Here is a 115050-nt window from a genome sequence, read left to right on the forward strand (position 1 = left end):
ATGCAACTGTTCAGGTTGGGTGGCTAAAGCGGGAGGGGGCCAAGCCATGCCGCGATCTCCCAAAAGGGGATCAGGATTGCATCGGCCTCCCTCCCGTACCAACAATAGACCAAACCAGACACACAGGGAGTGCGCACCGCTTGCGTTGTGCGCATGAAAGCCCCCAGGCCGCCACTTGTCCAAGGCGTATTAGGCATGTCGTATGCAGAGTTTGCATAGCAGCATGGATTGCCGGGCCCGCCGCCGCATGCTTCCCTGCCCATCAAACTGGAAAATGGGTGTCTCAACATGACTGACGGATGGGCAATCGCGCTGCATGGCGGTGCCGGAACAATACTCAAGGAAAACATGACCCCGGAGCGCGAGACCGCCTATAGCGCGGGACTGCGGGAGGCTTTGTTGCGCGGCAGCATCATTTTGAGCGACGGCGGTTCGTGCGAGGACGCCGTGGAAGCCGTTGTCCGGGCGCTTGAGGATGATCCGTTGTTCAACGCTGGACGCGGAGCGGTTCTGACAGCTGATGGCACGTTCGAGTTGGATGCGGCCATCATGCGCGGAAAAGATCTCGCTGCGGGTGCTGTCACCGGCGTCAGCGATATCCGCAATCCCGTCAGCCTGGCGCGGCTGGTGATGGAGCGCTCCGAGCATGTGCTTCTGGCCGGGGATGGAGCTGCCCGTTTTGCCCGTGCGCAAGGGATCGGCGCGGTCTCAAGCGGTTATTTCGAAACCGGATACCGCCGCGAGCAGCTTCTCAAGGCACAGGCCCGGAACGAGGTTTCGCTTGATCACAGCGACCACAAATACGGGACGGTGGGCGCTGTCGCACGGGACAGGAACGGCCATCTGGCGGCAGCCACCTCGACCGGCGGCATGACCAACAAGAAGCCTGGCCGGATCGGCGACAGCCCTCTGATCGGCGCGGGCACCTATGCCAGCGACAAGAGCTGTGCGGTGTCGGCAACCGGCCACGGCGAAATGTTCATCCGCATGACGGTCGCCCGGGATATCGCGGCCCTGATGGAATATGCGGGACTGCCGCTTGAGGAAGCCGCCCGGCGCAAGGTGCTGGACGAACTGCCGCTGATCGGTGGGGGCGGCGGTATCATCGCCGTCGGCAGAAGTGGTCCTCCGGTTCTGACTTTCAACACGGCGGGTATGTACCGCGCCGCCCAATCTGAGGGCGGCACGGTGGAGACAGGTATTTACGCCGGTTGAGGCGTCAGGGCATCAATGGCAGTGGCAAGACTGTTCTTGATGTAGATTTCGCGCAAGCGCCGGGCCACCGGTCCGGGTTTGCCATCACCGACGGCAAAGCCGTCGACCTGCACCACCGGGTTCACGAACCCTGAGGCAGAGGTGGAAAAGGCTTCCCGCGCCTGCCGGATTTCCTCGGCTGAAAACGCCCGCTCCTCGACCTTGACCTGCAATTCGGCGGCACACTGGAGCACCGTCTGGCGGGTGATCCCAGCCAGGATAGAGTTGGAGAGCGCACGCGTGACCAGCGTCCCGTCCGCCGTCACGATATAGGCATTGTTGGAGCAGCCCTCGGTGATCTGCCCGTTCTCAACCATCCAGGCGTCATCCGCCCCCTTGTCCCGTGCCAGGCTCTTGGCCATGGCGGGATAGAGAAGCTGAACGGTCTTGATGTCACGGCGGAGCCAGCGCCAGTCCTCGACCAGAATCACTTTCTGGCCGCGCTCTGCCACGGGGTTTTCAATAAGCGCTTTTTCCTGCGTGAACAGCACCAGGGTCGGCGCGACAGGCTCAAGCGGAAAATTAAAATCACGATCCCCTGTCGATCCGCGGGAGATCTGCAAATAGATCAGCCCCTCACGCAGGTTGTTGCGCGCAACAACCTGCCGGTGGATTTCGAGAAGAGACGCCTGATCGAAGGGAACCTCAAGGTTGATCTCACCGAGAGACCGGGTCAACCGCTCCATATGGCCGGGAAAGTCGATCAACTTGCCATCGACGACTGCCGTCACCTCATATATCGCATCGGCAAACAAGAAGCCGCGGTCAAAAATCGAGACCTTGGCTTCACTTTCCTCTATATAGTCTCCGTTGAGATAAACGGTCCGCATTCTCGGAAAACTCCGGTAGATTTGCTATCTAGGGTTCGGCTTGATGCTGTGCATTGATGCATTTGGCACTCATCCGGGCAAATGCCGATTTTTTATGAGCTATGCGGCAGCAGGAGCCTGTGCATTGGAACTGAATTGGCTGGAGGACTTTGTTGAACTGGCCGCCGTACGGAATTTCTCAGTCGCCGCGGCTGCCCGTCACGTAACCCAGCCCGCCTTTTCGCGCCGGATCCGGGCCTTGGAAAACTGGGTCGGCATCGAGCTTGTCGACCGCAGCTCCTTTCCGGTCAAATTGACCAAGGCGGGAGAAATCTTTCTTGAAACCGGCCGTGACCTGATGCGGGAAATCTACCGCTTGCGCGATGATTGCCGCCAGCAGGCTAGCCTGACGACCGACACGCTAACCTTCAGCGCCTTGCACACAATCGCGCTCAGCATCTTTCCGAAGCTGCTCGAAGAGGTGCAGCAAAACGCCGGATCCTTTGCCACACGCATAAGTGCCACCGACTTTTACGACTGTATCGAGGCGCTGTCGCTTGGCCGGTGTGAGATCGCACTGTGCTACGGTCACACGCTCGGCCCCCCCATTCTTCAGGCAGGCCGCTTCGAATCCCGCAAGATCGGCTCTGATCCCTTTCTCCTCATCTCCGCAGCAGGCGGGAACGGCGCGCCTCTTTATAGCCTGGACGGCAGCAGGGATACGTCGTTCATACCGCTTGTCGCCTATACGACGGATTGTTTTCTCGGCAAAGTGCAGCACGATCTGATCCGGGAAATGTGGGGCCAGGGACCGGAGCTGCGGACTGTTTTCGAGAACTCCATGTCCGAGATGGTCAAGCGGATGATCCTGCATGGCGCAGGCATCGGCTGGCTTCCGGAGAGCGCCATCACGGAAGAACTGGAGAGCGGTTCGCTGGTTGTCCTCGACAGCGGTCTGCCGGACGTCCGGCTCGATGTTCTGGTGTTCCGCAGAACCGTGCCGGGATCTGTGATCATGGAAAGGTTCTGGGCGCATCTGCCGGACGCGCCCGCCTGAAACCGCCAGCCATGCCCCTCAAAGCCAAAGTCCGGCTGGGAAACGCAGCTCCAGCGTCTTACGCAAGCGCGTCAAAAACACTCTCAAGCTGTCAGCTGATCAAAGCTGGACCAACCCGCCATCAGTGATCAGGGCCTTTGGCTTGAAGGCGTGCATATCCTCAAACTGGCAGAACTCCACCGGCCCCAGCCGGATATCCGACAGGGCCTCGCGGTGTGGCGCGAGGATCTCGGCGCATTTGCGGATCACCTCTTCCGCCTGTTCCTTGGTCATGAAGCGGAGTCTATAGGCCAGGGTGACGTGGAAGCGGTAACCATCGTGATCGGCGCGCGAAAGGCCGGTCAACTCCCGCAGCTGCGCCCTCAACCTGCGCAACCTCTCTTCGGCCTCGGCGCCTTCCGGACGAACCATCATGGAATAACCTGCGTGAAGATGAGGCAAGCTGATCCGCAATCCGGCAGGCGCAGAGAACCCAGCCAAACGTTCGATGAAGATCCGGGTCACTTCCGCCAGCGGCAGTCCTTTTTCCACGCCTTCAGGCCAATCATCCGGATCAAGCGGCTCGCCGCCGACACCGCTGAACACGGTCATGTGGAAGCTGGGTTGCGGCAGATAGGTGAAATGACTGGCTAATGGCTGCGCCATCAATGCGTCCTGAACCTGACACAGCGCCGAATAGGCCGGAGAGGCTTTGTCGATATGGAAAATGAAGGTGTTGCCGGGCCAGGGCAGAACGGCGCCTTCGGGGGTGAACTTGCCGCCTCCGCCGGGTCCGGTGATCGAACTGGGCTGCCCCGTCTCCGCTCCACCGCCCGTCAGCGCCTCCATGGCACGATTGTGCAGGGTCTCCGGGCTATCCGTCGGAGAAGCAAGGTCAGTGGTCATGGTGTCATCCTCAGACTGGTAAGGCTCAGGCAGGTATAGAACATCTGCTTCCGGCATACCTCAGGCATATGACCTTTTGGCGACCTTCCCGGAAATCAGGCGGCAGACAGATTAATCTCCCGCCTGATTTCAATCTTACAAGCGCGGACAGCCGCCTTCGCCAATATCCCAGAAGAGACCGGCCATCAGGCGCAGCGCATCCCGGCTGAGAGATTTGAGGGCATGTTCATTCGGCGCATGCTGCGAGCAGGCCCGGTAGGAATGCGGCACCCAGACGGTCGGCAGACCAAGAATATCCGTAAAACTGTCATTGGGCAGCGAGCCCGCCAGATTCGGCAGCACATGCGGCGCGCGCCCGCCTGTGCGGGTGAGCGAGTCTTTCACATAAGTCACCCAGGGATGATCAGGATCGAGCCGCGTGGCGCGGAAGAACCCGCGATCGTGGGGCACGATCTGGACTTTCTCAAAACCATGCTCATCGAGGTGACGGCGGAGAGACGGCAGAACGGCGTCCGCGTCGGTTCCAACCACATAGCGCAGCTGGCAGGCAGCGCGCGCCCTGGCGGAAATCGCATTCACCGGCGCTTCCGGAACGCCGCTGGTCATGGCCAGAATGGCAAAGCTGTTCCAGCCATAGGCCCGCTCAGCCGGCGTCAAGCTCTCCTCGCCCCAGTCCTTGTCGATCTGCGGTCCGGTTTCACTTTCGATCGGCAGACCGTCGAGCGCTTCGCGGATGGCCGGGGTCAGGCTGGTGGGACGCCATTCGGGGATCTTGAGCTGGCCCCGAGCGTCGGTGATGGTCGCAAGCGCCTGCACCAGGATCATCGCCGGATCGGCCAGAAGCCCGCCCCAATTGCCGGAATGATGCGCCCCTTCGCGCAGATCCACCACCAGATCGAAGGTGATGCCGCCGCGCGACCCCATGAACATGGTCGGCCGGTCCGGCTGCAAGCGCGGTCCGTCGGACGCGATGAGTACGTCCGCCGTCAGCTTTTCTTTCTGGGCAGTGAAGAACTCGGCCAGACCTGATGAGCCGACTTCCTCACTCATTTCCACGACAAAACGGCTGTTGAAGCCAAGCTTGCCGCGGGCGGCGATCACCGCTTCCAGAGCCGCAAGGTTGATCAGGTGCTGGCCCTTGTTGTCAGCGGTGCCGCGGCCATAAAGCTTGTCGCCTTCTTCAACCAGCTTGAAGGGGTGCAGCCCTTCGCGCCACTGATCCGTCTGCGCACGGATAACATCGCCGTGGCCATAGGTCAGAACGGTCGGCAGGCTGTCGCCTTCATGACGCTCTGCAATCAGCAGAGGACCGCCGGACGGATCAGGATTCTCGAAGAGCTCGCAGGTAAAGCCCGCCGCTTCGAACCGCGGCTGCATCGCTTCTTTCAGATAGCGCAGCAGTTCAGGCTTCTGGACAGGGTTTTGGCTTTCCGTCTCGAACTCCACCAGGCCGGCCAGATCTTTTACAAACTGGCCGTCATCGAAATAGCTGGAGACGTGGTCGATCGCTGCATCGCGGGTCATTGTTTCAACTGTCCTGAATATCTGCTTCAGAGATGGCATCGCCCCAGGGCGACATGATTTCGGTGCAGCCGGAGTTCAGATCCCCCCGGCGCATGACCCCTGCCGGGCAGGCAAAGGCATAGGGGAAGACTGTCCGGCGGGCGCGGCGCACCTCATGACGCGTGGAAAGGGTTTCCAATACTGCGCCCGGCAAGGTATCGTCCGCCACGATGAGAGGTCCGCCGGAACTGTCGATCCGGGGCTGATGAAAGACCTCTTCCACTCCCATGCCGAAATCCAGCGCGAAGGAGGCCATCTGGCTGACGGCGGACACGATCTTCCGCCCGCCCGACGCGCCAAAGGCAATGCGGGTCTGCCCCTTCTCGCCGATCACCGGACAGACATTCATCAGGCAGCGCTTTGAAGGCCCGAGGGAATTGGGACGCCCCTGTACCGGATCAAACCACATGAGGCCGTTGTTCATGAGAAGGCCGGTCGACGGCGACACCACACGTGACCCGAAGATCGACAGAAGCGTCTGGGTCTGCGCCACCATGTTGCCCTCACGGTCGACCACAGAAAAATGCGTCGTGCAAGCGGGCGTCCCGGGGTTCTCGTTTTCGTCGCCCATGGTCGCCAGCCGCTGTTCATAGGCAGCTTTCAACGCATCGGCGTAGGCCAGATAGGTCTCTCCATCCGGCTTTGAGCCGAACTGGCTCCGTTCCAGCATCTCAAGGGTCGTCTTGAAGGTTGGACCAGCTGTCAGCCCCGGTACGGCATGCATCCGCGCATCGCGATAATCGAAGCTCAAGGCATCCGTGAGCTCGGCCCGGTAATTCACCAGGTCTTCGCGGCTCATCACACTGCCCTTGGCGCGCATGTCGGCCACCATGGCCGCGCCGACTTCGCCGTCATAAAGCTCACGCGCACCGTTCCGGGCAATCTGCTCCAGCGTTGCCGCCATGCGGGACTGATCCAGCCGCTTTTCGGCAAGCGCCGTCCAGCCGGAAATCGTCGGCCACTGGCCATCTTCCAGAAACAGCGCAGCCGCGTCCGGATCATTGGCCAGAGCCCGCGTGCTGGAGGCAATGATAAGCGCCGCATACCAGTCGACCAGCAGCCCTTGGCGCGCATGCTGGATGGCAGGTGCGAGCAGATCCGCCCACGGCATTTTACCAAACCTGGCATGAACCTGCCCGAGACCATCGACAGTTCCCGGAATGGCGACGGCAGTGGCGCCAAATACATTGCGGTCATCGACCACCTGTTCCCAGAGGAAGAGATCGCTGGCTTTGCCTTTTCCACTAAGCGGGTAATCCGCAGGATCAAGCGCTGCCGGAGACTTCATACCGTGGTTCACGGCATAGGCGCGGCCTTCCCCGGCCCGCCAGAGCATCATCGCTCCGCCTGCGGTCGGCCCGCTCATCCAAGGCTCAACAACCCCGATGGCAAAGGAGGCCGCGACAGCCGCATCGACGGCATCCCCACCCGCTGCCAGAACCTCTGCTCCAGCGCGGGCCGCCAGACTGTTTTGAGCGGCCACCACGCCATGGGGCGTTTCAATCACCGTCTTGCGGACGGTCTGCGTGCTGGAAAGTGCAATTTCAGACATACTGGCCACTCACGCAGCGTGGCTCTGACCAGACATCAAAACGTCCGGATCATGCAGGTGACATTCCACATGCCCGCCAGGAATGGGGATCTGACGCGGAGCCTTCGTGAAGCAAGGCTCGCCCCGCTTGGGGCAGCGCGGATGGAAATGACAACCGGGCGGCGGCGCAATCGGATTAGGATAGGCCATCCCAAGCTGCGTATCGGGAACACCCAGTCCCGGCTCAGGGGTCAGAACCGACTTGAGCAGTGCCTGCGTATAGGGATGACGCGGATTTTCGAAGAGGCTCGCAACATCCGTCTCTTCCACGATCTGGCCGAGATACATCACGGCGACACGGGTCGCCAGATGCTCCACCACCGCCAGATTGTGGCTGATGAAGAGATAGGTCAGGCCGAACTCACGGCGCAGATCCCCCAGAAGATTGAGGATCTGGCTCTGTACCGACACGTCCAGCGCCGACGTCGGCTCGTCGCAGATGACGATCTCCGGCTTCATGATCAGCGCGCGGGCAATCGCCACGCGCTGGCGCTGGCCACCGGACATCTGGCTCGGATAGGTGTTCATCACGCGGGAGGGCAATCCCACCACATCCAGCATCTCCCGGACCTGCTTCATGCGGCTGGCATGATCGCCGACCTTGTGCACCACCAGCGGCAGGGAGATGACATCGGCGATGGTCTTGCGCGGATTGAGCGAGGAATAGGGATCCTGAAAGATCGGCTGGATACGCCGTGCAAGCGCCAGCCGGTCATGACCGCTGATCTCCTCGCCATCCACCAGAACCCTTCCGGCAGTTGGTTGTTCGAGCCCCAAGAGGATCTTCGCCATGGTGGACTTGCCACAGCCAGACTCGCCAACGAGGCCGAGAACATCGCCCTTTTGCAGAGACAGGGAGACATTGTTGACGGCGGTCAGCGGCTTGACGCCCCCGAACAGGCCCTGCTTGACCCGGTAGGTCTTGGTAACGCCTTCAAGTTCCAGAACAGGTTTGTCTGTCATGCCGGGACCTCCTCAGCGTGGCGCATGCCGTCAGGGTGTATGCAGCGGAATCTGTGCGCACCGTTCGTGCGGTGGGGAATGGCTTCCCGGCAGGCAGCTTCAGCATAGTCACAGCGGGTGCGGAACACGCAGCCTTCCACCTCGCCAACCAGAGACGGAACGATCCCCGGAATGGTGCCGAGTTCACTGCCCCGCTCGGTCTTGCCGGGCAGCGGAATGCAGCGCAGAAGACCTCGGGTGTAGGGGTGGCAGGGTGTGGCGAAAATATCTGCAGCCGGGCCAGTCTCCACCAACTCGCCCGCATACATCACCGCCACCTTGTCGGCGACACGGGCCACGACGCCGAGATCATGGGTGATCAGGATCATGGCCATATTCATCTCGCGGGTGAGATCCACCAGCAGGCGCAGGATCTGCGCCTGGATGGTCACATCCAGTGCGGTCGTCGGCTCATCAGCAATGATCAGCTCCGGACCGCACATCAGCGCCATTGCAATCATGACACGCTGGCGCAAACCGCCGGAGAGCTGGTGCGGATACTGGCCAAGACGGCTTTCCGCCGCGGTGATGCCAACCTTTTCCAGAAGCTCAATCGCCCGCGCCCGGGCGGCGGCCCGTCCAACCGGCTGGTGAAGCAGCAGCGCCTCCATCAGCTGATCGCCAATGGTGTAGGCCGGATTGAGCGAGGTCATCGGCTCCTGGAAGATCATCGACATCCGCCCGCCGCGCAATTTGCGCAGCTCCTTGGCGGACATCGTGGTCAACTCCGTGCCGTCAAACGTCATCTGATCCGCCTTGCGGAGAATGCGTTTGCCGAGGAGCCCCATCAGGGCAAGAGAGGTCAGCGACTTGCCGGACCCGCTCTCACCTACGATGCACAGGGTTTCGCCGCGGTTGAGTTCGAAATCGATGCCGCGTACGGCATGAAGCGTGCCGCTAGCAACCGGGATGTCCAGCTTCAGATTGCGGACAGTCAGGAGAGGTTCAGTCATCCATCAGCTCCTGTTTTCCGGGGCTGTGACGTCACGCAGACCATCACCCATCAGATTGATCGCCAGCACGAGCACGAACAGCACCGCACCGGGAATGAGAACCAGCCAGGCGTCAAAGAGCATCATCTTCTTGCCTTCACTCACCATCAGGCCCCAGCTTGGCGTCGGTGGCTGCACGCCAACGCCGAGGAAGGACAAAGCGGCCTCAAGCAAGATGGCGTGGGCCATTTCAAGAGTGACGACAACGATGAGGTTGTTGACGATGTTCGGCATGATCTCGGACAAGATCACGCGCGGGGTCGAGGCTCCGATTGCCTGGGCGGCTGCAACATATTCCCTGCGCCGGATCTGCAAGGTGGAGGACCGCATCACCACCGCGAACCGGTCCCAGAGCAAGAGTCCAAGCACCATAATCACGATCTGCAACGACCCGCCCATGACGGCAACCACCGCGAGGGCAACCAGCACCACCGGCAAGGCAAGGCGCACGTTGATCAGGAAGGTCACCGCCGCATCAACCTTGCCGCCGAAGTAGCCGGCGGATACTCCAAGGGCCGTGCCGATGAAGCCGGAAATCAGGGCTGCAATGGCCCCGATCATCAGCGACACGCGTGCGCCATAGATCAGACGGGAAAGATAGTCGCGGCCAAGATGGTCTGTTCCAAGCGGGTACTCCCAGGTCCCGCCCAGGAAAACCGGTGGCTTCATGCGCGCCAGAAGATTTTGCGCATAGGGATCATGCGGAGCCAGGAGCGGCGCGAAAAGCGCGACCAAAGCCAGCAGCAAGACCACGGCCAAACCAAACATCAGCCCTTGATGCGTGACGACACGGCGGATCAGGATCTGGCTCGGGGATGGACCTGAGACTTCCTGCAAAAGAGGATCGTTTGCGTTCATGTCTGTCATCTCAGCTGCTCCGCATACGAGGATCGAGCCAGGCATTCAGCACATCTGCCAGGAAGGTGAAGACGATGTAGAACATCGCGAAGATGAGAATGAGAGCCTGAACTGTGGGCAGGTCGTTGCGGCCAATGCTTTCCCAGGCGAGGAAGCCGGCACCATGCAAAGCGAAAATCGATTCAACAACGATCGAGCCGCCCAGCATGAAACCCATCTGCACGGCGGCGAGAGAGACCACCGGAATGATGGCGTTACGCAACCCGTGCTTGAACAAAACCCGGGTCTCGGATGCCCCCTTGGCGCGTGCTGTGCGGATATAATCGGACGACAGCACGTCCAGCATCCCAGCGCGCGTCAGACGCATGATCGCGGGCATCGCATAGTAGCCAAGGACGATGGTCGGCATGATGAAATGCCTCCAGCTATTGGCCCCTGATGGTGGAAGAAGACCCAACTTGATGGAAAACACGACAATGAGGATCAGGCCGAACCAAAAGCTCGGCATGGCCTGGCCCGCGACGGAAAGGAAAAGGGAGAGACGGTCGATGAAGGAGTTCGGGCGGATAGCCGCGGCAACCCCGAGCGGCACGGCCGTGAGCAGAGCAAAGCTAATGCCGCAAACCCCGAGCGTCATCGTCACACCGAGACGGTCGGCGATGAGGGACGCCACTGGCAGCTTGAAATAATAGCTTTGCCCGAAATCGCCTGACAGAGCCGAGCCCAGCCACTCCCAGTACTGAACCAGCATGGGCCGGTCGAAGCCGTAGAGAGCGCGGATCGCCTCGATGTCCTCACCGCTCGCGGTTTCACCCGCAAGAGCTGCCGCCGGATCTCCGGACAGAAACATCAGGCTGAAGCTTATGAAGGAAACCGTCAAAGCAACAATGGCGGCCAGCATCAGCCGTTTCAATATGAAGTTCAGCACGGGGGTACTCCACAGGATCAAGAACACGGGATCTCTCCCAGCCGCAACACGGCCAGAGGCAAATCCGGGCAATAGACCGGGCGGCCAGGACAAGCCGCCCGGAGAGAGCCTGTTAGTTCCAGGTCATGGTTGTGAAGCGCAGGACCTCATCCGCCGTCGGCGTGTAGGACACTTCCTTCGTGAACACATAGTTCGTGTTGTAGGAGAACATCGGCGCCCAGTATGCTTCGTCGGCAATCCGCTTCAGAGCCTTGCTGTAGTACTCCTTGCGCACTTCCGGATCAGTCGCGCTGTCGGCAACGTTCAGATCGGCAAGCACCTGATCGTCACGGGCATCGTCCAGCGAGCCGTGCTTGAAGTACTGGCTGACCATGGCCGATGCATCGTTCAAGGAGTAGCTGCCCCAGGTCTGGAACGAGATCGGCACTTCGCCCTTCATGTTGATTTCACGAAGCGCGGAATACTGCAGCATCTTGAAATCGGTCTTGATGCCGACAGCATTCAGGTAAAGCGAAATGGCTTCCGCGTATTCACGGTCACGATAGGCATAGAACTCCGTCGTAAACCCATCCGGGTATCCGGCTTCGGCAAGAAGCTCCTTGGCTTTTTCCGGGTTGTAGTCGTAATGGGTGACGTTCTGATCGCAACCGAACTGGCTCGGATAGCAAGGCGTCCAGATGACCTGGCTCTTGCCCTTGAGCAACGCGCTGACGAGCGTCTTGCGGTCAATCGCATAGTTGACGGCCTGGCGCACCTTCAACTTGGTGAAGGGATTGTCCGCACCGCTGCGGCCTGCTGCATCCATCGCCAGGTAACCGACGCGCATGGTCGACTCGTTCGCCACCGTGAACTGTTCCATGCTGGAGAGCCGTTCCGCCAGATCCACAGGAACCTGCCAGATGAGGTCAAGCGTGCCGCTGAACAGTTCAGCCATCTGGGTATTCACGTCCGGGATGGTGCGGATATCGATCTTGCCGATCGTCGGCTGGCCCTTCGGTCCGTCGAAATAATTTTCGTTCTTCTCCAGCACGAAATGCTGACCGGGAACCACTTCGGTCACCTTGTAAGGACCCGTGCCGACCGGCTTCAGCCCCATGCCGGAAGCACCGACTTCAGCATAATATTCGTTCGGATAGATCGCCACTGGACCCGCGAGATATTCAATAGCCGCCGGGAACTTGTCCTTGAGATAGATGCGAACCGTGTAGTCGTCGATCTTCTCGGCAGACTTCATCCAATTGACGTTCCGCTGTGTCTTTACGCCGTTTTCTTCCTTCGCAACGAAGTTGACCGTATAGACCACGTCATCCGCGTTGAAGGGTTCCCCATTGTGGAACTTGACGCCCTGGCGGAGCTTGAACTCCAGGGTCGTGTCGTCGACCCAGGTCCAGGATTCAGCAAGGTTGCCCTTGTATTCATTGGTGACCGGGTCGAGGTAAATCAGCCCGTCCCAGATGGCGCGCATAAGAACGACGCCTTCACGTGCCGAATTGAAGTAGCTGTCGACGCTTTCCAGCTCCTTCGTAAAGGCGACATTCAACGTTCCGCTGGCCTTGTCCGCCCAAGCCGAACCTGCGGCGGCGAGAAGCGCAGACGCCGCGATCGTGGTCTTCAGAAATGATGCCTTCATTCCCCTGTTCCTTCTCTTTGCATGCCTTTGAAACACGCATCCATTGCTCTGAAAGTATTATATATTAATACCTAGTATTTTTTTATTTTTAAAATATTCTCGGAACTGACCAGATCGTCAAGTCTCGAATGGAAATTTCGCTCAAAAAGGCGGCATGCATGCAGACAAAGCAAAACACTCTCTATGTCGGTTCACTGGCGAAAGGTCTGAAATTGCTGCGGGCATTCGACGACCAGCACACCGACCTCTCCTTGACGGATCTCATGGAGCGAACCGGTCTCGATAAAAGCGCCACTCAGAGGCTGGCGAACACGCTCCACGTTGAAGGGATGCTGGACAAGGACCCGGTCACCAAACGCTACCGGCCTTCTCATGCCTGGCTGGAACTTGCCTTCGCCTATTACTGGGCCGACCCGGTTGTCGGCAGGACGCTGCCCAAGCTGATCGAACTCTCCCAGCAGTTGGGGGAAACCGTCAACCTGGCGGAAATGTCCGGAGATCACATCATCTATGTCAACCGTCTGCCCTGCAAGCGCACGCACTTTGCCGCGACGGTTATCGGACGGCGTCTCCCTGCGCTGATGACGACAAGCGGCCGCGTTATGATCGCGACTTACCCGGAAGAAGAAAGAAAGAGGATTGTGGAGACCTGGACGCTGAGGGCATTCACACCTCACACGCTTTTGGACAGGGAGGCCCTTGGACGGGCCGTAGAGCAAGCAGCGACGGATGGCTACGCGGTTGCGGCAAGCCAGATGATCATTGGCGAGCTTGCCATCGCCGCCCCCATCATCGGCCCGGATGGCAGATCCTCTGCCGCCATCCAATGCTCGGTGTCATCGCATCACTATGACGAGGACCGGTTGCTCAAGGAAATTCTGCCGGCCCTTCGCGACACGGCAAACTCCATCTCGCCAGCCATGCGCCAACCCGCCGTCCGGGATTTTACGCCGGGGCTTTGACCCGGCTCATGCGGCCGTTGGGCAAGCAGGACGGGAAGTTCCCGTCCGGAAAGCAAATCAGCGGTAAACCTGGCCTTCGCCGGGGAAAGCGCGGCTTTTGACTTCTTCCGCGTAGTTCTTGACAGCGTCTTCGATCTGCTCCCCGAGAGAGCCGTAGACCTTCACGAACTTCGGCGGCTTCGGGTTGAGGCCGAGCATGTCTTCCAGCACGAGAATCTGGCCGTCGCAGACGGAAGAGGCGCCGATGCCGATCGTCGGGATGTGGACCTCCTTGGTGACGGCAGCGGCCAGTGGCTCGACCATACCTTCCACCACGAGGCTGAACGCCCCCGCTTCGGCAACGTCGCGAGCATCCTTCAGGTGATGCGCCCAATCGTTTTCGGAACGGCCCTGGGTCTTGAAGCCACCCATCACATGAACCGACTGCGGGGTCAGTCCGATGTGGCCCATGACCGGAATGCCGCGCTCGGTCAGAAAATGGATTGTCTCGGCCATACGGCTACCGCCTTCCAGCTTCACTGCACCGCAGCCGGTCTCCTTCATGATGTGGGCCGCGTTGCGGAACGCCACGGAGGGGCTTTCCTCATAGCTGCCAAAGGGCATGTCGACGACAACGAGCGCGCGCTCGGTGCCGCGCACCACAGCCTTGCCATGGGCGATCATCATGTCGATGGTCACGCCAATGGTCGTTTCCAACCCGTGCATGACCATGCCAAGACTGTCACCGACGAGAATGAAATCCGCATATTTGTCCACGATCGCAGCGGTGTGCGAATGATAGGACGTCAGAGAGACAATCGGCTCGCCGCCCTTGCGCGCAGCAATCTGGGGAACCGTAATCCGGCGGACGGCTTTCTGAACGCTCATGGCGTTTCCTTTCAGCAAATGTGCCTAGGCGGCGACCCGGCGGGCCGGGTCACGAGAAATCTCAAGGAGCGATGACGCGCTGGTCGATCAGAAGAACCGGTCCGAACCGCACGGCAAGCAGAATCACCGCCTCCCGGTCCAGCTCGCCGGTCAGAGGCGCAAGGGTCGCCGCATCGCGGATATCGACGCTTTCGACCTTGCCGCCGGGCGCTTCTGCCAGAACCGCGCGGATAGTGCTTTCAAGGCTGGCGATCCCGGGACGGGACGGTGCAAGCGCGGCTGCCGCTGCCAATGACCGGTTTAAGGCTGGCGCCTGAGCCCGGTGCTCGGGTGAAAGGCGCACATTCCGGGACGACATGGCGAGGCCGTCATCCTCCCGCACGGTCGGATGACCAGCGATCTGGAGCGGCATATCCAGATCACGCACCATCTGGCGGATGATCGCCAGCTGCTGGAAATCCTTCTCGCCAAAGACGGCGACATCGGGCTGGATGATATTGAAGAGCTTGGTCACGACGGTGGAAACGCCACGGAAATGCCCCGGCCGGAGCGCACCTTGCAGCACGCCTGAGAGCCCAGGCACCTCGACGAATGTGTCTCCACGGGCGCCGTACATTTCCTCCACGTCCGGCATGAAAACAGCCTCGACGCCTTCGGCCCTCAGCTTTGCCAGATCCCCCTCCGGGTCACGCGGATAGGTGGCCAGATCCTCATTGGGGCCAAACTGGGTCGGATTGACGAAGATGGAGACGATCACCCGGTCCGTCCGGCGCGCAGCTTCCCGCACCAGCGAAAGGTGGCCCTCATGGAGAAAGCCCATGGTCGGCACAAGACCGATGGTCTGCCCCTGACGGCGCAGGCTGGCAACCCGGTCGCGTACTTCCTGTTTCCTTGCACAAATCTGCATGGCGTCCTTCCCATGGATCCTGTGTAAGCTTCGCTCCCGGACCCTTTTCTTGAGCAAAGTTCTTATCGCCTCACCGCTGGGCCGGTCCAGCGGGAATTTGTGCAGCGCGGTCGTCTGATCTGAAATTATAGCTAAAAGCTATAATTATGAGAATTCGATACAAACATTCCGCCTACCATCGTAGCTTCTCCCGGCCAGTCCTCCGGGCTGGGCCTTTCACATCCCGAGGGATCTCGTACGCATGGCTCACCCCCATTATGACCTTGCCGTTGTTGGCGCTGGAATTGTCGGCCTCTCCCATGCCCTTGCCGCCGCAAGGCTTGGCAAATCCGTGGTGGTGATGGACCGGGATGCCGCAGCCAATGGCGCATCGATCCGCAATTTCGGCTTCGTTACAGTCACCGGCCAGCAGGCGGGAGACTGCTGGGAAAAGGCCTGGCGCAGCCGGGCCGTCTGGACAGAGGTCTCGGAAGCTGCCCGCATCCCCGTGCTGCATCAGGGACTGACCATGACCGCCCGGCGGCCCGAGGCCGAAGCCGTGATCGATGCCTTTCTTCAGACCCCTATGGCCGAAGGCTGCCGGCGGCTGTCTCCAAAAGAGGCAAAGACCCTTTCCCCTTGCCTGCGGGCGGAGAGAATCACGGCAGCGCTTTATTCGCCCCATGAGCTGCGCGTTGAATCCCGGGAGGCCCTGCCCCGGCTGGCCGCCTGGCTGGAAGAACAGTTCGGCGTGACCTTTCTATGGCAGACGAGCGTCACGTCGGTCGAAACACCGAAGCTCGTGACATCGCGGGGCAAGGTTCATGCGGAAACAGTTGTCGTCTGTCCCGGCGATGATTTCACCGGACTTTTCGCAAGCCGGATCGCCCCCTACGGCGTGACCCGCTGCAAGCTGCAGATGCTCAGGGTTTCTCCGCAAACGCCGATGTCCCTTGGAACCGCCGTCATGTCCGACCTCGGGCTAGCCCGCTATCTCGGCTACGCGGAACTGCCCGAGGCCGAAGCGCTGAAGCAAAGCCTCGACAAGGAACAGGCACAGCTGCGAGAGAACGGCATTCACCTGATCGTGGTGCAATCGGCCGACGGCAGTCTGGTCGTGGGGGACAGCCACCATTATTCGCCAACACCCGACCCGTTCCTGCACAAGCGGGTCAACGAACTCATCCTTGAGGAAATGGACGCGGTCCTGGATCTTGGCCCCTATCAGATCAGTGAGAGCTGGATAGGAACCTACGCCTCCGCAGCCGATCGCTGGCGGTTTACCGATGCGCCCGACGAGGCCACACGTATTGTTGTGGTCACGGCAGGCTGCGGCGCGTCGACCGCCTTTGCTATTGGCGAGGAAACAATTTCGGATCTGTTCGGCAAGGGAGCCGCCGCATGACCAAATTCAAGGCCGTCGTCTTCGACTGGGCCGGAACCATGATCGACTTCGGGTCCTTCGCGCCAATGGGCGTTTTCGTGAAGGCCTTCGCAAAGTTCGGCATCACCGCGACCATCGAACAGGCCCGGGGCCCAATGGGAGCGCCGAAGTGGCATCACATCCGGGCCATGATGAATGGCCCGGATATCGCTGCCCAGTGGCAGCAGACCTTCGGGCAATTGCCGCAGGATGAGGATGTAGACGCGGTCTACAAGATCTTCGTGCCGATGAACGAGGACGTGGTCGCAGACTATGCAACACTGGTCCCCGGGGCCCTCGAGACGGTGCAGTGGCTCCGCAGCCGGGGCATGAAGATCGGCTCCACAACGGGCTACACAAGGTCGATCATGGAAAGGGTTCTGCCTGTTGCGGCCGCCCAGGGCTACGAGCCGGACAATTTGATCTGCGCCGACGATCTGGCCGAGGGACGCCCCGGCCCTCTCGGCATGTATCAGTGTTTCGTGGATCTGGCGGTCTATCCCCCCAGCGCCGTGATCAAGGTGGATGACACCGAGCCTGGCATAGCTGAGGGCGTGGCTGCCGGTTGCGTCACTGTTGGCCTTGCCCTGTCGGGCAATTATGCCGGCAAGACCCCGCAAGAGCTGGCAAGCCTTTCGCCGGAAGCAGTCGATGCGCTCCGCATTTATGCGACGGCCCAACTGAAAGCTGCAGGTGCCGACCATGTCATCGATACGGTCGCCGACTTGCCGGAGCTGATCAAGAGCCTGGAGCCGTAATGAAGCGGCGTCCTAACATTCTGCTGATCACGGCTGACCAGTGGCGAGGCGACAGTCTCGGATGCGCGGGACATCCGGCCGTCAAAACGCCGAATGTGGATGCGCTTGCCCGGCAGGGTACCCTGTTCACCCGCCATTTCGCGGCAACGGCCCCCTGTTCTCCAGCGCGGGCCTCACTCTATACCGGCCTTTACCAGATGAACCACCGGGTGATCTGGAACGGCTCGCCCTTGGACGCACGGTTCGACACCATCGCCCTGGCCGCCCGGCGGGCCGGTTACCGGCCAACGTTGTTCGGCTACACGGACACCGCACCTGACCCGCGGCGCCTTGCCCCCGGCGATCCGGCGCTTTTGACCTATGAAGGCGTCCTGCCGGGCTTTGAGACCGGCCAGATCCTGCCGGAAGACGATGGCCCCTGGCTCGACTGGTTGAAAGAACGCGGCTATGGCGAGGAAGACCTCGCGGCGATCCATCACGTCGAAATGGAGCCTGGCGAACGCGTTTCGCTGAAACCGGCAAAATATGGCGCGAATGAAACCCAGACCGCATTCCTGACGGACAGGTTTCTGGACTGGCTGGCCGGTCAGGCGACAGACCAGCCGTGGTTTGCCCATGTCTCTTTCCTGCGCCCGCATCCGCCGCTTTGCGCACCGGCCCCCTATAACGCACTCTATGATCCGGAGGATGACGCCGGATTTGAAGGCGCTGAAACGGCCGAGGAAGAAGCAGCCTTCCATCCACTGGTCAAAGCGCTGCAGCAGACCCAGAAGATCTCAAGCCATATTCCCGGAGCCGGTGGTTTGGTCAGCGATCTCAGCCGCCGCGACCTCAAGCGGATCCGGGCGCTCTACCATGGCATGATTTCAGAAGTGGACGCCCAGCTCGGCAGGCTGCTTGAGGGTCTTCGGAACGCGGGAATGGAGGACAACACAGTCATCCTCTTCACCTCCGACCATGCGGAGATGATGGGCGACCACTGGATGCTCGGCAAAGGCGGTTTTTACCCGCAGAGCTACCACATCCCGCTGGTGATCCGGCTGCCGGGTGCCAAAGCTGGCCAGACCTGTGAAGCTTTCACTTCAGCGGCAGATGTTTTTCCGACACTGACGGCGCTCATGGGCATTGCCCCGGACCATGCGCCGGATGGCCGCTCTCTCTTGCCGATCCTGCAAGGCGAAGTTCCGGAAGACTGGCGCGACGGCGCAGTCTTTGAATATGACTTCCGCAATCTCGCTGTCACGCCAGACGGCATCGCAGCGGGAGCGAAGAATGGCTTGTCGGTCCTGTGCCTGCAGACCCAGGACTGGCTCTATGTCCATTGCCCGACATTGCCGCCGGTTCTGATGAAGACCGGCAAGGCAGCGGCCCACCAAAACCTCGCGTTCGATCCGGTTTACCGGAACGTGCTGCTGGACTGCCAATCCCGGCTGCTAAGCACCCGCATGCGGCTCAACGACGAAACGCTCTCGCAAAAGCTGGTCTGGGAGTTCTATCCGGAAAACCTTTAAAGCCGCCCGTCGTAAGCCCTGTCGGAGATCCGGCAGGCCAGCAGGGTAAAGCCAGGGCGCGTCAGAGCCTCCTCCGCGGCCTTGGCCAACGTTGCCGCATCTTCCACCCAGACGCCAGTTCCGCCATAGGCTTGCGCAACCGCGACAAAATCCGTCTCGCCGAACTCGACGCCAACATTTGGCCTTTGGCTGGCGCGCTGCTTGAGTTCGATCAAGGACAGGCAGCGGTCCACCAGGACGCAGATGATCACCGGGATCTGCAAATCCCGGAGGGTCGACAATTCGCCAAGGCACATTTCCAGCCCGGCATCGCCAACGAATGCAACAACCGGCGCCTTGTCTGCATCGACCAGCCGGTGCCCCATGGCCAGCGGAACGGCGCATCCCATGGTGCACAGCGCCGAGGACTGCAACATTCCCCGCGGCGAATGGCTGCGCCAGATCTGGCTGACCAGAATGCGATGTGCACCGCTATCCGCCGTCGCAACGGTTTCAGGCGGCAGCACCTGATTGAGCGTGTGGAAGACCGTCGCCGGGCCCCAGCCGGAGGCTTCCGGTGCGAAGGCCACTTCGAGCGCGGCCCGTGCCCGCTCCGGCTCCCCATCCGGCCAGGACTGAGCCTCTTCATTGCGCGCTGCCGTTAACATGCCCAACGCTGGTACTACGGAACTACGGAGAGCAACGCTGGACTTGTGCATGCCGTGGGTGCGCAACACCGGCGCGATGTCAATGACGGGCGCCGTCTCCGGCCAGGGGTTGCGCCAGTTGATCCGCATCTCGATCGGGTCATAGCCCAAAAGCAGGATGCAATCGCTTTGGTTGATCAACGGCAGGAGAATTCCGTCCGCCTTGGGAGACAATCCTGCCCCGCCCAGCGCCAGTGGGTCTGTTTCTTCCAACAGGCCTTTGCCCTTGTAGCTGGTCACAAGCGGAATGGAGAACTTCCGGCAAAAAGCGGTAATCTCCGGCCCTGCCCCCTCATTCACCGCATCGACGCCTGCGATCGCAATCGGCCGTTTTGCGCCTGCAAAAAGGGTCAATGCCTGCTGCAAGGCTGGCCCCGGAGCTGGAGCGAGGATAGCAGGCCCCGGCAAGGGATTGCTCGACCATGGCTCGCTGGTTTGCGCCTCGGCAACGGAGATCGGCACATCGATGTGAACGGGACCTGGCTGGCCATCCAGAGCAATGGCAATGGCCTTTTCCATCATGACGTCCAGTGCGCCAAGCTCCGCCCGGAAGCTCGCCTTCACGATGGGCCGCAGCATCTGCTGGTGATCGAAGACCTGATGGGTGTAGCTCTCCGCCTCGGCGCCACTGACACAGCCGGTCAGGAAGATCAGAGGCACCCGGTCCTGCCAGGCATTTGCAACCACATTGACCGCATTGGCAGCACCCGGACCAAGCGTTGCCAAAAGCACACCGGGCGCGCCGTCCGCATGCCAACCGCCCTCGGCCATGAAGCCACCGGCATTCTCGTGCTTCACCAGCACGAAACGCAGGCCCGCCTGATCCAGTGCCCCCATGAGCGCCAGAACCTCTCCGCCCGGAATGCCGAAAGCGTGACGGCACCCCGCCGCATGCAGCTTGCCTGCAATGATATCCGCGCCGGTGATGCTGCCCGAATCTGCGCCTGAAGTCATGACGATGCCTGTCTTCCCATACCTGTCTGTGTCAGGTCAGCACCTGACCCCGGCAGCTCTTCCGGGTCAACAGTCAGAAAGGGCAGACCCAACACGTTGCGGTGAAAGATCTGTCATCGGCCGGAGCTCAGCTCCACTCGCCCTCGGTCGGAATGTTCAGAACCTTGCCGCAATGTTTGCAATGCACCGCATCCGGATCATGCCGGGAGAGACCGCAATCCGGACAGGGGACCTTCACCTTGGCAGGACGGAAAATTGTCTGAACCAGGCGCAGGAACAGGGCCACCCCGAAGATCATGATCGCGACCGTGAGGAGCCGTCCCATGCTGTCGGTCATGGTGATGTCCCCGAAACCCGTCGTGGTCAGGGTGGTCACGGTGAAATAGAGCGCATCAAGGTAATTGTTGATCGAAGCGTTGCGGTCATGCTCGACCACATAGACAATCGCGGTCACCACGAAAATGAACACCGACAGGTTCAGGCCGGAGTGAATGATTTCCTCGTTCCGCTTGAACCAGGCGGAGGAACTTCTGAGCTCCTTGAGCAGATGATAGGACCGCAGCAGCCGCAACATCCGCACCACGCGCAGGAAGCCGAAATTCTCCAGAATGGCGGGAACGAGCAGGGACACGATCACCACGAGATCGGCCAGCGACACAAACTCCATCGCGTGGCGCATGGGCCTGTCCGATGCCAGGAGACGGCCGATGTAGTCGGCAGCCAGAATGGCCGCAATCACATAGTCCAGCTCATGATGGACCCGGTCAGGGTCGACCATCGATGAAACGATGAAATAGAGAATGGTGAGGATATCGAAAGCCAGGATGGCATAGCGCCAGATCCTTGCTTCCCGGGTTTCGCCAAAATAGAGACCTCTCAGCCTCTGCCTCAAAGGGGACATTGCTTCACTCATAAAATGACCATGACAAAATGAGTTGCCCGCACATAGCGGAATAGTTCTTTACCCCTGAAAAATATCAGCAAGATAATAACCCAACACGGGTCTTCGAACCGCAAGCCCGGCAATTCTATCGTTCTTTGGAGTATCTGGCGTGACTGACCTTTCCGGCAAGACTGCCCTGATCACGGGAGCAAGCCGCGGCATCGGCGCGGCTGCCGCCCGCCACCTTGCTGCCAGCGGCGCGACCGTGTTCCTGACCGCCCGCACCCAGGAAGCCGTAGAGCCCGTCGCCGAAGCAATCACCGCCGACGGCGGCATTGCCCATGCCCTTGCCTGCGACGTCTCCCGGTTCGCCGATGTGGAAGCTGCCGTCCGTGCGGCTCTGGCAGAGACCGGGCGCCTCGATATTCTCGTCAATAACGCAGGGCTGATCGATCCCATCAGCCGTCTGGAAACATCCGATCCGGATGCCTGGGGCAAGGTGGCTGACGTCAACATAAAGGGCGTCTACCACGGGCTGCGGGCAGCCGGCCCCGTCATGCTGGAGCAGAAATCCGGAACGATCATCAACCTGTCCTCGGGGGCGGCAAGCCGGCCGATCGAGGGTTGGAGCCACTATTGCGCCTCCAAGGCGGCCGTTCTGTCCCTCACCCGCTCGGCCGACCTGGAATGGCGCAGAGAGGGAATCCGCGTCCTGGGCCTCAGCCCCGGCACGGTGGCGACCGGCATGCAGGCCAGCATTCGCGCATCCGGCATCAACGATTACAGCCGCCTCGCCCCCACGGCCCATCTCGACCCGGACTGGGTCGGACAGGCCATCGCCTGGCTCTGCGGCAAGGCAGGCGATGCGTATCTGGGAGAAGACTGCTCGCTCAAGGATCCAGTGGTCCGCAAGGCACTTGGCATCGGGTAAGTCTGAGACCTACTCCGCATCCGGCTGATTGGCAGGGGCTGCCTTCTGAAAGGCAGGCAGTTCCATGCAGCGCTCGTAAATGGCGGAAATGACCGGATAGGGCGTCATGTCCACTGCAAACCGCTTGTTGTTCGTCACCTGCGCCACCAGGCAGATGTCCGCAAGCCCTGGCGTGTCACCACAGCAATAGGCATGCGCGACCGGCCGGTTTGCCAGCAGGTTTTCCAGTGGCGCGAACGTTTCAGCCACCCAATGCCGGAACCAGACCGCAACGGCCTCCTCTCCTGCCCCGAATTCGGTCTTCAGATAGGTCAGGATCTTGAGATTGTTCACCGGATGGATTTCACAGGCGATCATCTGGGCCATTGCCCGTGCCTGCGCCCGTGCCACAGGTTCCTCCGGCAGCAGCGGCGGCTCCGGAACGGTTTCGTCCAGATATTCGATGATCGCCATCGACTGGGTCAGAACCGTTCCATCCGGCAGTTCAAGCGCGGGCACCAGCCCTTGCGGATTGAGCTTGAGATAGGCGGGAGAGCGCTGCTCGCCGAGGCGCAAATGATGGGCCCGGTATTCCGTTTCGATGCCCTTGAGGTTCAGCGCAGCGCGCAGCCTGAACGAGGTGGAACTGCGGAAATAGGAATGAAGCACCGGTATCATCTGTCACCTCCCAGGGTCCTGCGCCCGCTCCGGACCGCTTCCTCCAAAGCAGAAGGTCCGGGGATGCATGGAAGGTCAATTAGTTGCATACGCAACTTAATCCGGCAAGGCCACTCAGGCCAAACGATGGAGTGGGCGCTTCAAAAGCAAAGAGGGCCGCAGCTGCGGCCCTCCCATGAGATCGATTTGACCTAATTGTCCGGATCAGATCCCGGCGAAACTGCGCGACACCAGAGGCTGCTCCAGCACCGGCAAATTCCGCCCAGACATTTGGGCCAATTTCGGGGTCTCACTAGACATGGGCACACCTCCTTTCAAGCTGTTGACGATATGGAGAGTGTGGGGATTCTTGCGCCTCGGTGCAAGACCGTTAAACAGGCAAAACCGGTGAAAGTGGCGCCAGAACCGGCTAAGAAATGATCTTGACCATCCGCCCGTCAGGTCCCCTGAATTATCCGCTCAAGACAAGATCATGCGCCACCGCACCTTCGCCCCCGACTGCAACCAGCCTCTTGATGGTCTCGGCTACGAGGCCGGGCGGCCGTTTTCGGGCTGGCAATCCCGTCATCTTGAGACGCTGATTGGCGGCTGGCTGCAGCTTGACCCACCCAATCTGGAGCTCGCAACGCTTGCGCTTGAAGAGTTGACGGAGCGGCGGGAGGATCTGAACGCACGGATGAAGTTCGCAAGACTGGAACTGGCGCCGATCCCCTGGCTTGGCGCGGCCAGAGCGGCTGTGCTCGGCACGCTTCTGCCGCAGCTTGCCAATGAGCGCAAAGGCACGGGCGGCAGGGGAAAGGTCTATGTGATCCTGCGCGGCGGATACACGGAAACGAGCCAGTGGTACGGCGCCTATGTCGGCTCGACCTCCCGCCCGATCGCCAGCCGTTTCAAGGAACACCGTGAGGGAGGCGCCAGATCGGCGAGAGGGCTGCCGGTCCATGGCATAGAACCGCTCTACAGCCTGTTTCTGCCGCTCAACCCTATCGGATCAAGCCGGGCAAAGATGGTAGAATGGGAGACGCGGCTGCATGAATGCCTCGCCCCCATTATTCCGAAGGTTACGGGTGATGTTGCCTTTTAGGCGAAGGCTCAACCCATCCCCAGCTTCAGGCGCAGGCGGGTACCAAGAAGGCTGCCCAGGAAGCCGAACACCAGCCACAGCCAGCCGTGGAGCGAGCCGGAAACAATTCCGCCAAGATAGGCGCCAATGTTGCAGCCAAAGGCAAGGCGGGCCCCATAGCCCATCAGCAGCCCTCCAAGGGTTGCGGTCGCCAGGTCTTTCCCGGACGGTTTCCAGACGGGTGCAAACTTGCCCGCAAGAGCCGCTGCGGCAAAAGCCCCGATCAGAATGCCAAAGTTCATCACGGACGTCGTGTCCCTGAACACGCTGCCCTCGAGCGCTGCGGTCTGCCCCTGCCAGAAGGGCCAGGTCTCAACCGGTATGCCTGCCGCATGGAAAACCTTCGCGCCCCAAAGCGCAAAGCCGGAGGTAATGCCCCAAGGGCGCCCCACCACCACGAATGTTAGCACCGAGACAACCGCGATCATCACCGCGCCGAGCATCGGCGACCAGGGTCCGCGCAGCAGCGAACCGGTCTTGCGCGGTTCAAGCAATTGCCCATGCGCCTTACGCTCGATCGAGATCGTCAACAACGCGATGGCACCTAGCACCAGTGCGGTCAGCAGAAACGCCAGCACGGGTCCAAACGTGGTCACAATGGAAATCGCCGGAAGCGCTGGCAGCGCATTCCACAGATGCAGATGCGCCGTCGCAATCACAGATCCGAGAATGAAGGCAGCAAGCGTGACCATCATACGGGTCGAGCCACCTCCCGCCGTGAACAGCGTGCCGGATGCACAACCACCGCCAAGCTGCATGCCAACGCCGAACATGAAGGCGCCGATGGCGGCAGCAACGCCGAACGGGAACACGAAAGCACCGGTTGGCCAGCCCAGATCAGCCCCCCAAGCGATCAGCGGGAAGGACACAGCCGACGTCAGCAGCAGGAGCACAAACTGCGCCCTGAGGCCGGTTCCCTTGCGCTCGGTCACGATGTGGCGCCAGGCCGCCGTGAACCCAAAGCTGGCGTGATACAGCGCAAGCCCTGCCAGAGCGCCAATCAGCACCGCTCCGGCCTGCCGTGGCCCGGAGACCCCATAGGCAAAGACAGTGACAAGGCCCAAAGCAAGGACAGCGCCGGTTACAGCGAGCCGCTGGGATGCGGGAAGAGATACGTTCGTCATGACCAGTCAACTAAGTGTTTGAGGAGAAAATCACAAGCAAACGAGGGGCTCAACACACGCATAACACCATCTTGTGTTTTGCAGTTCAGAACGCCCTTGCGGTTTTCTGAAACTCACACCTCCTGACCGCAGAGACCATTTTTAAAGAGAGGACCCGGCCAAATGGCTCAAACCGACCAGTTTGGATATGAACTTACCCTCTCAAGCCCGGAATGTGCCACCTTCTGGAACAGTACCGTGACAGCCTTTCTGGCGCATGGACGCGAAACACCCGTGTTTCTTGGCAAGACACTTGAGCTGGATCCGCTCTTCGCCCTGGGTCACGCAGCCCGGGGCTTGTTCTGCCTCATGCTGGGCAGGCGTGAAATGACCCTGGCCGCAACAGAGGCCTGGCAGAGCGCCGATGCCGCACGCAAAGCACGCAACGTGACTGACCGCGAAGCTGCCGTTGTCGACGCGTTGAAAGACTGGCTCGACGGCTGGCCAAGCAGGGCGGCGTTCAGGATGGACCGGGCGCTTCTATCCGCCCCAGAGGACGCATTTCTCCTCAAGCTGGTCCATGCCACCCGCTTCATGATGGGGGACAGCACGGGAATGCGGGCCTCGATTGAGGCTGTTCTGGGCTCCTATGACGAAACCCATCCCGCTTATGGCTATGTGCTTGGCTGCCGTGCCTTCTCACTGGAAGAAACAGGAGACTACCGCCTGGCGGAAGCCTGCGGAAAAAGGGGACTGGAGTTTGCGGCCAATGATGCCTGGGGGCTTCATGCCGTTGCCCATGTTCACGATATGACAGGTCGGTCAGAGGAAGGCATAGCATGGCTGGAGAAGCGCCCCGATGGCTGGGCGCATTGCAACAACTTCGGCTATCACGTCTGGTGGCATCTGGCCCTCATGTATCTGGATCAAGGCAAGCCGGACAAGGCGCTGGAACTCTACGACAGCGAGGTCCGGCGGGACCGAACCGACGATTTCCGCGACATTTCAAATGCTGTTTCGCTTCTGGTCCGCCTGGAGCTGGAAGGCGTGGCAGTGGGCAGCCGCTGGCATGAACTGGTGCATTTGTCCGACAAGCGTGCGGAGGATGGCTGCAACGTCTTTGCGGATCTTCACTACATGATTGCTCTTGCCAATGGCGGGACCGGTCAGGCGGTGAACCGGCTGCTGCTTAGTTTGCAACAGCGCGCCACGCTTCCAGGAGGAGACATGCAGCCAGTTGCTGAAAAAGCGGGCCTTCCGGCCGCTCAAGGATTGGAAGAGTTCCGGGCAGGCAACTACGGTACGGCCTTCCGCTTCCTGACCATCGCGCAAAAGGACTTGCAGATCATCGGCGGCTCGCACGCCCAAAGGGATGTTTTCGACAGGATAACCATCGACGCCGCACTGCGCGCTGGTCTTGCGGCAGAAGCAGAAGCTGCCTTGCGGACAAGGGCAAAACGCCGGGGTGCACTCGACCGCTTCGCCGAACTGAGGCTTGAAACCTGTCACAAGATGCAAACGGCTCAAAGCGTGATGTTGGATAACCGCCTTCGCGCCACAATGACATGACATCTGAATTGCCGCCCTGTAGGCGGGCATTCCCTGTCCCTGACATATTTGCAGTTGAACGTGAACGCACAGACCCAAATCAAGAAGCAACGTGACCCACGCCTGGATTTCTTCCGTGGCCTCGGCATGTTCATCATTTATATCGCTCACCTGCCCAACAGCTGGTGGGCGCTCTGGATCCCAGCCCGCTTCGGATATTCCGACGCAACGGAGATTTTCGTTTTCTGCTCCGGAATGGCGTCAGCGATCGCCTTTGGCAAGGTTTTCGACTTTCATGGCCTTGGCCTCGGCACGGCCCGCATCCTGCACCGCATGTGGCAGGTTTACTGGGCGCATATCGGCCAGTTTCTTGTCATCGCCTCCGGCCTGGTTGTGGTTCAAAACAGCGGCTATCTCACGCTGTGCTGCAATCTCGATTACAATTACGTTGAGGCATTGAACCTCCACAGGTTCTTCAACTCGCCGGAAACGACACTTCCGCGCCTTCTGACGCTCACCTATGTGCCGAATTATTTCGACATCCTGCCGATGTACATCGTGATCCTCGGCCTCGTGCCGGTCATGATGGCTGTGGCACGGTTTTCGGTGCCAGCCGGCTTCGTATTGTCGGTCTCACTCTGGCTGCTCGCAAACTTCGGTTATCTGAACCTTCCGGCGGAGCCCTGGTCAGACCGGCCCTGGTTCTTCAACCCCTTCGCCTGGCAGCTAATCTTCTTCACCGGCTTTGCGTTCATGCGCGGCTGGATTCCGGCCCCGCCGGTAGACCGGCGCCTGGTGATTCTAGCTGCGGTCCTGGTAATCGGCACCATTCCGCTGGCATGGTTCCGCATTCAGGAAGCCGTGCCGGGCATCTCCCAGTTCAACGCGGATATTGAGCCGCTTCGGGTCAAGACCGAGTTCGGTATCCTGCGCTTCATGCATTTCCTGTCCCTTGCCTATCTGGCCTGGGTAGCTGCGGGTCAGCATGGCCGCCGCCTGCTCGCAACGAAGGGAAGCCTTTGGGGCAAGACCGTTCATGTCGTTCAAAAAGTCGGACAGCAATCCCTGCCCGTCTTCATGGCAAGCCTGGCGATCGCCCAGGCTGCGGCGATGCTGCGCGATATGGCTGGTGCGCATGACACGCTTATGGGTCAGATTCTCTCCAATGGCCTGGGTCTTCTGGCGCTTGTTGCGGTGGCATATGTGGCAGGCTGGTTCAAGAGCCAGCCCTGGCGCAAGCAGCCGGTAGCACCGCTGTCAAAGCCTGTGTCCAATGCCGGGCCCCACACCGTGGCCTCCCAAAACAAAGTCCTGGAGAAAGCCTGACCGCGCTTTGTCCACTCACCAGAATCTCTTGTCCTGAATGCAAAACGCCGGCCCAGAAGCCGGCGTTTTATCTATTGCTCTGGTTCTCGTGGTCTTAGTGCAAGCTGACCATTTCCAGATCATGCTCGAAAGCATTTGCCAGAGCCGCTTCACGGCTGTCGGCCACCAGAATCGGTGTGCCATCCGCGTTCAGCAGGGCCCACAGGACCGTCGTGTCCTGGATCGGGGGCGCCTCCGGGAAATATTTCGCCAGATCCTTGGCCTGCACCTCACGCACATAGGCAACGATGCCGGCGCCCAGACTGGCCAGAACTTCCTCGCTCATGGCAGCAATTTCCTGTTCCCGCGCGATAGCGGCGGGATCGTTGGGATCACGCGTCATAGAGATCACTCCAATGGTAAGTCCGGCGGTGGCGATCAGTCGCCGCTGGAGATTTCGATCTTCCGGATCACTCGTTCCGGCTCAGGACGCGCCAAGTCGATGGACAGAAGCCCATCCCTCAGGTCTGCTCCCAGAATCTCTATTCCCTCCGCGAGCACGAAGGCGCGCTGGAACTGCCGGGCCGCGATGCCCCGGTGGAGATACTGGCGGGTCTTGTCATCCACCTGACGGCCGCGGATCACCAGCTGGCTTTCCTCGACCGACACATCAAGCTGATCCCGGGTAAATCCGGCGACCGCAAGCGTGATGCGGATGATATCGCCCTGACCACCAGTCTTCGGCAACCGCTCGATATTGTAGGGCGGATAGCCGTCGTTGGCGGCTTTTGAAACACGATCCAGCACGCGTTCGATATCATCGAAGCCGAGCATGAACGGGCTGGAAAACGCTGACATGCGTGTCATCGTCAAAGTCCTTCATAAAGCGACCTTGCGCCCGAACCCTTTTCTAGGCATCCGGACTGGAGTGCTCACCACTCCGTATTGATTCGAATATGGCGACAGTCGGACCGGGTTTCAAGTTCGCCCCCCTCCGAGCGCCCGGCATGCCCTGATTTATGAGTGGGCATCCTTAATCCCCACAGAAAAACCTGGAAGTTTGGAGATCTCCGGGCAACTCCTGTAGCAAATGGCAGGCATCAACTGCCCCCGGACGGAGACGCACAAATGACACGCGGCGAATTCGACATCTATTGCGGCGCCCTCCCCAAGGCCACCCACGTCATTCAATGGGGCAATGCTTCGGTCTGGAAGGTGGGCGGCAAAATATTTGCTATCTGCTCGGGCTGGGGCGGGGCAAATGGTGACCGGATCAGTTTCAAGTGCTCGGACCTGTCCTACGCGATGCTGATACAGGAACCCGGTATCATCCCCGCCCCGTATCTGGCACGGGCCAAGTGGGTCATGATCGAGCAGGCCGGAGCCCTGACCGGAGATGAAATACGGGCCTATATTGCCTCAGCACACAAGCTTATTGCTGCCACGCTGACCCGGAAGGTCCGCGCGGAGCTTGGGCTATCCGTCTAAGCGCATTTACTGCCATCACGACTGCCCCGCCAGTGCGTCTTCAGGCATATTGCTGAACACGGAGCCGTATCCATGAGCACCCCGCAAAATCTGACCGGGATCGATGTGTCCCACTATCAAGGCACCATCGACTGGACCGAAGCCGCTGCCAATCCCGTCAGTTTCTCAATGATGAAGGCGACCCAAGGCACCGGATTTGTGGACCCGATGTTTCAGACCAATTGGCAGGGAGCCAACGCGGCGGGGATCAAGACGGGCGCCTATCACTATTTCACGCCGGAAAAGAGCTTTCTTGAGCAAGCCCAATTGCTTCTGGGGCAGCTTGCCTCCGTGGGATACGATCCGGCATCGGATCTGCCGCCTGCAATCGACTGCGAGGTGACCGATGGCGTCAGCAACGCCGCCTTCACCTTTGCCCTTTCCAGCTTTGTTGACATTCTGCGGCGGCAGCTTGGCGTGATGCCCATGATCTACACATCCTCAGGCTTCTGGAACCAGATCGGCGACCCGGACTTTTCCGAATGCCCGCTCTGGATCGCTGATTACACCAGCGCCAGCCAGCCCACCCTGCCCGCCTCCTGGACCGGCTATGTGATCTGGCAATACAGCCAGGATGGCTCGGTGAACGGAATCGAGGGGCCTGTCGACCTCAACCGGCTGGGCAGCGCCTTGCCGGCAATGTCCAGTTCCAGACGCGTTCTCGACTGGTTCTGACAGGAAAAGGCCGCCCCGGTTTCCCGGGACGGCCCTTCCGCCAGCCATTGGGACCCTCGTAGATCCAATGGCAGACTTTCAAAAACAGGTCAGCCGTCGATCCGGCGGCCCGTGTCAGCGTCGAAGAAGTGCACGTCCTTGGCCTTGGCGCTCAGAACGATCTCCTGACCCGGCTCGAAATGCGCATGGCTTTCAACCCGGATGACAATTTCCGGACCGCCATCGCCACACTCCGCATAGAGATAGCTTTCCGCGCCCACCGGCTCCAGCACGTTCACCTTGGCCTTCAGCGTCAGGGCAGCTTCCGGAGATCCGGCCGGGACAACGTCCAGATGCTCGGGACGGACACCGGCAATATAGCGGTCTCGGCCATGCGGATTAGCTCCGCTGAGGCCCGCCCCTGTTTCAAATGCCAGACCGGACGCATCGGTCTTCACCTTCAGAAGGTTCATGGCCGGAGAACCGATGAAGCTGGCGACGAAGGTTGAGGCCGGCTTGTCATAGACCTCAATCGGCGCACCAATCTGCTCGATGTTGCCACCGTTCAGAACCACAAGCCGGTCAGCCAGGGTCATGGCTTCCAGCTGATCGTGGGTCACATAGACGCTGGTGGTCTTCAAGGACTTCTGCAGCCGCTTGATTTCCACCCGCATCTGCACGCGCAGCTTGGCATCGAGGTTCGACAGCGGCTCATCAAAGAGGAAGGCAGCCGGTTCACGTACGATGGCGCGGCCCATGGCGACGCGCTGACGCTGGCCGCCGGACAAAGCCCGCGGCTTGCGGTCGAGATAATCGCCGATTTCCAGAATCCGCGCGGCTTCCTTCACCCGGCGGTCGATCTCGTCCTTGGCCATGCCCCGGTTCTTCAGACCATAGGCAAGGTTGTTATAGACCGTCATATGCGGATAGAGCGCGTAGTTCTGGAACACCATGGCGATGTCCCGGTTGGCCGGATCAACATTGTTCACGACTTTGTCGCCAATCTTGATCTCGCCCGTGGTGATATCTTCCAACCCTGCAACCATGCGCAGAAGGGTGGACTTGCCGCAGCCGGACGGGCCGACCAGGACAATGAACTCGCCGTCGGCGATGTCGATCGAGACGCCTTTGACGGCTTCAACAGCCCCGCCATAGACCTTCCGGACCGTATCGAGAGTAATCGTAGCCATTTAAATCCTCACTTATCGCTCTCGACGAGCCCTTTGATGAACCAGCTCTGGAACACGATGACGACAATCACAGGCGGCAGCATCGCCAGGATGGCCAGCGCCATCGCGTCGTTGTAGGCGGGGATCTGAGCCCCGATCCAAACCTGCAGGATCTGCTTGATGCCGCGCACCAGGGTGAAGAAGCCCTCATCCGTGGTGATCAGGGTCGGCCACAGATACTGGTTCCAGCCGTAAACGAACATGATGATGAAGATCGCCGCGATCATCGTCTTGGACAGCGGCACCAGAATGTCGATGAAGAACTTCCACGGGCCTGCCCCATCGATCCGGGCAGCCTCAAGAAGCTCGTCCGGAACCGACTTGAAGAACTGACGGAAGTAGAAGGTCCCCGTTGCCGACGCGATCAAAGGCACGATGAGACCGGTGTAGGTGTTCACCAGCCCCAGCTTCTGAACGATTTCATAGGACGGCAGGATGCGGACTTCCAGCGGCAGAAGCAGCGTGCAGAAAATGACCCAGAAGCACAGAGTCGCCAGGGGAAAGCGGAAATAGACGATGGCGTAGGCCGCCAGCATCGAGATCACGATCTTGCCCACGGCAAATCCGATACCAAGGATCAGCGAGTTCTTCAGCATTACGAAGCCATTGACTTCCTTCGTGAAGCCGCCGGCCTTGGTCAGAACACGCTCGTAGGTGCTGACAAATTCGTTGCCGAAGTCGAACTGCAGCCCCGTACGGAAGATTTCAATGTTGTCATGGGTCGAGGTCAGAAACGCCAGAACGACGGGCGTAACCATGAACAGGACACCAGCAATCAGGATAAGGTGGTCGCCCACTTTGAGACGGTTCACTTATGCCTCCTCAATTGTAGTGGACACGCCGCTCAATCAGCCGGAACTGAATGACGGTGAGAACAAAGACAACAACCATCAGGATCACCGACTGCGCAGACGATCCGCCCAGATCGTTGCCGCGGAATCCGTCCTGATAGACCTTGTAGACAAGGGTGATCGGGTCATCGCCGGGCTGCGTCTTCAAAAGAACGTCAATCACGCCGAACGTATCGAACAGGGCATAGGTGATGTTGATGATCAGAAGGAAGAAACCGGTCGGCGCCAGAAGCGGGAAGGTCACTGTCCAGAACCTGCGGAACCCTGAGGGGCAGTCAATGGCGGCAGCTTCCTGAACAGACTTGGAAATGCCCTGCAGGCCGGAAAGCAGAAAGATGAAGTTCACCGGGATCTGCTTCCAGACCGCCACAACCACCATGGCAAAACCTGTGTCATTGTAGTTCACCCCGATCCGCATATCCCAGCCGAGAGCCTTGAACATCTTCACGATCGGGCCGACGTGCTGGTCAAACAGGAAGATACCGATCAGACCTGCAACGGGCGGTGCAACCGCATAGACCCACATGAGCAGGGTCTTGTAGGCGGAACTGCCGTGAATGACCTTGTCCGCCTTGACGGCGAGCACCAGCGCAATGGCGAGCGAGAAAAAGGTTACGCAGAAGGTGAACACGCCGGTGAACCGGACAACCCGGCCATAGTTACTGTCGGCGAAGACATCCTTGAAATTGTCCAGGCCGACGAAGGTCGAGCCGAAACCAAACGGATCTTCTAAATAAAAGGACGAGCGCACGGCCTCCGCTGCCGGCCACAGGAAGAAGATCGCAACGATCGCAAGCTGTGGCAAAAGCAGGATGTAAGGCGTTAGGCGGCTGTCGAACTGGACTTTCTTCATGGCCCCATTCCCTGAACCGCGGCCAGCCTTGGGTAAGACCGACCGGATCAAAACACGAAAAGGTGGGGACGCCAATGCGTCCCCACCTGTCAGACCGTGGGGCCTGAATTACTGAGCAGTGGTCTTTGCGAAACGCTCAAGCAGCTTGTCGCCCTCGGACTTGATCGTGGCGAAAGCGTCCTCAGAAGATTCTTCACCAGCGAAGACCTTGCCGAGTTCACGGTTCATCACGTCACGGATCTGGACGTAGAAGCCCATCCGGTAGCCCTTGGTCCACTCGCCGCCCGGCAGGGTCAGCTGCTTGATGCCGACTTCAGCAGCCGGAGTGCGCTCGTAATGACCGTCCTTCTTGGCCAGCTCGTAAGCAGCGTTGGTGATCGGCACATAGCCGGTTTCACGGTGCCACATGTACTGGACTTCCGGAGAGGTCAGGTACTGGAAGAAGGACGCAACGCACTTGTTTTCCTCAGCCGGCTTGCCGGACATCGCGAAGAGAGCCGCACCACCAATGAAGGTGTTGGTGCCTTCGTCGATCACAGACTTCCAGTAAGGCAGGAAGGTTGCGGAGAACGGGAACTGAACGGTCTTGGCAACACCGCCGAAGGATCCAGAAGACCCGAGCCAGAAGGCAACCTTGCCGTCGTTGAACGGAGCCTGGTTATCGTTCCAGCCAGCGCCGTAATAGGCGTAGTAGCCGTCATCGATCCACTTCTTCAAGGAGGAGAAGTGCGCCTTGATTTCCGGGCCGAAAACCAGCTCGGTGCCTTCTGCGCCGTCGTAACCATTGTGGTTGGTTGCGAACTGCAGGTTATGACGGGACATGAAGTTTTCGACGAAGATCCACGGGGTGTGAGACTGGGCCAGCGGAATGTAGCCGGCTTCCTTCAGCTTCGGAGCGATTGCTTCGAACTCTTCCCAGGTCTTCGGAGCTTCGACACCAGCCTTCTTCAGCGCATCTTCGTTCACGTACATGATCGGAGAAGACGAGTTGAAAGGCATGCCGATCATCTTGCCGTCCTTGTCGGCATAGAAGTAACGGACGCCGGAGATGTAATCTTCAATGTTGAAGTTGACGCCGTTCTCGGTCAGCAGATCCTGAACCGGAACAACTGCGCCCTTGGCACCGATGATGGTGGCGGAACCGGCGTCAAACACCTGCAGGATGTTCGGCTGTTCGCCAGCGCGGAAAGACGCGATACCGGCGGTCAGGGTGTCTTCATAACCGCCCTTGTAGACGGGGGTGAGGTTACAAGCATCCTGAGACGAGTTGTAGTCTGCGGAGATCTTGTTAACGACTTCGCCCAGGGCACCACCCATGGCGTGCCACCAGGTGATATCGGTCGCTGCGAAAGATGCAGTGGAAGTTCCGAGCAGTGCAGCAGCGGCAACTACGCTCGCAACCGTCTTACGATAAGCCATTTTTATGCTCCCATCCCTGGGGGAAGTTCCCCGGTCAGCAGTACGAAATCCTGAGGGACAGCCTGTTGGCGGCAGCGCCCTCGTGACAACACCTGCGCTTCGTATTGTTTTCGTATGAACGCCTTATGACATTCATATGAACCTTAAACGACAGTTCGAGCGCTCGGAAAGAGCTTTTTTGTTTTCATTAGCCAGATAACGCGCCGGTTTTTAGAAGTGGCAGACAAATATCAATATTTACAAATGGTTACTCCGGTATACGGAGGTTTTGCGGCTCAATTATTTTCACGGGCATGGCCGCATCCGTCCTCCTTGAGGCGTAAAATCTCACCATTCGCATTTCAACGGCCGCCGCGAAAAGTTGTCACAAAAACAACTCTTCCGGGAGCTACTCCTGTAGGACATCATAAGCAGGTCAAATCCAGACCGGATCTCAGACTTCATACGGGAGATACAAATGAAGCGCATCGCAATCGCACTGACCAACGATTTCGCCGACTGGGAGTGCGCACTCGTGAGCGCGGCGGCCCGCTCCTATCTTGGCGCGCAGGTTACAACGGCCTCGCCGGATGGAAACCCTGTCACCTCGATGGGCGGCCTCAAAGTGCTTCCAGATTGCTCCTATAGCAATCTGAAGCCAGACGATTTCGACGCTCTTCTGATCCCCGGCGGTCTCTCCTGGGAAAAAGGCACCGCGCCGGATTTCTCCCGGATGATCAATGCGTTCCAGTCCGCAGGAAAGGTCGTTGGCGGCATCTGCGCAGCCGCCAGCGCCGTTGCGGGAAGCGGTGCCGTCAACACGCTCCGGCACACGGGCAACTCGCTCGAATCCCACCAGAAATACGCTGGATACAAAGGGGAAGCCCTTTTCCAAAGCCAGGCGGCAGCCGTTCAGGACGGCGGCATCGTCACAGCGCCCGGCACAGCCCCCATCACCTTTGCCGCAGAAGTCATGAAGGCTCTGGGCCTCTGGGTCCCCGAAGCAGAAGCCGTGATCGCTCAATTTGCCGGAGAGCATCTGGAACGGGCTCCTGCCAGCGCGATGTGAAAAAGCTTGCCATCCCACCCGTGTGGCGGGATATCATGCCCCTCGATGGTTCCGCCAAGCAATCTGTACGGCGGATTAAAAGGGAACACGGTGAGGCGTACCCAAAAGGGACCGAGACCGTGGCTGCCCCCGCAACTGTGAGCGGAGAGCCAACCCCATGACTGCCACTGGGCCCAAGGTCCGGGAAGGCGGGGAAGGCGAAGAACCGCAAGCCAGGAGACCTGCCATTGCGAACCGGGCAGCCCGACGGGCTGCCTCAGTCAACTCTTTCCCACGGTGGGTGGGGACAGGAGAAACAACATGCATATCGAACCCGGCATCGTTGACGGTGCCAAGCTTTCCCTGAGCATTGTGACCGCCCTTGGCTCTCTCGGGCTGGCCGCGAAGATGGCCGCCTCCGGCCTTCGCCATGACGGCGGCTTCGGTGGGCTTGTCAGCCGCAGTGTGCTGACCACCGCCCTGGTCTTCAGCTTCTTTGAAATCCTGCCGCATTATCCGGTTGGTGTTTCCGAAGTTCACCTGATCCTCGGCTCCACCCTGTTCCTGATCTTCGGAGCGGGACCGGCTGCCATCGGTCTGGCCGCAGGCCTGCTGCTGCAAGGGCTGTTCTTCGCGCCCTTCGATCTGCCGCAATATGGCATGAACGTCACAACGCTGCTGGTGCCTCTCTTTGCGGTTTCCCTGCTTGCCAGGAAGATCATCCCGGAAAAGTCGGCCTATGTGGATGTGACTTATGCCCAGGCTCTGGCGCTCTCGACCGCCTACCAGGGCGGCATCGTCACCTGGGTTGCCTTCTGGGCCTTCTATGGCCACGGCGTGACGGAAGCGACCTTCGCTTCGGTTGGCACGTTCGGCGCCGCCTATATGACGGTGGTTCTGCTGGAGCCTCTTGTCGACCTTGCAGTGCTTGCCGCGGCAAAGGCGCTCAACGGCCTGTCCCAGACACCCGTCGTCCAGCGCCGTCTCTACAGCGCTGTCTGATCAGGACAACCAGCCTGAATACGGAAAGCCCGGCGGAAACGCTGGGCTTTTTTCATGCGCTACCAAAGAACCAGCGCAGCGACGATCAGATAACGCGCCGTCTTGGCCAGCGCGACAAGCAGAAGAAATGGCAGAAATGGCTCACGCAGCACGCCCGCAGCAAGGGTCAAGGGGTCGCCGATGACCGGTGCCCAGCTCAAGAGCAGGCTCCATTTGCCCCAGCGCTGATACCAGGCGGACGCCCGATCCAGTTGCGCCGGCGTCACGGGAAACCAGCGCCTGGACGAGAACCGCGCAACGCCGCGCCCTAAGAACCAGTTGACCACCGACCCAAGCGTATTGCCTGTGCTGGCCGCCAGAATCAGCATCCAGACAGGCGCAGTATCCGCCGCAAGCAATCCGGCCAAACCAAGCTCCGACTGGGCGGGCAGCAAGGTGGCAGCAACGAATGAAACGAAAAACAGCCCGAGGACACTGGAGATCGCGGTCATGGCATCTCCGCACCGTGCGTAACAAGGCCGGAAGTGCCGTGGCATATGCTGCCGGACAAGCGGTCATACCGCTTCAAGCGCAAACAACCAGATTGAAAATGCAGGAGATGTTCTGAGGAGATGGTGGAGCTAAGCGGAATCGAACCGCTGACCTCTTGAATGCCATTCAAGCGCTCTCCCAACTGAGCTATAGCCCCGAACTCCGTGGCCGGTTTGGGTGACCGGCGTCGATGTGGGCGGTTTATAGACGGGCTGCCCGCATCGATCAAGAGGAATTTCACGGCAAAGAAAAATCCCTCTGTGGAAAAACCCCGAAGCTTAAAAAAGCTTCGGGGTCAAATGCTTAGAGCTCGACGTCGTCTTCACGCTCGACGCGGATACCCGGAACGGACTCTTCGTCCTCATCTTCGTCGTCGATGAAGATCTCATCATCGGCGTCGTCATCTTCCAGGTCGACGTCCTCGTCGTCGATATCCGGCACATCATCATCAGAAGCACCTTCAGCTTCTGCATCCGCTTCTTCCAGCGTTACGATCTCCGGACCAACTTCGTCCTCGTCTTCATCGTCCTCGACCTCTTCGACAACCTTCGATGCCTTAGCCGAACGCGAAACCATGACGGCTTCGAAAATCGTGCCGCATTTGGGGCAACTGATCGGGCTCCGGTTCAAGTCGTAATATTTGGATCCGCAGCTGGGGCACAGCCGCTTGGTGCCAAGTTCAGGTTTTGCCACTGTGCTAACCCTTCATCTTCGTGAGTTTTGTCGCGCCCCATACCCTTGGACGGGACCCTGTGTCAAAGCGAAATCGTGAAAAAACTGTCTGCGGCAGACTTCAGCAAGAGGCAAGGAAAAATTGAAGGCGACGAACAGATGACGAATGCGGATCCACATGATAGCAAGGGGCACATTTTTCTACGTGCCAGCAATTCCCGGAAGATCCGATGTCACATGGTTCATCTCCCACCCCGTTGACCGCAAGTTCCAGCGGACCGCTGAAGGGCACCATCCGCGTGCCTGGGGACAAGTCGATTTCTCATCGCGCCCTTATGTTCGGTGCTTTGGCAGTGGGGCACACGACGGTCAAGGGACTGCTTGAATCGGAGGATGTGCTGGCGACAGCCGCGGCCATGCGGGCTGTGGGCGCGAAGATCGAGAAGGATGCCGAGGGCACCTATCACATCGACGGAATCGGTCTTGGCTCCTTGCTGGAACCGGAAGGCGTCATTGATTTCGGCAATGCCGGCACCGGCGTGCGCCTGACCATGGGCATCTTCGGCACCCATGACATTGCCGCCACCTTCGTTGGCGACGCATCCCTTTCCAAGCGCCCCATGGGACGTGTGCTTGATCCGCTCCGCCAGATGGGCACCACCGTGGTTGCCCGCTCCGGCGACCGTCTGCCCGCCTCGATTCGTGGCGCGAAACAACCGCTGCCGCTGACCTACCGGGTGCCTATGCCCTCGGCTCAGGTGAAATCCGCTGTCCTGCTGGCCGGCCTTAATGCGCCCGGTATCACCACCGTGATCGAACCGATCCCGACCCGTGACCACACCGAAAAGATGCTGGCCGGTTTCGGCGCGGACATCTCTGTCACTCTGAACGAGGCAGGCGAGCGGGTCATCAAGCTCAAGGGCCAGCCGGAACTCAAGCCGCAGGATCTGGATGTTCCGGGGGACCCCTCCTCCGCGGGCTTCCCGATCGTCGCAGCGCTCATCGTTCCCGGCTCTGATGTGACCATCGAGAACGTGCTTCTCAATGAACACCGCACCGGTCTGATCACAACCTTGATCGAGATGGGCGGTGACATCGAGATCCTGAACCGCCGCGACGCGAGCGGTGAGGAAGTCGGCGATATCCGCGTCCGCGCCAGCCAGCTCAAGGGCATAACGGTTCCGGCCGTGCGCGCGCCTTCGATGATCGACGAATATCCGGCGCTGGCCGTCGCTGCGGCCTTTGCCGAGGGCGACACCTACATGCCGGGCCTCGACGAGCTGCGCGTGAAGGAATCTGATCGTCTTGCAGCCGTTGCCCGTGGCCTTGAAGCCAATGGCATTCCCTGCGTCGAGGGTGAAGACAGCCTCACCGTCACCGGGGGAGCCAACAACATTGGCAACGGCACGGTCGTCACGCATCTTGACCACCGCATCGCCATGTCCTTCCTGGTCCTCGGCATGGCCGCTCACAAGCCCGTTACCGTTGACGACGGCGCTGTCATCGCGACAAGCTTCCCAACCTTTACCAGCCTGTTCGCGGGCATGGGCGCCAGTATCCGTAACTCCAGCAGCGAGGCCGCATGATCATTGCCATTGACGGTCCGGCCGCGTCGGGCAAGGGAACCCTCGCCCGCAGACTGGCGGCTCACTTCAATCTCCGCCACCTGGACACAGGCCTGACCTACCGTGCTGTTGCAGCCGCGCTTCTGGCGCAAGGCCTGCCACTCGGCGATGAGGCTGTTGCCATCGAGATTGCGAGACATCTGGATCTCGGCAAGATGGACAAGAATGCCCTCTCCGCCCACGAAGTCGGGGAAGCTGCCTCCCGTGTCGCTGTTCTTGGCGGTTTGCGGGAAGAGCTGGTGCGCCTGCAGAAAGAGTTTGCGGCAACACCGCCCGGTGCGGTCCTTGATGGCCGTGACATCGGCACCGTTGTCTGTCCGGACGCGACCGTGAAGCTGTTCGTGACGGCCGCTCCTGAGGCCCGTGCCCGGCGCCGGACCGAGGAGATGCTGTCCAAGGGACAAGAAGCAGAATTTGCTTCTGTTCTCGATGACTTGAAGCGGCGCGACCTGCGCGACAGCCAGCGCACGGTCGCCCCAATGCGTCAGGCAGACGATGCACACTTGCTTGATACGACGGAAATGGATATAGAAACCGCGTTCAAGGCCGCTGTGGATATCGTTTCCCGGACCTGCAACGCTTGAAGCCGGACAGCCAGGGTTGACCGGTCTGCGCAAGCAGACAGAAAAACTGGCGCGGCCTTCGCGTTGTGAACTGCCGAACAAAAAGCTGGCGCGGGCCCTATTTGCGGGGCCTGACCGGCTTATCGGTGTTTCAGGAACAGACGATTTCTGGCTGGAAGCTGCCCTCAAAGGGCTCTTTCAAGCCTACCGACACAAAATCGGGCGCCTGGCGCCTGATGAAAGGGACAGGATCCTGCACCTTCTGCCCCGCCGGCCCGTTCGAGTTTTCGGACGGCAGGCATGGTCAAAGACCGTGCCCGGGAGTTTCAGGGTCCTCAATGCAACACAAACCCGCCGGCGGCCTGCCCGGAGTGGCACCAGGAGTTTCAATGTCTGACTTTAATCCCTCTACTGAGGATTTTGCAGCTCTTCTCGAAGAGTCCTTTACCCACAACGATCTGTACGAAGGTGCAGTCGTCAAGGGTATCGTTGTCGCAATCGAAAAGGACCTCGCCGTCATCGACGTAGGTCTGAAGGTCGAAGGCCGCGTGCCGCTGAAGGAATTCGGCGCCAAGGGCCGCGACGGCGACATGAAGGTTGGCGACGAAGTCGAAGTCTACCTTGAGCGTGTTGAAAATGCGCTCGGTGAAGCCGTTCTGTCGCGCGAGAAGGCTCGCCGCGAAGAGAGCTGGGTCCGCCTGGAAGTCGCTTTCGAAGCTGGCGAAAAGGTCAACGGCCAGATCTTCAACCAGGTCAAGGGTGGTTTCACCGTCGATCTGGACGGCGCCGTTGCCTTCCTGCCGCGTTCGCAGGTCGATATCCGCCCTGTGCGCGATGTCACCCCGCTGATGCACACTCCGCAGCCGTTCCAGATCCTGAAGATGGACAAGCGCCGCGGCAACATCGTGGTCTCCCGCCGCGTCGTTCTGGAAGAAACCCGCGCCGAACAGCGTTCGGAACTGGTCCAGAGCCTCGAAGAGGGCCAGACCGTGGAAGGCGTGGTCAAGAACATCACCGATTACGGTGCGTTCGTCGACCTCGGTGGTATCGACGGCCTGCTGCATGTCACCGACATCGCATGGCGCCGCATCAACCATCCGTCGGAAGTTCTCACCATCGGCCAGACCGTTCGCGTGCAGATCATCCGCGTCAACCAGGACACGCATCGCATCAGCCTCGGCATGAAGCAGCTTGAAACCGATCCGTGGGATGGCATCGAAGCCAAGTACCCGATCGAAGCCAAGTTCTCTGGCCGCGTGACCAACATCACCGACTACGGCGCATTCGTTGAACTGGAGCCGGGCATCGAAGGCCTGATCCACGTCTCCGAAATGTCCTGGACCAAGAAGAACGTCCATCCGGGCAAGATCGTTTCCACCTCTCAGGAAGTGGAAGTGATGATCCTGGAAGTCGATCCGGTGAAGCGCCGCATCTCCCTGGGCCTCAAGCAGACCCTGCAGAACCCGTGGGATGCCTTTGCTGACCGTTTCCCGGTCAACACCGAAGTCGAAGGCGAAGTCAAGAACAAGACCGAATTCGGCCTGTTCATTGGCCTCGACGGCGATGTCGACGGCATGGTCCACCTGTCCGATCTGGACTGGAACCGTCCGGGCGAACAGGTCATCGAAGAGTACAAGAAGGGCGACATGGTCAAGGCCGTCGTTCTTGATGTTGACGTCGAGAAGGAGCGCATCTCCCTCGGCATCAAGCAGCTCGGTGGCGACCCGATGGAATCGGGTGCAGCTGGTGAACTGCGCAAAAACGCTATCGTGACCTGTGAAGTCATCGAAGTCACCGATGGTGGCCTGAACGTCAAGATCGCAGACAGCGACCTGACCGCGTTCATCCGCCGCGCTGACCTGTCCCGCGACCGTGCGGATCAGCGTCCGGAGCGTTTCTCCGTTGGCGACAAGTTCGATGCCCGCATCACTCAGTTCGACAAGAAGACCCGCCGCGTGACCGCGTCCATCAAGGCGCTGGAAATCGCAGAAGAGAAGGAAGCAGTCGCTCAGTACGGCTCCTCCGACTCCGGCGCTTCTCTCGGCGACATCCTGAGCGCCGCTCTGAAGGCTCGCGACGAAGACTAATCGTCTTCTGGCAACCGACATGGAAAAGCCCGGCCTCGCGCCGGGCTTTTTTTGTTGCCCAGTTCCAGGCCGCCGGCCTTCAACCGGGTGCGGTATCCAAAGGCGGAACTTGATCTGCGGCGGCTATCGTGCCACTGGCATGTCCACCCGCTTTTCCCGCCGGAAGCTTGGCTGCCAGGCCCCACGCTTTGACATTTGAGACCAGCAGGTTAGGCTGCCAGAAGCATTTTGCGTTCCAGCGAACGCGTCAAAGATGCTCGAACTTTGAAACTGATCGGCTTTCAGGCGTTTACCGGATTCCGGTTGAACGCCACCTGCTGATCCTGATCGTCGAGTACCCGCGCAAGGGACGCGTGGCCTCATAGATTCACCAAAAGACAACACACGAGGCACCTGATGTCCGAAGTCAAAGCGGGCGATACCGTTTCCATACACTACACAGGAACCCTCAATGACGGCTCCGTGTTTGACAGCTCCGATGGCCGCGAGCCCCTGCAGTTTACTGTTGGTTCCGGACAGATCATCTCCGGCCTCGATAAGGCTATTCCCGGCATGGCCATTGGCGATGAGAAAACCGTCAACGTTCCGGCCGACGAGGCTTACGGCCAGAAAGATCCGCACGCGATGCAGCCGGTTCCCCGGGATCAGTTCCCGGCCGACATTCCGCTCGAAGTCGGTGTGCAGCTCCAGGTCCAGACACCAAATGGCCAGGTCATGTCCGTCTCTATTGCAGAAGTCGGAGAGGAAGCGGTCATTCTGGATGCGAACCACCCGCTGGCAGGCAAGGATCTGACCTTTGAAATCAAACTGGTGAGCATCGGCTGATAGCAAAAGGGAAACGGCGGTTATTCATTTGAACCTCCGCGCTTTTATCTTTTCCCTTGCCCATATTGCCGCTACGTTCTCAACGCGTTCCGTGCAGCTTGGGGGGAGAAATAAAAAATGCGTGGCGTAGCATTCTGGTTCTTTGTGACCGCCGTTTTATATGTGATCGCCGGAATGTTGTTCGGCATCCATATGTCTGTCAGTCAGGATCATAGCCTGGCACCTGCCCATGCCCACCTCAACCTTGTCGGCTGGGTGTCGATGGGTCTTTTCGGCACTTATTATCACGTCGTTCCAAAGGCTGCGGAAGGCCTGCTTCCCAAAATCCACTTTGCGGTGGCAACTGTCGGACTCTGGCTGCTGGTCCCCGGGATCGTGTCTGCGATCCAGGACAATGGCGAAACCCTCGCCAAGGCCGGATCCCTTCTGACCGTTGTCTCGGCTCTCATCTTTCTCGCCACCGTCATCAGGTCCCGTGCGCCTGCCTGGCAGTAACAACTTTAAAATCAGCGGCTTCCCGCATTGTCCGGGAACCGCATTGATTGCTTCATCTCCGCCGGAACAATTGCAATTGGGGGGCGTTCTCGCCTATCAAGAGCAACGATGAAAGTTTCCAGGCGGAGGCATGCGACCGAATGAGTGTTGACGCGGACTATCTGGTGGACCGCCGCCGCATACGGCGGAAGCTCACATTCTGGCGGGTGACGGCCTTTGTCATTCTGGTGATCGCCCTGATTGCCGGGCTTCTGGCGGTGTCGGACTACGGCAACCTGTCGAAACGCTCTGCGCATATCGCCAGACTGCCGGTCAATGGCGTCATTCTCGACAACCGCGACCAGTTGAAGCTAATCGAGAAGATCGGGCAATCCGCCTCTGTGAAGGGCGTGATTATCTCGATCAATTCCCCCGGCGGCAGCACCACCGGCGGAGAGACGCTTTACAATGCGATACGTGAGCTTTCCAAGAAGAAGCCGGTCGTCGCGGAAATCCGCACTGTCGGAGCGTCCGCTGGGTACATGATCGCGCTGGCTGCTGACCATATTGTTGCGCGCTACAATTCGATCACAGGTTCCATCGGCGTTCTCTTCCAGTTTGGCAATGCGGCCAAGCTGATGGAGACCCTGGGACTGGAGATGGACGCGGTGAAAAGCGCACCGTTGAAGGCAGAGCCAGACTTCTATTCCCCGGCAAGCGAGGAAGCGAAGGGTGTCCTCAAGGATCTTGTCATGGACAGCTTCGACTGGTTCGTTGCCCTTGTTGCCGAGCGCCGCAATCTGCCCCCCGGAGAGGCCCGGCGTCTCGCCGATGGCAGGATCTATTCCGGACATGCTGCAAACCAGAATGGCCTGATTGACGAGATCGGGGGAGAAGATGCCGCGATCGCCTGGTTGACGGAAAAAAAGGGGGTCGAAGCTGATCTGCCGGTGCTCGACTGGACCCTCGCCGACGACCAGAACAACCTGCCTTTGTCGGTCAAAATGTCACAAGCCATCGGCTTTGGCATCGCGAATGGGCTTTTTGAGCAGGTTGGAGAGGCTAAGCGGCTGATTTCACCCGCTCTTACGCTTGACGGTCTCGTATCCGTTTGGCAGGCTCCGGGGGCGGAGCAAGAAAAGTCTTTAAGACGAGGGGGCGGCCAATGATTAAATCGGAGTTGGTTCAGCAGATCGCTGAACAGAATCCCCATCTCTACCAGCGCGATGTCGAGAACATCGTCAACGCCATTCTCGATGAGATCACCGAAGCGCTGATGCGCGGTGACCGGGTGGAACTGCGTGGTTTCGGGGCATTTTCAGTGAAGAACCGGCCCGCAAGGACCGGTCGCAATCCCCGGACTGGTCAGAAGGTGGAAGTGGAAGAAAAATACGTTCCTTTCTTCAAGACGGGCAAGGAAATGCGTGTACGTCTCAATGACGGGGTAGACCACGGCGAAGACTAACGGGTAGACAAAGACCTGACCGGTACCCTGACGGGCACCGGCCTTATTCTTTTGGCTCCGGGAGCAGGACATGACCCGTTTCATCAAGAACGCGATCCTCATCGTCGTCGCGATCATTCTGGTGCCTCTGTCGGTCGCCAACAGACACCCGGTTACGCTGGCGCTGAACCCGTTCGACCCGCAAGACCCGCGTCTTTCGATAACGGATATCCCGCTTTTCTGGGTGATCTTCGCCAGCCTTGGCGCCGGGATCGTGGTGGGCGGCATTGGCGCGTGGATGAAGCAAGGCAAGTGGCGCAAGGAAGCCCGTGTCAAGCGCCGCGAAGCGCGCAACCTGCACAAGGAAGCTGACCAGCTTCGCGAAATCGCAAATCAGCACACTCCCAGCACTGTCCCGGGCCTCGCGGCCCCTGAAGGCAAACGGCCCGCCGCCTGATCTGCGGAATGGTCTGGCTCCGGTATGCGCGTCCTGTCCAGCGGCGAAATCGATGCAATCGTCAATCACCGCGAACTGGTGGAAACGCTGCGCCGCGCCTACCGGTCCCAGACGATCGTTCCTTCGCCTGTAAGGCTGCCCATTGACCGCCCGGAGACGCCCGACGCATCACTGACCATCAGTCCGGCCTGGACGAATTTTGCAGCCCAGGGGCATTCCAGACGCGGTTATATCGGCTGCACCATCAGTGCGGCCCTGGAAGGCGGCGCAGCGAGCGGCGCCTATCTGCTGCTGTCCGGTGTCGACGGCACTCCGATTGCCATTCTGGATGGCGTAAGGCTGGCCGCATGGCGGCACACTGCCGTGCATGCCCTCGCCTGCCAGTATCTTGCCCGGGAAGACTGCAGCCGCCTCCTGATCCTCGGGAAATCCCCGTTGCTGCCATTGCTGGTCCTGGCACTGGTAACCGTGCGTGATGTCCGCTCGGTTCTGGTGGCTGGCGCAACGGGTGAAATCGTCCAGCAACTCTCCGCCTTGCCCGGAACAGACAAGATCGTCTTTGGCACGACCACGGACCTGACCGGCGCAATTGAGGGGGCGGACATGATCTGCTGTGCGGAAGGCGGACTCGCCCTTCTGACCGGCAATCCTCTTCCTGAGGGCATACATGTGAGCGTTCTGAACCCGGCGGAAACGCTCTCAGAAGCTCTTTCCGAAGATATCCGGCTGTTCACTGCGGACCGTCAGGACCAATCGGCTCAGGGAGTGGCCGATCTTGCTGCGGATCTTGGCGAACTGACACAGGGCCAGAAAGCCGGCCGGAGGTTCTATGGTCAGAAGACGCTTTTTGCCGGGGGGGATGTTACCGGTCTGACCGATCTGGCCACGGCGGGCCACATCTTCCTGCGAAGCTGACAGGAAGCCTGCCTTACTTCTTGTGCGCAGGCGGTTTGTAACCCGGCAAGGTCCAGCCCCATTCGATCGCCCCGCCGCGCAGAATGAGCGACAGTGCGGCCCCCGCGAAGGCGGCAACCCAGCCATTGAAATCCGCGGACATCAAAAGAACATACGTCCCGGCGCCAACGAAAGCGGCGCTCACGTAAATTTCCGGCTTCACGATGGCCGAGGGTTCGCCGGCAATCACATCGCGTAGAACCCCGCCGAAGGTCGCCGTTGCGACGCCCATCAGCACCGCTACAAAGGCCGTCGTTCCGAGGCTCAGCGCCTTCGCCGCCCCCATGACCGAATAGGCTGACATCCCGATTGCGTCGGCCCAGCGCAGGGGCTTGCCGAACCCTTCTATGACGTGCGCGAAGAACCACATGAAGATTGCGGTCCCCAGGCACACGAGAAGATAGCCGTCAGAGCGGATCCAGAATACCGGAGCATCCAGCAGAAGATCACGCAGGGTGCCGCCGCCCATGCCGGTGAAGGTGGCGAAAAACAGGAAGGCGATGAAATCCAGCCCCTTGCGGGACGCTGCGATTCCGCCCGCGGTGGCGAAGACCACCACACCAAGATAGTCCAGAACCTGAAACAGCATTTTGGCTCCCTGCTCAGCGCCTTCTGCTGATAGCACAAAGGCCGCTTTCCCGGCACAGGAAAGCGGCCTTGTTGGTCTCGCTGAAACGCAAATGCGCTCAGGCGTTCTTGTCGACGGTCTGGCCTGGCTCCGCTGTTGCATCGGCTGCCGGCATTTCCTTCGGGCCGCCCTTGGCAACACCAACCATCGCCGGGCGCAACACGCGGTCACCGATCTGATAGCCAGCCTGCACCACCTGAACGACCGTGTTGTTCGGCACATTCGGGTTCGGCACTTCAAACATGGCCTGATGGAAATTCGGATCGAACTTCTGGCCTTCCGGCTGAAGCTTCTTCACACCGTGCTTTTCCAGCTGGGACAGAAGATCCCGCTCGGTCATTTCCACGCCTTCGATCAAGGCCTTGATGCCATCATCGATCGCTGTGCGCAGTTCTTCGGGAACGGAATCCAGCGCGCGGCGCAGGTTGTCGGAAACGGACAGCATGTCACGCGCGAAGCTGGAGACAGCATAGACTCGGGTGTCCTTGATTTCCTTTTCCGTGCGGCGGCGCAGATTTTCCATCTCGGCCATGGTGCGCAGGGCCCGGTCCTTCAACTCGGCGTTTTCTGCCGTCAGAGCCGCAATCGGGTCGAGCGCATCCTCACCGGCAGCCTCAGCCTGGGACGCGTTGTCAGCCGCGGCAGCCGCTGCCTCCGGCTCCTGGTCTACGGGGGTGTTGTTCTCGTCGGTCATATTCGGTCCGCTAACAAGTCTGGCCGGTGGCGGCCAGTTTGGGTCTTAAAAACAAATGGGGCGGACATGCTTGTGCATATCCGCTCCGGCTTCGTCAAGCAGAGCCGCCGGAGCGGCCAGATTTCCATCCGGACCTGTCTTCCGGTCCAGACGGTTTCAGAATCAGAGCGCGCTCTTGATCCAGTCGGCAAGCTTGCCCTTCGGCGCTGCGCCAACCTGCTGTGCCATCGGCTCGCCGTCCTTGAACAGGATCAGCATGGGGATGGAGCGCACGCCATACTTCATAGCAGCGTTCTGGTTCTCGTCGATGTTGATCTTGGCAATCTTGACCTTGCCAGCCATCTCTTCGGAGATTTCCTCAAGCGCCGGAGCGATCATCTTACACGGGCCGCACCATTCAGCCCAGAAGTCGACAACAACCGGTTCGGAAGAATTCAGAACGTCGGTTTCAAAGCTGGCATCGGTGATCGTGGTGGTAGCCATGACATGTCTCTTTCATGAAATTGCCGGACAGCACCTGCCGTCCCTTCGAGTTGCACCGAAGGTAGGAAGCCTGGGTGCCTCCGTCAAGCCGGAGTCCCGTCCCGGCGCAGTCCGGCAAGGGTCTGATCCAGAACTTCACCGGGAATCCGCATCAAGCTGGGCTCAGAGGTCCACAAGAGAGCCGCATTGACTGTCCGGCCCGGATAAATGTCCTGCAGGAGACGCCGGTAGACACTGAGCTGGGCCAGATATTCCAGCGGAACAGAATCGGCCGCGTCCGGCGGATAGAGGTTGGTCTTGTAATCGACAATCAGGACCTCGTCCGCCGAGACGGCCAGCCGGTCGATCTGCCCGGAGATCGAGACTTCTGTCCCGTCTGCTGCCGTCAGCGTTCCCACGACCGGCACTTCCGCACGGGCATCGCCTGAAAAAAGCGGCGCGAAGGCTGGTTCATCGAGCACTACGCTAATTTCCAGAAGCAGCTTGTCTCGGAAACGCAGGAATTCATCGGACAAGGACTGATCAACAAGGCGCGCCGCAGCTTCGTCCCGGCGACCCGCTGGAATATCCGGCAGCACCTCCAGAAGCCGGTGCACCAGCCGCCCGCGTTCCAACGGCCAGGCGGCGGGTTGACGGCGGGCTTCGAGACGCGAAGCGCCTGCGGGCTGCTCGGTGCCTTCCTTGTCCTCCATCGCCTCAAAGGCCCGGGAGGGCTGCAGACGGGCTTTGCGGACAGGCTGAGGTGCGCGCTCGAATAGCCAGGATGGCGCTGGCTCAGCAGCCTGTTCTGGCCGTTCACCGCCATGGCTGCCGTGCCCATTCGGCTGATCATTGTCCTGCGTGATAGATCCCGGCTTTTGCCAGCGCCATCCGCTGATTTCCCCCGACGCGTCGCGAAGCTCTGCCGCATCCGGCAGGAGTGCCCGGGAGACGAGATTGTACCAGCAATCGTCGCGGGCCCCGCTCTTAGGCTCCCAGCCGCAGACCACCAGCCGGTCTTCGGCCCGGGTCAAGGCCACATAGAGCAGCCGCCGGTATTCCTCGGCCTGGGTTTCCCGTAAGGCATCGATGGTTTCCGAATGCCAGGCCTGAGCTTCGGATTTCACAGGCCGCCAGACAAGAGCCGGTGGCAGCAGCGGATTGCCATGGCGCAGGCGCGGCAGGAAGGACGGATCATGGCGCGAACTGACAGGTGCGCTGCCGGGGTCCACCAGGATAACCACCTTGGCTTCCAGTCCCTTGGAGCCGTGAACCGTCATGATCCGGACCATTCCCTTGGAGTTGGTCAGCTCACGCTTGATCTCGGTTGGCGCTGCGGCCATCCAGGCAAGAAACCCTTCCAGACCAGGCGTGCCTGCCTGCTCATAGGCCATGGTGAGCGCCAGGAATTCATCCAGAACGTCATCCACTTCGACGCCGAGCCGGCCCCGGAAGCGCTGACGGCCACCGTCGGCGGACAGAAGCCGGGCGTAGAACTCGTAAGGCGGCATGAAGTCGGCACGGGAGCGCCATAGTTCCAGAAGCCGCCGCGCCTCCAGCCATTGCGGCTTGAACTCAGCCTTCTTGACCAGCGACTGCCAGAGCGTTCCGGCCCGCGGCTTGTCTGCCGCGTCGCGGGCAAGGGCGGTCAGATCCTCATCATCCAGGCCGATCAAGGGACTTTTCAAAACAGCAGCCAGAGACAAGTCATCCTCCGGCAGCAGCAGAAACCGCCCGAGCGCGGCGAGATCCTTGACCGCGATGTGATCGGTCAGGACAAGCCGGTCACTGCCCGCAGCCGGAACATTGAGGCTCTTCAGTTCGCGGTTCAGCGCTTCCACGAAAGGCCCGCGCTTGCGCACAAGCACCATGACCTCACCAGGGTCCGCAGTGCCATCGCGCATCCACCCGGCAATTGTTTCGGCGATACGCCGGGCCACCTTGAGCATAGGGCTGCCACTGCCGACCCGGTCCAGCGGCTCGGTCCAGTCCTCAGGCTCCTGCACCTCGGACACTTGCTCCAGCGGCCAGATTTCAACGACCCCCGGATCTTTCCGGATCGCCTCATGCACCGGAGCCTTCAGTTCCTGTGACAGCCCCTTGTGAGCATCCTGCAAGGCGAAGACCTTGTCGACGGCACCAAGCACATCCGGGGTCGAACGGAAAGAGAGTTGCAGATCGACCGAGTGAAACAGCCGCTCAGATTCTTCCGAGCGCTTGGCGAAAGCCCGGCGCATTTCGTCGAAATAGGCGGGAACAGCGCCCTGGAAGGAATAGATCGACTGCTTTTCATCGCCGACGGCAAAGATCGTGCGGACCTGTCCTCTTGCCCCTTCGCCGGTGAAGAACTCTTCCGCCAGCGCCCGGACGACCTGCCACTGGCGCGGGCTGGTGTCCTGGGCCTCATCGACCAGAATGTGATCAAGCCCCTGATCAAGCTTGTATTGCACCCATTGAGCGGCATCAGAGCGGGAGAGCAGATTGGCCGTGCGCACGACCAGATCTTCAAAGTCAAGAAAGCCCTTCGCCGCTTTTGCCGCCTCGTAACGGGAGATCACAGCTCCGGCGAGGCGCAACAACGCGGCAGTGCCGGTCATGGTGACCACAGCCTTGCGCTCTTCCAGCAGGCCCAGCAGGCGGTCCCGCTCCTCGCCCATCCGTTCCATCATCTGCGGAAAGGCTTCGGCGACCTTCTTGGTCGCAAGGGACGCTCTCGGCTCCAGCTTAGCCGTCAGAAAGACGGACAGCCACGCCTCCCGGAAGGCTGCCACATCCCCCAAACGCCAGGGCATCAAAAGACGATCCGCAGCCTTCTGGTCATTGGCAGAGCCGGTGCGATAGGCCTCCGCATAGGCCTTGGCCGTGTTCTCGTCGATCAGGCTTTCACTGCGGAACCGAGCATCCAACTGGTCGAGAGACACATCAGGATCGGCTCCCAGATCCCTTGCCAAATGCGCAAGAGCCGTCTCCAGATCGCCTTCGTCATCGATCCAGCGCCGGAAGGAATCCCGGCTGCCGATCAGCTCGTCCAACGCGCCTTCCGCGCTGGAATCGGGCATCAGGCTGATCAGCGCGGCAAGGGACTGACCAAAGAGGCTCTCCGGCGCGGCCTCGGCTTCCTGCAGCACGGAGCCGCGCGCCTCTGCCATCAGCTCGCCCGCGATCCGGTCGTCCAGAACGGTGAAATGGCCTGCCACATTGGCTTCCAGCGGAAACTGATGCAGCAGGGCTTCGCAGAAAGCGTGAATGGTCTGGATCTTCAGTCCGCCCGGCGTTTCCAGTGCCCGTGCAAACAGGCGCCGCGCCAGCGCAATGCGCTTGGCATCTGGCTTGCGGCCATCAATGGCCGTCAACTCGTCTGCCAGCCTGGCGTCATCCAGCGTTACCCAGTCCCCGAGAATCCGGAACACACGGGTCGCCATTTCGGCGGCGGCGGCCTTGGTGAAGGTCAGACAGAGAATGCGCGAGGGATCTGTGCCGTCGAGCAGCAGGCGCACCACCCGGCGGGACAGAACGAAGGTCTTGCCGGAGCCGGCGTTGGCGCTCACCCAGGCGGAGGCGCGCGGCTGGGAGGCCCTGTCCTGCTTTTCACGGGTCAGCTCGGGGATCTGAAAACCGCTCATTCGCCGTCCTCCCCGCCTGCGGACCATTCCTGCACACGCGCCAGATGGTCATAGGGGCCATCTGTCCGCCCCTCCATCATCACCCGCGAGCGGGAGAGATAGCCATTCTCCAGCTTGGCATAGTGAGCCACCAGCTTTTCGAGCCGCTTCCAGGCGTCTTCCGCCAAATCTCCCAGATCCGTGTCCTTTGGATTGCGCGGGAAAGGAATGACGGGCGTTGCCCCACCCTTTAGCTGCACATAGAGCAAGGAGGAGACGGGCGCGGTGGCAGGAACATCCTTGAAGCCGAAGCGCGTGATCATGGCCGCTTCCAGCGGAAGCTGAGGCGCAAGAAGGCTTTCCACCTGCTTGAGGGAAGGTGCCTGCCCGGTCTTGTAGTCGATCACCACCAGAGATCCATCCTTCAAGAGGTCAAACCGGTCAGCCCTGCCCCGAAGACGAAACTCAATGCCGGGAAGCTTCAGCTCCGCCCCACCGGAAATCTCCAGGAACCGCCGCTCAATCTCCGGCGCGCGCTCTGCTTCAAAGGCGATAAAGCCTCTGGCGATGCGCTGGAAGCGGGGCCACCACAGCGCCCGGATTGCGGGAAAAGCGTCGAGTGGCGCGAAATAGCCAGAGCCCACCTCGATCAGCCGCTGAACCGCCCGCTCGTCAAAGGGACCATCCCAGGCTTCCAGAAACTCGGCCAGCGCATCATGGATGATCGTGCCCTTGTCCGCCGCATCTGGCTCGCCGCCGATCGGGTCGACCGGCTCCAGATCCAGCACATGCCTGGCATAGATCGCGTAAGGGTCGCGCACCAGCCGCTCGATTTCGGTGACGGAAAGCGACTTTGGACGGGCGTCCAGAGGCGGGCATGGTTCGGGACGGGCCGCAGGGCGCACAGGCCCTTCCGGCCGGTCAAGCATGGCGGAGTATTTGGTATAGACCCTGCCCCGGCCTTCCATTTCGGCCTGAACGTCCGGGCCTGCCAGAGTGATCAAACGCTGCAGCCAGCGGGAGGCCACGGTCGGAGCACCATCGGCGCGCGCGGCGCGGGACATCAGCACCCGGCGCGCGCCAAGCCCCTGAGCAAAATCATGCGCAGCCGCACCGATGCGCCGCTCGGGCGGATCCAGCCCGAGGTCCCGTTTCATGGGACGGTTAAGCCAGGGATCGTTGCGGGTCCGCTGCGGCCAGATGCCTTCGTTCAGTCCCCCCAGAATCACAAGATCCGGCGACTGGAGGCGGGCCTCCATCGGACCGAGGATCTGGATCCGCGGATCACCAGGCAGCCTGCGGCGCACGGAGATGCCGCCCATGAGTGCTGCGAACACCGACGGCCAATCATGAGGCTTGACCATGAGACCACTGCTTTCGGCCTCGATCAGCCCGGCCAGCATCTGGGCCAGTGCATCCCCGGTTTCGCCGGAGTAAAGCTCTGCATCCGATCCAGTTTCATCCCGTGACAGCAAATGCATCACGTCCGCGTGGGCCTTTGCCAGCTCTGTGACGGCAAGCGGTTCATAACTGCCTGCAAGGTGTTCCAAAGGCGCGAGAGCTTCAGCGAGCCGGTCCACGAGATCCAGAATCGCGTCCCAGTCACCGTCATGGATTTTCTTCCAGCGGGGCGGTGTCCGGCCCTTCTCAGCTGCATCCCGGCTGGCCAGAACAGCCTCACGCAGACCTGCCGTTCCAGCCCGCGCACGCGGCCCGCGCAGCACCCCGCGCTCGAGCGCACGGGCCGCGGACCGGATATCCTTAACCGGCAAACCAAGCCGCGCGAGAGGGTGTTTCAGCAGGGACAAAAGGTCGATCGGATCGCAGCCATCGAGCGCCAGACGTGCTGCAAGACTGGCCAGAATCGCAGGCGGCGTTTGGTCCAGCGGGCGGCCCGCGCTGTCATCCACCTGGATCTGCCAGCGGGCAAGTTCATTGGCCACCCTGCGGGCCAGAAGCCTATCCGGAGAGACCAGGGCAGCCGTCTCGCCCCGTTCCAGGGCCTCCCGCAAAGCGATTGCGACGGACAAGGCTTCCTCTGCCTCGTTTGCGGCGGTGATCATGCCAACATCCGCCAGCGCACGGGACCGGCGCTCTTGCGGAAAGCTCTCCAAAAAGGCTGTCCAGCCCTCCGAGGTATCGGCAGGACGCAGCGCCTCGGACACCAGGATTTCCCGGTCGCGAAGGGCATCACTATCAACAAGCGCCAGCAGCTCGACGTCGCCGCGGGGAAGCCCGAGTTCTCCCAGAAGCTGTTTCAGACCATATTGCGGATGGCCCGGCACAGAGTCTCCGCCGCCAAGCGCCGCAATCTGCCCCTGTCGTACCGGTCTGCCACCGAGACTTTTCCAGGACGCGTCGTCCAGATGAAGATCAAGGCCAGGCAGTACGATGGCGCCATTTTCAAGCCCTGCCACAGCCTTCAGCAAGGCGGCAGTCGCAGGCACAGAACCGGTCGCCCCTGCCACGATCACCGGACCTTTCGGCGGATCAACAGCGAGCCGCGCCGCCTCGCGGCGGATCAGGAGAGACCGGCGCACCTTGGGGTCCATGCGGTTCTGCTGTGCCAGATGCGCAGGCCAGGCCTCCTGCACGATCTTCAGAAAATCGAGAGTGATCTGCCAATAGCGAGCGTGATCGTCCGGCACCAGACCGGCAAGGTCGGTCCAATCCGCCTCTTCGGTCGCCACCTCATCCATGAGGGAGAGAAGATCGCTGGCGAGCCAGGCCGCATCGGCAGCAGAGGCCGGAACGCCAAGCGGCTCATCCAGCTTCAGGTTCAGGATTTCACGGCGCAGCGCCCCCTTCCAGGCGAGCACCAGCCGGGTCATGGCAAGCTGTCGCTCCAGAGGCGGCATCTCAGGTGGCAGCGCCTCCGCGTCACGCTCGGCACGCAGCATCTGGTCTTCTTCGTCCACGTCGCCAATCGGCAGAATTTTGGGAAGAAGAACCGGGCGTCCGCCAAACAACTCCTGAAAGATTTCCGGCAGCAAACGCGCCGCGCGGCGAGTGGGGAGATAGAGCGTGACCGTCGACAGCAGCAACGGGTCATCGAGCGGACAGAACCCCGGCAGCAATGACCCATCCACCAGCTTTTGCGCCAGGGTTCTCAGGAACGGAACCGATGGCGGAATGGTGGTGATCCTTGGCGCTGCCCTCCTGTCAGCCATCCCTTAAGCCGCGCTTTCGCGGATCGCGTATTCTGCGGCGGCGATGGCGTCCGGTGTCCCGATATGCAGCCAGATCCCATCCATCTGGACGCCATAAAGCCGTCCGGCCTCGATGGCCTTGTCGAAGAGCTGGTTCATGGAGAAGGACCCCTTGGGAGCGCCTTCAAACAGCCGCGGATGCAGGATCGCAGCGCCCGCATAAGCGAAAGGCGTGACGCTTTTCTCAGGGCGGCGGGCCAGAGCCCCGTCCTGCGACATCACAAAATCCCCCTTACCGCTGTAGCCGACCGAATGCACCGTTTCGGCCACCAGAAGCAACGCATCCATCTTGTCCGCATCAAAGGTCTCGATCATCAATTCGAGATTTGGCTGAACACCTTCGATCCAGTAGGCGGTATCGGCATTGATCTGGAAGAACGGATCATCTCCCAGCATCGGCAGGGCCTTGACGATGCCGCCACCGGTTTCCAGAAGTTCGGCACGTTCATCCGAGATCAGGACCTCCATGTCCTTGCGCTTCAACGCATGAACCTCCACGAGATCCGCCAGATAGTGAACGTTGACCACGCAGCGCTTCACACCGGCTTCGGCCAGCTTGTCCATGCCATGATCAATCAGCGCCTTACCGTTCACCTCGATGAGCGGCTTGGGTGTTGTCGCCGTAATCGGGCGCATACGCTTGCCATGACCTGCAGCCAGAATCATTGCGGTGTGGGGTCGGAAAAAGTCGCTCTTCATCAGGGGTCCGTGGATCTCTCCGGTTCGCTTAAAATGCCCATCGGAGATAGGAAGTTCGGCAGGCAACAGCAAGATGACGATGGTACGCCGGAACGGTTCAGCCGCCAAGGCTGCGGCGGAACCAGCTGTGCAAATCGCTCAGAACCGGATGGGCAAGCACCCGCTCAAGATAGGCCTCCATCCGCGGCATGTGCTGAATGTAAGCCGACTTGTTTTCCTGCTTGGCCAAACGCACAAAAATGCCCAGGATTTTCGCAATCCGCTGTGCACCCATGACCGCGTAAGCAGCACCGAACAGCTCTGCATCAAAACCTGCGTCGCGCGCCTTCCGGCCAGAAAGATAGCTGGCAAATAATTCCTGTTCCAGCACGACCGGCACATCGGCTCTTGCGTCCATCAGGAGGGAGGCAAGGTCATAAGCGACAGAACCGATGAGGCAGTCCTGATAGTCGATCAACCCAATCTTGGCCAACCCTGTCCGGGCGTCCTGCCAAAGAATATTCGGCGAATGATAGTCCCGCAGAACCCAGCCGGTCTGCGCCCCAGAAATTACGGCAAATGCAGCCCGCCATAGATCGCGGTATTCCTCGCGCTGTGCCCGACTGACTTCGGCCGGAAAGATCTGTGCGCCGGAGCGCCAGGGCATATACCAGTCCAGAAACAGATCCGCTTCAGTTAGCAGTGCTTCTTCGCTGTAATCAGGAATTCGGTAAGAGCCACCTGAGCCAACCGGCAATTCACGCGGAAAATCATTGGCCGCATGCAACTCCACCAGCAGCTCCACGGCCAAAGCATAACGCTCCGGAACCGGTTGCCTGTCCGGGGTCAGAATGCCCTCGCTGCCGAGATTCTCCAAAATGAGCAGCCCGGCTTCGCGGTCACTTGCCAGAATTTGCGGAGCGCTCAGATTGCGGCGGCGTAGCGCTTCCGTCAAAGCGATGAAGGCATCGACCGTGCGGGCGCGGTGGACGATTTCGCCATAACTGCGGGTCTGCCCCGGCAAAGCCAACTGATAGGCTTCCGGGGAGTTCATCAGGATCGCATCAACAGCCGGACCAGTCAGCTTTTCATAAACCCGGTAAGATGCGTCACCACTGAGATAGCCTCGCGAGGCATCTAGCCCCGCCTCAGCAATCAGATCCCGAATCCGGAAGGTGCGTGTCAGCCGGGTTTCCCAGCGTGTGGCAGCATCCGGCGACAGCTCAAAATCGACCGTACGGCGGTCGTCCTCGCCGCCTTGAATGATCCGCATCACAAGATGATCACGGGGCAATCCGTCCCATGCGCGTTCCGGCCATTCGATTAGAGCAGCGCCGGTTTCCGCCAGCTCATCCAGACCCAGCTCCTCGAGCTCTTCCGGCTCTTCCAGACGGTAGAGGTCGAAGTGGGAAATCGTCAGGCGGCCGAGTTCATAGGTTTGGACCAGCGTGAAGGTGGGACTTGGAACTTCCAGCTCCGGATCCCCGGCGAAGCTGCGCAGCAGAGCACGGGAAAAGGTAGATTTTCCCGCTCCCAGATCACCCGACAAGGCAATAACGTCGCCCGGCTTCAAAATGGCAGCGATATCTTCCGCCAGACGCACCATGGCGTCTTCATCGGCAATCTCGACGGTCCTGAAAGGGGAAGACGGGGCGTCCTGCGCCATGATGATTATTCCGCAGCAACGCGGCCGCTGGCCTGCGGCTTTGCCGGGAAAGTGCAGGTCACGGTCGTGCCGCGGCCTTCTTCGGATTCGATATCGACATGCCCGCCATGAAGCTCGACAAAGCTCTTGACGATGGCAAGGCCAAGTCCTGCGCCCTGACGGCGGGACCCTGCATCCCGGCCAACGAACCGGTTGAACACCTGGGTCAGGATATCTGCCGGAATGCCGCAGCCATGATCCTGAACGACAAAGACGATGTCGCCATTCTGACGCTTGCAGCTCAGGTCAACGACACTATCGTCCTGGGAATAGCGCACCGCGTTGGAGATCAGGTTGAAGAGCACTTGGCGCAGGCGCTTTTCGTCGGCAAACATTGTGCCGATATCGCTCGGCACCTGGGTACGCAGGGTGATCCGGGTTTCGTTCAGCCGGTCCTTCAGCCCTTCGACTGCTGCCGAAACGGTTGCGGCCACATCGACCTCACCAAGATCCAGCTCCATGATGCCGGCATCGAGCGTCGCCAGATCCAGAATGTCGTTGATGATCGCCAAGAGCGCGGAGGACGAGGACAGGATGTAATCCGCGTATTCACCCTGCTTTTCGGACAGATCGCCAAACTTCGGATCGGACAGCAGCTGGGCAAAACCGATAATATTGGTCAGCGGCGAACGCAACTCATAGGAGACATGCTGGATGAAGGCGTTCTTCAGCTGATCCGCCTGTTCCAGAGCCTCGTTCTTTTCGACCAGTGCCCGTTCCACATTCACGCTGTCGGTCACATCGACGAAGGTGACAAGCGTGCCACCATCCGGCAGCGGAACGGTGGCGTAATCGAGAACGGTGCCGTCATGGCGCTCCATTCGGCTGACAACCTGGGTTCGGTTGTCCATCAGCCCGGTAACGCTCATGGCCAAGCTGTCCCATGCGGCGCGCTCGTCTTCTCGTTTGGCGCAGGCGCGAACCACTTCCTTCACATGCGGCAGCTCGGAAAGCTGGTCTTCCGGCAGGCTCCAGATCCGGCCAAAGGCCGGGTTCCAAAGGCGCAGACGGCCATCGGACCCGAACACGGCAACAGCTTCCGACAGATTGTCGAGCGTCTCGCCCTGAACACGGGCCAGCGCGTTGTAGCGGCTTTCCAGATCCAGCTGCTCGGTCACATTCTCGTAGATATAAGTCACGCCGCCCTGCGGATGCGGGTTGGCGATGACGCGCAGGGTCCGTCCATCCGGCAGATGCCACCAGCTCTCGCGCGCTTCGAGAGACTGATAGCTCTCGAGCATCTTGTTGCGCCAGCCACGATAGTCCGCCTGTTCCGGTATCTTGCGAGCCGCACGCAATGCATCAAGCACGGCACCATCATCCGGATGGCCATCCAGGAACCCGGCATCCAGATCCCAAAGCTGACGAAAGGCTGCATTGTAGAACTGCAGTTTGCGCTCTGCGCTGAAGATCGCAACAGCGGTCGCGAGCTGATCCAGCGTCCGGCCGTGGAACTCTTCCGCCCGGTTTAGCTCCTTGCGGACCTGCTCCAGCTCGCTGATATCGATGGCGATACCGGCGCTGCCAACATTGGCGGACACATCGGTCACCTCGAAGATGCGGCGCTCACCGGCAGCCACAATCGGCATGCGGGCATTAAAGCAGCCGTCTTCGTTCCGGGTCAGCGTCATCGCCTTGCGGGCGGCTGCATCCAGGAAGGCCGCATCCTCACGCACGGCGGCAGCAGCATCTACAACTTCAACGGCATCGGCATAGGCCTGGTTGGCCCAGAGCATCGCTCCTTCTGCGTCCCGCTGCCAGGCCGGTGCGGGCATGGCATCGAGAAGCGCATGGAGCATATGCAGCTCACCGGAAATGCGGGCATTGCGCGCCGCGAGCTCCGCCTGCATTTGGCGCTCACCGGTCAGATCACGCAGGCGCAGAACGACAGCGCCCCCGGTGGTTCTGCCTGAGGCTTCAACATAGGTGCCGGAACTGGTCTTGAAGGAGGTGCAGAAGGCTTCACCGGTCTGGAACAGACGGTCGAGCTGCAACTCAAGGTCAGCTGCGCATTTGGCCGTTAGCCAGGATCCAAAGGCCAGCAATTGGCCAGCGGATTCCGGTACCCCAGAGGTTGCAGGCAGGATGCCCCAGATCTTCGGAGAGGAACCAGAGCCGCTCCAGACGATCACACGCTGCTCATCAGTGTTCAGCATCGCCTCAAGTCGGTCGATACCGAGCTTCAGGTCCTGATTTTCACGGGTCAGGCGTGCGGCTTTCTGGGAGGAATGCTTCTGCAGATGGATAAATGCAGCGGCTGCCGTCACCGCAAAGGCGCAGACGCCACCAAGAACGCCCAGCCACATCATGCTGCCGGCATCGATAGACGCATCCGGGAAACCGGCAAGGCTGGCTGCGTCGGCGGGATAACGCGCGGTCAGCAAGGCAGCGGCACTCACGGTCAAAAACTTGACCGAAGTCCGAATCCTTCCTCGCCACGCCGCGCCATTGCGCGCGCCGTCTGAGCCGACAACCGGCATGTTGATGATCCCCTTACGCCGCCAAATCCCCGGGTGCCCGGTTCCAACCCGGCGCGCGTGCCTCTGCGCCGTGATTCGTTAAAACCATAACCTTTTTGGGAATCGCGAAGAAGAGTCTCTTGCTGAAAAGTTAACGGGATCACTCAAATTGTGGTTTTCCGTTAACACTTTTTCTGGTGGCCCAAACGAAAGAGGCCCCACATGTTGTGGGGCCTCCGGAGTTTTGTCAGTACTTGTAGTGCTCGGACTTGAACGGACCGGTTTGGTTAATCCCCAGATATTGGGCCTGGGATTCCGTCAGTTCGGTCAGGGTCACACCAAGCTTTTCAAGGTGCAAACGGGCCACCTTTTCATCCAGGTGCTTCGGCAGCACATAGACTTCGTTGCCGTACTGCTCACCCTTGGTCCAGAGCTCGATCTGAGCCAGAACCTGGTTGGTGAAGCTTGCGGACATAACGAAGCTCGGGTGGCCGGTCGCGTTGCCGAGGTTCACCAGACGCCCCTGAGACAGAAGGATCATGCGCTTGCCATCCGGGAAAACGTACATGTCGACCTGGTCCTTAACCGGACGGCGCTGAACGTTCTTCAGGCTCGCGACCTGGATCTCATTGTCGAAGTGGCCGATGTTGCACACGATTGCCATGTCCTTCATGCCCTTCATGTGTTCCAGCGTGATGATGTCCTTGTTGCCTGTCGCGGTAACGTAGATATCGCCTTCCGGAAGCGCCTGCTCGATGGTCTTGACCTCGTAGCCGTCCATAGAAGCCTGCAGAGCGCAGATCGGATCGATTTCGGTCACGATCACGCGCGCACCAGCACCAGCCAGAGACTGAGCGGAGCCCTTGCCCACATCACCATAACCGCAGACGACAGCGACCTTGCCGGACATCATGACGTCCGTGCCACGGCGGATACCATCGACCAGCGACTCACGGCAACCGTAACGGTTGTCAAACTTGGACTTGGTGACGCTGTCGTTGACGTTGATCGCCGGGAAAGGCAGCTGGCCCTTCTTCTGCATTTCATAAAGACGCAGAACGCCGGTGGTGGTTTCTTCCGAAACGCCCTTGATGAGGGCTTTCTGCTTCGTGAACCAGCCCGGATTTGCCGCCATACGCTTCTTGATCTGAGCGAAGAGAACTTCCTCTTCTTCGGATCCCGGATTGTCGAGAAGGCCGGTTTCGCCTGATTCAACCCGCGCGCCGAGGAGGATGTACAGCGTTGCATCGCCGCCATCGTCCAGGATCATGTTCGCGCCTTCCGGGAAGTCGAAAATCTTGTCGGCATAATCCCAGTATTCTTCCAGAGTCTCGCCCTTGATGGCGAAGACCGGAATGCCGGCAGCAGCGATAGCGGCAGCAGCCTGATCTTGGGTGGAGTAGATGTTGCAGGACGCCCAGCGCACTTCGGCACCCAGCGCGACCAGAGTCTCAATCAGAACGGCGGTCTGAATCGTCATGTGCAGGGAACCGGCAATGCGGGCGCCCTTCAGCGGCTTGCTTTCACCGAACTCGGCGCGGCAGGCCATCAGGCCCGGCATCTCGTGCTCGGCGATTTCGATTTCGGTGCGGCCCCAATCCGCAAGCTCAATGTTCTTGACGATATAGTCGGTCATGAAAACGTCCTGAATGGTTGCTCCGCCCAATGCAGAAGCACCACGGGCAGAAGGATGACGGGGTTTGGCACGAATGAAGGCGCCCCCCTTACGGAAGGCATGCCATCCCATTGGCGCCTGTATATACCCCTGTCTGTCTCATGTAGCAATGGAGATATAAAGATTTCTTTATGTCAATTTACGGAAGCATGAGGACCTAGCCAGGCAATCCGAACTGGCCGAGCAAGCCGGACGGAAAGAGGCCAAACCCGACAAGCCGGTCATAGAGAAGAAGAAGCACCGCGATCACGACGGCCCAGAGGATGCTGCAGAGCGATCCGATAAGGAAATATTCCGCCCGGATCTGTTTATCGAGCTCCTTGTACCGCGCAGTGGTCTTGAGGGCGATCACAGCCACCAGCACCTCCCATTTCCCCAGAAGAAGGCCCGTGAGGATAAGCAGACGCTCCAGACCGCCGATAATGCGGCCAGCCTTCAGCTCCTTCTTGTCCGCCTCTTTCTGCTCATGCGAAGGCTCGCCTTCGCCCAAGGCGCCCACAGAAGATGTGTCCTGCTGCGGTAAGGCAGCCGGTTGCGGCACGACGGATTTGACCGACGAGGTGACGACCCATTTGATCAGACCATTGCCTGCCCACCAGATGAGCGGCAGAAAAACGAAATAGCCCAACCCGATCAGGATTTCTTCAAGCATCCCCATCATTCCTCCCCGCTCCTCAACTCGTCGCGGCTCGCCAGAAACGTCAGCAAAGCCTCTATCTGGTCCTGATAGAAGCTCAAGCGCGCAGCCGACAGGACCTTGTAGACCGCCCGCTCGCTGACGGCGTTCTTCCCGGCGATTTCCGGCACCTCCGCCCCATCCAGAATATGGGACAGGACATAACTTGCCTGCGTCGGCGTCCAGCCTTCTTCAATCATAGTCAGCGTACTGCCGACGGCTTCCAGCAGCCCGGACAACGGCTTGTCCTGATAGAAGGAAAACCGGTAGGCATTGCCATCCTTCTTGTCATTCAACCGCTCGCGCGCCTGAGCCAACCCGTCACCCATCATGTTCCAGGCCCGGTCCGGATTGACAGGGGTTGCCAGATCAACCGGCCCGATCACGAACCTGCACAGAACATGGACGCGAAGCAGCCGGAGCCGGATAGCCAGCACAATGCGAAACGCTTCTGCAGCCGTAAAGGTTAGGCCCTGGAATTCATCGCCCAGAGTGATCGTCAGGGGAGACGGCAGGCTGACGGAGAATTGCGCATTTACGGCAGATACCGCATTATTGAAATTCTGATGCAGCTGCGCTCTGGAGGTCACGCTCTCGCTGGAGACCAGGTCCCCCATGACCGCTATGAAGCGTCCGGCCTTGGCTTTTTCAGACATAGGAGCTCCTTCGCCAGCTCAACCGCTGCCATTGCTGGCACGGAAGGTAGCACAAACGCTTCTTAGGAACCATAATGAGTTCACTTCATAATAACGAACCTAAAATGGTTCACTTTGAATTAATGAACTAAAACTGGTTCCTCTTTCTTTCCGCAGGGCCCTACACGTCTCGCAGCAGATCCAGCCTGCGTCATCGCCCCCAAGATCTAGGCTCCGCCAACAATCAACCATCCCTCTGGATGGCATATGGTCAGCCACACCTCGTCCCGGTCAGGCCACCGAAGTTCCGCGCCCAATCCTAAACGCGCCAGTGGCACTCAACGTAACAAGCTGACATCATAGCGCTTGGTGATCTGGACCCAACCGTATGCCCGGAGCCGACCCTTGCCGCGAACGAAAGCTTGAATGTGACCGATAGCTTGAATAGTTCCAACAGCAGCGCGCATCTTGCCGAAGCCGTGCACACCGCAGTCGCCGCGTTGCGGCCCTATCTCAATATCCATTTTTCCATGAGATTATGGGACGGTTCTATTGTCCAACTTGGAAAAGACGTGATCCCCGGCCTGCTGTTGACGATCAACGAGCCAGGTGTGCTGCCATCCCTGCTCAGACTGCCAACGCTCGACCGCTTGATCCGGCACTACGCACACGGCCACATCGATATCGAAGGCGGTACGATCGTCGATATAGGCATGCCTTTTGCCGTAGATAAAACAGCCCAGAGGCAGCTGCGGAAGATGAGCAAGCTTGCCGCAGTGAAGGCACTTTGGCCCATCCTGAAGGCGCCCGGCATCCCGCCCGACAAGACCCGGGGATTTGGCGCCGACGCTGACGGCAAAAGACGTCAGACAGCAGACAACAAACGCTTCATCGGCTTTCACTATGATGTCGGCAATGATTTCTACAATCTCTTCCTTGACCCGGAGATGCAGTATTCCTGCGCTTATTTCCCGGAGCCGGAAACGGATCTCGATGCGGCCCAAGCCGCCAAGATCGAGATCACTTGCCGGAAACTGCGTCTCAAGCCGGGGGACAGGCTTCTCGATATCGGCTGCGGCTGGGGCGGTCTGCTCTGCCATGCGGTGATGCATCACGGCGCCATCGGTCACGGGGTTACCCTGTCAGAAGAACAACTCGCATTCGCCAAAGCGAAAGCGGAACGCCTGGGTCTTTCCGGCCGCCTCACCTTCGAATTGATCGACTACAGAAACCTGACCGGCAGCTTCGACAAGATCGTCTCTGTCGGAATGTATGAGCATATTGGGCTCGACAATATTCCGGCCTATTTCAATAAGGTCCGGTCTCTGCTGGCCGAAAACGGGCTCTTTCTCAACCACGCCATTTCCAGAAGGGCGAAGCGCCGCAAATTCAGGCTGATCAAACGGCCAGAGCAGCGCGCCTTGCAAAAGTACATCTTTCCGGGCGGAGAGCTGGATGATATCGGCCACACGATCAGTGAAATGGAGCGCGCCGGGTTTGAAGTCCACGACGTTGAGAACTGGCGTCCTCACTATGAGAAAACCACCCGGATCTGGTGCGAGCGGCTGACAGCCCGGCGCGCAGAGGCAGAAGCGCTCGCCGGACCTGAACTTTACCGGCTTTGGGTGGCCTACCTGGGCGGCTGCGCCCTGACGTTTCATCGCAGATCGGCGCGGATCTATCAAACGGTCGCCGGAAAATCCGCGAAGGGAACTCCGCCCGTCCCGCTTAGCCGCGCAGATCTCTACCGTTGAGGGCGGGGGAGCGGAGCGCCACTCCTAGTCCCGCTCGCCGAAGCCATCTTCGACAAGATCGGTGATTGCCGCCAGGGCGTTGCCGGCTTCATTGCCGCTGACCGCCACATGAATGCAGCAGCCGGGACTAGCGGCCAGCATCATCAGGCCCATGATGGACGTGCCGCCAACGGTCTGGCCATCTTTGGAGACATAAACCTCAGCATCGAATGTCTCGACCAGCTTCACCATCTTGGCAGAGGCACGCGCGTGCAGGCCCCGCTGATTGACGATGACAAGATCCTTTTCAAGCACCGGCAAATCCATCAATCCCCTCAGCTTTGCCCCGAGAGAACCTGGCTGGCAACAGAAATATACTTCTGACCAGCCTGCCGCGCTTCTTCGACGGCATCCGCAAGGGTGCGGTCACCGCGAACACTCGCGAGCTTGATGAGCATGGGGAGGTTCACACCGGCAACCACCTCGACGGAGCGTCCATCCATGACAGAAATGGCCAGATTTGACGGGGTGCCGCCAAACATATCGGTCAGAAGCACGACGCCTTGACCAGTGTTCGCCTGCTCAACGGCCGCCAGAATATCCTGACGGCGCTGCTCCATGTCGTCATCCGGTCCGATACAGATCGTTTCGACCTGCTGCTGCGGTCCGACAACATGCTCGAGCGCCGATTTGAATTCCTCTGCGAGGCGTCCATGGGTAACGAGGACAAGTCCGATCATATGTTCCGTGACCTGAATGGTTTCATCTGGCCGGTTAGGCCGCCCAATTGGTTTGCAGCACTGTCGGCAACAGAGAAGCCAGTTGCAAGCGAAATTGCGGGCTCCGCCTCAAAGATAGCCAGAGCTATTGGGGAAAAGCCCAAGGAATGCCCAGCGTATCCGCCGGATGGCCTCCTGCGGCAAATTTTCAGCCACCTCTATTCTCGGCACACGAACCCCTTCGAGAACCGTTTCCGTAATCTGCCACTCAGGCAGACGGTCAATCCGGGCGGGGGGTAGAAGATCAACGGCCAAGCGGACAACAGCTGCCTTTTCATGAGGCACGCGAAAGATCCCTGCCCCGCGCACCTCTATCAGCCCCTCAAGGTTCCGGGCAGGCCGCGCCGTGAGCTGTCCCTTCCCGCCTCTCGCAAGCACCGTGCGGTCATCGCTGACCAATGCCGCAAAATGTCCTCCGGACCTTGCGTGCTGCACCAGAACATCGGCCAGCGCCGACTTTCCGCTGCCGGACGCTCCCCGGAGCAGAATGCCGAAAGGACCAATCACAATGCATCCTGCATGAATTGACGCTGGCAGGGCAGCACCGCCTGAACCGGCACCCGTCATCATGTAGGGGCCCCGGCAGGCAGGCGGATGGTAAATCGGGCGCCCTGGATCACCTGTTCTCCGGTTTCGAGATCCCGGACAGTCCGGTTCTCTGCAGAAATCGTTCCGCCATGCGCCTCGATGATCTGCCGCGAGATGGAAAGGCCCAGACCAGAGTTGTTGCCAAAGGCTTCGCTGTCGGGCCGGTCCGTATAGAAGCGCTCGAAAATCCGGTCGATGTTATCGGCGCGAATCCCGCGGCCGTCGTCATCGACCAAGACAACGATCCTGTCCTCCTCCCGCGACAGGGTAATGCGCACAGAACCGCCCTTGGGCGAGAACGACCGGGCATTGTCCAGGAGATTGCGGATCACCTGGCCCAGCCGGATGTCATGACCGATCAGGACAAAGGGCTTGAGTCCGGAGGCCTGCTCGACCTTGAAGATTACCTTGGCGCTGTCCTGATCGCCACGCTGGTTGGTCGCGCTGGCAATGTTGGAGAGAAGGTCTTCCATATCAAGCGGCTCGGCCTGCGCCCTGGCGAGTTCTGCGTCCAGGCGGGACGCATCCGAGATATCGGTAATCAGTCGGTCCAGACGGCGGACGTCATGCTGAATGACATCCAGCAGCCGTTCCTTGGAGGAGTCGGTCTTTGCCAGAGGCAGTGTCTCGACAGCGCTGCGCAGGGAGGTCAGCGGGTTCTTCAGCTCATGTGCCACATCTGCCGCGAACTGCTCGATCGCGTCGATGCGGTTATAAAGCGAGTTGGTCATGTCACGGAACGCCCGTGCCAGATGGCCAATCTCGTCCTGCCGGTCGGAGAATTCCGGAATTTCCTGCCGCGAATTGGTGCCCTTGCGAACCCGCTCTGCCGCAGCGGCCAGACGCCGCACAGGGCCTGCAATGGTTCCCGCAAGCAAGATGGAGAGCAAAGTTGTCACCGTGGCAGCGACAAGGAACACACGCATGATCGCAAGACGCTCGGCGCTGACGATGGCGTCAATGTCGCCACCCTGTGTCGAAAGAAGCAGGGTACCCAGCACAGCCCGGAAGCGCTGGATCGGAACCGCAACGGAAACGATCAGCTCCCCCCTCTGGGAGACGCGCACGACGCTTGCAGGCGAGCCCGCAAGAGCCGCCTCCACTTCCGGATAGATGCGGCCATCGCCGCCGCCTGCCTCCTGATAGAGAGGGAGGTCGCCCTGACGCAGCCAGAGTTTCAGCTTCTGCCAAATCTGCTCGAACAGCCCTTCCTCCTCTGAGGTCGGTGCCGGGAGATCGAAGCGCAGGATCTGGGCACTGGAATAGAGATGGCGGGAATCCAGGATAAGAATGCCATCCGGATCATAGATCCGCGCCCGGGTCTTGGTCGGAGAAATCAGGCGCCGCAGAACTGGGCCGACACGCTCCGGATTGACCGGAAAGTCGAGAGAATCGAAATCGTCGCTGCTCGGGCCGATACTTTCACCCGCCTGCAGCTTCAACAGCCGCTCCGGATCGACGGTGATGGCCCCCGTATCCACAGTGGCGGATGCCGCAATCGCCCCGGCAATGATTTCACCCTGGGTTAGAAGGCTTTGAACGCGCGCGTCAATCAGACCCGCGCGGAACTGGTTCAGGTACAAAATACCGACAAGAAGGGCGATGAGGCCGACAAGATTGATCGCTACGATCCGCCGGGTAACCGACGACAGGACATAAGTCCCGAAGAGCTTGCCGAACCGGCCCAGCAGCAAACGGCGGATGCGCCGGTTTCCAAGCCGCCGGAGCTGCGACCTGTCAGGCTGCGCTGCTGCGGGAGGAACCGCCGCAGGCGTATCAGTTTCAGACATCTTGTCGGCAGCAGACATATTGGAAGCGCTTAGGCCTCCCTGAAGCGGTAACCGACGCCATAGAGGGTTTCAATCATGTCGAAATCGTCATCGACGATCTTGAACTTCTTGCGCAGGCGCTTGATGTGGCTATCGATGGTCCGGTCGTCCACATAGACCTGATCGTCATAGGCCGCATCCATCAGGGCGTTCCGGCTCTTCACGACGCCCGGGCGCTGAGCCAGCGCAGACAGGATGAGGAACTCCGTTACGGTCAGGGTGACCGGCTTGTTGTTCCAGGTGCAGGTGTGGCGCTCCTGATCCATCAGCAGCTGACCGCGCTCGAGCAGCTTGTCCGCGTCTTCACGCGGAGCGCTCGCATCGCGCGGCTGGGCACGGCGCAGAACGGCCCGGACACGCTCGACGAGGAGACGCTGGGAAAACGGCTTCCGGATAAAATCATCCGCACCCATCTTCAGCCCGAACAGCTCATCGATCTCATCGTCCTTGGAGGTGAGAAAGATGACTGGCAGGTCGGAATTCTGGCGCAGGCGGCGCAGCAGTTCCATCCCGTCCATACGTGGCATCTTGATGTCGAAGATCGCCAGATCAGGGGTATCGCTTTGCAAGCCGTCGAGTGCCGATGTGCCATCGGTATAGGTCTGAACCCGGTATCCTTCGGATTCCAGTGCGATCGAGACGGAAGTCAGGATGTTGCGGTCATCATCAACCAGCGCAATTGTCGGCATTGTCGGACTCTGATCCTTTGTCTGCTAGGCCCATGGGCCTCTCAATTGGACAAATAGGCAATGGCCTCGCAAATGCGAGGAAAATATGACGCTTGGCAAGACCTGCAGCCCTTCACCGCTCAATCAGCACTACATTATATTACTGCGAGAACATTCTGAACTGGCTCACCCTCTCACTTTACCATCAGAAGCAGAGAGCCCGATACGGCCGTTTCCCGGTTAAAAATTCCATTTCCAATCTAAAATGAAATAATAATTCCATATATCAGGGAAATCCCGCCTTGGGAAAAGTGCCATACAAGATAAATGAAGACCATCCACAAAACCAATCGATTATTTTGCCAGTCAAATTAAATACCATTGCCAACTAAATCAGTTTTAATCGATTAAACATCTCTTCTAGTCCTTTGTCCGGCTTGTTGCAGAAAGGTGTTTCCACTAGGTTCCGCGTGCCAAAGCAAACGGCCATTGCAGTATTTCCGGACGCGGTCCGGACCGGCCATTCAAGATCACAAGGACATCGGGATCATGAAAGAAGTAGGCGTACGGAATTCCTCTTTCGGCGTGGAAACCTTCGGACTGAACGGTCTGAAGGCCGTCTATTGGAACCTAAACGAGCCTGCTCTTTATGAGCACGCCCTCACCCGGGGCGAAGCCCGCGTCGCAGCCAACGGCCCCCTCGTCGCCGATACAGGCGTACACACCGGCCGTTCGCCGAAGGACAAATATGTTCTTCGCGACGCATCCACCGAAAACACCGTCTGGTGGGACAATAACCAGGCGATGACTTCCGAACAGTTCGAAACGCTGCTGGCGGATTTCCGCAAGCACGCGGAAGGCATGGACCTGTTTGCTCAGGACCTTTGGGGCGGCGCTGAGGAAACTTACCGCCTGCCGGTCCGGGTCTACACCGAGTATGCATGGCACTCGCTGTTCATCCGGAACATGCTGCTGCGTCCGTCCACCGCGGATCTTTCTGAGTTCGCGCCGGACATGACCATCATCGACCTGCCGAGCTTCAAGGCTGACCCGGCCCGTCACGGCTGCCGCTCTGAAACGGTTATCGCCTGCGACCTGACCCGCAAGATCGTCCTGATCGGCGGCACGTCCTATGTCGGCGAAATGAAGAAGTCCGTCTTCACCTTCCTCAACTACCTGCTGCCGGCTCAGGGCGTCATGTCCATGCACTGCTCGGCCAATGTCGGTTCCGAAGGCGACACCGCCGTGTTCTTCGGTCTGTCCGGAACCGGCAAGACCACCTTGTCCGCCGATCCGTCCCGTACCCTGATCGGCGACGACGAGCACGGCTGGGGCAAGAACGGCGTCTTCAACTTCGAAGGCGGCTGCTACGCTAAGACCATCAAGCTGTCGGCCGAAGCCGAACCGGAAATCTTCTCCACGACCCAGCGCTTCGGCACGGTTCTGGAGAACGTGGTTCTCGATGAAAACCGCGTGCCGGATTTCAATGACGGTTCCAAGACCGAAAACACCCGTGCGGCCTATCCGATCCACTTCATTTCGAACGCGAGCCCGACCGGCACCGCTCCGAAGCCGAAGACGATCATCATGCTGACCGCCGATGCATTCGGCGTCATGCCGCCGATCGCCAAGCTGACCCCGGCCCAGGCCATGTACCACTTCCTGTCCGGCTACACCGCCAAGGTGGCCGGCACGGAAAAGGGCGTGACCGAGCCGCAGGCCACTTTCTCCACCTGCTTCGGCGCTCCGTTCATTCCGCGTCATCCGTCTGAATACGGCAACTTGCTGCGCGACCTGATCGCCGAACACAATGTCGACTGCTGGCTGGTCAACACCGGCTGGACTGGTGGCGCCTATGGCACCGGCTCGCGCATGCCGATCAAGGCCACCCGCGCCCTGCTCCATGCAGCGCTCGACGGTTCGCTGAAGGATGCGGAGTTCCGCACCGACGCCAACTTCGGCTTCGCGGTTCCGGTGGATGTTCCGGGCGTCGACATGAAGATCCTGAACCCGCGCGAAACCTGGGCCGACAAGGCGGCTTACGACACCCAGGCCGCCAAGCTGGTGCAGATGTTTGTGAACAACTTCGCGACCTTTGAAGAGCATGTGGACGGCAGCGTTCTGGCTGCGGCCCCGGTTCTGCGCGCTGCTGCTGAATAAAATCAGGCACCAACCGGCCAGACCATTCAACGCCCCGGGTGACCGGGGCGTTTTGCATTCCGGCACAGCCTCCATAAGCCAAGCATTGTGCTGAGACAGGTTTCACTTTCTCAAGCCTGCCACCTCTTTTCGCGGCCTCCGGCTCCCTATATCCTCAAGGCAACATGAGGGAGACGTGATATGGCGGACGACAGGCTGGATATCCTGACCATTTCGGAACGCTGGACGCGCGAAGGCCGTAAGGTGGCGCTGGCGACCGTGATCGAGACCTGGGGGTCTGCCCCGCGTCCGGTCGGATCACATCTGGTGATCGACGCGGAAGGGCGCTTCGAAGGCTCCGTTTCCGGCGGCTGCGTCGAGGGCGCCGTTGTCTCCGAAGCCATTGATGTGATCGGGACGGGAAAGCCGGTCACGCTCGAGTTCGGCGTGGCGGATGAAACGGCCTGGAGGGTCGGCCTCTCCTGCGGCGGACGGATCCGCGTCTATGTGGAACCGGTCACAGCAAACGCTGCCTAACCCGCCCCGTCCTTCTCCGGAGACCGTTTCACATGGACCTTTCAATCCTCAGCGCCCTCAATGAAGAGCGCCTTTCCCGCCGTGCCACGATCCTTGTCACGGACACCTCGTCCGGGCAGCAGCGGCTTGTGCTGAAAGGCAGCGACTATGCCAATGACCCGCTCGCCGAGGAACTCAGCCGCCGTTTCCGGTCCGGAAAATCCGGCATGATCGAAGGCCCGGATGGCGCCTCCCTGTTCCTGACGGTCAGTGTGCCGCCTCCTAGGCTTGTCATCATCGGCGCCGTTCACATTTCACAGGCTCTCGTGCCCATGGCGGAAGCCACCGGTTTTGACGTGACCGTCATTGATCCGCGCACGGCCTTTGCCACGGAAGACCGGTTTCCGGACGGCACGTTGCGCGCGGAATGGCCGGAGGATGTTCTGAAGGAGCATCCGCTCGACTCATATACTGCCGTTGCCGCGGTCACCCATGACCCCAAGATCGATGACATACCCTTGATCAGTGCGCTGAACGCGGACTGTTTCTATGTTGGCGCCCTCGGCAGCCGGAAGACCCATGGCAAACGGCTGGAGCGGTTCCGTGCCGAAGGCGTGAGCGATGCGCAAATCGCCCGGATAGACGCCCCCATCGGCCTCGACATCGGAGCGTCTTCTCCCGCCGAAATCGCCGTTTCCATTCTCGCCGGCATCATTATGGCCCTGCGGAAGGAACCGGAGCCTGCTGCCGGAGCAGCGTGATGGAGTTCGGCCCGGTTCCGACTGCCACTGCCGCGGGCTGCATTCTGGCGCATGCAACGCGGGCGGGATCGGCCATCTTCAAGAAGGGAAGGAAGCTGAGCGAAGACGATATCGCTGTGCTTCTGGAGGCCGGCGTCGAAGGTCTTACTGTAGGCCGGCTTTCGCCCGGTGACATCGGCGAAGATGAGGCCGCCCGGATGATTGCCGAAGCTGCAGGCGGGGACAATCTGGACGTGGACGTGCCCTTTACAGGCAGGGTCAATCTCTATGCCTCCGCATCCGGCATCTTCACCGTCGACAGGCAGGCGGTTGATGCCATGAACCGCATTGACCCGGGCATCACAATTGCCACCCTGCCCGCTTTTGAGCCGGTGGACGCGGGGCGGATGGTGGCGACAGCCAAGATCATCCCCTTTGCCGTCGGCGGGAAACAGACCCAAACGGCAGCCGAGGCAATCAGCGGTGCCTTGAACGTTGCCCCGTACCGGCCACGGAAAGTGGGACTGGTCGCAACCTGTCTTCCGCACCTCAAGCCCTCGACCATGGACAAGACCCGCCAGGTATTGGGCGCAAGGCTCAGCCCCAGCGGCAGCACGCTGCTTGCCGAGGAAAGAGTACCGCACACCGAAAGCGCCGTATCGGATGCCCTTTCGCGGCTGCATCAGCTTGGCGCCGGTTTCTTCGTTCTCTTTGGTGCCTCCGCCGTCGTTGACGGGGACGATGTTCTGCCCTCCGGCATTCGCCGCGCAGGTGGAACGGTGGAGCATTTCGGCATGCCAGTCGATCCGGGCAACCTGCTTTTGACCGGCACTTACAAAGGCCTGCCGGTGATCGGTGCCCCCGGCTGCGCCCGAAGCCCGAAGGAAAACGGCTTTGACTGGGTGTTGAACCGGTTGCTTGCGGATATCCCCGTCACCGGGCAGGACATCACCGGCATGGGGGTAGGAGGCCTTCTCATGGAAATCAGTTCACGGCCCCAGCTTCGGACCCAGAGCCCTCTCCAGACCCGCAAGGATGCCCCGCACAAAGCCGATCCGAAGGTTGCTGTGGTCATCCTGGCCGCCGGCAAGTCCAGCCGCATGGGCGGGCCCAACAAGCTTCTGGCACATCTTCACGGCAAGAGCCTGATCCGGACCGCCGCTGATGCCGCCCTTGCGAGCAAGGCCGTCAAAACCATCGTTGTCACCGGCCATATGGCCGAAGCGATCGAGGACGAACTCGCCGCAACCGCTGCCCATCTCACTCATAACCCCGAATTTAACGAGGGCATGGCTGGCTCGATCCTGGCCGGACTGGGCCAGGCAGGTGAGGAGTGCGATGCCGTTCTAATCATGCTCGGCGATATGCCTGCCATCGGTACAGATGTCCTGAACGGCATGATCAGCCAATATGCCGCCTCCCCCGGGACCCCGATCATCGTCGCCACTGCGGATGGCAAGCGTGGCAATCCCGTCCTGTGGGACAAGCAGTTCTTTCCTGATCTGCGGCGCCTGGAAGGCGACATAGGCGCACGCCACATCATCGCCGCCAATCCGCAACTCGTCGGAGAATATGAAATCGGCGGTGCCGCGCGGCTGGATCTGGATACACCCGAAGCACTCGAAGCAGCCGGTGGCCTGTTTCCGAATGTAAAGGAATCGTAAACAGGCGTTCACGGCGAAAGTAATTTCCCTGTTCACCATTCAAGCCTCAGTAAAGATGACAGGGAAACTCCGGTATGCATGAAATGCAGCGCTCCCATGCTCGTCAAACTATTGCAAATTTGTGACGGGGCGCATATCTGTTTCGTGGCGCACGTATGAACGCCCATTCTGGGGCGGGCTTTCCGCTTGTTCTACGCGCAAGTTAAATCCGGCAATCGACTGAAACTGTTCGGATCCCACCCGGGATGCTCGAGCGTATTCGTTGTACGCCTTCGAAAGACAATAAGGATAAGTTCCATGGATACTCTGAGCCTCCCGCGTCCCGGTTGCTGCAAATGGGCAGAAGGTGATGCCGGTCAGTACACGTTCCCCTGCTCCCGCCGTGTGGAATCAGGCACGTCCTACTGCGAAGAACACCGCTCCATCGTCTACATCCCGCCGGAAGAGCGCCGCCGGTCCCGGTCTTCGGGCGGCATGAGCGGCTCCTTCAAGCGCCTCGCAGCCTGAAGTCCGCAGGACGTTGACGAAAAAAGCCCCCGGTCAGACATGACCGGGGGCTTTTCATTTTCAGCTGCTTTCGCCTATGCGGCCTTCACTTCCCCCAGAAATTGCTCAATTACCTTGCGCATGCTTTCCGCCTGACTGGTCAGGAGCTCGGACGCCTGAACAACGCTGCCTGCAGCCGTTTCAGTTTCCAGCGCCCCCTTGGAGACGACCACAATGCTCCGGCTGACCTCATCGGTGCCCTGAGCTGCCTGATCCACATTCGCAGAGATTTCAGCGGTTGCCGTTGACTGCTCTTCCACCGCGGAGGCAATGGACGACGCGACCGAGTTCATTTCTGCAATGATCGAGGAAATCGCCTGAATTCCGTCAACCGCCTCGCGGGTCTCGCCCTGAATGGCCGAAATCTTCGCGGAGATCTCCTCCGTTGCCTTGCCTGTCTGACTGGCAAGTTCCTTCACTTCTGCCGCAACCACTGCAAAACCCTTGCCCGCTTCGCCAGCCCGGGCCGCTTCGATCGTTGCGTTCAGGGCCAGAAGATTGGTCTGTTCCGCAATGCTGGAAATAAGAGCGATCACTTCGCCGATATCCTCCGCGACTGTGGCCAGTCCGGAAATCTGCTTGTTTGTCTTATCGGCCTGCTCTTCTGCTTTGCTTGCGATGTTTGCGGAGTGGGCAACCTGACTGCTTACTTCGCTAATCGTGGCAGAAAGCTCTTCTGTCGCTGCAGCGACCGTCTGGACGTTAGCGCTCGCCTGTTCGGATGCGCTTGCGACCGTTGTGGCCTGGTGCGCGGTATCCTGGGCTGTTGCCGTCATCTGGCTTGCCGTCACCTGAAGTTCGCCAGAAGCCTCAGAAATCAGGTTCAGCATGGTCGTGACTTCGCCGTCGAACGTATCGATGGCTGCCGCAACCCTCGTGTTGCGCTTTTCGCGCTCAATTTGCTCAGCCTGTTGAACGGACTCCAGACGCTGACGCTCCAAAACACCGTCCCGGAACCCGGCAATGGATTTTGCCACCGCACCGATTTCATCCCGGCGCTGCGCTTCGGCAAAGGCGACCTCTGTGTTGCCGGACGCCAGTTCCTGGGCATCGCCCACCAAGCGCCCCAGTGGTTTGACGATCCCTCTCGAAATCAGGAAGGCAAGGACAACGGACAAAAGGAAAGCAACAGCGGCGACTAGTAAGATCTGGCCACTGGCACTTGTCGCCTTGGCCAGCGCTGCTTGTCCCAGACGCTCCGCATCCTGTCTGGAACTCTCTTTCATCAAGCGGGCGTTGTCAGACGCTGTCGCGCCGGAAGCAAGCAGGCCGTTGTTCCTGAGTTCATTTCTCTCGCGAATGACCTCCTGAAGCTGAAGCGCCATGTCGCGATACTTGACGATCAGTGGCGATACCTCAGCAAGTATCTTTTTGCGGGAAGGATTTTCGACACTCTTCTCCAGGTCCCCGAGCAGCTTTGTAGCGGAAGCCAATTCCGCCTGAGCGCCTTCGATGTCCTCATCCAGATTGGCATCGAGGAACTTCAACACGTGGACGCGAGCCATAAGAAAGTTGTCTTGCAATTTCCCACCAAGGATCACCGTCGTAAGTTCACTGTCGGCGGCCGCTGATGAGCTCAGTTCCGACAAATTTTCACTTACCTCCAGGCCAACCTTCCCCAAGACATTGTTTACGAGATCATCGCGCCTGACATAAAGGTCAACGACCTTTTTTAGCGTATTCTCGAATGTTGCTATGTTTTCGACAATAATTCTCAGATTTTCGACGCGAGCCGGATCTTGCATTTCTTGCTGAGCCACCTGAACTCCAGCATGGACCTCCGCCAGAAACTTCCTGGCCGTTTCCAAGGATTCCGGCTGCCTCGTCCTCAGATAGTCACCGGTGCCGACGAGGACTTTCGCAATGTCGGCGTTCAGCTCGGACGCCAGCAATGCGTCTCCGCTCATATCGTCAAGGCCAGCCACCTCCTCTCCGACACCTCTCAAACTACTGAAGGACCAAGTCCCAATTCCCGCGACCAAGATAGCGACCGCCGCGAAACCTAGGCAAATTCGCAAAAGAACACTCATTTCTCTCTCTTCCTCAAATATGGAGATAGTATCTATCTTATATTTTATGGTTAACAAAATATTAAAATAACCACTTCATCATGATATAATTTACAACATAAGCAGTTGTACGGGAAAATTCCGTAAATACATTCAACATCCCTCAAGTAAACTACATCGTAAACCCTTTAAAATTAAGGGGCAATTTAGTTTTATTTCTATTTATTTCCATCAAAATCTATGCAAGTACTGAATGCATAATATAATGCGCGCATACAAGTATAAATCAAACGGGAAATTAGACAAAGCTCCGGACTACTGCACAAGAACATCAGAACGCTCTCGTCAAACCAAAGACCCTTAACCCGAGCGGACGGAATTGATTTTACGGACTCTGCCAAACTGTTTGTAGAAAGCGGACAAAGTCATGACCTCTATCAGAGATGAAGGTCTATTCGGATATAGAAAAGCCTGCGGGGAGCTACCCCGCAGGCTTATAGGCACACCGGTATGGCCAATCAGGCGGTCCGGACCTCGCCAAGGAAGCTTTCCACCATCTGGCGCATTTCCGTTGCCCGATCCGTGAGCCGGGTCGCTGCGTCCACGACGGTGGACGCAGCCGTATCGGTTTCGGCTGCCGCTTCGGAAACACGGGCAATGCTGGACGTAACATTGCTTGTTCCCTTGAAGGCCTGATCCACGTTGACCGAGATTTCATTGGTTGCCATCGACTGCTCTTCAACAGTCGCAGCAATTGCAGAGGCCACCTGGTTCATTTCATCGATGATGCGGGAGATCGACTGAATGCCCCCTACCGCTTCACGGGTCTCGTTCTGGATGGCGGCTATCTTCTCAGAAATTTCTTCGGTCGCACGGCCGGTCTGACTCGCCAGATCCTTCACCTCAGCTGCGACAACAGCAAAGCCCCGCCCCGCCTCTCCCGCACGGGCCGCTTCAATCGTCGCGTTGAGTGCCAGAAGATTGGTCTGTTCCGCGATACTGGAGATCAGGGCAATCACCTGACCAATGTCCTCGGCGACCGCCGCCAGTCCACCGATCTGATCATTCGTCCGCTTTGCCTCATCGGCCGCCTGCCTGGCAATGCCTGCCGAATGCGAGACGCTTGAACTGACCTCCTGGAGAGAAGCAGACAGCTCTTCCGTCGCGCTGGCCACTGTCTGGACATTTGCCGTTGCCTGCGTCGACGCGCTCGCCACCATGGTGGCCTGGTGACTGGTGTCCTGGGCGTTGCCGGTCATCTGGGCAGCGGTCAGCTGCAGGCCAGCGGCGGCCTCACCCACATCCGCGAGGATCTGCATGACTTCCTTGTCGAAATGCTCCAGTGCAACCGTCACCCGTCCGTTCCGCTCCTCGCGGGCCGTCCGTTCCTGTTCCTGAACAATCTCCAGCCTCTGGCGCTCAAGCACACCATCACGGAACCCAGCGACGGACCGTGCAACCGCGCCGATCTCGTCCTTCCGGCTTGCTTCAGCGAAAGCGACTTCCGTATTGCCGGAAGCAAGCTCGCCCGCATCGCTTACAAGCCTCTTCAACGGTCGTGTGATTGCCAGGGACAGGATAGAGGCGAGACCAATCGCAAGCACGAAGGCGAGCGCTGCCACAGAGCCGACCTGCCACATGGTCGCGCCCATTCTGCTTTGCACCCGCCCGGACAGGGCCTTGGCCTGTTCACCACTGCGCTCTTTCAATTGTAAGGCGTCTGCACTGATCCGGCCTGCAGACGCCAGCAAGGGGCCATCCCGGAGAGCATTCAGGCTGTCGACAATTTCGCGAAGACGCGTTGCACTGTCGAAGAAGCGGCCGGTTTGGGCAATTGCTTCATCCCGCAGCTTCGCCAGATCCCCATCCTTGGCTTTTGAGGACAGGCGCTTGAAGCGGGAGTCCATCGACTTCTGCTGCTTTTGCATTTCATCAATGTCAGCAGGGTCATTCGAGCGCAGATATTGAGACAACGCGATGCGGGCTGAAAGGAACTTCTCATTGGCCTGCGCAGCGATGGCCGAAACATCATGGTCTTTGGCCCGCGTCGCCGTCGTCGCCAGTGCTGACAATTTGCCGGAGGCGACGGGACCCACCAGAGACATGGTGTTTAAGACTAGATCCGCCCGTTCCGCATAGAGCGCCTGCACTTGAGACAAGGCGCTGTTAAAGTCCGCCAGGCCCGCTTGCATGTCCTCAAGCACGGACATCGCATCCGTGTCCGGTGCAGACTGAGAAGCTTCACCTATCGCCACCTCAATGGCAGCTATCTGCTCCTGGGTGGCCGTAAGATCGGCCGGGCTTTCGGTCCTCATGTACCGGTTTAGAGAAATCATGGTTCTGGACATGTCCGCGTCCAGACCAGAGGCGTTCAACGCTTTCAGATTACTCTCTTCAAGCTGTGCGACATGTGTGCCAACCAGACCGAAGTTGACGACCGACCAGCTGCCGACCGCCGCGATCAGCAAGGCGACCAGTGCAAAGCCGAGTAAGATGCGGCTGCGGATGCTCATTTTCACTCCCCATACCCACTTGCAGTAAATGGCCAGAAGAGAATGAGCGTTGCTTCTTAATATAAGTTTTCTATTCGTTCTAGACTCGAACTTAAAAATATTTTCATTACACAAGAGCGAGAAGTATTCAGAATGAAAATATTTTTTCATCATCACGTCGCGATTAGACCATGTATTTTCTTCAAGATCGAGTACGGAAATCATAAAAATTGGATCAATTATACGGAAGAACGGCATTTCATCGCCACCCTCAAAAGAAAAAGGCGCAGCCCGTGGCCACGCCTTGTCCTGATAACGCAATCTGAAAAGTGATCAGGCCGCCTTGAGCGCCTGTTCGACTTCGAGAAGCTGCGAAAGAGTTTCCTGAGCCTTGCGCTTGGCTTCCGGATCCTTTGCGTCAGACACATCTTCCTCTGCGTCCTTGATCTGCTGAGCCAGAACATCCGGCTTCAGATCGGACACAGGAACTGCCTGTTCCGCAAGAACGGTAAGGCCGCCAACGGCAACGTCTGCGAAACCGCCACGCACAAAGAACTCGGTCACGGAGCCATCGGCCTTGAGAACCTTCAGGATCCCCGGCTTGATGGTGGACATGAACGGGCTGTGGTTCTTCAGAACGCCGAATTCACCTTCGGTGCCCGGTACGACAACCTGGGTGACTTCTTCGGACAGGAGCAGGCGCTCAGGGGAGACCAACTCGAACTGAAATACTTCGGCCATCTGGCTTGTCCCTTGTGAAACTTGCGCGGACCGCACGCTTTTGAGCGGCAATCCGGGAAATCAGGTCCGGGCGCCTGGTCTATCAGGCGCCCGGAATATTGGATCAGGCAGCTTCTGCAGCCAGACGCTGAGCCTTTTCAATCGCTTCGTCGATGGAGCCGACCATGTAGAATGCCGCTTCCGGCAGATGGTCATACTCACCGTCAACGAGACCCTTGAAGCCCTTGATGGTGTCTTCCAGAGCAACGAGCTTGCCCGGAGAACCGGTGAAGACTTCTGCCACGAAGAACGGCTGGGACAGGAAGCGTTCGATCTTACGAGCGCGGGCCACGGTCAGCTTGTCTTCTTCAGACAGCTCGTCCATGCCCAGGATCGCGATGATGTCCTGGAGAGCCTTGTAACGCTGCAGGGTGCCCTGAACGGCACGTGCGGTGTTGTAGTGCTCTTCACCGATGATGCGGGCGCTCAGCATGCGGGACGTGGAGTCCAGCGGATCCACTGCCGGGTAGATGCCCTTTTCAGCAATCGAGCGGTTCAGAACCGTCGTTGCATCGAGGTGGGCGAAGGTCGAAGCCGGCGCCGGGTCGGTCAAGTCATCGGCAGGGACGTAAACGGCCTGCACCGAGGTGATCGAACCCTTGGTGGTGGTGGTGATGCGTTCCTGCATCGCGCCCATGTCGGTCGCCAGCGTCGGCTGGTAACCCACTGCGGACGGGATACGGCCCAACAGAGCGGACACTTCGGAACCGGCCTGGGTGAAGCGGAAGATGTTGTCCACGAAGAACAGCACGTCCTGGCCCTGGTCACGGAAGTGTTCTGCAACGGTCAGACCGGTCAGAGCAACACGTGCACGGGCTCCCGGGGGCTCGTTCATCTGGCCGTAAACAAGCGCAGCCTTGGAGCCTTCTCCGCCGCCTTCCTTGTTAACGCCGGACTCGATCATTTCCCAGTAAAGGTCGTTGCCTTCACGGGTACGCTCACCGACGCCTGCGAACACGGAGTAACCGCCGTGCGCCTTAGCGACGTTGTTGATCAGTTCCATGATGAGAACGGTCTTGCCGACGCCTGCGCCGCCGAACAGACCGATCTTGCCGCCCTTTGCGTACGGAGCCAGAAGGTCAACGACCTTGATGCCCGTCACGAGGATTTCAGCTTCGGTGGACTGCTCGATGAATTCCGGAGCTTCCTGGTGGATCGCACGCTTTGCATCGTGAGCGATCGGGCCAGCTTCGTCCACCGGCTCACCGATCACGTTCATGATGCGGCCCAGCGTGCCGTCGCCGACCGGAACCGAGATAGCGGAACCGGTGTCAACAACTTCCTGACCGCGCACCAGACCCTCGGTGGAGTCCATCGCGATGGTACGTACAGTGTTTTCGCCCAGGTGCTGAGCAACTTCGAGCACCAGACGGGTGCCCTGGTTGTCAGTTTCAAGAGCGTTCAGGATCAGCGGCAGGTGGTCATCGAACTTGACGTCGACAACGGCGCCGATGACCTGGGTGATCCGTCCGACTTTTTTGTCAGCCATATCCCTAATCCTCGATCCGGCTAGATCAACCTGCTTGTCTGCGTGGGTCACAGAGAAACAGACCTGTTGATCGTTGGTACTTGTTCCAAGCATCCAGCCCGCGCCCCATGGGACGCGGGATGCTCTTAGAGCGCTTCAGCGCCCGAGATAATTTCAATCAATTCTGTCGTGATCTGCGCCTGACGCTGGCGGTTATAGCTGATCGTCAGTTTATCGATCATGTCACCGGCGTTGCGGGTCGCGTTGTCCATAGCGGACATACGGGCACCCTGCTCGGATGCAGAGTTTTCCAGGAGAGCCCGGAAAATCTGGACAGAAATGTTACGCGGCAGAAGGTCCTCGAGGATCTCCGCTTCATCGGGCTCGTATTCGTATACGGCCGATGCTCCGGCATCCGCTGCAGCGTCGTCCTTCTTCGGCAAAACTGCCGGGATCAGCTGAAGCGCGGTCGGGATCTGAGCAATCACCGACTGGAATTCGGAGTAGAACAGCGTGCAGACATCAAACTCACCGGCTTCATACATCGACAGAACAGTGTCTGAGATGGCATGAGCGTCGGCAAAGCTGACGTTCTTCACGCTGCGCAGATCCACAACCTTGATCACAAGGCTGCCAAACTCGCGCTTGATGGCGTCGTAGCCCTTCTTGCCCACGCAGATGATCTTCACCTGCTTACCCTGGGCAATGAGGCTGCGCGCCTTGTCACGCGCGAGCTTCGCAATGTTGGTGTTGAAGCCGCCGCAAAGGCCGCGTTCGGCAGTCGCAACGACCAGGAGATGAACCTGATCGTTGCCCGTGCCGGACATCAGCTTGGGGGCGTCATCGCGGCCTTCAAAGGCTACCGCGAGGTTAGCCAGCACTTCGCCCATGCGTTCAGCATAGGGCCGCGCGGCCTCCGCAGCTTCCTGAGCACGACGCAGCTTCGCCGCGGCCACCATCTGCATGGCCTTGGTGATTTTCTGCGTCGCCTTCACGGAAGCGATGCGGTTTCGTAAGTCCTTCAGGCTCGGCATGGCCGCCCCTGCTCCTTATCCCGACTGCGTTCTCAGGCGAAGTTCTTGGCGAATGCGTCCAGCACAGCCTTGAGCTTGGCTGTCAGATCCGCATCCAATGCCTTCTTTTCCCAGATCGCGTCCAGGAGTTCCTTGTGCTCACCGCGCAAGTTCAGCAGAAGACCTTCTTCGAAGTCGCGAACACGGTTTACCGGGAACTTGTCGAGGTAGCCGTTCACGCCTGCGTAGATCACCGCAACCTGTTCTTCCGTCTTCAGCGGAGAGAACTGCGGCTGCTTCAGCAGCTCGGTCAGACGGGCACCACGGTTCAGCAGACGCTGGGTGGTGGCATCAAGGTCAGAACCGAACTGGGCGAAGGCGGCCATTTCACGATACTGGGCGAGTTCACCCTTAATCGGACCTGCAACCTGCTTCATCGCCTTGATCTGAGCGGACGAGCCCACGCGGGACACCGACAGACCGACGTTCACGGCCGGGCGGATACCCTGGTAGAACAGGTCCGTTTCAAGGAAGATCTGACCGTCGGTGATCGAGATCACGTTGGTCGGAATGAACGCGGACACGTCGTTGCCCTGGGTTTCGATGACCGGAAGTGCGGTCAGGGAGCCCTTGCCGTTGTCGTCGTTCAGCTTCGCTGCGCGCTCCAGAAGACGGGAGTGCAGGTAGAAAACGTCGCCCGGGAAAGCTTCACGTCCCGGCGGACGGCGGAGCAGCAGGGACATCTGACGGTAGGCCACGGCCTGCTTGGTCAAATCGTCATAGCCGATCACGGCGTGCATGGAGTTGTCACGGAAGAACTCACCCATGGCGCAGCCGGCAAACGGAGCCAGGAACTGCAGGGGAGCTGCGTCGGAAGCGGTCGCGGCGACGACGATGGAGTATTCCAGCGCGCCGGCGTCTTCCAGGGTCTTCACGAACTGAGCAACGGTGGAGCGCTTCTGACCGATAGCGACGTAGATGCAGTACAGCTTCGCATCTTCATCGGAACCCGCATGGAGCGGCTTCTGGTTCAGGAACGTGTCCAGGATAATGGCGGTCTTGCCGGTCTGACGGTCACCGATGACCAATTCGCGCTGACCACGGCCAACCGGGATCAGGGCGTCAATAGCCTTGAGACCGGTGGACATCGGCTCGTGCACGGACTTGCGCGGCAGAATGCCAGGAGCCTTCACGTCCACGCGGCGCTTTTCGGTGAACTCGATCGGGCCCTTGCCGTCCAGCGGGTTGCCGAGCGGATCGACAACGCGGCCGAGCAGACCCTTACCAACCGGAACTTCCACGATGGCGCCGGTCCGCTTGACCGTGTCACCTTCCTTGATGGTACGGTCAGAACCGAAAATAACGACACCGACGTTGTCGCTTTCCAGGTTCAGAGCCATACCCCGGATACCGCCCGGGAATTCAACCATTTCACCAGCCTGAACCTTGTCCAGACCGTACACACGGGCGATACCGTCACCGACGGACAGCACCTGACCGACTTCAGAAACTTCGGCTTCCTGGCCGAAGCTCTTGATCTGGTCCTTGAGGATAGCGGAAATTTCCGCGGCCCGAATATCCATCAGCCGACCTCTTTCATCGCGAACTTGAGTGAGTTGAGTTTGGTACGCAGCGAGGTGTCGATCATGCGGGAACCGATCTTGACCACCAGGCCGCCGATCAGAGCAGGATCCACCTTTGCCGAAATGTTTACGGACTTGCCGGAAGAGGCAGAGAGCGCCTGCTTCAGGGCAGCAACCTGATCATCCGACAGCGGCGCCGCCGAGGTCACTTCTGCGGTTGCCTCGCCACGCTTTTCAGCGAGCAGGACACGGAAGGCCTTGATCATGTCAGGAAGAACGAAGAGGCGGCGGTTGCGCGCAGCCAGCTTCACGAAATTTGCAGCAAGACCAGCGATCTTTGCCTTGTCCAGCAGAACGGTAAGCGCAGCAAGCTGCTCTTCCGCACTGAAGGCAGGGCTCTTCACAAGACGGACGAGATCAGCGCTCTCATCGAGGAGACCCTCGAAAGCAGCAAGATCCCGTTCGACGTCTGCGGTCACGCCCGTTTCCTCGGCAGATTCGAGGAGAGCGGAGGCATAACGCTTGGCCACGCCGGATACGAGAGATACGTTGTCAGTCACCAGGTCCGAGCTCTCTGACGCATTTCAAAGACCCGCAAAACTGTCACCAGAAGCAAGCCATTGAAATATTGAGTGAATTCTGGATCAGAAGGTAAGACGGCAGAACCGTTCCCCCAAAGCCGCGCCTCAATTAGCACAGGGTTTCATGGTGTGCAACTTCACCGAAAGGCGGTAAAGCGCCATTTCTTGCTGTTTTTTGCGTGACTGTCATAAAAATTGCTGCGGGTCGATGTCGATCTGAACCCGTAAACCCTTGATAGGCTTGGGCGCATGGGCAAGCCAGTGGCGCAGATAGCCCTGAAGATCAGTTTGTCTCGGTGCCATCAACAACAGACGATATCTGTACCGGCCGCGCACCATGGCAAGGGCGGCTTCCGCCGGCCCCAGCACGGTAATCGTGCTTTCCGGCGGCGCTGAACGGGCAATGGCCCTTGCGAATCCTTCCGCCATCAACTTGTCCGGACCTGACACCACCAGCGCCGCCAGCCGCCCAAATGGCGGCAGTCCCGCCGCCCGGCGGTTGGCGATCTCCGCCTGATAGAATGCATCCCTGTCCTGAGACAAAAGCGCCTTCATCACCGGCTGGTCAGGAGAATATGTCTGCAGGAAGCCCTTGCCCCCGCCGGTGACACGGCCTGCACGGCCCGTCACCTGCGCCAGAAGCTGAAAGGTCTTCTCCGCCGCACGCGGATCGCCATGGGCAAGCCCCAGATCCGCATCGACCACGCCCACCAGACGCATCTTGGGGAAATTGTGCCCTTTTGCGACCAGCTGCGTGCCAATCACGATGTCGGCGCCGCCCTCTTCCACGATCTTCATTTCCCGCCGCAGCCGGTCCGGACCGCCGGGCAAGTCTGACGACAGAATCAGTGTCCTTGCCTGCGGAAAGAGAGTCTCGACCTCTTCCGCGATTCTTTCCACACCCGGTCCACAGGGCACCAGGGATCCGGCAGCAGAGCAGGACGGGCAGTTCTGCGGAATGCTCTCGTTGTGGCCGCAGTGGTGGCAGACCAGCTTGTTCTGGAACCGGTGTTCCACGAGCCAGGAGCTGCAATGCGGGCATTGAAACCGGTGGCCGCAGGTCCGGCACAGGGTCAAAGGCGCATATCCCCGCCGGTTCAGGAACAGCAGCGATTGTGCGCCATCGGCAAAGGCCTCGCCAATCGCGCCGACAAGCTCCGGCGCAATCCAGCGTCCCCGCTCCGGACCTTCCGTGCGCATGTCTATGGCCTTAAGGTCCGGCATGGCCGCACCGCTGGCCCGCTCGGGCAGCACAAAGCGATTGTAGCGCCCAAGGTCCGCGTTCACCCGGCTTTCCACGGACGGCGTTGCCGAGGCGAGAATCACAGGGAACTTCGACAAGTGCCCGCGCACCACAGCCATGTCGCGGGCGCTGTAGGGCACACGGTCATCCTGTTTGAAGGCACCATCGTGCTCTTCGTCGACAATGATCAGGCCGAGATCCTCGAAAGGAAGAAACAGGGCCGATCTTGCCCCGATCACGACTCGGACAGAGCCATCCGCCACGCCGCGCCAGGTCCGCGCCCTGGCCTTGGGAGTAATTTCGGAATGCCACTCGGCCGGATAGACCCCGAAGCGTTTTTCAAACCGGCGCAAAAACTGCTCCGTCAAAGCGATTTCCGGCAAGAGAACCAGTGTCTGCTTGCCCCGGCGCAGAGCTTCGGCAATGGCCTCGAAATAGACCTCGGTCTTGCCTGAGCCCGTCACCCCGTCGATCAGAGACACCGCTGCGCCTTTGGAAAAGCTCTCGACCAGACCCTCTGCCGCCGCCTGCTGTGCGGGCGTAAGCACCGGCGGCGAGAAATCGATGTCCGGCAAGGGCGGCGGCGGGGCGGCAGGCAGATCGACCGTTTCCAGCACTTCCTGCTGCAACAGCCCGTCGATCACCGAGACGGACACCCCGGCAGCATGAGACAGACCGCTGCGCGTCCACGCCCGCCCGTCGGCCAATGTGGCAAGCACCTTCTGGCGCGCGGATGTCATGCGATCCGGTTCGGCACCGGCGATCAGGCGCACGCCCGGCACCGGCGGCTCCTCCTCCAGCGCCTCTTCAGACCTCAGCACCATGCGCAGCACCATGCCCGGTGCAGCCAGGGTCCAGTTCGCCACCCATTCCACGAACTTGCGCAATTCCGTGTCCAAAGGCCGGGCGCCTTCATAGACATGCGAAATCGCCTTCAGCTTTTTTGGATTGATCGCGGCGTCCGGTTCGCCATCCCAGACGGCCCCCAGCACTTCACGCGGCCCGAGCGGCACGCGCACGATCATTCCCGGCTGAACGTGAACCCCGGGGGGCACCCGGTAGGTGTAGGGCCCCGGCACGGCCACCGGCACCATCACGCTGGCAATGGTTTCGGTCTCTTCTGGATCGTCGAACAGCACGGCGCCTGTCTTCCCTGGCAGCGGTGGCCCACTACCGAGTAATTCTGAGGTACGTACCCCAATATTCGGAGCCAAATCCGAATCAGGGTTTCATCTTGACCTCATCCTACGGTAAAGAAGGCGCGGCCAAAGATTCAATCGATCCGGTTCCAGCACCCAGGGGAACCGGATCAGCCTTTACGGGTGCACACCAGGGAGCACAAGCCCATGAAGTTTTTCGTCGACACCGCAGAGACTGCCGAAATCCAGGAACTGGCTGCCACCGGCCTTCTCGACGGAGTCACCACCAATCCGTCCCTGATCGCCAAGTCCGGCCGTGACTTCAAGGAAGTCATCGCAGAGATCTGCAAGATCACCGATGGCGACGTGTCCGCCGAAGTCGCAGCAACCGACTACGACGGCATGATGAAGGAAGCGCTTGAGCTGGTGAAGATCGCCGACAACGTCGTGATCAAACTGCCGCTGACGCTCGACGGCCTGAAGGCTTGCAAGGCGCTCACCGAAAAGGGTCACAAAACCAACGTCACGCTTTGCTTCTCCGCCAACCAGGCTCTTCTGGCTGCCAAGGCCGGCGCGACCTACGTATCGCCTTTCATCGGCCGCCTGGACGACATCAACGTCGACGGCATGGAACTGATCCGCGAAATCCGCGTGATCTTCGACAACTACGGCTTCGACACCCAGATCCTGGCAGCTTCGATCCGTACGCCGAACCACGTCAAGGATTGCGCCCTCGTTGGCGCCGACGTCGCAACCATCCCGCCGGCAACCCTGAAGGCGCTGGTCAAGCACCCGCTGACCGACAAGGGCCTTGAGTCCTTCCTCGCCGACTGGGCAAAGACCGGCCAGAAGATCGTCTGACCTTCTTAGCCTCAACGGTTTGACTGAAACGAATCGGCCCGGGAAACCGGGCCGTTTTTGTGTTGTCTAAAGACCTGACGTTTCACCCTGTTTGGCCGCGCCGTCAGATGAGCGCCGCCCCAGCTGCCGAACCCCGGAAACCAGCATCCTGGTCCATTCGGTGAAGGGGAAAAGGCACAGCTTGACCACATCGTTTTCGGGCACTCCTTGCGCACCCAATGGCCCGGTCACCGGCCCCGGAACCCTGTAGGTTCCGAACAGAACGTCAAAGAAGGGAAAGATATTCGCCAGGTTCTTACCGTAGGCAGCCGGAACGTCGGCGTGATGCCAGCGGTGGAACCGCGGTGAGGCAATCAAATACCGCAAAGGCCCGTGGCCCCAGTCCAGATCCAGATGCACATAGACCCCGTGGAGCGCAATGAACACTGCGCCAAGGCCCATGCCTTCAGCGGGAAAGCCGAGCCAGCTCAATAGGATCACATAGGATGCCGCCATTATGAAGACCTCCAGGAAGTGAATCCGATAACCGGTCAGACCGTTCACCTCTGGGTCGGAATGATGAATGGCATGAACCGGCCATAGCCAACCCATGTGCATCAAGCGGTGGTTCCAGTAGTTAGCGAAGTCGTAAAAGAGGACTGCCAGGAACGCCAGAACCCACGTGGGCAGAGGCGTCCAGATTCCTGAATCCAGTGTTGGCACGCCCAGCATGTCGTAGGCCGACTGAACGAACCCAGCCAGAACCAGAACGATCGGTGTGAAGATCATGTTCAGGAAGAAGAAGGAGATGTTGGCGCCGACACTCTTCATCAGGCGGCACGGCCAGCGGAAACTATAGCCAGACCTATGCCAGAGGACGAGAAAGGCAACGGCCACAAGCGAGAGGGACATCCAAAAGCCCGGTTCAGAAACCGAACGCATGAACAGGACGGAAATGCCATCCTTCAACCGGACTAGGGTTTCAACCATCATGACGCTTTCTGCCAATCAACCACTGGGCTTTTCTAAGACATCCCATTTAAGGAGGCGTAAAATCGGCGTCTTGTGCGATTGGCAGATACCCTTCATATTGATCGCAAGGCCCTCGGCGGGGCCTCCGGTCCGCGGAAAGACGTCTCACGCCGCTGAGCTCGGGTGATCTCACCCAAAGTACACGGATTCCTGCTCGATCCAGATAGGCGGACACTGGACATCAGCGAGCTTGGAGTCATCATGAAAGATCTCATGCGCACCGCGCAGGAGCTTCCGCTGCTTAGCGACAGCGACATAGCCCTCAACCTCACAAGTCAAAGAATCAAAGCCAAGGAATTGCGCGACGCTGTGCGCAGCGGCGATCCGGGCGCATGCGAACGCGTGCAGATCCGGCACCCGCGCCCGCATGCGGTCGATTTCGGCTCCTTCAAGCTCACAGATGCGCAATGCGTCATTGCGAGAGAGGCCGGGCTTTCCAGCTGGCCCGCGCTCAAGGCCCATGTTGAGAGCATGGAAGCGGCGAGAGTGGCGATCGAAGCAAACACGCCAGCACCGGACAGCGATCTCAGGACGCTGCACATCCGCTGCGGAAACGATATTGAACTGGGCCTGAAACGGGCAGGCTTCGCTGGCGATTTCCTGATGTACTCAGATCCGATTTGCCAAGGCCCTGTTTCAGATCTGCCGGATGCGATCCAGGTTCGTGCCCAGTTTATTTCATCTGAATATCCTGGCGAAGATCTAGCGGACACAATCTCGAAGCTGCAAGGCATGGATGAGATCCTTGCCAAGGCCAAAGAGTATGAACGGATTGCTCTGTGGTTCGAGCACGACCCCTATGATCAGCTCTTGCTGGTCAAGGTTCTGGCCCAGCTCAAGGCGGCAGGGGCAGATAGCCGGAAGGTTGAGCTCATGAGCCTTCACTGCTTTCCTGGGATCACAAAGTTCATCGGTATCGGCCAGCTGTCACCTGCCGCTCTGCGGCATATGTATGCCAAACGGGAAGCCGTGAGCGCGGGCGCTTATCAACTTGCCGGAAAGGCATGGGAAGCACTGACCGCCCCATCACCGCTGCCGCTTTATGAGCTTGCAGCCCGGAAGACACCATTCTTGCCTTATCTTCCAGACGCGATCGAAAGATACTTGGCGGAGCTTCCAGGTCTCGACGATGGTCTGTCGTTCACGGAGAGATCCATCCTGCAAATCCTGCAGAATGGCCCGCGGCCCTGGGGCAGGATCTTCCGCAAGTTCATGCAGGACACCGATCCCCTTCCCTTCCACGGGGATTTGATGTTCTACGCTGACTTGCTGCGTTTGACGCGAGCCGAAGTCCCTCCACTGCGCGCGCTGCCGCAAAATGGCGATGAAGAGTGGGGGCAGCACATGTTTGAGCTCACTGGCGCAGGACGATTGCTCCTGGACGGGGACAGAGATTTCAAAGCTTACGGTCCTGCGGAACGATGGAATGGAGGGGTACGCTGCTTCGGCGATCCTGACTGGCGATGGGACCGGATCCGCCGCGCCCCGGCAGCTTCCCCCTCGCCCGCACCGGTCGCGCATTAACCAACCCTTGGCAGAAGGCATGGCACAACAAGCCATGCCTTCTATCGCACCCGATCATAACGCTATTCTTATCACCGCCCGGCCCAGGCTCAATGCGCGGGTCGGCGACTGGCTCGATCATCTGTCCGATGAACGGCGTTTGTCGGACAAGACGCTGGTCGCTTATGAGCGCGACCTGCGTCAGTTCCTCCGGTTCCTGACAGATCATCTTGGTGGAGCGCCGGATGTGGCGGACATTGCCGACCTCAAGCCGGGTGACTTCCGCGCCTTCATGGCCCGGCGCCGGAAACAGGGCGTCGAAAGCCGCTCCCTTGCCCGGGGCCTTGCGGGCATCCGCTCGTTCCTGCGCTTTCTGGAGCGCAGAGGAGAGGTTAACGCAGCGGCCTCTTCAGCTGTACGGCCCCCACGCCAGCCGCGCTCTTTGCCCAAGCCCGTTTCCGCGCGCGACGCTCTGGATCTGACCAGCGGCGATCTGAGCATGGAAAGCGCGCCTTGGGTAGAGGCGCGCAACGCTGCCGTTCTGACCCTCCTTTATGGCTGCGGCCTGCGCCTCTCCGAAGCTCTGTCGTTAACGGCCAAAACCGCGCCGCGCAGAGGCACAAAGACCTTGCGCATTACGGGCAAGGGCGGCAAGCAGCGCGATGTGCCCGTCCTTCCCGCCGTCGGCGAAGCGGTAGAAGCCTATCTGAAGCTTTGCCCCCACGCGATCTTTGGTGACGGCCCGCTTTTTGTCGGGGTCCGGGGCGGTCCTCTCAATCCAAGGCTTGTCCAGCTGGCAATGGAAAAGATGCGCGGCGCGCTCGGCCTGCCACACACGGCGACGCCTCATGCCCTTCGCCATTCTTTCGCGACCCATCTTCTTGCCGGGGGCGGAGACCTCAGAACCATTCAGGAGCTTCTTGGGCACGCCAGCCTTTCCAGCACTCAGATCTACACCGAAATTGACAGTGCCCGGTTGCTTCAAGCCTATGATCAGACTCATCCGCGCCGCTGAACTGGCTGAAATCCGGTAAAGTTGCAGAGAAAGTGGCTTTTTCTGCCGCGCAGGGGGTGCATTATTTGAAAAACTTGATAGGGTTCGCACCTCCTGCGCTTTCCACATCGGAAAACCTGGCTCCTAACCCTTTGCTATCTGCATCGGACCATTCCGCAGGATCATCTTTGCGGAGCCATACGGCCTTTGGGCCACCCATCATCGAACTGTAAAGGAGTTCCCTTGCAAGTCCTCGTACGAGATAACAATGTCGATCAAGCTCTCCGTGTCCTGAAGAAAAAGCTGCAGCGCGAAGGTGTTTTCCGGGAAATGAAAGCCCGCCGCGCTTATGAAAAGCCGTCCGAAAAGCGCGCCCGTGAAAAGGGTGAAGCTGTCCGCCGCGCCCGTAAGGCTGCGCGCAAGCTCGCTCAGCGCGAAGGCATTCTGCCGGGTGCACGCGCCCGCAAGCGCTAATCCCCAGCCCTTTCACAGGGCTGCCGGGGCAGGCCGGGATCTGCGCCAAGACAGCGCGGAACCGGCCTCCGGAACCGGCGTTAAGACTTCTCTAACTCTTCCAGCAGACGCTTTCTCTTCAGGAGAATTCTCATGCGCTCTGCCGTGTTCCTGTGCCTTGCCATTCTATTGCTTGCCTGTGTCCTGCCAGACGAAGCGGGCGCGCAAACGCGTATCTACTGCCCCCTGCCCGAGCACGGCACCTGGATCAATGACAAGGCAGCTCCCAAGGAACTGACCCGCCTGGAAATCCAGACCGAATGCGTCAACAACGCCGTTCAGGTCCGCGTGCGCGCCTATACAAAGTGCATTCCGCGGGACTGCAAATGGGGCTGGACAGACGGGCAAGCCTGGCCCGGCGGCGGCATCCGCGTGGTTCTCGTGGGCTTTTTCGGCAGCAAGCAATTCGACCTCAGGGCCGTGGGTGACCGTATGGACGCCTATGTAACCAATGCCCTGCACGATCCGACCCAACAGGAAACTGTCAAGAGCTACGTCTTGCGGCGCGAGTAGTCCAACGGCGCGCTCGCTCTTCTCACCTCTACGTTCTCCCTGACAAATCTCCTCTGCCCTGCTACTCTCAAATCTCTAGAGACTGGAGGTTCAGTGTGTCCACCTATTCGATCGGCGATCTGGCCCGGCAGACCGGTGTCAAGATCCCGACCATCCGCTACTATGAAAAGGAAGGCCTGCTTGCCGAACCGGTGCGGACGGAAGGAAACCAAAGACGTTATGGCCCGCAGGAACTGGAACGCCTGACCTTCATCAGACACTCCCGTGATCTCGGCCTGTCCATGGCGGCCATCCGCGATCTCATCGAACTCGCAGCCCATCCCCTGGCGCCTTGCGCCAGTGCCAACCGCATCGCAGAAGAGCAGCTGGCCGCCATCCGCAGCCGCATCGCCCAGCTAAGGCGGCTGGAGTCCGAGCTGGAGCGAATTACCGCCAGCTGCGATGGCGGACACATCGTTGCCAATTGCAATGTCATGAAAGCCTTTGCCGATCACAGCTTCTGCGATGGGGAGCATTGAACAACAAACCTTGAAGCTCAAATTAACGCAATCAGGAACCACCGCCACCCAATTTAAGTGCTGCCGTGGCTAGAGCCTTCATATCGACACGCTCCATGTCGTCATCTTTGAAACGCCGAAAAGCCCCCATCAAAAGCATGATAGTAACAGCTGTTATAGAAACGATAGGTGCGAAGAAAAGAGCAATAGCAAGTGATGCCGGAATCAACACGACAGGCCCCACAAAGTAACTATGGACCGAGTGCATTGCAAATGACGCCATGGCCAAAATGACTATTATTGCAAGTACAGTCACCGTATATCGCATCCGTATTCGCTGCTTGATTTCTAAAATCAGCAGCTGTCTTTGGACCGCATTATCACTTAACTCACCTCCCTCACGTTCAGCCACTAAACTTGCGACTGTTTCCTGTAAGGACAGCAACTGCGCTTCGAACTTATCTATATTCTGCTCATTGCCGTTCGGAAGTTTTGGAACAATCGGTTCATTCGTCATCCCGTTGCCGCCTGGCGCTTCAATCGATAGTGTTGAACTATGGTTTCATTATCGATGGGGGCAAAATAGCCATTCCTTCGACTTGCTATATCCCACGGACCACCTGTCTCATGTGTCATATTTGACAGTTCAATGGCAGACTTGTTGCCGTACAGATTGTATATTTGCTCCAAAAATTTTTGAGTGAAATCATCTAGTCCTGTAGAATCATATCCTGGCAGTACATTACCAATTGGACTAGCGCCACTACCCGAAAAAACACTGTAAACATCAGGTATGACCGGGCCATACTTCCAGGCTTCAATACGATTTCTGATCAGCGGCGCACCAACCATCTCAAGATACCAACCATGTGACACATATACGAGCTTCAGAAGCTTCATTATTGTTACTGGCTTTTGATCCTGCATCGCTCTGGCGATAAACCAGTTAGCAATTTGCCTTGCATCGTACATATTGCCCTCCTGTTTCTCACCGTTACAGTTAGATTTCACGTGCCTTTATTCAATAGCTCGCAAAATCACGCATGAATTCTAATCACATGCCTTGTATTGATGTTATCAGAACCGTCAAGCTTTGATAGGCTTTAAAAGCACGCTTAGCCGTCAGTGCAATTTCCGCCCGAGAGTTTCGAATTCTACGGACCAAGCCTTAAGCTTCCGATAGACTTTTTCCGCCTATTCAGGGCAACAAAAAAGCCGGGGCGCACCACCCCGGCTTTTTCAATCTCGCTGTGAAAGCAGATCAGGCGTGGATCGGCTTGAAGAACGTGGAAAGGGCAGCTTCCTTCACGGCTTCCGACATGGTCGGATGCGCATGGCAGGTGCGGCCAAGATCTTCGGAAGATCCGCCGAATTCCATCAGAACGGCTGCTTCGTGGATCATCTCGCCAGCACCGAAGCCAATGATGTGAACGCCCAGCACCCGGTCGGTTTCCGCATCCGCCAGAACCTTGACGAAGCCGTCAGTGTGGTTCATTGCGCGGGCGCGGCCATTGGCGGCGAAAGCGAACTTGCCGGCCTTGTAGGTGACGCCTGCAGCCTTCAGCTCTTCCTCGGTCTTGCCGACGGAAGCGACTTCCGGCTGGGTGTAGACGACACCCGGAATGACATCATAATTCACGTGGCCAGCCTGGCCCGCCAGCATTTCAGCAAGGGCAACACCCTCGTCTTCCGCCTTGTGCGCCAGCATTGGGCCGACGATCACGTCGCCGATGGCGTAGATGCCTGGCACATTGGTTGCGTAGTGACCATTGGTCTCGATCCGGCCGCGGGCGTCCAGGGCGACGCCTGCTTCCTGCAGGCCGAGGCCTTCGGTGTAGGGGCGGCGGCCGATGGCAACCAGAACGACATCGGCTTCGAGAACTTGCGCATCGCCGCCCTTGGCCGGCTCCACGGTCACTTCCAGGCCCTTGCCCTTCTTGGCAACGCCGGTGACCTTGGACGACAGCTTGAACTCCATGCCTTGCTTCTTCAGCATGCGCTGGAAGTTCTTGGAAACGTCGCCGTCCATCGGGCCTAGGATCTTGTCCATGAACTCGACCACGGTGACTTCCGCGCCGAGGCGGCCCCAGACGGAGCCAAGCTCAAGGCCAATCACGCCGCCGCCGACCACGACCAGCTTTCCCGGAACCTTTTCCAGTTCGAGAGCGCCAGTGGAAGACACCACCTGCTTCTCGTCGATCTCGACGCCCGGCAGCGGCATCACTTCCGAACCGGTGGCAATGACGATGTTCTTCGTTTCCAGAACGGTCTTCGACCCGTCTTCAGCGGTCACTTCCACCTTGCCGGCAGAGAGGATCCTGCCGAGGCCATGGAACGGCTCGATCTTGTTCTTCTTCAAGAGGAAGGCAACACCATTCACATTGGAGTCGATCACGTCCTGCTTGTGCTTCATCATCACCGGCAGGTCGAGCTTCGGCTTGGAGACCTTGATGCCGAGGCTTTCGAAGCCATGACCTGCTTCTTCGAACATTTCCGAAGCATGCAGCAGCGCCTTTGAAGGAATACAGCCGACATTGAGGCACGTGCCGCCATGGGTCGCGCGCTTTTCGACAACGGCCACCTTGAGGCCCAGCTGGGCGGCCTTGATGGCGCAAACATAACCACCAGGCCCGGTGCCGATGACGACAAGATCATATTGGGACATTTCGGTCGCCTTTTGCTCTTTTAACGTTCTGTCCGCAATCGGACTTAAGGAAGAATGGAGCGCCCGCCCGATACATCGAGAATGGCGCCAGTTGTGTAGCTGGCCTCGTTCGAAAGCAGCCACTTGATAGCCTTGGCTACTTCGTCCGCGGTGCCCGCACGTTTCATGGGAAGAGAGGCCTCGATCATGGCCACCCGCTCCGGCTGTCCGCCCGAGGCGTGGATTTCCGTATCAATGATCCCTGGCCGGATCCCGTTCACACGGACACCCTCATCCGCAACTTCCCGGGCCAGACCGACGGTGAACGTATCGATTGCGCCTTTCGAAGCCGCATAGTCCACATATTGCGCCGCAGCTCCAAGCTTCGCTGCAGCACTGCTGATGTTGACGATTGCTCCGCCCTTGCCGCCGTGGCGTGTGGACATGCGCCGCACGGCTTCCCGGGCACAGAGGAAAGATCCGGTGATGTTGATCTTGAACATCCGGGACAGGCGCTCGGCAGTCATCTCGTCGACACGGCAGGGTATATCGACCACACCGGCATTGTTGACGAGGCCTGCCAGCATGCCCCGTTCGTCGCTCGCCTTGAAGAGACCCAGAATATCGGCCTCGGACCGCACGTCGCCCTGCACTGCGAAGGCCTTGCCGCCAGCGGCTTCGATCTGCGCGACAACCTTGTCAGCCGAATCCTGGTTGGAGGCATAGTTGACCAGGATCGTATGGCCCAGTTCGGCGGCACGCAGGCAGGCTGCAGCGCCGATGCCGCGGCTTCCGCCCGTAACAATGACAATTGTTTCCGCCATATTCGGTCTCCGTCAGCAGGCTGATCCGGCCAGCCTCAAACCGGACTTGCCCTCCATCAAAGCGCAGGCAAGGCCAGAAGTGCCCGTGCGCGCAAGACAGAATCGTATCAAGCTCATGAGGAAACTTGCCCTAGCCGTTGGCGCACACGTAACACAATCATTCCATGCAATGCCAGAACGAGGATGATGGAAACCAGATGGTTGGCAACGGATGACACCGGTACCAGCCCGGCGAAAATTCCAGCACCCAGCGGCAAGAACAGCACCACAGCAGTGACCAGTCCTGGATTATACCCGCGCAAGATGGCAGCCTGGACTATGTGAAGAACCGCATTGATCAGGAGCAGATAGGCAGCGATCAGCCCCCAGCCTGGCGCCACCATGCGCGTCAGCCAGATCGACAGCGCAGTCATGCCCCAGACCCCAAGCACATTGACCACGAAGACCACCGGCGTGGTCAGAACCTCGTGCCCATGTCCAATCACCCGGTTGATGAACTCCCGGAACCGGTCACCGTCATGCTCTTCCAGCTGATGGATCATGTAGACGGGGAGGCTGAGGTAAACCAGAAGCTCAGCAACAGGCCAGTCTTGCGTGAGAACCGGCGCCAGGACGAGAAACACCAGACTTGCGAGGAATCCGCCATAGACCCAATTCTGCTGAAGCCGTGACAGTATCCCCTTCATCCCCACGCCTCCGTTCAGCGGCTACTTACAGCGAGCTTCAGACCGAAGCCCGCGAAGGCAGCGGCCACAGAGCGGCGCATCCAGGTCATCGCCCGCTCGCTGCTGAGAACGCGGTCCCCAACCAGAGCGGCAAAGCAGCCGTAGACGACAAAGACGGCAAAGGTCATTGCCATGAACACGCCCCCCATGCCCAGCATGCTGAAGACAGGATGGGGATCAGACGGCGAAATGAACTGAGGCAGGAAGGCCAGGAAGAAAACGGTCAGCTTGGGGTTCAGGATGTTGATCAGGAACCCCGTCGTTGCCGTTCGCAAGGCGCTTTTCGGCGCGGCCTGGCCGCTGGCCAGATCCATCGGTCCGGAAGCCCTCAGGGTCTGGACCGCGAGATAAAGGAGGTAGGCCGCCCCGGCATATTTGAGCACCTGGAACACCAGGGCCCCCATATGCAGAAGGGCGGACAGGCCAAGAACGGAGGCGAGGATGGCGGGGAGAATTCCGAGTGTGCATCCGAAAGCGGCCGCAATGCTTTGCCACCGCCCGCGGGACAACCCCACTGCGACCGTGTAGACGACACCGGTTCCAGGAACCAGAACGACGACCAGCGCAGTGATCAGAAATTCAAGGCTCATGCCTCACCCCCCTGTTCTTGTCAGAGATCCAGCACCAGACGCTGCGGATCTTCCAGGCTTTCCTTGACGCGGACCAGGAAGGTCACGGCTTCCTTGCCGTCGACAATCCGGTGGTCATAGGACAGTGCCAGATACATCATCGGACGGATGACGACCTGACCATTCACGGCCATCGGGCGGTCCTGGATCTTGTGCATGCCCAGGATACCGGACTGCGGAGCATTCAGGATCGGCGAGGACATGAGCGAGCCATAGACACCACCGTTGGAGATGGTGAAGGTGCCGCCGGTCATGTCGGCCATGCCGAGCTTGCCGTCGCGGGCCTTCTTGCCCAGGTTACCGATTTCCTGCTCGATTTCGGCGATGGACATCTGGTCGGCGTCGCGGACGACCGGAACCACGAGGCCCTTGTCCGTGCCAACGGCCACGCCGATGTGGCAGAAGTTCTTGAAGATCACGTCCGTTCCGTCGATCTCGGCGTTCACAGCCGGGATTTCCTTAAGGGCGTGGCAGACGGCCTTGGTGAAGAAACCCATGAAGCCCAGCTTCACGCCGTGCTTCTTCTCGAAAAGGTCCTTGTACTGCTTGCGCAGTTCCATCACCGGGCCCATGTCCACTTCGTTGTAAGTGGTCAGCATGGCCGCGGTGTTCTGGGCGTCCTTCAGGCGGCGCGCGATAGTCTGGCGCAGCTTGGTCATGCGGACGCGCTCTTCACGGGCTTCGTCCTGAGCGGCAACCGGAGCACGCGGTGCTGAAACCGGAGCCGAAGCCGCAGAGGCCGCACCAGAAGCAACGGCAGCGATCACGTCACCCTTCAGAACCTGGCCACGCTTGCCGGAACCGGCAACCTGATCAGCGCTGAGGTTGTTTTCAGCCAGCATCTTGGAGGCTGCCGGAGCCGGCGGCATGGAAGAGCCGGAAGCAGCCGGAGCGGTAGCGGGTGCCGGCGCAGAAGCTGCGGCCGGAGCGGCAAAAGCTGCGGAACCGGAAGCATCGATCTGGCACAGCAGCGTGCCCGGGGTCACCGTGTCGCCTGTGGAAGCAACGATCTTGACGACCGTGCCAGCAACGGGAGCCGGGATTTCCTGGGCGGCCTTGTCGGTTTCCAGCTCGACGAGCACGTCGTCAGCCTTGACCACGTCACCGACCTTCACGCTCCACTCGCCGACTTCGGCTTCGGTCACGGATTCGCCAGCGCTCGGGGTCACAACATCAACGATATTGCCAGCGGCTTTGGCCGGAGCTGTTTCTGCCTTCTTTTCCGCCGGAGCTGCAGCCGGTGCGGATGCGGCAGCGCCTGCGCCAGCAGCGATCTGACCCAGCAGAGCGCCAACTTCAACGGTCTCGCCTTCCTTGACGGAAATGCTTTCGAGCGTGCCGGAAGCAGGTGCAGGAACCTCGACGGTCACCTTGTCGGTTTCCAGTTCCACCAGCGGCTCATCAGCCGTTACGGTGTCGCCCGGCTTCTTGAACCACTGGGCAATCGTTGCTTCGGATACAGATTCACCCAGCGTGGGCACACGGATTTCGGTTGCCATGGTCGCCTTCTCTTAAAATTGTCCTGGCCATGTCCTGTCGGAATGGGGGCCATTGCGGCCCCCGGCCCATTATTTCGCCAATGCTTCGTCGAGGAACGCCTGAAGCTGCTCCAGATGCCGGGACATCAGACCGGTCGCTGTCGATGCCATCGCAGCACGTCCGGCGTAGACCGGACGCTTCACGCGGGCGTCGATCTGTCCGAGAACCCACTCGATGTACGGCTCGACAAAGAACCAGCCGCCCATGTTCTTGGGCTCTTCCTGACACCAGACCATGTCGGCGTTCTTGAAGCGGTTGAGTTCCATCGCGAGCGCCTTCTTCGGGAACGGATAGAGCTGCTCCACGCGCAGAAGGTAGACGTCATCGATGCCGCGCTTTTCACGCTCTTCGAGCAGATCGTAATAGACCTTGCCCGAGCACATGACGACGCGGCGGATTTTGTCATCAGACACCAGCTTGGTTTCGGACTGGCCGTATTCGGCGTCATCCCACAGCAGACGGTGGAACGTGGAGTCCGCCCCCAGTTCGCTCAGCTTCGACACTGCCCGTTTGTGGCGCAGCAGCGACTTCGGCGTCATCAGGATCAAGGGCTTGCGGATATCGCGTTTGATCTGACGGCGCAGAATATGGAAGTAGTTCGCTGGGGTGGTGCAGTTCGCAACCTGCATGTTGTCTTCAGCGCAAAGCTGGAGGAAACGCTCCAGACGGGCCGAGGAATGCTCCGGCCCCTGACCTTCGTAGCCATGCGGCAGAAGGCAGACGAGACCGGACATGCGGAGCCACTTGCGTTCACCGGAAGAGATGAACTGGTCGAATACGACCTGCGCACCGTTGGCGAAGTCACCGAACTGGGCTTCCCAAAGGGTCAGCGCATTCGGCTCTGCCAGCGAGTAGCCATATTCAAAGCCGAGAACAGCTTCTTCCGAGAGCATCGAGTTGATGACCTCGTAGCGGGCCTGGTCCTTGCTCAGATTGTTGAGCGGAATGAACCGGCCTTCGTCTTCCTGATCGTAGAGAACGGAATGACGCTGGGAGAAGGTGCCGCGTTCACAGTCCTGTCCGGACAGGCGGACCGCATGACCTTCCTTGAGCAGCGAGCCGAAGGCAAGTGCTTCAGCTGTCGCCCAGTCGAGGCCTTCACCCGTTTCCACCATCTGCTCGCGGTTCTTGAGGAAACGCGAAATGGTGCGGTGAACGTTGAAGCTGTCCGGAACGGTGGTCAGGCCCTTGCCGATCGAGCGCAGCTCGTCCTCGGCAACACCGGTCGCACCGCGGCGCGGATCTTCCTCGTCGTCGGCCCGCTTCATGCCGGACCATTTGCCGTCCAGCCAGTCGGCCTTGTTCGGCTTGAAGGCTTGTCCTGCCTCGAATTCCTTGTCGAGATGCGCGCGCCAGTCGGCCTTCATCTTCTCGACTTCATCCGGAGACACGATTCCTTCATTGATCAGCCGGTCTGCATAGATCTGCAGCGTGGTCGAATGCTTGCGGATCTTGCGGTACATGATCGGCTGGGTGAATGCCGGCTCGTCGCCTTCGTTGTGGCCGAAGCGGCGGTAGCAGATCATGTCGATCACGACCGGACGGCCGAAGGTCTGACGGAACTCGATCGCGATCTTGGCCGCGAATGTCACAGCTTCCGGGTCATCGCCGTTCACGTGGAAGATCGGAGCCTCGATCACCTTGGCCATATCGGACGGATACGGCGAAGAGCGCGAGAAACGCGGGTTCGTCGTGAAACCGATCTGGTTGTTGATGATCACATGCACCGAACCACCGGTCCGGTGGCCGCGCAGCGCAGAGAGGCCGAAGCACTCTGCCACAACGCCCTGGCCCGCGAACGCCGCATCGCCATGAAGCAGCAGCGGCAGAACCTTGGAACGGTCCACTTCCGTGGTGTCGACCCAGTGTCCATCCACGGCGGACAGCTGATCCTGCTTGGCGCGGGACTTGCCGAGAACAACCGGGTTGACGATTTCCAGGTGCGACGGGTTCGCGGTCAGCGACAGGTGAACGTCATTGCCATCGAACGAACGGTCGGACGAGGCGCCCAGGTGATACTTGACGTCGCCGGACCCTTCCACATCGTCCGGCGCAGCGGAGCCCCCCTTGAACTCGTGGAAGATGGCGCGGTGCGGCTTGCCCATGACCTGGGACAAAACGTTCAGACGGCCGCGGTGGGCCATGCCGAAGACGATTTCCTTGAGGCCCATCTGGCCGCCACGCTTGATGATCTGTTCCAGCGCCGGGATCAGCGCTTCCCCGCCATCAAGGCCGAAGCGCTTGGTGCCGGTGTACTTCACATCAAGGAACTTTTCGAAGCCTTCAGCCTCGACCAGCTTGTTCAAAATGGCCTTCTTGCCTTCCTTGGTGAAAGCAACATGCTTGTCCGGACCTTCAATGCGCTCCTGGATCCACGACTTTGCAGCCGGATCGGAGATATGCATGAACTCGACACCGAGGGTGGAGCAATAGGTCCGCTTCAGAATATCCAGCATCTCGCGGATGGTGGCATATTCCAGGCCCAGCACGTGATCGATGAAGATCTTGCGGTCCCAATCAGCTTCAGTGAAGCCGTAGGAGGACGGGTGCAATTCTTCGTGATCGCCCGGAGGGGACAGACGAAGAGGGTCAAGGTCAGCGTGCAAGTGACCGCGCATGCGATAGGCGCGGATCATCATCAGGGCGCGAACGGAATCGCGGGTCGCCTGCAAAACCTCGACATCGGACAGGTTGCTGCCCTTGGATTCAGCCTTCTTCTTGAGCTTGTCGCCGAGCTTCTGCTCGATCGGGGCCCAGTTTCCGTCAAAGGCATTGACGAGGTCGCCATCAGCGGCAAGCGGCCAATCCTTACGCTTCCAGGTCGCACCGCGGGCTTCCTTCAGAACGTCTTCTTTTTCGTCCTGAAAAGCCGCGAAGAAGTCCTGCCAGTCGGCGGCAACCGAACGGGGATCTTCCTTGTACTGGGCGTAGAGGTCTTCAATATAGGCTGCGTTGGCGCCGTAAAGCAACGACGTCAGTGCGAATACGTTGTTCGCTTCCTGCCGTGCCATGTCCATCCAGCGGAGCGTCGCTCCGCCCTTGTTCTTGCAGGCGGCCCGGAAAAGGCCTGACCTGGTGGTGCTGGTATGACTGGTGCCGGGCACCAGCCGCCTCGAAAGTCAGTCGGGACGCGGACGCCCCGACCGGTTGTGCATCATGCCTTACCGAACGTAAACACTTTCCGTCCGGCTGGCGACATTTTTAACTCTTAGCCCTTGAGGACTTCGAGCAGGGTTTCGCCAAGCTTTGCCGGAGACGGAGACACCTTGATGCCTGCCGCTTCCATGGCTGCAATCTTGTCTTCCGCGCCGCCCTTGCCGCCGGAGATAACCGCGCCGGCATGACCCATGGTGCGGCCCTTCGGAGCTGTCCGGCCCGCAATGAAACCGGCCATCGGCTTCTTGCGGCCCTTCTTGGCTTCGTCGATCAGGAACTGGGCTGCTTCTTCTTCAGCCGAACCGCCGATCTCGCCGATCATGATGATCGACTGGGTTTCGTCGTCCGCCAGGAACATTTCCAGGACGTCGATGAACTCGGTTCCCTTGACCGGGTCGCCACCGATGCCGACAGCCGTGGTCTGGCCGAGGCCCGCGTTCGAGGTCTGGAACACTGCTTCGTAGGTAAGCGTGCCGGAGCGCGAGACAACCCCGACCGAGCCCTTCTTGAAGATGGAGCCCGGCATGATGCCGATCTTGCATTCTTCAGGGGTCAGGATACCCGGGCAGTTCGGGCCGAGCAGGCGGGACTTGGACTTTTCCAGCTTCGCCTTGACCTTGACCATGTCGGCAACCGGAATACCTTCCGTGATGCAGACGATGAACGGGATTTCCGCGTCGATCGCTTCGATGATGGCTGCGCCCGCGCCTGCCGGCGGAACGTAGATCACGGATGCATCGGCACCGGTTGCTTCCTTGGCTTCACCAACGGTGGTGAAGATCGGCAGGGAGGCCGAAGCGTCCACGCCGGAAGTCCAGCTTTCGCCGCCCTTCTTCGGGTGCACGCCAGCAACCATCTTGGTGCCGTAGTACTGCAGAGCCTGTTCCGTGTGGAACGTGCCGGTCTTGCCGGTCAGACCCTGAACGATGATCTTCGTGTCTTTATTGACGAGGATAGACATCAGGCGGCTCCCTTCACGGCAGCAACGATTTTCTGGGCGGCGTCGTCGAGATCGTCAGCGGCGATCACGTTCAGACCGCTTTCGTTGATCAGCTTCTTGCCGAGTTCGACGTTGGTGCCTTCGAGACGCACAACGAGCGGAACCTGCAGGCCGACTTCCTTCACGGCGGCGATAACACCTTCCGCGATGACGTCGCAGCGCATGATGCCGCCGAAGATGTTGACCAGGATGCCCTTCACGTTCGGATCGGAGGTGATGATCTTGAACGCAGCCGTCACCTTCTCCTTGGAAGCACCACCACCAACGTCGAGGAAGTTGGCCGGTTCAGCACCGTAGAGCTTGATGATGTCCATGGTCGCCATGGCAAGGCCGGCGCCGTTGACCATGCAGCCGATGTCACCTTCAAGAGCGACGTAGGCCAAGTCATACTTGGACGCCTCGATTTCCTTAGCGTCTTCTTCGGTTTCATCGCGCAGGGCAACGATTTCCGGATGACGGAACAAAGCGTTGCCGTCGAAAGACACCTTGGCGTCGAGAACACGCACGCGGCCGTCCTTCATGACGATCAGCGGGTTGATCTCCAGAAGGCTCATGTCTTTTTCCATGAATGCCTTGTAGAGGATCGGGAAGAGCTTCATCGCGTCAGCGCGAGCCTCGCCTTCGAGCTTCAGCGCGTCGCAGAGCTTACCAGCATCCGCATCGGTCACACCGGTGTCCGGGTCGATCGGCAGAGTGACGATCTTTTCCGGGGTGTGTTCGGCAACAGCCTCGATGTCCATGCCGCCTTCGGTGGACACCACGAAAGCCGGACGACCGACGGAGCGGTCAACGAGGATGGAGAGATAGAGTTCGCGCTCGATGTCGGCGCCGTCTTCGATGTAGAGACGGTTCACGACCTTGCCGGCATCGCCCGTCTGGGCGGTGACAAGGGTGTTGCCGAGCATTTCCTTGGCGTTCTTGATCACGTCTTCCAGAGAGAAGGCGAGACGGACACCGCCCTTGGCATCAGCCGGCAGTTCCTTGAACTTGCCCTTGCCGCGGCCACCAGCGTGGATCTGGGACTTCACGACCCAGAGCGGACCTGGAAGGCTCTTTGCAGCGGCTTCTGCTTCATCAGCAGAGAAGATCGCGACGCCTTCAGCGACCGGCGCGCCATATTCCTTCAGAACCGCCTTGGCCTGATATTCATGGATGTTCATCGGTTTCCCCCGTTTTCGGAGGACCGCCACTGAGGCTCAGCGGCGGTCATCTTTCAGGTTAGCTGTCGACTCAAGCGAGCGACGGCTGGATCTTCTTGCAGGCTTCGACCAAGCCATCGACAGACGCGACGGACTTGTCGAACATGGCCTTCTCATCAGAGCTCATGTCGATTTCGATCACGCGCTCGACGCCATCGGCACCAATAACCACCGGAACGCCAACGTAGGTGTCCTTGAGGCCATACTGCCCATCAAGAGCAGCGGCACACGGCAGAACGCGCTTCTTGTCCTTGAGGTAGCTCTCAGCCATTGCAATGGCCGAAGAGGCAGGAGCGTAGAAAGCCGAACCCGTCTTGAGCAGGCCGACGATTTCTGCACCGCCGTCACGGGTGCGCTGGACGATTTCTTCCAGACGCTCAGCCGTGCACCAGCCCATCTTAACCAGGTCGGGCAGCGGAATGCCAGCGACGGTGGAGTAACGGGTCAGCGGCACCATGGTGTCGCCGTGGCCGCCCAGAACGAATGCAGTGACGTCTTCAACGGAAACGTTGAACTCGTCAGCGAGGAAGTAGCGGAAGCGCGCGCTATCGAGCACGCCAGCCATGCCGACAACCTTGTTCTTCGGCAGGCCGGAGAACTTCTGCAGAGCCCAAACCATCGCATCGAGCGGGTTGGTGATGCAGATGACGAAAGCATTCGGAGCATACTTGGCGATGCCAGCACCGACCTGCTCCATGACCTTCAGGTTGATTTCCAGAAGGTCGTCGCGGCTCATGCCCGGCTTGCGCGGCACGCCAGCGGTCACGATCACCACGTCGGAGCCTTCGATGGCTGCGTAGTCATTCGCGCCAGCGAGCTTGGCATCGAAGCCATCCACCGGGGAGGATTCGGCGATATCGAGCGCCTTACCCTGCGGGGTGCCTTCCGCGATGTCGAAGAGAACGATGTCCCCGAGTTCCTTCAGGCCTGCAAGATGAGCGAGCGTCCCGCCAATCTGACCAGAGCCGATCAAAGCAATCTTGTTCCGCGCCATATCCGAAAGTTTCCCTTTACGTAAGATGGAACTTGATGCCATCCACCGATGACTGGCGATGGCACTACTCCCTTTGCCTGCCGCGCGCAACCTAATCTATAGACTATTGGTGCCGAAACAGCGCAAATCTTCCTCCCCTCACGCCTTGTTACATGACGTATAGGGAATGTATATCTAAGCGCGTACGCGCGTATTTTCTCCCGCCAGATAAGCCTCTGAGCGCATCTCGATCAACCGTGAAGTCGTCCGGTCAAACTCGAACGCTTCCGTTCCGTCAGTGGACTGATACAACTCGTGAGGCTCAGCCTCGGCGGAAATGACCAGACGGATGCCGTTGTCATAAAGCGTGTCGATCAGGTTGATGAAACGTTTGGCTTCGTTGCGCCGGGACTTGTTCAGAACCGGAATATTCTCCAGGAACACCGTTCCAAAGGCATGCGCGATCCGCAGATAGTCGGCAGCGCCAAGCGGCTGCATGCACAACTCATCAAAACTGAAACGCGCTGCGCCTGCCGCGACCATACGAACCGGGATTACCCGGCCCTTGTTCTCAAGATGGGAACTGTGTGGCGTAACTCCGTGGGTCAGCTTGCGCCATAGCTTTTCGATATGCTCATCTGCCTGCGGCCCGAGCGGCGTTACATAGACGTCCGCCCCACCAAGCTTCTCCAGCCGGTAGTCCGTGGGGCTGTCCAGCATCACCACATCGACATTTTCGCCGAGCAGCTTGATAAAAGGCAGAAAGAGCTGGCGGTTCAGACCATCCCGGTAGAGATCCTTGGGGTCTACATTTGATGTAGCAACCACAACGACCCCGAGCGCGAAAAGCTGAGTAAAGAGACGCCCCAGGATCATTGCATCCGCAATGTCCGTCACCGAAAACTCGTCGAAACAAAGAAGACGGGTCTCTTCGGCAATCTTTTCGGCAACCGGCGGGATCGGGTCATCGCCCTTGACCTCGCCGCGCTTAAGGGCCTGCCGATAGGCAAAGATCCGCTCATGAGTCTCGGCCATAAACTCATGGAAATGCACACGGCGCTTACGGCGCACAACAGCCACTTCCATGAACAGATCCATCAGCATGGTCTTGCCCCGGCCGACGCCGCCCCAGACATAGAGTCCCTTGATCGCCGTTTCCTGCTTGCGGCCGCGGCCGAACAGCCAGCCGAGAGAACTCTTCTTGGAAGCAAGGCGGAGCTGGGACAGGTCGGTATTCAGGCCGTCCAGGCGCCGGACGATATCGAGCTGAATAGGATCTTCGGTGATTTCACCCAAAGAAACCAATGCTTCATACCGTTGCTGAAGAGCCCGGTTGGCGGGCAAATCGACGTTCAACTTCGGTTCTCCGTCTACCTGCCACGGGCGTGGAAGATGGCAGGTCCGCTAGAATGCGCACAAGCGCATACAATCTGCGCCTTGCGATAGGAGGAAAGACGCGCCTGTGCAAGTGCAAAGCCCCTCCTCCGTCATTTTTTTCGCCGGCGGGTACCATTCATAAAAAAATGGCCGGCACAAGGCCGGCCAGTCGGAGAACAGGGGTTCGTAAGTAAACTCACAAGTTGAGGATCCGGACCTCGATGCCGGTTTGCTTCATCTGTTGAGACAACAAGGTTGCGACCAGCTTCCGTTCGCCGGAGCGCTCCAGCGCCGCCCGGCGGCCACGCCCGTCGGTCAACAGCCAGGCATTGCCCGGCTTCACGAAATCGAACTCGATCGGGGTATCCTTGGACAGACCGATGGATTCCAGCAGGTTGCCCGGAAAACCACCCTCAGGCGGATAGCCGTTTATCTCAAGACGGAGCGCCCGGTAAAATGGCTGGATAGCCTCAACCGGGACAAGAACACATCTCAGGGAACCCGCGCGCAGCCACAAAATCCGGGCAACACCCGCCGTACCTGGCAGGGCTTCGGAAGAGCAGGGAACCTTGTGCACCTCCCCTAGAGTGGTCCATTCCACCCGTAAGGTGACTGTCACAGGCTGCCTGAGGCCCATGGCCAGCTTGGTGAGCTGCCGCTCCTCTGAGCTTTGGCTGGATGCATCACGGGCTTGGGCGGATTTACTGCCTTCCGCAAGTGCTGTCCCGCCGATTCGAAGCCTGCGGAAGACGACCATATCCCGGGAAAGATCGGCGCGCTCCACCCGCCAGCCCGCATCCAGCCAGGCATTCTGATGGACCAGGCTGCCGCCAGAATTTGCCCACCAAGTACGATGCTCGCGGGCACTCCGCGGCAGGTTGGTACCAAGAACGCCTTCGACATCGTCGAGCTTCGCAGCCCAGACCACATCCTCCAGACGTGCCAGATGCTCCCGAAGTGGATCGTATTTCGACATGACAGCCGCCTCCTTGACCTTTCATCAAGTTTTGCAGCTATCCCGTGCCTCGTCTAGATAAAAATAACCTATAGTTGCTTTATCTGAACAGCGAAACCGCGGCACCCGTGGACGTCTGGCCGTTGAACTGCTGTGTAGAGGTTGCATAAAGCTGAGCAACCACGGCGCCGGTGCTGTCTTTGAGCTCCACCTGCTTGCCGGAAAGATTCCAGGCAGCGATGCTGGAGAGAACCGCATTTGTACAACCCCGGGTGTTTGCCCTATAGCCGCCGGACCAAGTGGTCAGCGCCATAAAGGCCATGCAACTGTCGCCACCCGAAGACAGTTTCCAGCCTCCCGCCATGTCGCTGCGGCTAATCTCGATAGCACCGGACGGCTCAGTAACCGGGCTGGCGGAAAGATCCGTCCCTGCCGTCTGCGCATCCTGTACCGTACCGGGGGCTGGTGCCATTGGATCCAGCGGCTGAAGCGACCCCTGCCCCACCGGAGTTGTCGGCGTCGCAGGCAGCGGAGCCACGTAATCGCGAGACCCTGAGAACCTCTGGCAGCCGGATACCGCCACCGCCAAGCCCAGCATCAATGCAATCGACACAGTCTTTTTCATCTCGAATCAATCCTTGTTCCGCCGCGAACATTTTGCCTTGTCTTACCCACCTTGAAACGGAAAGGCAAAAATCGACTTAAATCCCTTTGATTTGTTCATTGAAAAACCGCATTTGCGGCTGATATATGGTTCCAGTGCTTTGGAGGAGCGCCGGGAGGTCCTGAATTTTGCAAACAGGTCTCTTGGAAAGAGCGTTCCATGCGGTTTTCAAAGGTTTCAAATCAGCTTCAGCTCCTTGTGGCGCGTGGTGGCAACCTGGCGGCCTCAGCGGCTGCAAAACTTCAGTTCTTGCCGACGGCGCCTGGCTCATCCTGGAAGCACCCTCGCCAACGCCAGCACGCCAGCCAAGAGACACCCTGTCCGGTCATTCCTTTTGGCAGAGGTGAAATTAGGGTCCTGGGCGAAGCTGGAAAGTCCCTGTTCCGCGAACATCTGATGCGCCTTGATCCGGAAACCCGGCGCAGCCGCTTTGCGATGCACGCGACCGATACATTCCTGAAGGGCTATGCAGAGACTTCCTTCACATTGAATACGCTCATTTTCGCCTATTTCGAGGAGGGGCTTGTTCGCGCGACTGCCGAACTGAGATCCCTGGACGATTTTGAACTGGCAGAAGCCGCTTTCTGTGTTGAACGGGATTGGCGCCGGATGGGCCTTGCCACCGCTCTGATGACGTCGTTGTTGAAAGCTGCCAGGGGCCGGGGTGTCCGGCACATCTACATCAATTGCCTGGCGACCAACCGGCATATGCAGGCCCTCGCGCGCAAGTTCGCCGCAGAAATGACCTTTGAAGCCGGAGACGTCATCGGCCGGCTGGTACCGCTTCAGGAAGACCGTCCCTCCTGGCTCAGCCAGCTGCTTGACCGGTTACGCCCCGAGCGAGCGGCAACATCCGCCTGACCTCCAACCCCTAAGCAAGAGTTCAGTCCGCTGGGCGCCGTATCCTGATCAGGCCACCTCAGCCCGGCTGGTCGGGCCTACGAGCGGTTCGCCGAGCAGAACCCGGTCCGCCGCGAGGCGGATGCGCCGGAAATATTCCGCCGCATAGGAAAACGTCGAGGGATAGGGCGCGGGACCCGCAATCTGCCAGCTATCTATCGAGACCGCTTTGTCCCAGCCGGTCGGCAGGTCCACGGGCTTCATTTCGGACAGATAGATCACCTGATCCGGGAAAGGCGCATGCGGCATCAGGAAGATGTCCATGCTTTTCGGCTGCAGGCCATCGACCGGAATCTCATGCGCGGACAGCAGTTTGCGGACCGCGGGATGCAGCATCTGTGCTGGCTTGACGCCAGCGGAGAAGGCCCGCACCTGACCGCGCCCACGCATGTTCATATAGGCTTCCGCCAGGGGGCCCAGCAGGGAATTGTCGGGACAAACGAACAGGATAGCCGCTTCTGGCACGTCACATCTCCATCTCGCCGAAGGGGATTCGATTCCGGCACTCTTCTAGCGCGACCATCAGATGGGATTATGACAAGAAACGGCAAGACCACGTTTCAGGTGCCAGCGGGTGGACGACTGGGCCAGGCCGGGCAAAAACCCAGCCGGACCCGGCCTTTTCAAGCCGCATCCGCGCCTCAAAAAAGTTCTTCTCACGAATTCAAGCACCAGCCTATTGACGCTCACCCCTCAAAGAACGCATCAAATGCGGCAAGCGCTTCTGCGCCGTAAATCATGGAAGGTCCACCGCCCATATAGACTGCCACACCAATGGTCTCCATCACCTCTTCCCGGGTGGCTCCGTATTTGGCTGCCGCTTTTGAATGATAGGCCAGGCAGCCATCACAGCGGGCAGCAATGCCGATCGCGAGCGCCATGAGCTCCTTTGTCTTCGAATCGAGCGCTCCCGCCTTGATTGCGGCTCTCGCGACCTCGTGGAAGCCTTTCGCCACGCCGGGAATACCGCCTCGCAGCTCGCCCATACGGGCGTCGGTCTGCGAAATGAAAGCTTGCCAATCGGATACGGACATTTGATCTTCTCCATGAAATTGAATGCCTCAGGGCATAAGTTTCAGTTTATTGAAACTAAAGATCCGCTCCTTGATTTTCCTCAAGTGCTGGCCGAAAAGCGGCACCATACCGTTCACCGGCGTCCGTCCGGCCACTTCCTTCAGGAGACCTTCGATGCCAATCGCCGTCTGGTGCATCTTGATCGCCGCTATTCTGCCCATTGCCGCAGTATTTCCGGCCAAGCTCAGCAAGGATTTCGACAACGCCAAGCCGCGCGATCCAAACTATTGGAAGGACGGTTTCCGTGCCCGCGCCCAGAGCGCACAGGCCAACGGCTTTGAAGCCTTTCCGTTTTTCGCGGCCGCGGTGATCGTTGGGCTGGGACAGGGTGGTGATACTGTCTGGATCGACAGGCTGGCGGAACTCTTTATCGGCCTCCGGATCATTTACACCCTGTGCTACTGGACCGACCGGGCCACGCCGCGCTCTCTCGCCTGGATCGCGGGCTTTGCCGCAACCCTCGCGATTTTCACTAGCCCCGTCTGGAGCTGAGCCGTCCCCAGCTCTTCCTCAGCCCGCGATTGCCCGAAAGCTGCGAATAAGAGACAGTGCGCCAACCAGGGAATCAGCCGCACATGCCAGCTTCGCAGCCGCAACTCGCGGACAAACACAACCTCACAAACATGACTGGTCCGCGGGATGTCCTGCGCGATATCTTCGGCTATCCGGATTTCCGCGGAAGACAGGCAGAAGTCGTCGAAACGCTGGTCAGCGGCAAGGATGCGGTTGTCCTGTTTCCGACCGGAGCCGGCAAGTCTCTCTGCTTCCAGATCCCTGCACTCTGCCGGCCTGGCGTCGGCATCGTGATTTCGCCTCTGATCGCCCTGATGAAGGATCAGGTCGGTGCGCTTGAGGCGGCGGGTGTCAAAGCGGCTGCGCTGAACTCCTCTCTCTCGGCCGAAGAGCAGGAGGCAGTGCGCGCCAAGGCACGCTCCGGCGAGTTGAAACTTCTCTACGTGACGCCAGAAAGGCTTGCGACGGAAGGCTTCCGGCGGTTTCTCGACACGCTCCAGATCGCGCTCTTTGCAATTGATGAGGCCCATTGCGTCAGCCAATGGGGCCATGACTTCCGGCCCGAGTACTTGTCTTTGACCACGCTGGCAGAACGCTATCCAGGCGTGCCGCGTGTCGCACTGACGGCAACCGCCGATCCGCATACCCGCGAAGACCTGATTACCCGCCTTAAACTGGAAAGCGCCGAGGTTTTCTCGACAAGCTTCGACCGGCCTAACATCCGCTATGAAATCGTCGAGCGGACCAACCAGCGCCAGCAGCTGCTCGACTTCCTGACGCGCCACAAGGACGAAAGCGGCATTGTTTACTGCCTCTCCCGTGCCAAGGTGGAAGAGATTGCGGAGTGGCTGTGTTCCAAGGGTATCCGAGCTCTACCCTATCACGCGGGGCTCGCACCGGATATCCGGTCCGCCAATCAGGACGCCTTCCTGCTGGAAGAAGGGCTTTGCCTGGTCGCGACCGTCGCCTTTGGGATGGGCATCGACAAGCCGGACGTGCGCTTCGTCGCGCATCTGGACCTGCCCTCCTCTGTTGAGGCCTATTACCAGGAAACGGGGCGCGCCGGGCGTGACGGCGCGCCGTCCGAGGCCTGGATGGCCTATGGTATGGCCGACATGGTTCAACGCCGCCGCATGATCGCGGAAGGCGATGCGCCGGACGAGATCAAGCGCGCTGAAAACGCCAAGCTGAACGCGCTTCTCGGTATCTGCGAAACCTCCGGCTGCCGCCGACAGGCCCTTCTGGCCCATTTCGGCGAGACCTATCCGCAGCCCTGCGGCAATTGCGACACCTGCCTTTCCCCGGTCGAGACCTGGGACGGCACGCAGGCGGCACAAAAATTCCTCTCCGCCGTCTACCGAACCGAGCAGCGCTTCGGCACCGGCCACATCATTGATGTGCTGCTTGGCAAGGAAACCGAAAAGACAGCCCGTTTCGGCCACACCTCGCTCTCGGTCTATGGTATCGGCCAGGAACACTCGCCCAAGGTCTGGCAATCGGTCGCCCGGCAGCTGGTCGCCGCCGGTCTGATGGATGTCGACCACGCCAATTTCGGCGCCCTTGTCCTGACCGAGGACACAAGAGCCGTTTTCCGGGGCGAGCGGCAGGTTCTGCTGCGCAAGGACCGCGCCGCTGCAAGTCTCAGGAAAACCCGCGGCGAACGCTCCGCGTCCCTCGCCGATGACCTCGACCATGAAGACCGCCAGCTCTTTGAACAGCTCCGCCGCCTCAGGACGAGACTCGCAAAAGAGAACGAAGTGCCGCCCTATGTGGTGTTTCCCGATGCTACACTGGCAGGGATCGCCAAGGCGCGCCCCGGCACCTACACCGCGCTTCTCGCCGTTTCCGGCGTTGGCCAGTCGAAGCTGGAGCGCTATGGCAAGGACTTCATTGAAGCTGTCGAGGCGTTTGAAAGCTCGCTCTGAGGCAGGCCAGCTTCAATCCGGCCAGACGTTGGCATTTTCCTCAAAGTCCGGGCGCTGGGGGTTTACGACACAGAACCGGTGACCGCTCGGGGCTTGCATGACCACCCAGGTTTTACAGGCGCCGGCCTCGACCGCACCCAGCTTCTTCAGCCGGGCAACCTCTGCTGGAACGTTATCCGTCTCGATGTCGATATGAACCCGCGGCTCGTGCTCGACCGATTGCAGCAGCACCCGCATTTCTCCGGCCGGACCTATTAGATCCCGGTATTTCGGATCCTTCGCTCCCTCTTCCCGGTTGCGGCCAAGCGCACTGGTCCAGAACGTCTCGTGACGCTCCAAGTCACCATCCTTGCAATCGATGACCAGACAGGCCAAGCGGCTCTTGTGCATCTTCCTCTCCTACTCCGGAAGGTGGCAGACGGCCTCGATGTTGTGCCCATCCGGATCGAGAACAAAGGCCCCGTAATAGTTCTCATGATAGTGAGGCCGCAGGCCCGGGGCGCCGTTGTCTTTCCCGCCGGCAGCCATGGCAGCCTCGTAGAACGCGTCGACAAGGGCGCGGCTTGCAGCAGTGAAAGCCACATGCACGGGGAGATTCAACGCTTTCTGTCCACCAATCCAGAACTCCGGCTTGTCCGCTCCATAGCCGCAATAAGAGATGCTGCCGGTTTGTGCCGGCCCCACTTCCACCAGCGCCTTGATACCGAGCGGCGCGAGCGCCTTGTCATAAAAGGCTTTGGCCGCGGCATAGTCCGACACTTCAAAACCCACGTGATCGAGAATCGGCATGATTGAACAGCTCCCTGAAAGCCAAGGAACAAATAAAGAACATAAGTTGAGAGAGCGCAAGCAAAAGATGCAAGCTGCGAAATCGGCCCGTTCTTCAGGGGCATTCTGACCGCAAGAGCGCTTGAAACACACAGGCCGCGGCCCATGTAAGCCTAGGAGTTTCCCTTCAGGGCCCGGTATCTCGGCGCCCTGCCCCCAAGACATTTCAGGAGAGATTCAATGGCTTCTCAAGCTACGATCAAATTTGCCGACGGCCACGAGATCCCGCAGGTTGGCCTGGGGGTCTGGCAGACTCCGAACGACACCGCTGACGCTGCCGTTCAGGCCGCACTTGAGGCAGGGTACCGGCACATCGACACCGCTGCGATCTACGGAAACGAGGAAGGCGTCGGCAAGGGTATCAAGGCCTCCGGCGTTGACCGCAAGGACATCTTCCTGACCACCAAGCTCTGGAATGACGAACAGGGCTACGACTCCACGCTGAAGGCTTTCGATGCAAGCCTGAAGCGCCTCGGCACCGACTATGTCGATCTCTATCTCATTCACTGGCCGAGCCCGCACCGTGAACTCTATCTCGACACCTGGAAGGCTTTCATCAAGCTGAAGGAAGAAGGCCAGGTCAAATCCATTGGCGTGTCCAACTTCTGCCCCGAGCATCTGGAGAAGATCATCGGCGAGACGGGCGTGACGCCTGTCATCAATCAGGTCGAGCTGCACCCCGACTTCCAGCAGACCGAATTGCGCGCCTTCCACGAGAAGCACGGCATCATCACCCAGAGCTGGAGCCCGCTTGGGCGCGGCAAGCTGCTGGAGCATAGTGACGTCGCCGCCATTGCCCGCAAGCATGGCCGCACCGCTGCCCAGGTGGTGATCCGCTGGCATATGGATCAGGGACTGGTCGTCATTCCGAAATCCGCCAACCCGGACCGGATCAAACAGAACTTCCAGGTCTTCGACTTCAAACTTGACGCCGATGACATGGCGACACTCGCCAAACTGGACGATACCGGCAACCGGATGGGCCCGGATCCAATGACGGCAGATTTCTGAGGGGACAAGAAGATGGGAGCAGGCTTTCCGCTTTGTTCCCGGCGCGTCCCGCAGTCCCTGATGGAGCGAAACGGAAGTCCGGGATCTCAATCCGTTTTAGGGTTGAAATACAGGTCCCGGCTCAAGGCCGGGACGGCCCGGCGGAATTGACCGGTTTAAGATAGAAACGCCTCTGACTGAGCGACCTCTCGATCGTCATCCTCGGCCTCGTGCCGAGGATCTATACAAGTCAATGACTGACAGATGGTCGGGACAAGCCCGACCATGACGACCGAAAACAAACTGCTTTTCCATCAAAAAAGGCCACCCAATGGGCGGCCCTTTTCGTTATCTGCATTCGTTCCGAAAAAATCAGACGCGGCGTTCGACCATCATCTTCTTGATCTCGGCAATGGCCTTGGCCGGGTTCAGGCCCTTCGGGCAAGCCTGAGAGCAGTTCATGATGGTGTGGCAGCGGTAGAGGCGGAACGGATCTTCCAGATTGTCCAGGCGCTCGCCGGTTGCCTCATCGCGGCTGTCGATCAGCCAGCGGTAGGCCTGCAGCAGGATGGCCGGGCCGAGGTAGCGGTCGCCGTTCCACCAGTAGCTCGGGCAGGAGGTGGAGCAGCAGGCGCACAGGATACACTCGTAAAGGCCGTCCAGCTTGGCACGGTCTTCATGAGACTGGCGCCATTCCTTTTCCGGAGCTGGGGAAACGGTCTTCAGCCACGGCTCGATCGAGCGGTGCTGCGCATAGAAGCGGGTGAGATCCGGCACCAGATCCTTGACCACCGGCATATGCGGCAGCGGGTAGATCTTGACCACGTCGCCAGCAACCTCTTCCGCGCCCTTGGTGCAGGCGAGGGTGTTGGTGCCGTCGATGTTCATTGCGCAGGACCCGCAGATGCCTTCACGGCAGGACCGGCGGAAGGTCAGCGTCGGGTCGATCT

Annotated in this window: 106 protein-coding genes, 1 tRNA gene and 1 riboswitch (1 of these 108 only partly in view); of the genes, 39 read left to right on the plus strand and 68 right to left on the minus strand. The window is 59.6% G+C overall.

The genetic code is table 11. From position 1 onward, the window contains the following. Window positions 1-288 precede the first annotated feature (288 nt). Window positions 289-1215 (plus strand): isoaspartyl peptidase/L-asparaginase family protein, encoded by a 927-nt coding sequence (locus IG616_RS09155; protein ID WP_192147864.1) that lies wholly within the window; start codon window positions 289-291, stop codon window positions 1213-1215. Here IG616_RS09155 and IG616_RS09160 read toward each other — a convergent pair. Further along, entirely contained in the window at window positions 1203-2084 is an 882-nt protein-coding gene (locus IG616_RS09160; protein WP_192147865.1) for a D-amino-acid transaminase, read from the minus strand. The two genes, IG616_RS09155 and IG616_RS09160, sit on opposite strands and share 13 nt — an antisense overlap. A gap of 124 nt (window positions 2085-2208) precedes the next feature. Between IG616_RS09160 and IG616_RS09165 the strand changes: the two genes are divergently transcribed. Then, window positions 2209-3120 (plus strand): LysR substrate-binding domain-containing protein, encoded by a 912-nt coding sequence (locus tag IG616_RS09165; protein WP_192147866.1) that lies wholly within the window; start codon window positions 2209-2211, stop codon window positions 3118-3120. Window positions 3121-3219: 99 nt separating this feature from the next. Here IG616_RS09165 and IG616_RS09170 read toward each other — a convergent pair whose 3' ends face one another. The 8 genes from IG616_RS09170 to IG616_RS09205 all read right to left on the minus strand — a co-directional run bounded on the left by IG616_RS09170 (window position 3220) and on the right by IG616_RS09205 (window position 12569). Further along, entirely contained in the window at window positions 3220-4005 is a 786-nt protein-coding gene (locus tag IG616_RS09170; RefSeq protein WP_192147867.1) for a DUF1868 domain-containing protein, read from the minus strand. Between the two features lie 135 nt (window positions 4006-4140). After that, on the minus strand, window positions 4141-5529 hold the full coding sequence (locus IG616_RS09175) for a M20 family metallopeptidase (RefSeq protein WP_192147868.1): 1389 nt from the start codon (window positions 5527-5529) through the stop codon (window positions 4141-4143). Between the two features lie 4 nt (window positions 5530-5533). Continuing rightward, the gene (locus tag IG616_RS09180) at window positions 5534-7120 is read right to left on the minus strand and encodes a gamma-glutamyltransferase (protein ID WP_192147869.1); all 1587 of its coding nucleotides are present in this window, start codon (window positions 7118-7120) and stop codon (window positions 5534-5536) included. 9 nt (window positions 7121-7129) lie between these two features. After that, entirely contained in the window at window positions 7130-8122 is a 993-nt protein-coding gene (locus IG616_RS09185; RefSeq protein WP_192147870.1) for an ABC transporter ATP-binding protein, read from the minus strand. After that, window positions 8119-9114 carry an ABC transporter ATP-binding protein gene (locus tag IG616_RS09190; protein ID WP_192147871.1) on the minus strand — a complete coding sequence of 332 codons (996 nt, stop codon included), beginning with the start codon at window positions 9112-9114 and terminating at the stop codon, window positions 8119-8121. The genes IG616_RS09185 and IG616_RS09190 overlap by 4 nt, the downstream gene beginning before the upstream one ends. Window positions 9115-9117: 3 nt before the next feature. After that, entirely contained in the window at window positions 9118-10020 is a 903-nt protein-coding gene (locus IG616_RS09195; protein WP_192147872.1) for an ABC transporter permease, read from the minus strand. 1 nt (window position 10021) lies between these two features. Further along, on the minus strand, window positions 10022-10939 hold the full coding sequence (locus tag IG616_RS09200; protein WP_192147873.1) for an ABC transporter permease subunit: 918 nt from the start codon (window positions 10937-10939) through the stop codon (window positions 10022-10024). Between the two features lie 112 nt (window positions 10940-11051). Then, window positions 11052-12569, minus strand: coding sequence for an ABC transporter substrate-binding protein (locus IG616_RS09205; RefSeq protein WP_192147874.1), 1518 nt, complete (start codon window positions 12567-12569; stop codon window positions 11052-11054). Window positions 12570-12727: 158 nt separating this feature from the next. On the opposite strand from IG616_RS09205, the gene IG616_RS09210 reads away from it, so the two are divergent. Then, entirely contained in the window at window positions 12728-13531 is an 804-nt protein-coding gene (locus tag IG616_RS09210; protein WP_192147875.1) for an IclR family transcriptional regulator, read from the plus strand. Window positions 13532-13588: 57 nt separating this feature from the next. Here IG616_RS09210 and panB read toward each other — a convergent pair whose 3' ends face one another. Beyond that, window positions 13589-14398: a 3-methyl-2-oxobutanoate hydroxymethyltransferase gene (gene panB, locus IG616_RS09215; protein ID WP_192147876.1), complete on the minus strand. Its 810-nt coding sequence runs from the start codon at window positions 14396-14398 to the stop codon at window positions 13589-13591. Window positions 14399-14459: 61 nt separating this feature from the next. Continuing rightward, the gene (panC, locus tag IG616_RS09220; protein ID WP_192147877.1) at window positions 14460-15305 is read right to left on the minus strand and encodes a pantoate--beta-alanine ligase; all 846 of its coding nucleotides are present in this window, start codon (window positions 15303-15305) and stop codon (window positions 14460-14462) included. Between the two features lie 241 nt (window positions 15306-15546). Here panC and IG616_RS09225 point away from each other — a divergent pair, with 241 nt between their 5' ends. Genes IG616_RS09225 through IG616_RS09235 form a run of 3 tightly spaced genes read left to right on the plus strand, consistent with a single transcriptional unit; the run spans window position 15547 to window position 18976 of the window. Continuing rightward, the gene (locus IG616_RS09225) at window positions 15547-16689 is read left to right on the plus strand and encodes a TIGR03364 family FAD-dependent oxidoreductase (protein WP_192147878.1); all 1143 of its coding nucleotides are present in this window, start codon (window positions 15547-15549) and stop codon (window positions 16687-16689) included. After that, window positions 16686-17465, plus strand: coding sequence for a phosphonoacetaldehyde hydrolase (gene phnX / locus IG616_RS09230; RefSeq protein ID WP_192147879.1), 780 nt, complete (start codon window positions 16686-16688; stop codon window positions 17463-17465). Before IG616_RS09225 ends, phnX begins: the two co-directional genes overlap by 4 nt. Further along, complete coding sequence (locus IG616_RS09235) at window positions 17465-18976, plus strand: sulfatase-like hydrolase/transferase (protein ID WP_192147880.1); 1512 nt, start codon at window positions 17465-17467, stop codon at window positions 18974-18976. The genes phnX and IG616_RS09235 overlap by 1 nt, the downstream gene beginning before the upstream one ends. On the opposite strand, the gene IG616_RS09240 is transcribed toward IG616_RS09235, so the two are convergent. Together IG616_RS09240 and IG616_RS09245 are read right to left on the minus strand one after the other, a co-directional pair. Further along, complete coding sequence (locus IG616_RS09240) at window positions 18973-20616, minus strand: thiamine pyrophosphate-binding protein (protein ID WP_192147881.1); 1644 nt, start codon at window positions 20614-20616, stop codon at window positions 18973-18975. The two genes, IG616_RS09235 and IG616_RS09240, sit on opposite strands and share 4 nt — an antisense overlap. Window positions 20617-20743: 127 nt before the next feature. After that, window positions 20744-21529: an ion channel gene (locus tag IG616_RS09245; RefSeq protein WP_073007776.1), complete on the minus strand. Its 786-nt coding sequence runs from the start codon at window positions 21527-21529 to the stop codon at window positions 20744-20746. 139 nt (window positions 21530-21668) lie between these two features. On the opposite strand from IG616_RS09245, the gene IG616_RS09250 reads away from it, so the two are divergent. Continuing rightward, on the plus strand, window positions 21669-22430 hold the full coding sequence (locus tag IG616_RS09250; protein ID WP_192147882.1) for an SDR family NAD(P)-dependent oxidoreductase: 762 nt from the start codon (window positions 21669-21671) through the stop codon (window positions 22428-22430). Between the two features lie 9 nt (window positions 22431-22439). Here IG616_RS09250 and maiA read toward each other — a convergent pair whose 3' ends face one another. Continuing rightward, complete coding sequence (maiA, locus tag IG616_RS09255) at window positions 22440-23087, minus strand: maleylacetoacetate isomerase (protein WP_192147883.1); 648 nt, start codon at window positions 23085-23087, stop codon at window positions 22440-22442. Window positions 23088-23559: 472 nt separating this feature from the next. Between maiA and IG616_RS09260 the strand changes: the two genes are divergently transcribed. Next, window positions 23560-24171 (plus strand): hypothetical protein, encoded by a 612-nt coding sequence (locus tag IG616_RS09260; protein ID WP_192147884.1) that lies wholly within the window; start codon window positions 23560-23562, stop codon window positions 24169-24171. An 8-nt stretch (window positions 24172-24179) separates the two neighbouring features. On the opposite strand, the gene IG616_RS09265 is transcribed toward IG616_RS09260, so the two are convergent. Next, window positions 24180-25334: a YeeE/YedE family protein gene (locus tag IG616_RS09265; protein ID WP_192147885.1), complete on the minus strand. Its 1155-nt coding sequence runs from the start codon at window positions 25332-25334 to the stop codon at window positions 24180-24182. A gap of 162 nt (window positions 25335-25496) precedes the next feature. Between IG616_RS09265 and IG616_RS09270 the strand changes: the two genes are divergently transcribed. Both IG616_RS09270 and IG616_RS09275 read left to right on the plus strand, forming a co-directional pair. Further along, window positions 25497-26882, plus strand: a complete 1386-nt coding sequence (locus tag IG616_RS09270) for a tetratricopeptide repeat protein (protein WP_192147886.1) — start codon at window positions 25497-25499, stop codon at window positions 26880-26882. A gap of 60 nt (window positions 26883-26942) precedes the next feature. Continuing rightward, window positions 26943-28187 (plus strand): OpgC family protein, encoded by a 1245-nt coding sequence (locus tag IG616_RS09275; RefSeq protein ID WP_343072357.1) that lies wholly within the window; start codon window positions 26943-26945, stop codon window positions 28185-28187. A 94-nt stretch (window positions 28188-28281) separates the two neighbouring features. On the opposite strand, the gene IG616_RS09280 is transcribed toward IG616_RS09275, so the two are convergent. Together IG616_RS09280 and IG616_RS09285 are read right to left on the minus strand one after the other, a co-directional pair. Further along, window positions 28282-28569 carry a BQ00720 family protein gene (locus IG616_RS09280; protein WP_192147887.1) on the minus strand — a complete coding sequence of 96 codons (288 nt, stop codon included), beginning with the start codon at window positions 28567-28569 and terminating at the stop codon, window positions 28282-28284. Window positions 28570-28604: 35 nt separating this feature from the next. Further along, window positions 28605-29033: an Hsp20 family protein gene (locus IG616_RS09285; protein ID WP_192147888.1), complete on the minus strand. Its 429-nt coding sequence runs from the start codon at window positions 29031-29033 to the stop codon at window positions 28605-28607. 261 nt (window positions 29034-29294) lie between these two features. On the opposite strand from IG616_RS09285, the gene IG616_RS09290 reads away from it, so the two are divergent. Beyond that, a complete protein-coding gene (locus IG616_RS09290) occupies window positions 29295-29654 on the plus strand; it encodes an MmcQ/YjbR family DNA-binding protein (protein ID WP_192147889.1) in 360 nt (119 codons plus the stop codon). 72 nt (window positions 29655-29726) lie between these two features. Further along, window positions 29727-30368, plus strand: a complete 642-nt coding sequence (locus IG616_RS09295; protein ID WP_192147890.1) for a glycoside hydrolase family 25 protein — start codon at window positions 29727-29729, stop codon at window positions 30366-30368. Window positions 30369-30457: 89 nt separating this feature from the next. Here the strand turns inward: IG616_RS09295 and IG616_RS09300 are convergent, their stop codons facing one another. The 4 genes from IG616_RS09300 to IG616_RS09315 form a co-directional block, all read right to left on the minus strand. Further along, window positions 30458-31537 carry a sn-glycerol-3-phosphate import ATP-binding protein UgpC gene (locus IG616_RS09300; RefSeq protein ID WP_192147891.1) on the minus strand — a complete coding sequence of 360 codons (1080 nt, stop codon included), beginning with the start codon at window positions 31535-31537 and terminating at the stop codon, window positions 30458-30460. Window positions 31538-31545: 8 nt separating this feature from the next. Continuing rightward, on the minus strand, window positions 31546-32388 hold the full coding sequence (gene ugpE, locus IG616_RS09305; protein ID WP_192147892.1) for a sn-glycerol-3-phosphate ABC transporter permease UgpE: 843 nt from the start codon (window positions 32386-32388) through the stop codon (window positions 31546-31548). Window positions 32389-32398: 10 nt separating this feature from the next. Beyond that, window positions 32399-33280, minus strand: a complete 882-nt coding sequence (locus tag IG616_RS09310) for an ABC transporter permease subunit (protein ID WP_192147893.1) — start codon at window positions 33278-33280, stop codon at window positions 32399-32401. A gap of 108 nt (window positions 33281-33388) precedes the next feature. After that, complete coding sequence (locus tag IG616_RS09315; RefSeq protein WP_192147894.1) at window positions 33389-34699, minus strand: extracellular solute-binding protein; 1311 nt, start codon at window positions 34697-34699, stop codon at window positions 33389-33391. Window positions 34700-35156: 457 nt separating this feature from the next. Between IG616_RS09315 and IG616_RS09320 the strand changes: the two genes are divergently transcribed. Beyond that, window positions 35157-35747, plus strand: coding sequence for a DJ-1/PfpI family protein (locus IG616_RS09320; RefSeq protein WP_192147895.1), 591 nt, complete (start codon window positions 35157-35159; stop codon window positions 35745-35747). A gap of 29 nt (window positions 35748-35776) precedes the next feature. Then, window positions 35777-35990, plus strand: a riboswitch (cobalamin riboswitch). Window positions 35991-36047: 57 nt separating this feature from the next. Beyond that, window positions 36048-36728 carry an energy-coupling factor ABC transporter permease gene (locus IG616_RS09325; RefSeq protein ID WP_192147896.1) on the plus strand — a complete coding sequence of 227 codons (681 nt, stop codon included), beginning with the start codon at window positions 36048-36050 and terminating at the stop codon, window positions 36726-36728. 59 nt (window positions 36729-36787) lie between these two features. Here the strand turns inward: IG616_RS09325 and IG616_RS09330 are convergent, their stop codons facing one another. From IG616_RS09330 to IG616_RS09340, 3 genes are all read right to left on the minus strand, one after another. Continuing rightward, complete coding sequence (locus IG616_RS09330; RefSeq protein ID WP_192147897.1) at window positions 36788-37219, minus strand: YqaA family protein; 432 nt, start codon at window positions 37217-37219, stop codon at window positions 36788-36790. A 121-nt stretch (window positions 37220-37340) separates the two neighbouring features. After that, window positions 37341-37416: transfer RNA gene (locus IG616_RS09335), tRNA-Ala, on the minus strand. Between the two features lie 146 nt (window positions 37417-37562). Continuing rightward, on the minus strand, window positions 37563-37952 hold the full coding sequence (locus IG616_RS09340; protein WP_192147898.1) for a TIGR02300 family protein: 390 nt from the start codon (window positions 37950-37952) through the stop codon (window positions 37563-37565). 209 nt (window positions 37953-38161) lie between these two features. On the opposite strand from IG616_RS09340, the gene aroA reads away from it, so the two are divergent. From aroA to IG616_RS09385, 9 genes are all read left to right on the plus strand, one after another. Further along, complete coding sequence (gene aroA, locus IG616_RS09345; RefSeq protein ID WP_192147899.1) at window positions 38162-39517, plus strand: 3-phosphoshikimate 1-carboxyvinyltransferase; 1356 nt, start codon at window positions 38162-38164, stop codon at window positions 39515-39517. Further along, on the plus strand, window positions 39514-40140 hold the full coding sequence (gene cmk / locus IG616_RS09350) for a (d)CMP kinase (protein ID WP_192147900.1): 627 nt from the start codon (window positions 39514-39516) through the stop codon (window positions 40138-40140). Before aroA ends, cmk begins: the two co-directional genes overlap by 4 nt. Before the next feature lie 368 nt (window positions 40141-40508). Next, window positions 40509-42206 (plus strand): 30S ribosomal protein S1, encoded by a 1698-nt coding sequence (gene rpsA / locus IG616_RS09355; protein ID WP_192147901.1) that lies wholly within the window; start codon window positions 40509-40511, stop codon window positions 42204-42206. A 396-nt stretch (window positions 42207-42602) separates the two neighbouring features. Next, window positions 42603-43031, plus strand: coding sequence for an FKBP-type peptidyl-prolyl cis-trans isomerase (locus IG616_RS09360; RefSeq protein ID WP_192147902.1), 429 nt, complete (start codon window positions 42603-42605; stop codon window positions 43029-43031). Between the two features lie 117 nt (window positions 43032-43148). Then, window positions 43149-43526: a hypothetical protein gene (locus IG616_RS09365; RefSeq protein WP_192147903.1), complete on the plus strand. Its 378-nt coding sequence runs from the start codon at window positions 43149-43151 to the stop codon at window positions 43524-43526. A gap of 140 nt (window positions 43527-43666) precedes the next feature. Further along, the gene (gene sppA, locus IG616_RS09370) at window positions 43667-44674 is read left to right on the plus strand and encodes a signal peptide peptidase SppA (RefSeq protein ID WP_192147904.1); all 1008 of its coding nucleotides are present in this window, start codon (window positions 43667-43669) and stop codon (window positions 44672-44674) included. Then, window positions 44671-44970 (plus strand): integration host factor subunit beta, encoded by a 300-nt coding sequence (gene ihfB, locus IG616_RS09375; RefSeq protein WP_073007707.1) that lies wholly within the window; start codon window positions 44671-44673, stop codon window positions 44968-44970. The genes sppA and ihfB overlap by 4 nt, the downstream gene beginning before the upstream one ends. Window positions 44971-45040: 70 nt before the next feature. Continuing rightward, on the plus strand, window positions 45041-45406 hold the full coding sequence (locus IG616_RS09380) for a lipopolysaccharide assembly protein LapA domain-containing protein (protein ID WP_192147905.1): 366 nt from the start codon (window positions 45041-45043) through the stop codon (window positions 45404-45406). A gap of 24 nt (window positions 45407-45430) precedes the next feature. Then, window positions 45431-46321: an ornithine cyclodeaminase gene (locus IG616_RS09385; protein WP_192147906.1), complete on the plus strand. Its 891-nt coding sequence runs from the start codon at window positions 45431-45433 to the stop codon at window positions 46319-46321. Between the two features lie 13 nt (window positions 46322-46334). Here IG616_RS09385 and IG616_RS09390 read toward each other — a convergent pair whose 3' ends face one another. The 11 genes from IG616_RS09390 to IG616_RS09440 form a co-directional block, all read right to left on the minus strand. After that, the gene (locus IG616_RS09390; protein WP_192147907.1) at window positions 46335-46949 is read right to left on the minus strand and encodes a trimeric intracellular cation channel family protein; all 615 of its coding nucleotides are present in this window, start codon (window positions 46947-46949) and stop codon (window positions 46335-46337) included. A gap of 97 nt (window positions 46950-47046) precedes the next feature. Continuing rightward, entirely contained in the window at window positions 47047-47682 is a 636-nt protein-coding gene (gene grpE / locus IG616_RS09395; protein WP_192147908.1) for a nucleotide exchange factor GrpE, read from the minus strand. A 162-nt stretch (window positions 47683-47844) separates the two neighbouring features. Then, window positions 47845-48165, minus strand: a complete 321-nt coding sequence (trxA, locus tag IG616_RS09400) for a thioredoxin (RefSeq protein WP_192147909.1) — start codon at window positions 48163-48165, stop codon at window positions 47845-47847. An 83-nt stretch (window positions 48166-48248) separates the two neighbouring features. Next, window positions 48249-51767 (minus strand): double-strand break repair helicase AddA, encoded by a 3519-nt coding sequence (gene addA / locus IG616_RS09405; protein WP_192147910.1) that lies wholly within the window; start codon window positions 51765-51767, stop codon window positions 48249-48251. Further along, a complete protein-coding gene (gene addB, locus IG616_RS09410; protein WP_192147911.1) occupies window positions 51764-54916 on the minus strand; it encodes a double-strand break repair protein AddB in 3153 nt (1050 codons plus the stop codon). The genes addA and addB overlap by 4 nt, the downstream gene beginning before the upstream one ends. Window positions 54917-54919: 3 nt before the next feature. Next, window positions 54920-55654 (minus strand): nucleotidyltransferase family protein, encoded by a 735-nt coding sequence (locus IG616_RS09415; RefSeq protein ID WP_192147912.1) that lies wholly within the window; start codon window positions 55652-55654, stop codon window positions 54920-54922. A gap of 97 nt (window positions 55655-55751) precedes the next feature. Continuing rightward, window positions 55752-57299: a tRNA (adenosine(37)-N6)-threonylcarbamoyltransferase complex ATPase subunit type 1 TsaE gene (tsaE, locus tag IG616_RS09420; RefSeq protein WP_192147913.1), complete on the minus strand. Its 1548-nt coding sequence runs from the start codon at window positions 57297-57299 to the stop codon at window positions 55752-55754. Window positions 57300-57304: 5 nt separating this feature from the next. Beyond that, entirely contained in the window at window positions 57305-59737 is a 2433-nt protein-coding gene (locus tag IG616_RS09425) for a PAS domain-containing sensor histidine kinase (protein WP_343072362.1), read from the minus strand. 307 nt (window positions 59738-60044) lie between these two features. Beyond that, window positions 60045-61433 carry an adenosylhomocysteinase gene (ahcY, locus tag IG616_RS09430; RefSeq protein ID WP_192147915.1) on the minus strand — a complete coding sequence of 463 codons (1389 nt, stop codon included), beginning with the start codon at window positions 61431-61433 and terminating at the stop codon, window positions 60045-60047. 196 nt (window positions 61434-61629) lie between these two features. After that, window positions 61630-62133 carry a hypothetical protein gene (locus IG616_RS09435; protein ID WP_192147916.1) on the minus strand — a complete coding sequence of 168 codons (504 nt, stop codon included), beginning with the start codon at window positions 62131-62133 and terminating at the stop codon, window positions 61630-61632. After that, window positions 62130-62804 (minus strand): SatD family protein, encoded by a 675-nt coding sequence (locus IG616_RS09440; RefSeq protein ID WP_192147917.1) that lies wholly within the window; start codon window positions 62802-62804, stop codon window positions 62130-62132. Before IG616_RS09440 ends, IG616_RS09435 begins: the two co-directional genes overlap by 4 nt. Window positions 62805-63211: 407 nt before the next feature. Between IG616_RS09440 and IG616_RS09445 the strand changes: the two genes are divergently transcribed. Beyond that, entirely contained in the window at window positions 63212-64537 is a 1326-nt protein-coding gene (locus IG616_RS09445) for a class I SAM-dependent methyltransferase (RefSeq protein ID WP_192147918.1), read from the plus strand. Between the two features lie 24 nt (window positions 64538-64561). On the opposite strand, the gene IG616_RS09450 is transcribed toward IG616_RS09445, so the two are convergent. The 5 genes from IG616_RS09450 to IG616_RS09470 form a co-directional block, all read right to left on the minus strand. Next, window positions 64562-64843 carry an HPr family phosphocarrier protein gene (locus IG616_RS09450; protein ID WP_192147919.1) on the minus strand — a complete coding sequence of 94 codons (282 nt, stop codon included), beginning with the start codon at window positions 64841-64843 and terminating at the stop codon, window positions 64562-64564. A gap of 8 nt (window positions 64844-64851) precedes the next feature. Then, a complete protein-coding gene (locus tag IG616_RS09455) occupies window positions 64852-65256 on the minus strand; it encodes a PTS sugar transporter subunit IIA (protein ID WP_192147920.1) in 405 nt (134 codons plus the stop codon). A 108-nt stretch (window positions 65257-65364) separates the two neighbouring features. After that, window positions 65365-65865, minus strand: coding sequence for an HPr kinase/phosphorylase (locus tag IG616_RS09460; protein ID WP_343072358.1), 501 nt, complete (start codon window positions 65863-65865; stop codon window positions 65365-65367). Continuing rightward, window positions 65862-67673, minus strand: coding sequence for a sensor histidine kinase (locus tag IG616_RS09465; RefSeq protein ID WP_192147922.1), 1812 nt, complete (start codon window positions 67671-67673; stop codon window positions 65862-65864). Before IG616_RS09465 ends, IG616_RS09460 begins: the two co-directional genes overlap by 4 nt. A 29-nt stretch (window positions 67674-67702) precedes the next feature. After that, window positions 67703-68401: a response regulator transcription factor gene (locus IG616_RS09470; protein WP_192147923.1), complete on the minus strand. Its 699-nt coding sequence runs from the start codon at window positions 68399-68401 to the stop codon at window positions 67703-67705. 528 nt (window positions 68402-68929) lie between these two features. Here IG616_RS09470 and IG616_RS09475 point away from each other — a divergent pair. The 5 genes from IG616_RS09475 to IG616_RS09495 all read left to right on the plus strand — a co-directional run bounded on the left by IG616_RS09475 (window position 68930) and on the right by IG616_RS09495 (window position 73946). Next, window positions 68930-70540 carry a phosphoenolpyruvate carboxykinase gene (locus IG616_RS09475; protein WP_192147924.1) on the plus strand — a complete coding sequence of 537 codons (1611 nt, stop codon included), beginning with the start codon at window positions 68930-68932 and terminating at the stop codon, window positions 70538-70540. Window positions 70541-70720: 180 nt separating this feature from the next. Continuing rightward, a complete protein-coding gene (locus IG616_RS09480) occupies window positions 70721-71056 on the plus strand; it encodes an XdhC family protein (RefSeq protein ID WP_192147925.1) in 336 nt (111 codons plus the stop codon). A gap of 32 nt (window positions 71057-71088) precedes the next feature. Then, window positions 71089-71796, plus strand: coding sequence for an XdhC family protein (locus IG616_RS09485; RefSeq protein ID WP_192147926.1), 708 nt, complete (start codon window positions 71089-71091; stop codon window positions 71794-71796). Then, entirely contained in the window at window positions 71796-73439 is a 1644-nt protein-coding gene (locus tag IG616_RS09490) for an NTP transferase domain-containing protein (protein WP_192147927.1), read from the plus strand. Before IG616_RS09485 ends, IG616_RS09490 begins: the two co-directional genes overlap by 1 nt. Window positions 73440-73736: 297 nt before the next feature. After that, on the plus strand, window positions 73737-73946 hold the full coding sequence (locus IG616_RS09495; protein ID WP_192147928.1) for a hypothetical protein: 210 nt from the start codon (window positions 73737-73739) through the stop codon (window positions 73944-73946). 74 nt (window positions 73947-74020) lie between these two features. Here the strand turns inward: IG616_RS09495 and IG616_RS09500 are convergent, their stop codons facing one another. The 8 genes from IG616_RS09500 to IG616_RS09535 all read right to left on the minus strand — a co-directional run bounded on the left by IG616_RS09500 (window position 74021) and on the right by IG616_RS09535 (window position 86293). Next, window positions 74021-76072, minus strand: coding sequence for a methyl-accepting chemotaxis protein (locus IG616_RS09500; RefSeq protein WP_192147929.1), 2052 nt, complete (start codon window positions 76070-76072; stop codon window positions 74021-74023). Window positions 76073-76512: 440 nt separating this feature from the next. Further along, a complete protein-coding gene (locus tag IG616_RS09505) occupies window positions 76513-78507 on the minus strand; it encodes a methyl-accepting chemotaxis protein (protein ID WP_192147930.1) in 1995 nt (664 codons plus the stop codon). 312 nt (window positions 78508-78819) lie between these two features. Next, window positions 78820-79227 (minus strand): F0F1 ATP synthase subunit epsilon, encoded by a 408-nt coding sequence (locus IG616_RS09510; protein ID WP_192147931.1) that lies wholly within the window; start codon window positions 79225-79227, stop codon window positions 78820-78822. Window positions 79228-79330: 103 nt separating this feature from the next. Next, complete coding sequence (gene atpD, locus IG616_RS09515; protein WP_209007412.1) at window positions 79331-80755, minus strand: F0F1 ATP synthase subunit beta; 1425 nt, start codon at window positions 80753-80755, stop codon at window positions 79331-79333. Between the two features lie 125 nt (window positions 80756-80880). Next, on the minus strand, window positions 80881-81768 hold the full coding sequence (locus IG616_RS09520; protein ID WP_192147932.1) for a F0F1 ATP synthase subunit gamma: 888 nt from the start codon (window positions 81766-81768) through the stop codon (window positions 80881-80883). Between the two features lie 32 nt (window positions 81769-81800). After that, window positions 81801-83330 carry a F0F1 ATP synthase subunit alpha gene (atpA, locus tag IG616_RS09525; protein WP_192147933.1) on the minus strand — a complete coding sequence of 510 codons (1530 nt, stop codon included), beginning with the start codon at window positions 83328-83330 and terminating at the stop codon, window positions 81801-81803. Beyond that, window positions 83330-83890: a F0F1 ATP synthase subunit delta gene (locus tag IG616_RS09530; RefSeq protein WP_192147934.1), complete on the minus strand. Its 561-nt coding sequence runs from the start codon at window positions 83888-83890 to the stop codon at window positions 83330-83332. Before IG616_RS09530 ends, atpA begins: the two co-directional genes overlap by 1 nt. Window positions 83891-84097: 207 nt before the next feature. Further along, a complete protein-coding gene (locus IG616_RS09535; protein WP_192147935.1) occupies window positions 84098-86293 on the minus strand; it encodes a primosomal protein N' in 2196 nt (731 codons plus the stop codon). 207 nt (window positions 86294-86500) lie between these two features. On the opposite strand from IG616_RS09535, the gene fsa reads away from it, so the two are divergent. Beyond that, window positions 86501-87154, plus strand: coding sequence for a fructose-6-phosphate aldolase (fsa, locus tag IG616_RS09540; protein ID WP_192147936.1), 654 nt, complete (start codon window positions 86501-86503; stop codon window positions 87152-87154). Window positions 87155-87220: 66 nt separating this feature from the next. Here fsa and IG616_RS09545 read toward each other — a convergent pair whose 3' ends face one another. Continuing rightward, entirely contained in the window at window positions 87221-88126 is a 906-nt protein-coding gene (locus tag IG616_RS09545) for a sterol desaturase family protein (RefSeq protein ID WP_192147937.1), read from the minus strand. A 240-nt stretch (window positions 88127-88366) separates the two neighbouring features. On the opposite strand from IG616_RS09545, the gene IG616_RS09550 reads away from it, so the two are divergent. The 5 genes from IG616_RS09550 to IG616_RS09570 all read left to right on the plus strand — a co-directional run bounded on the left by IG616_RS09550 (window position 88367) and on the right by IG616_RS09570 (window position 92206). Beyond that, entirely contained in the window at window positions 88367-89689 is a 1323-nt protein-coding gene (locus tag IG616_RS09550; RefSeq protein WP_192147938.1) for a DUF1835 domain-containing protein, read from the plus strand. Between the two features lie 19 nt (window positions 89690-89708). Then, complete coding sequence (locus tag IG616_RS09555) at window positions 89709-90683, plus strand: tyrosine recombinase XerC (protein WP_246476179.1); 975 nt, start codon at window positions 89709-89711, stop codon at window positions 90681-90683. A gap of 222 nt (window positions 90684-90905) precedes the next feature. Beyond that, window positions 90906-91136, plus strand: a complete 231-nt coding sequence (rpsU, locus tag IG616_RS09560; RefSeq protein ID WP_192147939.1) for a 30S ribosomal protein S21 — start codon at window positions 90906-90908, stop codon at window positions 91134-91136. Between the two features lie 132 nt (window positions 91137-91268). Further along, complete coding sequence (locus IG616_RS09565) at window positions 91269-91688, plus strand: hypothetical protein (protein WP_209007413.1); 420 nt, start codon at window positions 91269-91271, stop codon at window positions 91686-91688. 95 nt (window positions 91689-91783) lie between these two features. Next, a complete protein-coding gene (locus IG616_RS09570) occupies window positions 91784-92206 on the plus strand; it encodes a MerR family transcriptional regulator (protein ID WP_192147940.1) in 423 nt (140 codons plus the stop codon). 31 nt (window positions 92207-92237) lie between these two features. On the opposite strand, the gene IG616_RS09575 is transcribed toward IG616_RS09570, so the two are convergent. The 14 genes from IG616_RS09575 to IG616_RS09640 form a co-directional block, all read right to left on the minus strand. Then, a complete protein-coding gene (locus tag IG616_RS09575; RefSeq protein ID WP_192147941.1) occupies window positions 92238-92702 on the minus strand; it encodes a hypothetical protein in 465 nt (154 codons plus the stop codon). Beyond that, complete coding sequence (locus IG616_RS09580; RefSeq protein WP_192147942.1) at window positions 92699-93157, minus strand: Panacea domain-containing protein; 459 nt, start codon at window positions 93155-93157, stop codon at window positions 92699-92701. The genes IG616_RS09575 and IG616_RS09580 overlap by 4 nt, the downstream gene beginning before the upstream one ends. Before the next feature lie 289 nt (window positions 93158-93446). Further along, window positions 93447-94850 carry a dihydrolipoyl dehydrogenase gene (lpdA, locus tag IG616_RS09585; protein WP_192147943.1) on the minus strand — a complete coding sequence of 468 codons (1404 nt, stop codon included), beginning with the start codon at window positions 94848-94850 and terminating at the stop codon, window positions 93447-93449. A gap of 44 nt (window positions 94851-94894) precedes the next feature. Beyond that, window positions 94895-95653 carry an SDR family oxidoreductase gene (locus IG616_RS09590; RefSeq protein WP_192147944.1) on the minus strand — a complete coding sequence of 253 codons (759 nt, stop codon included), beginning with the start codon at window positions 95651-95653 and terminating at the stop codon, window positions 94895-94897. A 113-nt stretch (window positions 95654-95766) separates the two neighbouring features. Continuing rightward, window positions 95767-96339: an HXXEE domain-containing protein gene (locus tag IG616_RS09595; RefSeq protein ID WP_192147945.1), complete on the minus strand. Its 573-nt coding sequence runs from the start codon at window positions 96337-96339 to the stop codon at window positions 95767-95769. 14 nt (window positions 96340-96353) lie between these two features. Then, window positions 96354-96968 carry a LysE family translocator gene (locus IG616_RS09600; RefSeq protein WP_192147946.1) on the minus strand — a complete coding sequence of 205 codons (615 nt, stop codon included), beginning with the start codon at window positions 96966-96968 and terminating at the stop codon, window positions 96354-96356. Between the two features lie 20 nt (window positions 96969-96988). Further along, window positions 96989-98506: a 2-oxoglutarate dehydrogenase complex dihydrolipoyllysine-residue succinyltransferase gene (gene odhB / locus IG616_RS09605; protein ID WP_192147947.1), complete on the minus strand. Its 1518-nt coding sequence runs from the start codon at window positions 98504-98506 to the stop codon at window positions 96989-96991. A gap of 69 nt (window positions 98507-98575) precedes the next feature. Further along, the gene (locus tag IG616_RS09610) at window positions 98576-101557 is read right to left on the minus strand and encodes a 2-oxoglutarate dehydrogenase E1 component (RefSeq protein WP_192148095.1); all 2982 of its coding nucleotides are present in this window, start codon (window positions 101555-101557) and stop codon (window positions 98576-98578) included. Between the two features lie 197 nt (window positions 101558-101754). Beyond that, on the minus strand, window positions 101755-102663 hold the full coding sequence (gene sucD / locus IG616_RS09615; RefSeq protein ID WP_192147948.1) for a succinate--CoA ligase subunit alpha: 909 nt from the start codon (window positions 102661-102663) through the stop codon (window positions 101755-101757). Further along, entirely contained in the window at window positions 102663-103862 is a 1200-nt protein-coding gene (sucC, locus tag IG616_RS09620; protein WP_192147949.1) for an ADP-forming succinate--CoA ligase subunit beta, read from the minus strand. Before sucC ends, sucD begins: the two co-directional genes overlap by 1 nt. A 70-nt stretch (window positions 103863-103932) precedes the next feature. Next, entirely contained in the window at window positions 103933-104895 is a 963-nt protein-coding gene (mdh, locus tag IG616_RS09625; protein ID WP_192147950.1) for a malate dehydrogenase, read from the minus strand. 174 nt (window positions 104896-105069) lie between these two features. Next, a complete protein-coding gene (zapE, locus tag IG616_RS09630; protein ID WP_192147951.1) occupies window positions 105070-106230 on the minus strand; it encodes a cell division protein ZapE in 1161 nt (386 codons plus the stop codon). Between the two features lie 217 nt (window positions 106231-106447). Then, entirely contained in the window at window positions 106448-107227 is a 780-nt protein-coding gene (locus IG616_RS09635; RefSeq protein WP_192147952.1) for a DUF7662 domain-containing protein, read from the minus strand. Window positions 107228-107306: 79 nt separating this feature from the next. Next, complete coding sequence (locus tag IG616_RS09640) at window positions 107307-107831, minus strand: protease inhibitor Inh/omp19 family protein (RefSeq protein ID WP_192147953.1); 525 nt, start codon at window positions 107829-107831, stop codon at window positions 107307-107309. A gap of 435 nt (window positions 107832-108266) precedes the next feature. Here IG616_RS09640 and IG616_RS09645 point away from each other — a divergent pair, with 435 nt between their 5' ends. Beyond that, on the plus strand, window positions 108267-108731 hold the full coding sequence (locus IG616_RS09645; RefSeq protein ID WP_192147954.1) for a GNAT family N-acetyltransferase: 465 nt from the start codon (window positions 108267-108269) through the stop codon (window positions 108729-108731). Window positions 108732-108779: 48 nt separating this feature from the next. On the opposite strand, the gene IG616_RS09650 is transcribed toward IG616_RS09645, so the two are convergent. Beyond that, window positions 108780-109235 carry an arsenate reductase/protein-tyrosine-phosphatase family protein gene (locus tag IG616_RS09650; RefSeq protein WP_192147955.1) on the minus strand — a complete coding sequence of 152 codons (456 nt, stop codon included), beginning with the start codon at window positions 109233-109235 and terminating at the stop codon, window positions 108780-108782. Between the two features lie 221 nt (window positions 109236-109456). Further along, window positions 109457-109804: a carboxymuconolactone decarboxylase family protein gene (locus IG616_RS09655; protein WP_192147956.1), complete on the minus strand. Its 348-nt coding sequence runs from the start codon at window positions 109802-109804 to the stop codon at window positions 109457-109459. Window positions 109805-109958: 154 nt separating this feature from the next. Between IG616_RS09655 and IG616_RS09660 the strand changes: the two genes are divergently transcribed. Further along, window positions 109959-110336 (plus strand): MAPEG family protein, encoded by a 378-nt coding sequence (locus IG616_RS09660; protein WP_192147957.1) that lies wholly within the window; start codon window positions 109959-109961, stop codon window positions 110334-110336. 83 nt (window positions 110337-110419) lie between these two features. Further along, window positions 110420-112282, plus strand: a complete 1863-nt coding sequence (gene recQ / locus IG616_RS09665; protein WP_192147958.1) for a DNA helicase RecQ — start codon at window positions 110420-110422, stop codon at window positions 112280-112282. Window positions 112283-112294: 12 nt separating this feature from the next. On the opposite strand, the gene IG616_RS09670 is transcribed toward recQ, so the two are convergent. Beyond that, entirely contained in the window at window positions 112295-112672 is a 378-nt protein-coding gene (locus IG616_RS09670; RefSeq protein ID WP_192147959.1) for a VOC family protein, read from the minus strand. Between the two features lie 9 nt (window positions 112673-112681). Then, a complete protein-coding gene (locus IG616_RS09675; RefSeq protein WP_192148096.1) occupies window positions 112682-113065 on the minus strand; it encodes a VOC family protein in 384 nt (127 codons plus the stop codon). A 225-nt stretch (window positions 113066-113290) separates the two neighbouring features. Here IG616_RS09675 and IG616_RS09680 point away from each other — a divergent pair, with 225 nt between their 5' ends. Then, entirely contained in the window at window positions 113291-114121 is an 831-nt protein-coding gene (locus IG616_RS09680) for an aldo/keto reductase (protein ID WP_192147960.1), read from the plus strand. 351 nt (window positions 114122-114472) lie between these two features. On the opposite strand, the gene IG616_RS09685 is transcribed toward IG616_RS09680, so the two are convergent. Beyond that, window positions 114473-115050, minus strand: partial view of a succinate dehydrogenase iron-sulfur subunit gene (locus tag IG616_RS09685; RefSeq protein ID WP_192147961.1) — the 3' portion only. The gene runs 205 nt beyond the window's last position; only the last 578 of its 783 coding nucleotides appear in the window; its start codon lies beyond the right edge, outside the window; it ends in the stop codon at window positions 114473-114475.

This window comes from Roseibium litorale (genome assembly GCF_014842915.1).
GTDB classification, from domain to species: domain Bacteria; phylum Pseudomonadota; class Alphaproteobacteria; order Rhizobiales; family Stappiaceae; genus Roseibium; species Roseibium litorale.

Excerpts from the sequence above, each read along its gene's own strand:
- IG616_RS09285 (WP_192147888.1), bottom strand. The coding sequence starts at position 29,033 with ATGACACGCATGTCAGCGTTTTCCAGCCCGTTCATGCTCGGCTTCGAT.
- IG616_RS09645 (WP_192147954.1), top strand. The coding sequence starts at position 108,267 with ATGCGCCTTGATCCGGAAACCCGGCGCAGCCGCTTTGCGATGCACGCG.
- IG616_RS09550 (WP_192147938.1), top strand. The coding sequence starts at position 88,367 with ATGAAAGATCTCATGCGCACCGCGCAGGAGCTTCCGCTGCTTAGCGAC.
- IG616_RS09635 (WP_192147952.1), bottom strand. The coding sequence starts at position 107,227 with ATGTCGAAATACGATCCACTTCGGGAGCATCTGGCACGTCTGGAGGAT.
- IG616_RS09660 (WP_192147957.1), top strand. The coding sequence starts at position 109,959 with ATGCCAATCGCCGTCTGGTGCATCTTGATCGCCGCTATTCTGCCCATT.
- IG616_RS09300 (WP_192147891.1), bottom strand. The coding sequence starts at position 31,537 with ATGGCTACGATTACTCTCGATACGGTCCGGAAGGTCTATGGCGGGGCT.
- IG616_RS09175 (WP_192147868.1), bottom strand. The coding sequence starts at position 5,529 with ATGACCCGCGATGCAGCGATCGACCACGTCTCCAGCTATTTCGATGAC.
- IG616_RS09280 (WP_192147887.1), bottom strand. The coding sequence starts at position 28,569 with ATGACGCGTGATCCCAACGATCCCGCCGCTATCGCGCGGGAACAGGAA.
- sucC (WP_192147949.1), bottom strand. The coding sequence starts at position 103,862 with ATGAACATCCATGAATATCAGGCCAAGGCGGTTCTGAAGGAATATGGC.
- IG616_RS09600 (WP_192147946.1), bottom strand. The coding sequence starts at position 96,968 with ATGAGCCTTGAATTTCTGATCACTGCGCTGGTCGTCGTTCTGGTTCCT.
- IG616_RS09655 (WP_192147956.1), bottom strand. The coding sequence starts at position 109,804 with ATGTCCGTATCCGATTGGCAAGCTTTCATTTCGCAGACCGACGCCCGT.
- IG616_RS09195 (WP_192147872.1), bottom strand. The coding sequence starts at position 10,020 with ATGACAGACATGAACGCAAACGATCCTCTTTTGCAGGAAGTCTCAGGT.
- IG616_RS09470 (WP_192147923.1), bottom strand. The coding sequence starts at position 68,401 with ATGCCGACAATTGCGCTGGTTGATGATGACCGCAACATCCTGACTTCC.
- IG616_RS09490 (WP_192147927.1), top strand. The coding sequence starts at position 71,796 with ATGGAGTTCGGCCCGGTTCCGACTGCCACTGCCGCGGGCTGCATTCTG.
- fsa (WP_192147936.1), top strand. The coding sequence starts at position 86,501 with ATGAAGTTTTTCGTCGACACCGCAGAGACTGCCGAAATCCAGGAACTG.
- IG616_RS09315 (WP_192147894.1), bottom strand. The coding sequence starts at position 34,699 with ATGGCTTATCGTAAGACGGTTGCGAGCGTAGTTGCCGCTGCTGCACTG.
- IG616_RS09365 (WP_192147903.1), top strand. The coding sequence starts at position 43,149 with ATGCGTGGCGTAGCATTCTGGTTCTTTGTGACCGCCGTTTTATATGTG.
- IG616_RS09205 (WP_192147874.1), bottom strand. The coding sequence starts at position 12,569 with ATGAAGGCATCATTTCTGAAGACCACGATCGCGGCGTCTGCGCTTCTC.
- recQ (WP_192147958.1), top strand. The coding sequence starts at position 110,420 with ATGCCAGCTTCGCAGCCGCAACTCGCGGACAAACACAACCTCACAAAC.
- IG616_RS09180 (WP_192147869.1), bottom strand. The coding sequence starts at position 7,120 with ATGTCTGAAATTGCACTTTCCAGCACGCAGACCGTCCGCAAGACGGTG.
- IG616_RS09435 (WP_192147916.1), bottom strand. The coding sequence starts at position 62,133 with ATGATGGGGATGCTTGAAGAAATCCTGATCGGGTTGGGCTATTTCGTT.
- atpD (WP_209007412.1), bottom strand. The coding sequence starts at position 80,755 with ATGGCTGACAAAAAAGTCGGACGGATCACCCAGGTCATCGGCGCCGTT.
- IG616_RS09325 (WP_192147896.1), top strand. The coding sequence starts at position 36,048 with ATGCATATCGAACCCGGCATCGTTGACGGTGCCAAGCTTTCCCTGAGC.
- IG616_RS09555 (WP_246476179.1), top strand. The coding sequence starts at position 89,709 with ATGGCACAACAAGCCATGCCTTCTATCGCACCCGATCATAACGCTATT.
- IG616_RS09245 (WP_073007776.1), bottom strand. The coding sequence starts at position 21,529 with ATGAGTGAAGCAATGTCCCCTTTGAGGCAGAGGCTGAGAGGTCTCTAT.
- IG616_RS09670 (WP_192147959.1), bottom strand. The coding sequence starts at position 112,672 with ATGCACAAGAGCCGCTTGGCCTGTCTGGTCATCGATTGCAAGGATGGT.
- sppA (WP_192147904.1), top strand. The coding sequence starts at position 43,667 with ATGAGTGTTGACGCGGACTATCTGGTGGACCGCCGCCGCATACGGCGG.
- cmk (WP_192147900.1), top strand. The coding sequence starts at position 39,514 with ATGATCATTGCCATTGACGGTCCGGCCGCGTCGGGCAAGGGAACCCTC.
- IG616_RS09455 (WP_192147920.1), bottom strand. The coding sequence starts at position 65,256 with ATGATCGGACTTGTCCTCGTTACCCATGGACGCCTCGCAGAGGAATTC.
- IG616_RS09575 (WP_192147941.1), bottom strand. The coding sequence starts at position 92,702 with ATGACGAATGAACCGATTGTTCCAAAACTTCCGAACGGCAATGAGCAG.
- IG616_RS09640 (WP_192147953.1), bottom strand. The coding sequence starts at position 107,831 with ATGAAAAAGACTGTGTCGATTGCATTGATGCTGGGCTTGGCGGTGGCG.
- ihfB (WP_073007707.1), top strand. The coding sequence starts at position 44,671 with ATGATTAAATCGGAGTTGGTTCAGCAGATCGCTGAACAGAATCCCCAT.
- addA (WP_192147910.1), bottom strand. The coding sequence starts at position 51,767 with ATGAGCGGTTTTCAGATCCCCGAGCTGACCCGTGAAAAGCAGGACAGG.
- mdh (WP_192147950.1), bottom strand. The coding sequence starts at position 104,895 with ATGGCGCGGAACAAGATTGCTTTGATCGGCTCTGGTCAGATTGGCGGG.
- IG616_RS09295 (WP_192147890.1), top strand. The coding sequence starts at position 29,727 with ATGAGCACCCCGCAAAATCTGACCGGGATCGATGTGTCCCACTATCAA.
- IG616_RS09160 (WP_192147865.1), bottom strand. The coding sequence starts at position 2,084 with ATGCGGACCGTTTATCTCAACGGAGACTATATAGAGGAAAGTGAAGCC.
- phnX (WP_192147879.1), top strand. The coding sequence starts at position 16,686 with ATGACCAAATTCAAGGCCGTCGTCTTCGACTGGGCCGGAACCATGATC.
- rpsA (WP_192147901.1), top strand. The coding sequence starts at position 40,509 with ATGTCTGACTTTAATCCCTCTACTGAGGATTTTGCAGCTCTTCTCGAA.
- IG616_RS09380 (WP_192147905.1), top strand. The coding sequence starts at position 45,041 with ATGACCCGTTTCATCAAGAACGCGATCCTCATCGTCGTCGCGATCATT.
- IG616_RS09510 (WP_192147931.1), bottom strand. The coding sequence starts at position 79,227 with ATGGCCGAAGTATTTCAGTTCGAGTTGGTCTCCCCTGAGCGCCTGCTC.
- sucD (WP_192147948.1), bottom strand. The coding sequence starts at position 102,663 with ATGTCTATCCTCGTCAATAAAGACACGAAGATCATCGTTCAGGGTCTG.
- IG616_RS09310 (WP_192147893.1), bottom strand. The coding sequence starts at position 33,280 with ATGAAGAAAGTCCAGTTCGACAGCCGCCTAACGCCTTACATCCTGCTT.
- trxA (WP_192147909.1), bottom strand. The coding sequence starts at position 48,165 with ATGGCTACCACCACGATCACCGATGCCAGCTTTGAAACCGACGTTCTG.
- IG616_RS09290 (WP_192147889.1), top strand. The coding sequence starts at position 29,295 with ATGACACGCGGCGAATTCGACATCTATTGCGGCGCCCTCCCCAAGGCC.
- atpA (WP_192147933.1), bottom strand. The coding sequence starts at position 83,330 with ATGGATATTCGGGCCGCGGAAATTTCCGCTATCCTCAAGGACCAGATC.
- maiA (WP_192147883.1), bottom strand. The coding sequence starts at position 23,087 with ATGATACCGGTGCTTCATTCCTATTTCCGCAGTTCCACCTCGTTCAGG.
- IG616_RS09545 (WP_192147937.1), bottom strand. The coding sequence starts at position 88,126 with ATGATGGTTGAAACCCTAGTCCGGTTGAAGGATGGCATTTCCGTCCTG.
- aroA (WP_192147899.1), top strand. The coding sequence starts at position 38,162 with ATGTCACATGGTTCATCTCCCACCCCGTTGACCGCAAGTTCCAGCGGA.
- IG616_RS09185 (WP_192147870.1), bottom strand. The coding sequence starts at position 8,122 with ATGACAGACAAACCTGTTCTGGAACTTGAAGGCGTTACCAAGACCTAC.
- IG616_RS09580 (WP_192147942.1), bottom strand. The coding sequence starts at position 93,157 with ATGTACGATGCAAGGCAAATTGCTAACTGGTTTATCGCCAGAGCGATG.
- IG616_RS09260 (WP_192147884.1), top strand. The coding sequence starts at position 23,560 with ATGCGCCACCGCACCTTCGCCCCCGACTGCAACCAGCCTCTTGATGGT.
- IG616_RS09270 (WP_192147886.1), top strand. The coding sequence starts at position 25,497 with ATGGCTCAAACCGACCAGTTTGGATATGAACTTACCCTCTCAAGCCCG.
- IG616_RS09610 (WP_192148095.1), bottom strand. The coding sequence starts at position 101,557 with ATGGCACGGCAGGAAGCGAACAACGTATTCGCACTGACGTCGTTGCTT.
- IG616_RS09390 (WP_192147907.1), bottom strand. The coding sequence starts at position 46,949 with ATGCTGTTTCAGGTTCTGGACTATCTTGGTGTGGTGGTCTTCGCCACC.
- IG616_RS09385 (WP_192147906.1), top strand. The coding sequence starts at position 45,431 with ATGCGCGTCCTGTCCAGCGGCGAAATCGATGCAATCGTCAATCACCGC.
- IG616_RS09505 (WP_192147930.1), bottom strand. The coding sequence starts at position 78,507 with ATGAGCATCCGCAGCCGCATCTTACTCGGCTTTGCACTGGTCGCCTTG.
- IG616_RS09240 (WP_192147881.1), bottom strand. The coding sequence starts at position 20,616 with ATGACTTCAGGCGCAGATTCGGGCAGCATCACCGGCGCGGATATCATT.
- panB (WP_192147876.1), bottom strand. The coding sequence starts at position 14,398 with ATGAGCGTTCAGAAAGCCGTCCGCCGGATTACGGTTCCCCAGATTGCT.
- IG616_RS09480 (WP_192147925.1), top strand. The coding sequence starts at position 70,721 with ATGGCGGACGACAGGCTGGATATCCTGACCATTTCGGAACGCTGGACG.
- IG616_RS09210 (WP_192147875.1), top strand. The coding sequence starts at position 12,728 with ATGCAGACAAAGCAAAACACTCTCTATGTCGGTTCACTGGCGAAAGGT.
- IG616_RS09440 (WP_192147917.1), bottom strand. The coding sequence starts at position 62,804 with ATGTCTGAAAAAGCCAAGGCCGGACGCTTCATAGCGGTCATGGGGGAC.
- tsaE (WP_192147913.1), bottom strand. The coding sequence starts at position 57,299 with ATGGCGCAGGACGCCCCGTCTTCCCCTTTCAGGACCGTCGAGATTGCC.
- IG616_RS09330 (WP_192147897.1), bottom strand. The coding sequence starts at position 37,219 with ATGACCGCGATCTCCAGTGTCCTCGGGCTGTTTTTCGTTTCATTCGTT.
- IG616_RS09155 (WP_192147864.1), top strand. The coding sequence starts at position 289 with ATGACTGACGGATGGGCAATCGCGCTGCATGGCGGTGCCGGAACAATA.
- IG616_RS09590 (WP_192147944.1), bottom strand. The coding sequence starts at position 95,653 with ATGGCGGAAACAATTGTCATTGTTACGGGCGGAAGCCGCGGCATCGGC.
- IG616_RS09450 (WP_192147919.1), bottom strand. The coding sequence starts at position 64,843 with ATGGATTTGCCGGTGCTTGAAAAGGATCTTGTCATCGTCAATCAGCGG.
- IG616_RS09460 (WP_343072358.1), bottom strand. The coding sequence starts at position 65,865 with ATGATGACGGGTGCCGGTTCAGGCGGTGCTGCCCTGCCAGCGTCAATT.
- IG616_RS09360 (WP_192147902.1), top strand. The coding sequence starts at position 42,603 with ATGTCCGAAGTCAAAGCGGGCGATACCGTTTCCATACACTACACAGGA.
- IG616_RS09680 (WP_192147960.1), top strand. The coding sequence starts at position 113,291 with ATGGCTTCTCAAGCTACGATCAAATTTGCCGACGGCCACGAGATCCCG.
- ahcY (WP_192147915.1), bottom strand. The coding sequence starts at position 61,433 with ATGACCGACTATATCGTCAAGAACATTGAGCTTGCGGATTGGGGCCGC.
- IG616_RS09565 (WP_209007413.1), top strand. The coding sequence starts at position 91,269 with ATGCGCTCTGCCGTGTTCCTGTGCCTTGCCATTCTATTGCTTGCCTGT.
- IG616_RS09320 (WP_192147895.1), top strand. The coding sequence starts at position 35,157 with ATGAAGCGCATCGCAATCGCACTGACCAACGATTTCGCCGACTGGGAG.
- panC (WP_192147877.1), bottom strand. The coding sequence starts at position 15,305 with ATGCAGATTTGTGCAAGGAAACAGGAAGTACGCGACCGGGTTGCCAGC.
- IG616_RS09265 (WP_192147885.1), bottom strand. The coding sequence starts at position 25,334 with ATGACGAACGTATCTCTTCCCGCATCCCAGCGGCTCGCTGTAACCGGC.
- IG616_RS09520 (WP_192147932.1), bottom strand. The coding sequence starts at position 81,768 with ATGCCGAGCCTGAAGGACTTACGAAACCGCATCGCTTCCGTGAAGGCG.
- IG616_RS09485 (WP_192147926.1), top strand. The coding sequence starts at position 71,089 with ATGGACCTTTCAATCCTCAGCGCCCTCAATGAAGAGCGCCTTTCCCGC.
- IG616_RS09170 (WP_192147867.1), bottom strand. The coding sequence starts at position 4,005 with ATGACCACTGACCTTGCTTCTCCGACGGATAGCCCGGAGACCCTGCAC.
- IG616_RS09415 (WP_192147912.1), bottom strand. The coding sequence starts at position 55,654 with ATGAAGAGCGACTTTTTCCGACCCCACACCGCAATGATTCTGGCTGCA.
- IG616_RS09495 (WP_192147928.1), top strand. The coding sequence starts at position 73,737 with ATGGATACTCTGAGCCTCCCGCGTCCCGGTTGCTGCAAATGGGCAGAA.
- IG616_RS09465 (WP_192147922.1), bottom strand. The coding sequence starts at position 67,673 with ATGTCTGAAACTGATACGCCTGCGGCGGTTCCTCCCGCAGCAGCGCAG.
- odhB (WP_192147947.1), bottom strand. The coding sequence starts at position 98,506 with ATGGCAACCGAAATCCGTGTGCCCACGCTGGGTGAATCTGTATCCGAA.
- grpE (WP_192147908.1), bottom strand. The coding sequence starts at position 47,682 with ATGACCGACGAGAACAACACCCCCGTAGACCAGGAGCCGGAGGCAGCG.
- addB (WP_192147911.1), bottom strand. The coding sequence starts at position 54,916 with ATGGCTGACAGGAGGGCAGCGCCAAGGATCACCACCATTCCGCCATCG.
- IG616_RS09475 (WP_192147924.1), top strand. The coding sequence starts at position 68,930 with ATGAAAGAAGTAGGCGTACGGAATTCCTCTTTCGGCGTGGAAACCTTC.
- IG616_RS09595 (WP_192147945.1), bottom strand. The coding sequence starts at position 96,339 with ATGAAGGGGATACTGTCACGGCTTCAGCAGAATTGGGTCTATGGCGGA.
- IG616_RS09235 (WP_192147880.1), top strand. The coding sequence starts at position 17,465 with ATGAAGCGGCGTCCTAACATTCTGCTGATCACGGCTGACCAGTGGCGA.
- IG616_RS09225 (WP_192147878.1), top strand. The coding sequence starts at position 15,547 with ATGGCTCACCCCCATTATGACCTTGCCGTTGTTGGCGCTGGAATTGTC.
- IG616_RS09190 (WP_192147871.1), bottom strand. The coding sequence starts at position 9,114 with ATGACTGAACCTCTCCTGACTGTCCGCAATCTGAAGCTGGACATCCCG.
- lpdA (WP_192147943.1), bottom strand. The coding sequence starts at position 94,850 with ATGTCCCAATATGATCTTGTCGTCATCGGCACCGGGCCTGGTGGTTAT.